Source organism: Nonomuraea sp. NPDC049750, assembly GCF_040659625.1.
Lineage (GTDB): Bacteria > Actinomycetota > Actinomycetes > Streptosporangiales > Streptosporangiaceae > Nonomuraea.
This window is the reverse complement of sequence record NZ_JBFANB010000022.1, coordinates 5,483-117,938: the sequence shown is the minus strand read 5'-3', so window position 1 is coordinate 117,938 and position 112,456 is coordinate 5,483. Positions and strand designations below refer to the sequence as shown.

Annotated in this window: 113 protein-coding genes and 1 tRNA gene (1 of these 114 only partly in view); 53 read left to right on the top strand and 61 right to left on the bottom strand. The window is 68.1% G+C overall.

Annotated elements, in window-relative coordinates:
• The 4 genes from AB0J16_RS41060 to AB0J16_RS41045 form a co-directional block, all read left to right on the top strand.
• Nucleotides 1-46 carry the end of a phosphoribosylaminoimidazolesuccinocarboxamide synthase gene (locus tag AB0J16_RS41060; RefSeq protein ID WP_358550270.1) on the top strand. 791 nt of this gene lie to the left of the window's left edge, so 46 of the gene's 837 nt are visible here — the last part of the coding sequence; the start codon falls outside the window, past its left edge; its stop codon occupies nt 44-46.
• 78 nt (nt 47-124) lie between these two features.
• Entirely contained in the window at nt 125-1,390 is a 1,266-nt protein-coding gene (gene murA / locus AB0J16_RS41055; RefSeq protein ID WP_358550268.1) for a UDP-N-acetylglucosamine 1-carboxyvinyltransferase, read from the top strand.
• Between the two features lie 201 nt (nt 1,391-1,591).
• Nucleotides 1,592-2,881 (top strand): GTP cyclohydrolase IIa, encoded by a 1,290-nt coding sequence (locus AB0J16_RS41050; RefSeq protein ID WP_225300073.1) that lies wholly within the window; start codon nt 1,592-1,594, stop codon nt 2,879-2,881.
• A gap of 259 nt (nt 2,882-3,140) precedes the next feature.
• On the top strand, nt 3,141-4,076 hold the full coding sequence (locus AB0J16_RS41045; RefSeq protein WP_358550266.1) for an EamA family transporter: 936 nt from the start codon (nt 3,141-3,143) through the stop codon (nt 4,074-4,076).
• Between the two features lie 35 nt (nt 4,077-4,111).
• On the opposite strand, the gene AB0J16_RS41040 is transcribed toward AB0J16_RS41045, so the two are convergent.
• Nucleotides 4,112-4,948 carry a nitroreductase/quinone reductase family protein gene (locus AB0J16_RS41040; protein ID WP_358550264.1) on the bottom strand — a complete coding sequence of 279 codons (837 nt, stop codon included), beginning with the start codon at nt 4,946-4,948 and terminating at the stop codon, nt 4,112-4,114.
• Between the two features lie 375 nt (nt 4,949-5,323).
• Nucleotides 5,324-6,385 (bottom strand): histidinol-phosphate transaminase, encoded by a 1,062-nt coding sequence (gene hisC / locus AB0J16_RS41035; protein WP_358550262.1) that lies wholly within the window; start codon nt 6,383-6,385, stop codon nt 5,324-5,326.
• A gap of 113 nt (nt 6,386-6,498) precedes the next feature.
• On the opposite strand from hisC, the gene AB0J16_RS41030 reads away from it, so the two are divergent.
• Both AB0J16_RS41030 and AB0J16_RS41025 read left to right on the top strand, forming a co-directional pair.
• Nucleotides 6,499-7,869: an ATP-binding protein gene (locus AB0J16_RS41030; RefSeq protein ID WP_358550260.1), complete on the top strand. Its 1,371-nt coding sequence runs from the start codon at nt 6,499-6,501 to the stop codon at nt 7,867-7,869.
• A gap of 147 nt (nt 7,870-8,016) precedes the next feature.
• On the top strand, nt 8,017-8,931 hold the full coding sequence (locus AB0J16_RS41025; protein WP_358550258.1) for a MerR family transcriptional regulator: 915 nt from the start codon (nt 8,017-8,019) through the stop codon (nt 8,929-8,931).
• Here AB0J16_RS41025 and AB0J16_RS41020 read toward each other — a convergent pair whose 3' ends face one another.
• Both AB0J16_RS41020 and AB0J16_RS41015 read right to left on the bottom strand, forming a co-directional pair.
• Entirely contained in the window at nt 8,932-10,383 is a 1,452-nt protein-coding gene (locus AB0J16_RS41020; protein ID WP_358550257.1) for an SDR family oxidoreductase, read from the bottom strand.
• The gene (locus tag AB0J16_RS41015) at nt 10,380-10,853 is read right to left on the bottom strand and encodes a sigma-70 family RNA polymerase sigma factor (protein WP_358550255.1); all 474 of its coding nucleotides are present in this window, start codon (nt 10,851-10,853) and stop codon (nt 10,380-10,382) included. The genes AB0J16_RS41020 and AB0J16_RS41015 overlap by 4 nt, the downstream gene beginning before the upstream one ends.
• Before the next feature lie 117 nt (nt 10,854-10,970).
• Here AB0J16_RS41015 and AB0J16_RS41010 point away from each other — a divergent pair, with 117 nt between their 5' ends.
• Nucleotides 10,971-12,221: a deoxyribodipyrimidine photo-lyase gene (locus AB0J16_RS41010; protein WP_358550253.1), complete on the top strand. Its 1,251-nt coding sequence runs from the start codon at nt 10,971-10,973 to the stop codon at nt 12,219-12,221.
• 39 nt (nt 12,222-12,260) lie between these two features.
• On the opposite strand, the gene AB0J16_RS41005 is transcribed toward AB0J16_RS41010, so the two are convergent.
• The 5 genes from AB0J16_RS41005 to AB0J16_RS40985 form a co-directional block, all read right to left on the bottom strand.
• Nucleotides 12,261-12,923, bottom strand: coding sequence for an NUDIX domain-containing protein (locus tag AB0J16_RS41005; RefSeq protein ID WP_358550251.1), 663 nt, complete (start codon nt 12,921-12,923; stop codon nt 12,261-12,263).
• Between the two features lie 53 nt (nt 12,924-12,976).
• On the bottom strand, nt 12,977-14,761 hold the full coding sequence (locus AB0J16_RS41000; RefSeq protein ID WP_358550249.1) for a DUF4434 domain-containing protein: 1,785 nt from the start codon (nt 14,759-14,761) through the stop codon (nt 12,977-12,979).
• A 58-nt stretch (nt 14,762-14,819) separates the two neighbouring features.
• Complete coding sequence (locus AB0J16_RS40995; protein ID WP_358550247.1) at nt 14,820-15,908, bottom strand: glycosyltransferase; 1,089 nt, start codon at nt 15,906-15,908, stop codon at nt 14,820-14,822.
• A 19-nt stretch (nt 15,909-15,927) separates the two neighbouring features.
• Nucleotides 15,928-17,190, bottom strand: coding sequence for a nucleotide sugar dehydrogenase (locus tag AB0J16_RS40990; protein ID WP_358550245.1), 1,263 nt, complete (start codon nt 17,188-17,190; stop codon nt 15,928-15,930).
• Nucleotides 17,191-17,305: 115 nt separating this feature from the next.
• On the bottom strand, nt 17,306-18,892 hold the full coding sequence (locus tag AB0J16_RS40985) for a glycosyltransferase (protein WP_358550243.1): 1,587 nt from the start codon (nt 18,890-18,892) through the stop codon (nt 17,306-17,308).
• A 155-nt stretch (nt 18,893-19,047) separates the two neighbouring features.
• Here AB0J16_RS40985 and wecB point away from each other — a divergent pair, with 155 nt between their 5' ends.
• Both wecB and AB0J16_RS40975 read left to right on the top strand, forming a co-directional pair.
• Nucleotides 19,048-20,178: a UDP-N-acetylglucosamine 2-epimerase (non-hydrolyzing) gene (gene wecB, locus AB0J16_RS40980; protein WP_358550241.1), complete on the top strand. Its 1,131-nt coding sequence runs from the start codon at nt 19,048-19,050 to the stop codon at nt 20,176-20,178.
• Between the two features lie 69 nt (nt 20,179-20,247).
• Nucleotides 20,248-22,284 carry a glycosyltransferase gene (locus AB0J16_RS40975; RefSeq protein ID WP_358550239.1) on the top strand — a complete coding sequence of 679 codons (2,037 nt, stop codon included), beginning with the start codon at nt 20,248-20,250 and terminating at the stop codon, nt 22,282-22,284.
• A gap of 2 nt (nt 22,285-22,286) precedes the next feature.
• Here the strand turns inward: AB0J16_RS40975 and AB0J16_RS40970 are convergent, their stop codons facing one another.
• From AB0J16_RS40970 to AB0J16_RS40955, 4 genes are all read right to left on the bottom strand, one after another.
• On the bottom strand, nt 22,287-22,982 hold the full coding sequence (locus AB0J16_RS40970) for a hypothetical protein (RefSeq protein ID WP_358550237.1): 696 nt from the start codon (nt 22,980-22,982) through the stop codon (nt 22,287-22,289).
• A 108-nt stretch (nt 22,983-23,090) separates the two neighbouring features.
• On the bottom strand, nt 23,091-24,470 hold the full coding sequence (locus AB0J16_RS40965; RefSeq protein ID WP_358550235.1) for an SPFH domain-containing protein: 1,380 nt from the start codon (nt 24,468-24,470) through the stop codon (nt 23,091-23,093).
• A gap of 64 nt (nt 24,471-24,534) precedes the next feature.
• Nucleotides 24,535-26,007 (bottom strand): SPFH domain-containing protein, encoded by a 1,473-nt coding sequence (locus AB0J16_RS40960; RefSeq protein WP_358550233.1) that lies wholly within the window; start codon nt 26,005-26,007, stop codon nt 24,535-24,537.
• 11 nt (nt 26,008-26,018) lie between these two features.
• Nucleotides 26,019-26,219 (bottom strand): hypothetical protein, encoded by a 201-nt coding sequence (locus AB0J16_RS40955; RefSeq protein WP_225300038.1) that lies wholly within the window; start codon nt 26,217-26,219, stop codon nt 26,019-26,021.
• A 132-nt stretch (nt 26,220-26,351) separates the two neighbouring features.
• On the opposite strand from AB0J16_RS40955, the gene AB0J16_RS40950 reads away from it, so the two are divergent.
• A complete protein-coding gene (locus AB0J16_RS40950; protein ID WP_358550231.1) occupies nt 26,352-28,307 on the top strand; it encodes an NAD(P)-binding protein in 1,956 nt (651 codons plus the stop codon).
• A gap of 70 nt (nt 28,308-28,377) precedes the next feature.
• Here AB0J16_RS40950 and AB0J16_RS40945 read toward each other — a convergent pair whose 3' ends face one another.
• Nucleotides 28,378-29,154, bottom strand: coding sequence for an SDR family NAD(P)-dependent oxidoreductase (locus AB0J16_RS40945; RefSeq protein ID WP_358550229.1), 777 nt, complete (start codon nt 29,152-29,154; stop codon nt 28,378-28,380).
• Between the two features lie 222 nt (nt 29,155-29,376).
• Between AB0J16_RS40945 and AB0J16_RS40940 the strand changes: the two genes are divergently transcribed.
• From AB0J16_RS40940 to AB0J16_RS40925, 4 genes are read left to right on the top strand one after another with little or no spacing between them, the layout of a single operon-like run.
• Nucleotides 29,377-31,419 carry an ATP-binding protein gene (locus AB0J16_RS40940; RefSeq protein ID WP_358550227.1) on the top strand — a complete coding sequence of 681 codons (2,043 nt, stop codon included), beginning with the start codon at nt 29,377-29,379 and terminating at the stop codon, nt 31,417-31,419.
• Nucleotides 31,416-31,823, top strand: a complete 408-nt coding sequence (locus AB0J16_RS40935) for a roadblock/LC7 domain-containing protein (protein WP_358550225.1) — start codon at nt 31,416-31,418, stop codon at nt 31,821-31,823. The genes AB0J16_RS40940 and AB0J16_RS40935 overlap by 4 nt, the downstream gene beginning before the upstream one ends.
• The gene (locus AB0J16_RS40930; RefSeq protein WP_358550223.1) at nt 31,820-32,185 is read left to right on the top strand and encodes a DUF742 domain-containing protein; all 366 of its coding nucleotides are present in this window, start codon (nt 31,820-31,822) and stop codon (nt 32,183-32,185) included. The genes AB0J16_RS40935 and AB0J16_RS40930 overlap by 4 nt, the downstream gene beginning before the upstream one ends.
• Nucleotides 32,166-32,738, top strand: coding sequence for an ATP/GTP-binding protein (locus AB0J16_RS40925; RefSeq protein ID WP_225300026.1), 573 nt, complete (start codon nt 32,166-32,168; stop codon nt 32,736-32,738). The genes AB0J16_RS40930 and AB0J16_RS40925 overlap by 20 nt, the downstream gene beginning before the upstream one ends.
• Here the strand turns inward: AB0J16_RS40925 and AB0J16_RS40920 are convergent.
• The 5 genes from AB0J16_RS40920 to AB0J16_RS40900 all read right to left on the bottom strand — a co-directional run bounded on the left by AB0J16_RS40920 (nt 32,735) and on the right by AB0J16_RS40900 (nt 37,192).
• Nucleotides 32,735-33,112 (bottom strand): DUF742 domain-containing protein, encoded by a 378-nt coding sequence (locus AB0J16_RS40920; protein ID WP_358550221.1) that lies wholly within the window; start codon nt 33,110-33,112, stop codon nt 32,735-32,737. The two genes, AB0J16_RS40925 and AB0J16_RS40920, sit on opposite strands and share 4 nt — an antisense overlap.
• Nucleotides 33,112-35,343, bottom strand: coding sequence for a nitrate- and nitrite sensing domain-containing protein (locus AB0J16_RS40915; RefSeq protein ID WP_358550219.1), 2,232 nt, complete (start codon nt 35,341-35,343; stop codon nt 33,112-33,114). Before AB0J16_RS40915 ends, AB0J16_RS40920 begins: the two co-directional genes overlap by 1 nt.
• Nucleotides 35,344-35,400: 57 nt before the next feature.
• Nucleotides 35,401-36,072 (bottom strand): DUF998 domain-containing protein, encoded by a 672-nt coding sequence (locus AB0J16_RS40910; protein ID WP_358550217.1) that lies wholly within the window; start codon nt 36,070-36,072, stop codon nt 35,401-35,403.
• A gap of 390 nt (nt 36,073-36,462) precedes the next feature.
• The gene (locus AB0J16_RS40905; RefSeq protein ID WP_357957558.1) at nt 36,463-36,651 is read right to left on the bottom strand and encodes a hypothetical protein; all 189 of its coding nucleotides are present in this window, start codon (nt 36,649-36,651) and stop codon (nt 36,463-36,465) included.
• A 91-nt stretch (nt 36,652-36,742) separates the two neighbouring features.
• The gene (locus tag AB0J16_RS40900) at nt 36,743-37,192 is read right to left on the bottom strand and encodes a MarR family transcriptional regulator (RefSeq protein ID WP_358550215.1); all 450 of its coding nucleotides are present in this window, start codon (nt 37,190-37,192) and stop codon (nt 36,743-36,745) included.
• Nucleotides 37,193-37,253: 61 nt separating this feature from the next.
• On the opposite strand from AB0J16_RS40900, the gene AB0J16_RS40895 reads away from it, so the two are divergent.
• A complete protein-coding gene (locus tag AB0J16_RS40895) occupies nt 37,254-37,763 on the top strand; it encodes a VOC family protein (protein WP_358550213.1) in 510 nt (169 codons plus the stop codon).
• Nucleotides 37,764-37,882: 119 nt separating this feature from the next.
• Nucleotides 37,883-38,122, top strand: coding sequence for a hypothetical protein (locus AB0J16_RS40890; protein WP_357957564.1), 240 nt, complete (start codon nt 37,883-37,885; stop codon nt 38,120-38,122).
• A gap of 125 nt (nt 38,123-38,247) precedes the next feature.
• On the opposite strand, the gene AB0J16_RS40885 is transcribed toward AB0J16_RS40890, so the two are convergent.
• Complete coding sequence (locus tag AB0J16_RS40885; RefSeq protein ID WP_358550211.1) at nt 38,248-38,823, bottom strand: NAD(P)H-dependent oxidoreductase; 576 nt, start codon at nt 38,821-38,823, stop codon at nt 38,248-38,250.
• Nucleotides 38,824-38,920: 97 nt separating this feature from the next.
• Here AB0J16_RS40885 and AB0J16_RS40880 point away from each other — a divergent pair, with 97 nt between their 5' ends.
• Nucleotides 38,921-39,253 carry a helix-turn-helix domain-containing protein gene (locus AB0J16_RS40880; RefSeq protein WP_358550209.1) on the top strand — a complete coding sequence of 111 codons (333 nt, stop codon included), beginning with the start codon at nt 38,921-38,923 and terminating at the stop codon, nt 39,251-39,253.
• A 13-nt stretch (nt 39,254-39,266) separates the two neighbouring features.
• On the opposite strand, the gene AB0J16_RS40875 is transcribed toward AB0J16_RS40880, so the two are convergent.
• Nucleotides 39,267-40,373, bottom strand: coding sequence for a hypothetical protein (locus AB0J16_RS40875; protein ID WP_358550207.1), 1,107 nt, complete (start codon nt 40,371-40,373; stop codon nt 39,267-39,269).
• Nucleotides 40,374-40,551: 178 nt separating this feature from the next.
• On the opposite strand from AB0J16_RS40875, the gene AB0J16_RS40870 reads away from it, so the two are divergent.
• Nucleotides 40,552-41,397, top strand: coding sequence for a hypothetical protein (locus AB0J16_RS40870; RefSeq protein ID WP_358550205.1), 846 nt, complete (start codon nt 40,552-40,554; stop codon nt 41,395-41,397).
• Between the two features lie 8 nt (nt 41,398-41,405).
• Here the strand turns inward: AB0J16_RS40870 and AB0J16_RS40865 are convergent, their stop codons facing one another.
• The 5 genes from AB0J16_RS40865 to AB0J16_RS40845 form a co-directional block, all read right to left on the bottom strand.
• Complete coding sequence (locus AB0J16_RS40865; protein ID WP_358550203.1) at nt 41,406-42,197, bottom strand: SDR family oxidoreductase; 792 nt, start codon at nt 42,195-42,197, stop codon at nt 41,406-41,408.
• Between the two features lie 95 nt (nt 42,198-42,292).
• On the bottom strand, nt 42,293-42,730 hold the full coding sequence (locus tag AB0J16_RS40860) for a hypothetical protein (RefSeq protein ID WP_358550202.1): 438 nt from the start codon (nt 42,728-42,730) through the stop codon (nt 42,293-42,295).
• 10 nt (nt 42,731-42,740) lie between these two features.
• Nucleotides 42,741-43,811, bottom strand: coding sequence for a DUF6745 domain-containing protein (locus AB0J16_RS40855; protein WP_358550200.1), 1,071 nt, complete (start codon nt 43,809-43,811; stop codon nt 42,741-42,743).
• 155 nt (nt 43,812-43,966) lie between these two features.
• Nucleotides 43,967-44,413, bottom strand: coding sequence for a hypothetical protein (locus tag AB0J16_RS40850; RefSeq protein ID WP_358550198.1), 447 nt, complete (start codon nt 44,411-44,413; stop codon nt 43,967-43,969).
• A 259-nt stretch (nt 44,414-44,672) separates the two neighbouring features.
• Nucleotides 44,673-45,896, bottom strand: a complete 1,224-nt coding sequence (locus tag AB0J16_RS40845; protein ID WP_358550196.1) for a cytochrome P450 — start codon at nt 45,894-45,896, stop codon at nt 44,673-44,675.
• 145 nt (nt 45,897-46,041) lie between these two features.
• Between AB0J16_RS40845 and AB0J16_RS40840 the strand changes: the two genes are divergently transcribed.
• Nucleotides 46,042-46,431, top strand: coding sequence for a hypothetical protein (locus tag AB0J16_RS40840; RefSeq protein WP_358550194.1), 390 nt, complete (start codon nt 46,042-46,044; stop codon nt 46,429-46,431).
• A 6-nt stretch (nt 46,432-46,437) separates the two neighbouring features.
• Here AB0J16_RS40840 and AB0J16_RS40835 read toward each other — a convergent pair whose 3' ends face one another.
• Nucleotides 46,438-46,572, bottom strand: a complete 135-nt coding sequence (locus AB0J16_RS40835; protein ID WP_358550192.1) for a hypothetical protein — start codon at nt 46,570-46,572, stop codon at nt 46,438-46,440.
• Nucleotides 46,573-46,733: 161 nt separating this feature from the next.
• Between AB0J16_RS40835 and AB0J16_RS40830 the strand changes: the two genes are divergently transcribed.
• From AB0J16_RS40830 to AB0J16_RS40810, 5 genes are all read left to right on the top strand, one after another.
• Nucleotides 46,734-47,123, top strand: a complete 390-nt coding sequence (locus tag AB0J16_RS40830) for a DUF4180 domain-containing protein (RefSeq protein ID WP_358550190.1) — start codon at nt 46,734-46,736, stop codon at nt 47,121-47,123.
• 14 nt (nt 47,124-47,137) lie between these two features.
• A tRNA-Cys gene (locus tag AB0J16_RS40825) sits at nt 47,138-47,209 on the top strand.
• Between the two features lie 133 nt (nt 47,210-47,342).
• Nucleotides 47,343-49,454, top strand: coding sequence for a transglycosylase domain-containing protein (locus tag AB0J16_RS40820; RefSeq protein ID WP_358550188.1), 2,112 nt, complete (start codon nt 47,343-47,345; stop codon nt 49,452-49,454).
• A 162-nt stretch (nt 49,455-49,616) separates the two neighbouring features.
• On the top strand, nt 49,617-50,033 hold the full coding sequence (locus AB0J16_RS40815; protein WP_358550186.1) for a hypothetical protein: 417 nt from the start codon (nt 49,617-49,619) through the stop codon (nt 50,031-50,033).
• Between the two features lie 132 nt (nt 50,034-50,165).
• Nucleotides 50,166-50,819: an HNH endonuclease family protein gene (locus tag AB0J16_RS40810; protein WP_358550185.1), complete on the top strand. Its 654-nt coding sequence runs from the start codon at nt 50,166-50,168 to the stop codon at nt 50,817-50,819.
• Between the two features lie 11 nt (nt 50,820-50,830).
• Here AB0J16_RS40810 and AB0J16_RS40805 read toward each other — a convergent pair whose 3' ends face one another.
• The 5 genes from AB0J16_RS40805 to AB0J16_RS40785 all read right to left on the bottom strand — a co-directional run bounded on the left by AB0J16_RS40805 (nt 50,831) and on the right by AB0J16_RS40785 (nt 53,293).
• Nucleotides 50,831-51,244: a DUF2871 domain-containing protein gene (locus AB0J16_RS40805; protein ID WP_358550183.1), complete on the bottom strand. Its 414-nt coding sequence runs from the start codon at nt 51,242-51,244 to the stop codon at nt 50,831-50,833.
• Between the two features lie 32 nt (nt 51,245-51,276).
• Entirely contained in the window at nt 51,277-51,783 is a 507-nt protein-coding gene (locus AB0J16_RS40800) for a cupin domain-containing protein (protein ID WP_358550181.1), read from the bottom strand.
• A gap of 25 nt (nt 51,784-51,808) precedes the next feature.
• Nucleotides 51,809-52,180 (bottom strand): DUF4267 domain-containing protein, encoded by a 372-nt coding sequence (locus AB0J16_RS40795; protein WP_358550179.1) that lies wholly within the window; start codon nt 52,178-52,180, stop codon nt 51,809-51,811.
• Nucleotides 52,181-52,332: 152 nt separating this feature from the next.
• Entirely contained in the window at nt 52,333-52,785 is a 453-nt protein-coding gene (locus tag AB0J16_RS40790; RefSeq protein ID WP_358550177.1) for a phosphotransferase, read from the bottom strand.
• A gap of 13 nt (nt 52,786-52,798) precedes the next feature.
• Nucleotides 52,799-53,293 carry a copper resistance protein CopC gene (locus tag AB0J16_RS40785; RefSeq protein WP_358550176.1) on the bottom strand — a complete coding sequence of 165 codons (495 nt, stop codon included), beginning with the start codon at nt 53,291-53,293 and terminating at the stop codon, nt 52,799-52,801.
• Between the two features lie 175 nt (nt 53,294-53,468).
• Here AB0J16_RS40785 and AB0J16_RS40780 point away from each other — a divergent pair, with 175 nt between their 5' ends.
• The gene (locus AB0J16_RS40780; RefSeq protein WP_358550174.1) at nt 53,469-54,008 is read left to right on the top strand and encodes a GNAT family N-acetyltransferase; all 540 of its coding nucleotides are present in this window, start codon (nt 53,469-53,471) and stop codon (nt 54,006-54,008) included.
• A 36-nt stretch (nt 54,009-54,044) separates the two neighbouring features.
• On the opposite strand, the gene AB0J16_RS40775 is transcribed toward AB0J16_RS40780, so the two are convergent.
• Nucleotides 54,045-55,667, bottom strand: coding sequence for a histidine kinase (locus AB0J16_RS40775; protein WP_358550172.1), 1,623 nt, complete (start codon nt 55,665-55,667; stop codon nt 54,045-54,047).
• A 130-nt stretch (nt 55,668-55,797) separates the two neighbouring features.
• Between AB0J16_RS40775 and AB0J16_RS40770 the strand changes: the two genes are divergently transcribed.
• Nucleotides 55,798-56,682, top strand: a complete 885-nt coding sequence (locus AB0J16_RS40770) for an ATP-binding cassette domain-containing protein (protein WP_358550170.1) — start codon at nt 55,798-55,800, stop codon at nt 56,680-56,682.
• A complete protein-coding gene (locus AB0J16_RS40765) occupies nt 56,679-57,422 on the top strand; it encodes a hypothetical protein (RefSeq protein WP_358550168.1) in 744 nt (247 codons plus the stop codon). The genes AB0J16_RS40770 and AB0J16_RS40765 overlap by 4 nt, the downstream gene beginning before the upstream one ends.
• Nucleotides 57,423-57,477: 55 nt before the next feature.
• Here AB0J16_RS40765 and AB0J16_RS40760 read toward each other — a convergent pair whose 3' ends face one another.
• Nucleotides 57,478-58,134, bottom strand: a complete 657-nt coding sequence (locus AB0J16_RS40760) for a response regulator transcription factor (protein ID WP_358550166.1) — start codon at nt 58,132-58,134, stop codon at nt 57,478-57,480.
• Nucleotides 58,135-58,231: 97 nt separating this feature from the next.
• Complete coding sequence (locus AB0J16_RS40755) at nt 58,232-58,786, bottom strand: TetR/AcrR family transcriptional regulator (protein ID WP_358550164.1); 555 nt, start codon at nt 58,784-58,786, stop codon at nt 58,232-58,234.
• Between the two features lie 104 nt (nt 58,787-58,890).
• Here AB0J16_RS40755 and AB0J16_RS40750 point away from each other — a divergent pair, with 104 nt between their 5' ends.
• From AB0J16_RS40750 to AB0J16_RS40735, 4 genes are all read left to right on the top strand, one after another.
• The gene (locus AB0J16_RS40750) at nt 58,891-59,538 is read left to right on the top strand and encodes a VC0807 family protein (protein WP_358550162.1); all 648 of its coding nucleotides are present in this window, start codon (nt 58,891-58,893) and stop codon (nt 59,536-59,538) included.
• A 37-nt stretch (nt 59,539-59,575) separates the two neighbouring features.
• Nucleotides 59,576-59,977, top strand: coding sequence for an NmrA family NAD(P)-binding protein (locus AB0J16_RS40745; protein ID WP_358550160.1), 402 nt, complete (start codon nt 59,576-59,578; stop codon nt 59,975-59,977).
• Between the two features lie 102 nt (nt 59,978-60,079).
• Nucleotides 60,080-60,688 (top strand): RNA polymerase sigma factor, encoded by a 609-nt coding sequence (locus tag AB0J16_RS40740; protein WP_358550158.1) that lies wholly within the window; start codon nt 60,080-60,082, stop codon nt 60,686-60,688.
• Nucleotides 60,688-61,647 (top strand): CU044_5270 family protein, encoded by a 960-nt coding sequence (locus AB0J16_RS40735; protein ID WP_358550156.1) that lies wholly within the window; start codon nt 60,688-60,690, stop codon nt 61,645-61,647. Before AB0J16_RS40740 ends, AB0J16_RS40735 begins: the two co-directional genes overlap by 1 nt.
• A 140-nt stretch (nt 61,648-61,787) precedes the next feature.
• Here the strand turns inward: AB0J16_RS40735 and AB0J16_RS40730 are convergent, their stop codons facing one another.
• Complete coding sequence (locus AB0J16_RS40730; protein ID WP_358550154.1) at nt 61,788-62,717, bottom strand: type II CAAX endopeptidase family protein; 930 nt, start codon at nt 62,715-62,717, stop codon at nt 61,788-61,790.
• A gap of 935 nt (nt 62,718-63,652) precedes the next feature.
• Between AB0J16_RS40730 and AB0J16_RS40725 the strand changes: the two genes are divergently transcribed.
• Together AB0J16_RS40725 and AB0J16_RS40720 are read left to right on the top strand one after the other, a co-directional pair.
• Complete coding sequence (locus AB0J16_RS40725; RefSeq protein WP_358550152.1) at nt 63,653-64,399, top strand: hypothetical protein; 747 nt, start codon at nt 63,653-63,655, stop codon at nt 64,397-64,399.
• Nucleotides 64,400-64,439: 40 nt separating this feature from the next.
• Nucleotides 64,440-64,607, top strand: a complete 168-nt coding sequence (locus tag AB0J16_RS40720) for a hypothetical protein (RefSeq protein ID WP_358550150.1) — start codon at nt 64,440-64,442, stop codon at nt 64,605-64,607.
• Between the two features lie 505 nt (nt 64,608-65,112).
• Here AB0J16_RS40720 and AB0J16_RS40715 read toward each other — a convergent pair.
• Together AB0J16_RS40715 and AB0J16_RS40710 are read right to left on the bottom strand one after the other, a co-directional pair.
• Nucleotides 65,113-65,445 carry a YnfA family protein gene (locus tag AB0J16_RS40715; RefSeq protein WP_358550149.1) on the bottom strand — a complete coding sequence of 111 codons (333 nt, stop codon included), beginning with the start codon at nt 65,443-65,445 and terminating at the stop codon, nt 65,113-65,115.
• The gene (locus AB0J16_RS40710) at nt 65,442-65,582 is read right to left on the bottom strand and encodes a hypothetical protein (protein ID WP_358550147.1); all 141 of its coding nucleotides are present in this window, start codon (nt 65,580-65,582) and stop codon (nt 65,442-65,444) included. The genes AB0J16_RS40715 and AB0J16_RS40710 overlap by 4 nt, the downstream gene beginning before the upstream one ends.
• Before the next feature lie 196 nt (nt 65,583-65,778).
• Between AB0J16_RS40710 and AB0J16_RS40705 the strand changes: the two genes are divergently transcribed.
• The 6 genes from AB0J16_RS40705 (at nt 65,779) to AB0J16_RS40680 (ending at nt 69,906) form a co-directional block, all read left to right on the top strand.
• Complete coding sequence (locus tag AB0J16_RS40705; protein ID WP_358550145.1) at nt 65,779-66,192, top strand: TOBE domain-containing protein; 414 nt, start codon at nt 65,779-65,781, stop codon at nt 66,190-66,192.
• Nucleotides 66,193-66,202: 10 nt separating this feature from the next.
• Entirely contained in the window at nt 66,203-67,009 is an 807-nt protein-coding gene (gene modA, locus AB0J16_RS40700) for a molybdate ABC transporter substrate-binding protein (RefSeq protein WP_358550143.1), read from the top strand.
• A gap of 108 nt (nt 67,010-67,117) precedes the next feature.
• Nucleotides 67,118-67,879, top strand: a complete 762-nt coding sequence (locus tag AB0J16_RS40695; RefSeq protein WP_358550384.1) for an ABC transporter permease — start codon at nt 67,118-67,120, stop codon at nt 67,877-67,879.
• 28 nt (nt 67,880-67,907) lie between these two features.
• Nucleotides 67,908-68,939 (top strand): ABC transporter ATP-binding protein, encoded by a 1,032-nt coding sequence (locus AB0J16_RS40690; RefSeq protein ID WP_358550141.1) that lies wholly within the window; start codon nt 67,908-67,910, stop codon nt 68,937-68,939.
• Complete coding sequence (locus AB0J16_RS40685) at nt 68,936-69,382, top strand: hypothetical protein (RefSeq protein WP_358550139.1); 447 nt, start codon at nt 68,936-68,938, stop codon at nt 69,380-69,382. The genes AB0J16_RS40690 and AB0J16_RS40685 overlap by 4 nt, the downstream gene beginning before the upstream one ends.
• 257 nt (nt 69,383-69,639) lie before the next feature.
• The gene (locus AB0J16_RS40680; RefSeq protein WP_358550137.1) at nt 69,640-69,906 is read left to right on the top strand and encodes an aldehyde dehydrogenase family protein; all 267 of its coding nucleotides are present in this window, start codon (nt 69,640-69,642) and stop codon (nt 69,904-69,906) included.
• Here AB0J16_RS40680 and AB0J16_RS40675 read toward each other — a convergent pair.
• The 8 genes from AB0J16_RS40675 to AB0J16_RS40640 form a co-directional block, all read right to left on the bottom strand.
• Nucleotides 69,897-70,028, bottom strand: a complete 132-nt coding sequence (locus AB0J16_RS40675) for a hypothetical protein (RefSeq protein ID WP_358550135.1) — start codon at nt 70,026-70,028, stop codon at nt 69,897-69,899. The genes AB0J16_RS40680 and AB0J16_RS40675 overlap by 10 nt on opposite strands.
• 121 nt (nt 70,029-70,149) lie before the next feature.
• Nucleotides 70,150-74,259, bottom strand: a complete 4,110-nt coding sequence (locus tag AB0J16_RS40670; protein WP_358550133.1) for a bifunctional nitrate reductase/sulfite reductase flavoprotein subunit alpha — start codon at nt 74,257-74,259, stop codon at nt 70,150-70,152.
• Nucleotides 74,260-74,570: 311 nt separating this feature from the next.
• Nucleotides 74,571-75,851 carry a Gfo/Idh/MocA family oxidoreductase gene (locus tag AB0J16_RS40665; RefSeq protein WP_358550131.1) on the bottom strand — a complete coding sequence of 427 codons (1,281 nt, stop codon included), beginning with the start codon at nt 75,849-75,851 and terminating at the stop codon, nt 74,571-74,573.
• 89 nt (nt 75,852-75,940) lie between these two features.
• Nucleotides 75,941-77,218 (bottom strand): extracellular solute-binding protein, encoded by a 1,278-nt coding sequence (locus AB0J16_RS40660; RefSeq protein ID WP_358550129.1) that lies wholly within the window; start codon nt 77,216-77,218, stop codon nt 75,941-75,943.
• 34 nt (nt 77,219-77,252) lie between these two features.
• Nucleotides 77,253-78,122 (bottom strand): carbohydrate ABC transporter permease, encoded by an 870-nt coding sequence (locus AB0J16_RS40655; protein WP_358550127.1) that lies wholly within the window; start codon nt 78,120-78,122, stop codon nt 77,253-77,255.
• Nucleotides 78,106-79,092, bottom strand: coding sequence for a sugar ABC transporter permease (locus AB0J16_RS40650; protein WP_358550125.1), 987 nt, complete (start codon nt 79,090-79,092; stop codon nt 78,106-78,108). The genes AB0J16_RS40655 and AB0J16_RS40650 overlap by 17 nt, the downstream gene beginning before the upstream one ends.
• Nucleotides 79,093-79,468: 376 nt before the next feature.
• The gene (locus AB0J16_RS40645) at nt 79,469-80,032 is read right to left on the bottom strand and encodes a YdeI/OmpD-associated family protein (protein WP_358550123.1); all 564 of its coding nucleotides are present in this window, start codon (nt 80,030-80,032) and stop codon (nt 79,469-79,471) included.
• Nucleotides 80,032-80,658: a TetR/AcrR family transcriptional regulator gene (locus tag AB0J16_RS40640; protein WP_358550121.1), complete on the bottom strand. Its 627-nt coding sequence runs from the start codon at nt 80,656-80,658 to the stop codon at nt 80,032-80,034. The genes AB0J16_RS40645 and AB0J16_RS40640 overlap by 1 nt, the downstream gene beginning before the upstream one ends.
• A gap of 130 nt (nt 80,659-80,788) precedes the next feature.
• Here AB0J16_RS40640 and AB0J16_RS40635 point away from each other — a divergent pair, with 130 nt between their 5' ends.
• Nucleotides 80,789-81,787: an NADPH:quinone oxidoreductase family protein gene (locus tag AB0J16_RS40635; protein WP_358550119.1), complete on the top strand. Its 999-nt coding sequence runs from the start codon at nt 80,789-80,791 to the stop codon at nt 81,785-81,787.
• A gap of 210 nt (nt 81,788-81,997) precedes the next feature.
• Here AB0J16_RS40635 and AB0J16_RS40630 read toward each other — a convergent pair whose 3' ends face one another.
• From AB0J16_RS40630 to AB0J16_RS40615, 4 genes are all read right to left on the bottom strand, one after another.
• Nucleotides 81,998-82,375: an MmcQ/YjbR family DNA-binding protein gene (locus tag AB0J16_RS40630; RefSeq protein WP_358550117.1), complete on the bottom strand. Its 378-nt coding sequence runs from the start codon at nt 82,373-82,375 to the stop codon at nt 81,998-82,000.
• A gap of 242 nt (nt 82,376-82,617) precedes the next feature.
• Nucleotides 82,618-83,511 (bottom strand): hypothetical protein, encoded by an 894-nt coding sequence (locus AB0J16_RS40625; protein WP_358550115.1) that lies wholly within the window; start codon nt 83,509-83,511, stop codon nt 82,618-82,620.
• Between the two features lie 10 nt (nt 83,512-83,521).
• Nucleotides 83,522-83,659, bottom strand: coding sequence for a hypothetical protein (locus AB0J16_RS40620; RefSeq protein WP_358550113.1), 138 nt, complete (start codon nt 83,657-83,659; stop codon nt 83,522-83,524).
• A gap of 11 nt (nt 83,660-83,670) precedes the next feature.
• Entirely contained in the window at nt 83,671-84,354 is a 684-nt protein-coding gene (locus AB0J16_RS40615; protein WP_358550111.1) for a carboxymuconolactone decarboxylase family protein, read from the bottom strand.
• A 75-nt stretch (nt 84,355-84,429) separates the two neighbouring features.
• On the opposite strand from AB0J16_RS40615, the gene AB0J16_RS40610 reads away from it, so the two are divergent.
• Nucleotides 84,430-85,056: a TetR/AcrR family transcriptional regulator gene (locus AB0J16_RS40610; protein WP_358550109.1), complete on the top strand. Its 627-nt coding sequence runs from the start codon at nt 84,430-84,432 to the stop codon at nt 85,054-85,056.
• A 43-nt stretch (nt 85,057-85,099) separates the two neighbouring features.
• On the top strand, nt 85,100-85,648 hold the full coding sequence (locus tag AB0J16_RS40605; RefSeq protein WP_358550107.1) for an N-acetyltransferase: 549 nt from the start codon (nt 85,100-85,102) through the stop codon (nt 85,646-85,648).
• A gap of 94 nt (nt 85,649-85,742) precedes the next feature.
• On the opposite strand, the gene AB0J16_RS40600 is transcribed toward AB0J16_RS40605, so the two are convergent.
• Complete coding sequence (locus AB0J16_RS40600; protein WP_358550105.1) at nt 85,743-85,997, bottom strand: hypothetical protein; 255 nt, start codon at nt 85,995-85,997, stop codon at nt 85,743-85,745.
• Between the two features lie 141 nt (nt 85,998-86,138).
• Between AB0J16_RS40600 and AB0J16_RS40595 the strand changes: the two genes are divergently transcribed.
• The 3 genes from AB0J16_RS40595 to AB0J16_RS40585 all read left to right on the top strand — a co-directional run bounded on the left by AB0J16_RS40595 (nt 86,139) and on the right by AB0J16_RS40585 (nt 88,554).
• Nucleotides 86,139-86,591 carry a hypothetical protein gene (locus AB0J16_RS40595; RefSeq protein ID WP_358550103.1) on the top strand — a complete coding sequence of 151 codons (453 nt, stop codon included), beginning with the start codon at nt 86,139-86,141 and terminating at the stop codon, nt 86,589-86,591.
• A gap of 488 nt (nt 86,592-87,079) precedes the next feature.
• Nucleotides 87,080-87,532, top strand: coding sequence for a hypothetical protein (locus AB0J16_RS40590; protein ID WP_358550101.1), 453 nt, complete (start codon nt 87,080-87,082; stop codon nt 87,530-87,532).
• 374 nt (nt 87,533-87,906) lie between these two features.
• Nucleotides 87,907-88,554, top strand: coding sequence for a hypothetical protein (locus AB0J16_RS40585; RefSeq protein WP_358550099.1), 648 nt, complete (start codon nt 87,907-87,909; stop codon nt 88,552-88,554).
• A 408-nt stretch (nt 88,555-88,962) separates the two neighbouring features.
• Here the strand turns inward: AB0J16_RS40585 and AB0J16_RS40580 are convergent, their stop codons facing one another.
• On the bottom strand, nt 88,963-90,030 hold the full coding sequence (locus tag AB0J16_RS40580) for an NAD(P)H-binding protein (RefSeq protein WP_358550097.1): 1,068 nt from the start codon (nt 90,028-90,030) through the stop codon (nt 88,963-88,965).
• Nucleotides 90,031-90,188: 158 nt separating this feature from the next.
• Between AB0J16_RS40580 and AB0J16_RS40575 the strand changes: the two genes are divergently transcribed.
• Complete coding sequence (locus AB0J16_RS40575) at nt 90,189-91,094, top strand: S41 family peptidase (RefSeq protein ID WP_358550095.1); 906 nt, start codon at nt 90,189-90,191, stop codon at nt 91,092-91,094.
• A gap of 306 nt (nt 91,095-91,400) precedes the next feature.
• Here AB0J16_RS40575 and AB0J16_RS40570 read toward each other — a convergent pair whose 3' ends face one another.
• On the bottom strand, nt 91,401-91,739 hold the full coding sequence (locus tag AB0J16_RS40570) for a hypothetical protein (RefSeq protein WP_358550093.1): 339 nt from the start codon (nt 91,737-91,739) through the stop codon (nt 91,401-91,403).
• Between the two features lie 9 nt (nt 91,740-91,748).
• Here AB0J16_RS40570 and AB0J16_RS40565 point away from each other — a divergent pair, with 9 nt between their 5' ends.
• The 3 genes from AB0J16_RS40565 to AB0J16_RS40555 all read left to right on the top strand — a co-directional run bounded on the left by AB0J16_RS40565 (nt 91,749) and on the right by AB0J16_RS40555 (nt 95,863).
• Nucleotides 91,749-92,684 (top strand): pyridoxal-phosphate dependent enzyme, encoded by a 936-nt coding sequence (locus tag AB0J16_RS40565; protein WP_358550091.1) that lies wholly within the window; start codon nt 91,749-91,751, stop codon nt 92,682-92,684.
• Between the two features lie 75 nt (nt 92,685-92,759).
• Complete coding sequence (locus AB0J16_RS40560) at nt 92,760-93,053, top strand: CU044_2847 family protein (RefSeq protein ID WP_358550089.1); 294 nt, start codon at nt 92,760-92,762, stop codon at nt 93,051-93,053.
• A 65-nt stretch (nt 93,054-93,118) separates the two neighbouring features.
• Entirely contained in the window at nt 93,119-95,863 is a 2,745-nt protein-coding gene (locus AB0J16_RS40555) for a trypsin-like peptidase domain-containing protein (protein WP_358550087.1), read from the top strand.
• Here AB0J16_RS40555 and AB0J16_RS40550 read toward each other — a convergent pair.
• From AB0J16_RS40550 to AB0J16_RS40535, 4 genes are all read right to left on the bottom strand, one after another.
• Complete coding sequence (locus AB0J16_RS40550; RefSeq protein WP_358550085.1) at nt 95,817-97,022, bottom strand: hypothetical protein; 1,206 nt, start codon at nt 97,020-97,022, stop codon at nt 95,817-95,819. The two genes, AB0J16_RS40555 and AB0J16_RS40550, sit on opposite strands and share 47 nt — an antisense overlap.
• Nucleotides 97,015-97,656: a phytanoyl-CoA dioxygenase family protein gene (locus tag AB0J16_RS40545; protein WP_358550084.1), complete on the bottom strand. Its 642-nt coding sequence runs from the start codon at nt 97,654-97,656 to the stop codon at nt 97,015-97,017. The genes AB0J16_RS40550 and AB0J16_RS40545 overlap by 8 nt, the downstream gene beginning before the upstream one ends.
• A gap of 173 nt (nt 97,657-97,829) precedes the next feature.
• Complete coding sequence (locus AB0J16_RS40540; RefSeq protein ID WP_358550082.1) at nt 97,830-98,216, bottom strand: hypothetical protein; 387 nt, start codon at nt 98,214-98,216, stop codon at nt 97,830-97,832.
• Nucleotides 98,217-99,781: 1,565 nt separating this feature from the next.
• Nucleotides 99,782-99,952, bottom strand: coding sequence for a hypothetical protein (locus tag AB0J16_RS40535; protein ID WP_358550080.1), 171 nt, complete (start codon nt 99,950-99,952; stop codon nt 99,782-99,784).
• A gap of 148 nt (nt 99,953-100,100) precedes the next feature.
• On the opposite strand from AB0J16_RS40535, the gene fxsT reads away from it, so the two are divergent.
• Both fxsT and AB0J16_RS40525 read left to right on the top strand, forming a co-directional pair.
• Nucleotides 100,101-102,755 carry an FxSxx-COOH system tetratricopeptide repeat protein gene (fxsT, locus tag AB0J16_RS40530; protein ID WP_358550078.1) on the top strand — a complete coding sequence of 885 codons (2,655 nt, stop codon included), beginning with the start codon at nt 100,101-100,103 and terminating at the stop codon, nt 102,753-102,755.
• Nucleotides 102,756-102,811: 56 nt separating this feature from the next.
• Nucleotides 102,812-103,564 carry a site-specific integrase gene (locus AB0J16_RS40525; protein WP_358550076.1) on the top strand — a complete coding sequence of 251 codons (753 nt, stop codon included), beginning with the start codon at nt 102,812-102,814 and terminating at the stop codon, nt 103,562-103,564.
• Between the two features lie 391 nt (nt 103,565-103,955).
• Here AB0J16_RS40525 and AB0J16_RS40520 read toward each other — a convergent pair whose 3' ends face one another.
• The 4 genes from AB0J16_RS40520 to AB0J16_RS40505 form a co-directional block, all read right to left on the bottom strand.
• Nucleotides 103,956-104,957 (bottom strand): hypothetical protein, encoded by a 1,002-nt coding sequence (locus AB0J16_RS40520; protein ID WP_358550074.1) that lies wholly within the window; start codon nt 104,955-104,957, stop codon nt 103,956-103,958.
• Between the two features lie 901 nt (nt 104,958-105,858).
• Nucleotides 105,859-106,260 (bottom strand): hypothetical protein, encoded by a 402-nt coding sequence (locus AB0J16_RS40515; RefSeq protein ID WP_358550072.1) that lies wholly within the window; start codon nt 106,258-106,260, stop codon nt 105,859-105,861.
• Nucleotides 106,261-106,329: 69 nt separating this feature from the next.
• Complete coding sequence (locus AB0J16_RS40510; protein WP_358550070.1) at nt 106,330-108,264, bottom strand: AAA family ATPase; 1,935 nt, start codon at nt 108,262-108,264, stop codon at nt 106,330-106,332.
• A gap of 768 nt (nt 108,265-109,032) precedes the next feature.
• Entirely contained in the window at nt 109,033-109,353 is a 321-nt protein-coding gene (locus tag AB0J16_RS40505) for a hypothetical protein (protein ID WP_358550068.1), read from the bottom strand.
• Between the two features lie 497 nt (nt 109,354-109,850).
• Between AB0J16_RS40505 and AB0J16_RS40500 the strand changes: the two genes are divergently transcribed.
• Entirely contained in the window at nt 109,851-110,087 is a 237-nt protein-coding gene (locus AB0J16_RS40500) for a GIY-YIG nuclease family protein (protein WP_358550382.1), read from the top strand.
• 896 nt (nt 110,088-110,983) lie between these two features.
• Nucleotides 110,984-112,456: hypothetical protein (locus AB0J16_RS40495; RefSeq protein ID WP_358550066.1), on the top strand; the 1,473-nt coding region annotated here is incomplete at its 3' end.

The following is a 112,456-nucleotide window of genomic DNA, read 5'->3' as shown; positions in this document are numbered from 1 at the left end:
TCTGGAAGCCTACGAGCGCATCACCGGAGCTCCCTTTAGGGGATGATTCGGCTGGGGCAGCAGTGGTTAGCGGCTACTCTTGGCCCGGTCCAGCTCAGACCGAGACCTCCGAGGAGCCGCACGAATGGTCCGTTACCGCGTGCGCGGTGGCAACCCACTGCGTGGAACCGCCTTCATCCAGGGCGCGAAGAACGCCGTGCTGCCTATGATCGGTGCGGCCCTGCTTGCCCCCAAAGGCCGCACTGTCCTGCGCAACGTACCGATCATCGAGGACGTGCGGCGGGCGGTGGAGCTGGCCGAGGCCATCGGCGCGTACGTCGAGCTGCACGAGGCCGAGCGCACGCTGGTGATCGACGCCTCCCGGCTGACCAGTCCGGTGCTGCCCGCCGACATCGCCAGGCGCTTCCGCGGCTCGGTCCTGTTCACCCCCGCCCTGCTGCACCGGCTGGGCGAGGCGATCGTGGAGGGGGTCGGCGGCTGCAATCTCGGCAGTCGCAACCTCGACTTCCACTACCTGGGCTACAAGCGGCTGGGCGCGGTCGTCGACGAGGGCGAGACGGTCATCCACGTCAAGGCGTCCGGCCTGACGGGCGCGACCCTCTACCTCGACACCCCCTCGCACACCGGCACCGAGAACCTCATCATGGCCGCCGCCCTGGCCAAGGGCACCACCGTGATCGAGAACGCGGCGCTGGAGCCCGAGGTGCTCGACGTCATCGACATGCTCACCAAGATGGGCGCGCGGATCAGCGGCGGCGGCACCGGCTTCATCACCGTCGAGGGCGTCGACGAGCTGCAGGCCGTGGAGCACACCGTGATGCCGGACCGGCTCGACGCCGGTGTGTTCGCGATGGGCGCGGCGATCACCGGCGGCGACCTCAGTCTCGTGGGCACCGGTCTCGACCTGGGCGTCGTCCGCTACAAGCTGGAGCAGATGGGCGTCGACTTCGCCCGGCCCGGCGCGGTTCTCCACGTACGGTGCGAGCGGCCGCTGCGGCCGATCAACATCATCACCGACACCTACCCCGGCTTCGCCACCGACCTCCAGTCGCCGATGATGACGGTCGCCGCCCTGGCCGACGGCACCAGCTACATCCACGAGCGCATCTTCGACGGCCGCTTCGCGCTGGCCGGCGAGCTGAACAAGATGGGCGCCGACGTGGAGGTCGAGGGCAGCAGGGCCATCGTCAGGGGCGCCACCCCGCTGAAGGGCACCCGGGTGACGGCGCACGACCTGCGTTCCGGAATCGCGCTGGTGCTGGCCGGACTGGCCGCCGAAGGCGAGACCGTCATCGAGTCCGGATACCTCATCGACCGCGGGCACGCGCATCTCGCCGAGCGAATGCGGGCGCTGGGGGCGGACATTACACAAGAGATTTCCGACCGCTAAAAAGCGTTAGGAATACCTGCTTGAGCTGCTGATATACCTTCACAGCGAGTCAAGCAGAACGACTTTCCGGAAAAGTCGGGCGTGACATTATGGTCCCCGCGAGCGATCGTTCCAAAAGAGAGCACTGCAACAGACAGCAGGATGGGACGAACATTGGTCGAGAGGGCCGAAGAAACTCCCCGAGTGTCACGCCCGGGTGCCATGACACCGGACCTAACCATTGGTGTGGTCGGACCCCACGATCTGGTCGAGCGGGTCATGCTGATGGGGCACGCTGCCGCGCCACTTCCGTGCCGTTTGGTGGCGGCCGCCTACCGCGATGAGCAGGAGGCGCCCGACAAAGTGACGCGGCTCGGTCCCGGCGTGGACGCATGCCTGTTCGCCAGCCCGGTCCCCTACGACCTGGCCAGGCGCTCGGGTGTGCTGACGATGCCCGCGACCTACGTGCAGCTCGGCGGCGCGGCGCTGGTCGCCGCGCTGGCCAAGGCGGCGTTGGACTCGCGCATCGATCCGCAGCGGGTGAGCATCGACGTGGTGGCCAGGGCGGACGTCGAGGAGGCGTACACAGACCTCGGGATTGCCGCAACGGATGTCCACAGCCGCGACGAGCCGGGCGCCACCGGCACGATCGCGGCTTACCACGAGCGCCTGGCCCGCCAGGGATCCACCACGGGCGCGCTCACGTGCCTGCCGGCGGTCGCCGAACGCCTCCAGGCGTCCGGTGTCCCGGTCATCAGGATCAGGCCGACCTCCGCGGCCGTGCGCACCGCGCTGCACACCGCAGCGCTGCTCGGTGCGCACCACCGCCTGGAGGAGTCGCAGCTCACCGTGGTGCTGGTCGAGGTGCCGACGTTACGCGAGCCGGTACGCCGCGCCGCGCCGCGTTACTGGCGCGACGAGCTCCGGCTGTCGCTGCACCGGCTGCTGGTCCAGGAGGCGAACCGCATCAACGCCACCGTCTGGCCGATCGACGATCACAGCTATCTGGTCACCGCGACCAGGGGCTCGATCGCCGCCGCGACCGACGGGTTCAGGGTGCTGCCGTTCGCCGCCAGGATCCGCGACGAGCTGGGGCTGGCGGTCGAGGTCGGCGTGGGCATGGGACGCACCACCCACGACGCGGAGTCGCACGCACGGGCGGCTCTGGCGCGTACCCAGGCCGGTAAACAGGCCCAGGGCTTCGCCGTGGACCGTGAGGGCCGAGCGCTCATCCCGGCCCCGCGGATGCCCCCTCAGGGCTCCACCGCGCTCAAGCCCAAGGGCGTGGAGGTGCTGGCCCGGCTCGCCGCCAAGCTGGAGGGCGGCGACACCGTGGTGGACGCGGAGGGCGCGGGGAAGATGCTCGGGGTGACGCCGCGTACGGCTCGGCGGTTGCTGCGCACGTTGGTCGACGAGGGACTCGCGTGGCCGCTGCCGCCCAACCGTACGCCTCAACCGGGCCGGCCGCGCCAGCTCTACCGCCTCATCGTGGAGAAGCTCGGCCCTCGCTGATCGCCCCCAGGTACGGGTCCGCCGTCCCCCCTTCCCCTTTCCTGGGGCGGCGGGCCCCCTGACTCTTCGGCCGGGTGTGTTTTTGGTCATGTGAACTAGTGATTGGCCGCGTCCGAAGAGGGTATGTATTGCGTCGCCCCCGATCGACGGGATTCGGACGGGGGCACCAAAGCCTCTTTCTCGTCAGCTCCCTCCCGCCGACTTCCTAGTCCGGGACCCGCCAGCGTTCTGTCCGGAACGCCCGCTATTGTCATGGGCTATGGCATCGGACACCCCTGACCGCCCTCCCTTGCTCGTCTGGAGCGCGCTGGTCATCGTCTATGTGGTCTGGGGTTCGACGTACCTCGGCATCAAGATCGCCGTCGAGACCATCCCGCCGATGCTCAGCGGGGCGCTGCGGTTCGTGACGGCGGCGGTGATCCTCGGCGGATTCCTGGTCGCGCGCAAGGGCTGGGCGCCGTTCCGGATGACCCGGGCCCAGTTCGGCGGGGCCGCGCTGGTGGGGTTGCTCCTGCTGACCACGGGAAACGGCCTGCTGGCCGTGGCGGAGCGGAGTGTGTCCAGCGGGCTGGCCGCGCTGCTCGTCGCCTCGGTGCCGCTGTGGCTGGTGGTGTTCAGGATCGTGGCCAGGGACCGGCCGAAGGTGCTGACGCTGGCCGGCGTGCTGGTCGGGTTCGGCGGTGTGGCGGCGCTGTCGCTGAGCGGCGGTGGCGGATCGGCGAGCACCAGCGGGATCGTGGTGGTCCTGGTGGCGTCGCTGTCGTGGTCGGTCGGGTCGTTCCTGTCGGCCCGGATCCCGATGCCGGCCAACTCGTTCGCGGCCAGCACGATCGAGATGCTGGTGGGCGGGGCCGGGCTGGCCGTCACGGGCCTGTCGGTGGGCGAACGTCTGGACGTCACGGCCGTCTCCGGCCGCTCGTGGGCCGGGCTGGTCTACCTGATCCTGGTCGGGTCGCTGGTCGGCTTCACCGCCTACAGCTGGCTGCTCAGCAACGCACCGATCTCGCTGGTGTCGACCTACGCGTACGTCAACCCGGCGGTGGCGGTGCTCCTCGGCGCGCTCGTGTTGAGCGAGCACGTGACCTGGCAGATCATGCTGGGCGGGTTGGTGATCCTGCTGGGCGTCGCCCTCGTGGTGTCCACGGAGCGACGGCCCAGAGCGAAACGGCTCACCCCTGAAGAGGTCAGGGCGTAGCGGGTCATGGCCTTCAGGATCGGGACGAGCTCCCGCTAGGGGTTCATGGCGTTCAGGATCGGGACGAGCTCCCGCTCCTCGTAATCGAGGTGCGCTTCGAGCTCGGTCACGAGCCGATCCACCTCCGCGAGCACCTTCGGGGCGGGCGCGGCCGGCTCGCCGTCCGCGAGCAGTCGCTGGAGCTCGTCGAGGAGCCGGGAGACCGTCCCGTGCTCCTCGCGCAACCGGTCCACCACCAGGGTGAGCTCGGGATGCCGCCCTTCGACCCAAGGGAACATCCCGGCGTCCTCGAACCTGTGATGCTGATGGAGCCCCTGGCACAGGGTCAGGCAGTTGACCCGCAACTGCACGCCCAGGCCTCCAGTCCCGGACGCGGCGACCTCCTTGCGGATCAGCCGCAGCTCCCGGCGGAACGCGTCGTGCACCCGCACCAGGAAGTCACCCCCTCGCGTGCCGTCCGGACCGCCGCCGCGCGGGGTCAGCGCGACCACGGGGATGACCCGGCTCGTCTTCGCCTGGTAGGCCGCCCAGCCGGGGTCCATCTCGACCGCCCGCGCGAAGGCGCTGTCGCGTTCCTCGCCTTCGAGGACGACCGCGTCAGCCGGGTAGGTGAAGATGCCGTCCTCCACCGTCACCCGCGGCGTGGCCCGGAGGTTGTGGTACCAGGCCGGGTGCTTGGGCGCCCCTCCGGCGGAGGCGATGATCAGCATGCGCTCGCCGTCGGGCAGGTAGCCGACCGGAGTGGTGTGCTGGGCGCCGGTCCTGGCGCCGGTGGTCGTCAGAAGGAGCAACCGGGCGCCGTCGAACATGGCGACCTGTCCCTGGTTGGCGCGGAACTCATCGATGATCTGCTGATTGAAGTCTTGGGGCATGCTCTGCTTGCTCTCCAGATGTGAGAAAGGGTTACGACGGGCGGGATGCGCACGGCACGCCGTACCGGCCTCGGGCGGAGAGCCTCGATGAGCACGCGAGGGGAAAGGGCGGTCAGGCGATCACCGGACCGTCGGGCAGCACAACGGTCAGGCGATGGCCGGACCGCGGGGCAGCGCAAAGGATCGCGTGCGACGGTGGTGCGGGGCACCACCGGGCATGGGGACGACGCGCGGGCGCGCGATCAGATCAGGCGCTGCCTGTGAAGTGAGAAGTCACGACATCATCCCCTACAACCGGTGCCTCCATGCCGCCGACGTCCTCCGGCCGGCGACACGCGACAAGAGGCCCATTACAGGGCCTAATCACACAAACTGTCAACCCGCCTTGAAGGCCGCCGCCGCCGCGAGGAACGTGTCGTTCGCCTCCGGGTCGCCGATCGAGACGCGGGCGCCCTCCCCCGCGAACGGCCGCACCGCCACGCCCACGGCCGCGCACGCCGCCGCGAAGTCGAGCGTGCGCTCGCCGAGCCGCAGCCAGACGAAGTTGGCCTCGGTCAGGGGGATGGTCCAGCCCTGGGCGATGAGCGACTCGCGCACCCGGGTCCGCTCCTTGACCACGGTGTCGACCCGCTCCATCAGCTCGTCCTCCGCGCGCAGGGAGGCGATGGCCGCGATCTGCGCGAGGTGGTTGACGGCGAACGGGATGATCGTCTTCCGGATGGCCGACGCCACCGCCTCGTGTCCCACCAGGTAACCGACACGCAGCCCCGCCAATCCGTAGGCCTTCGAGAACGTACGCAGGACGCAGACGTTCGGCCGGTCGCGGTAGAGGGTGAGACCGTCGGGCACGTCCTCGTCGCGCACGTATTCGCGGTAGGCCTCGTCCAGGACCACCAGCACGTCGTCCGGCACCCGGTCGAGGAAGGCCACCAGCTCGGCCCGGCGGATCGCGGTGCCGGTGGGGTTGTTGGGGTTGCAGACGAAGATCATGCGCGTCCGGTCGGTGATCGCCTCGGCCATCGCGTCCAGATCGTGGTCCTCGCCCGCCAGCGGCACCCTGACCGACTCCGCCCCGGCCAGGTCGGCCAGCAGCGGATATGCCTCGAACGACCGCCACGCGTAGATCACCTCGGCGCCGGGCTCACTGACGGCCTCGAACAGCTGCTGCGCCACGGTGACGGACCCCGCCCCGAGCGCGATGTGCTCGACCGGCACCCCGAACCGCTCCGCGATGGCCTCCGTCAGCTTGATCGCCCCCGGGTCGGGGTAACGGTGGACCTGCCGCGCCCCCTCGGCGATCGCCTCGACCACGGACGGCAGCGGGTCGTAGGGCGACTCGTTGGAGGAGAGCTTGTACGAGCGGCCGTCAGGAGACGTGACGGCCTTGCCCGGCTTGTACGCCGGCATGGTGTCCAGAATCAAGCGGAAACGAGGCATGGCTTCACCTTAAAAGAAGCCGACCAGCAGGGCAGCATCAGGCGGAATCGGTTGCTGACATAGATATCGGTGATGTTTTCGTCACTGACATCGGCGTCGGTTACATTTATGCCATGAACTTCGTAGGAAGGCAGGAGCAGCTCCAGACGCTGGCGGAATGGTGGGAGGAGCCGCAGCCCCGTCCGGCATTGCTCTGGGGCCGCAGGCGAGTCGGCAAGACGGCGCTGCTCCAGCGCTTCGCCCAGGGAAAGCGGGCGATCTTCCACACCGGTGGCGGCCGCACGGCGCACCGCGAGCTGGCGGAGCTGTCCAGCCGCGTGGCCGCCACGATCGCCTCCCCCACGCGGGATCTGGCCACACGTCCTTATCAGACCTGGGACGAGGCGCTCGATCACCTCGCCCGGGAGGCCGCCGACGAGCCGCTCCTGCTCATCCTCGACGAGTTCCCCGAGCTCATCACGGCCGCTCCCGAGCTCGAAGGCACCCTTCGCGCATTCCTCGACCACGCGCACGGGCACACGCGGCTGCGCATCATCGTGTGCGGCTCGGCCGTACGCACGATGCGGTCGATCCAGGAATACCGGTCGCCGCTCTATGGGCGCTTCGACCTGACCATGCAGCTGCACCCCTTCCGCCCGCACGAGGCCGCCGCGATGCTGCCCGATCTCTCGCCGGCGGACCGCGCGCTGGTGTACGGCATCGTGGGCGGAATGCCGCTCTACCTCTCCTGGTGGCGCTCCGAGCTGTCTGTTGAGCGTAACCTGGCCCGGCTGGCCTGCCACCCCGACGCCAAGATGATTCGGGAAGGGGATCTCGTTCTGGCGACGGAGGCGGGTAAGGGCGTCCACCTGGCCGCTACGTTGCAGGCCATTGCCGAGGGCTGCACCAAGCACAATGAGATCAGCGACGCGATCCGTGCCGACCCGAGCAGGACGCTCAGCGATCTGCTGGCTCTGCGACTGATCGAACGCGTCCAGCCGATCACCGAGAACGGGCGAGGCCGCCGCAAGATCTACCGCATCACCGACAACTTCCTCGCCTTCTACCTCAGCACGCTGTCCCGCGTTCTACCGGAGATCGATCGTGGGCTGGGCGACACGGTGCTGCCGGTCCTCCTCGACTCCTTGAACGACCATCTCGGGGCGGCTTGGGAGGAGGCGTTCCGCGACCACCTCCGGCTACGTGCGGCGGAGATCCGGCCGGATGTCGTGGCGATCGGCCCCTGGTGGCAGGCTGACGGACAGCACCAGATCGACGCGGCGGTGCTGGCGGGCCGATCGCGCCGGCCGGTCATGGTCGGCGAGGCCAAGTGGGCCAAGAAGGTCGACGCCGCGCGCATAGTCACCGGGCTGGCGGCGAAGGCGGCGCACCTGACGGATGACGCTTCGGCACTGCGATACGCGGTGTGTGCTCGCGAGGAGGTCATGCACGCGCCACATGGCACGCTGTGCGTCACCGCGGCCGACGTCTTCGCGCTGCCATGAGCGCTGCGTCGTGTGGTGTCCGGCTCGGCCGAACGCGACCGGTTGACCACCAGGCCATCGCGGCGACCAGGCTGCGGGCGTTGTCTCCGGCGTGAGGCGGTTCGCTGCAACCAAGGAGTCCGATCGTTCGAAAGAATGGGCGGAGCCATGGCTGAGCATCAGGATTCGGTGGAAACGGGATATGGCATCGGTGCCGTGTCCCGGCGGCTCGGCGTGCCCGCCCCCACGTTGCGCACCTGGAACCTGCGGTACGGCATCGGCCCGAGCGGCCGCAGCCGGGGTGGGCACCGCCGCTACGACGCCACGGATCTTCTCCGCCTGGAGGAGATGAACAGGTTGATCCGGGAGGGTGTCGCACCGGCGGAGGCGGCGCGGGCGTCGCTGCGTCTGCGACCGGGGGCGGAGGAGCGCGAACCGGCCGAGCCCGCCGCTCCCGGAGCCGGGGCGACCGGGCCGGTGCCCACGACGGCGATGCTGGCCAGGGCCGCGACAAGGCTGGACGGCGGGGCCGTCGGCGCGGGGGTCACGGCCGCGATCGCGCGGCACGGCCCTGCCTGGACGTGGGAGCGGCTCGTCCTGCCCGTCTTCGCCACGATCAGCCGCCTGCAGCGCAGGACGGGGGCGGGCATCGAGGTCGAGCACCTGTTCTCCGACGGCGTCCTGGCGGCGCTGCATCCGCTGCTCGAACCGCCCGCGACGCCGGTCAACCACCGGCCCGTGTTGCTGGCGTGCGCGGAGGAGGAGCAGCACAGTCTGCCCCTGTACGCGGTCGGCGCCGTGCTGGCCGGGACCATGGGGGTGGCGGTGCGGCTGCTCGGCGCGCGGACGCCGTACGAGGCGCTGGCCGGCGCGATCCGCACACTGGGGCCGTGCGCGGTCTTCCTCTGGTCACAGCGGGCACTGACGGGAGATCCGGCTCCGCTGGCGGCGCTGCCGCCGGTGCGGCCGCCGTGCCGGGTGGTGGTAGGCGGTCCTGGCTGGTGGGACGGGCTGCCACGCGGAGTGACAAGGGTGGGTTCGCTCGAAGAGGCGGTGACCCGGCTGGTGGCGGCGGCGAGCTGATCAGGAGGCCGCGGTGACCAGGTTCTTCGGCAGTCGTCCGAAGATCAGCCGGTGGAAGGGGACCAGGGTCCACCAATAGAGGTGGCCGAGGAGCCCGTGCGGGTAGAAGATGGCGCGCTGCTCGTAGACGGTTCTGCCGTCCTCCTGCCGTACGGCGAGCTCGAGCCAGGCCAGGCCAGGCAGCCGCATCTCGGCGCGCAGCCGCAGCAGGCGGCCGGACTCGATCTCCTCCACCCGCCAGAAGTCGATGGAGTCACCCACCCTGAGCCTGCGCGGGTCCCGTCGCCCGCGGCGCAGCCCGACGCCGCCGGCGATCCGGTCGAGCACGCCGCGGGCCCGCCAGGCCACGGGAAGGGAGTACCACCCGTTAGCGCCGCCGATGCCCTCGATGACGTTCCACAACGCACCCGGCGGGACGTCGCAGGCCAGGGTGCGGCGGTCGATGTAGAGGCTGCCACCCGCCCAGTCGGGGTCGGTGGGCAGGGGGTCGCTCGGGGCGCCCGGGGTGGAGGCGGAGGACCAGCGGGTCGCGACGTCGGCCTCCTTGATCTTCCGCAGGGCGAGGGCGACCGCGCGGCGGAATCCGATCAGGCCTTCCGGCGGATCGGGAACGTGGACGGCGATGTCGTGCTCGCGGCAGACCGCCTCGTTTCGCAGCGACTCCACCAGGGGTCGCGCGATGGTGGCGGGGACCGGCGTGACCAGGCCGACCCAGTGGCTGGACAGCCACGGGCTCAGCAGGGGCACCGGGATGATGAATCGCGGCGGCAACCCGGCGGCGGCCGCGTAGCCGCGCATCATGTCGGCGTAGGTCAACACGTCCGGGCCGCCGATGTCGAAGGCGCGGTTGACCTCCTCGGGGATGGACGCGCACGCCCGCAGGTAGCGCAGCACGTCACCTACCGCGATGGGTTGCGTACGGCTGCGCACCCAGCGTGGCGTGGTCATCACAGGGAGCCGTTCGGTGAGGTGGCGCAGCATCTCGAACGAGGCGGAACCCGAGCCGATGATCACGGCGGCGCGCAGCACGACGGCGGGCACCCGGCAGCCCAGGAAGATCTCGGCGACCTCGGCGCGTGAACGCAGGTGCGGTGACAGGTTCTCGTCGCCGGTGAGCCCGCCGAGGTAGACGATCCTGCGTACGCCCGCTGCCTCGGCGGCGGCGGCGAAGGTCCGCGCGGCCCGGCGGTCGGCGTCGGCGAAACCCTTCCCGCCACCCATGGTGTGGATCAGGTAGTAGGCCACGTCGACGTCGTCCAGCGCGGCGCGCGTGGCGGCGGCGTCCAGGGTGTCGGCCGCCACGATCTCGGTGCTGCCCGCCCAGGGCAGGTCACGCAGGCGGGCAGGGGAGCGGACCATGCAGCGCACGCGATGCCCGGCGTCGAGGAGCTCGGGCACGAGTCGCCCGCCGATGTACCCGGTCGCGCCCGTCACCAGCGTGGGTCTGGTCATGCCGCCTCCAGCAGAGCGTGCAGGCGGTGCAGGCCGCGGGCCGTCCTGGCCTTGACAGTGCCGAGCGGGACGTCCAGCCGTTCGGCGATCTCGCGCTGGCTCAGTTCCTCCCAGTAGGCGAGCCGGATCGCCTCGCGTTGGGCCTGCGGCAGTTCGGCCAGTGCCCGGCCGATCAGGTCGCGGTTGGCCAAATCCTCGCCGTCGTCGCGGCCATCTCGCCCCGGTGGCTCGGCGACGGACTCCAGCGGCACTGTCGCCAACCGCCGTGCCCGCAGGTAGTCGACGGCGCGGCGGTGCGTGATGGTCAGCAGCCAGCTCTCCATGCCTCTGGACGGATCGTAGGCGAGCCGGCAGCGCCAGACGTCGGCGAAGACGGCCTGCGTGACGTCGTCGACGTCCTGCGTGGGGATCAGGCGTCGCAGGTAGGCGCGCACCATCGGCCGATGGATCGCGAAGCATTCCTCGATCATCACTCCTCCAGACGATAACCGATTCAAAATCTATTCAACCTCGCCATGCGGAGGACCGACAACCAAGAACACGGAGATCGTGCAACCACTCCGGCCCCTGCCCGCGAAAACCTAGGAGTGGAGACGGTAATTGTGCTGTTCAACCGGGACCTGCGGGTCCACGACCATCCGGCGCTGAGCGCCGCGTGCGAGCGCGCCCGCCACGTGATCCCGCTGTTCGTACGGGATCCCGCCGTGCCCGCGGGCCGACGCGGGGAGTTCCTGACCGGGTGCCTGGCCGACCTGCGCGCCTCGCTGCGGGCGCGCGGCGGCGACCTACTCGTTCGGCAGGGCGACACGGTCGCGGAAACCTTGCGCCTGGCGGAGCGGACCGGCTCCGAGGCGGTGTTCGCCAGCACGGACGTCAGCGAGCTGGCCAGGGCCAGAGAACGTCGCCTGGCCGCCGCGGGCGCGCTCAGGCTCTTCCCCGGGGTCACTGTGGTTCCACCCGACCTGCTGCGCCCGGCCGGAGGCGACCACTACCGCGTCTTCACCCCCTACTGGCGCGCATGGCAGCGGGCGCCCCGCCGTACCGTCCTGGCCGCGCCCCGACGGGTGCCTACGCCGCAGGAGCTGGAACCGGGCCCGCTGCCCGAGGGCGGCCAGGGCGGGGAGACGGCCGCGCGGCGTCGGATGAGCGAATGGGCCGCCCGCCACCTGGACCGCTACGGCGAGGGCCACGACGACCTGGCCGGTGACACCACCTCCAGACTCAGCCCCTACCTGCGCTTCGGCTGCCTGTCGCCGCTGGAGCTGTCGAAGCTGGACAACGAGGACTTCGTCCGGCAGCTGTGCTGGCGTGACTTCCACCACCAGGTCACCTTCGCCTTCCCGCGCATCAACGGGGACGACTACCGCCCGCGCGGCCATCGGTGGCGCGACGACGAGGACGCGCTCCAGGCGTGGAAGGCGGGGCAGACCGGCATGCCGATCGTGGACGCGGGCATGCGCCAGCTGCTCGCCGAGGGCTGGATGCACAACCGAGCCCGCCTCATCACCGCCTCATACCTGGTCAAACACCTCAGGATCGACTGGCGGGCAGGCGCGGCGCACTTCTTCGAGCTGCTGCTGGACGGCGACGTGGCCAACAACTTCGGCAACTGGCAGTGGGTGGCGGGCACGGGCAACGACACTCGCCCCAACCGCACGTTCAACCCGATCCGCCAGGCCAGGCGCTTCGACCCGGAAGGGAGGTATGTCCGCGCCCACGTGCCAGAGCTGGCCGGAGTCCCCGACGCGTACGTGCACGAGCCCTGGCACTCCCCCTCTCCGAGGAGGGGCTACCCGCCGCCACTGCGCCTCGCCGGGCGCGAATCGACCCTCTTCTAAGGACAGCCGCGAGCCACGCGCGCGCGAATCGACCCTCTTCTAAGGGCGGCCGCGCAGCATCGGGGGGTGGAGGAGCTCGGCGGGGCCACGGCGGTGGAGTTTGGCCGGGCGGCCGCCGTCGCGGGTGGTGGTGTCGCCCGTCTCGACCAGGAAGCCTTCCGCCTTGGTGACCTTGCGGTGGAAGTTGCGCGGGTCCAGGGGGCGGCCCCAGACGATCTCGTACACGCGCCGCAGGTCCGCCACCGTGAACTCCGGCGGGCAGAAGGCGGCGCCCAGCGAGGTGTATTCGAGCTTCGCCCGCGCCCGCTCGATGCCGTCCAGCATGATGCGCCGGTGGTCGAAGGCCATCACCGACAGGTTGTCGACGGGCTGCCAGCTCATGTGGGCCTTCTCCGAGGCCGGCAGGTCCGGGGCCAGGCCGAGGTAGGCGACGCTGACCACGCGCTGGCGGGGGTCGCGGTCCGGGTAGCCGTAGGTCTGGAGCTGCTCCAGGTGCACCGGAGCGCCGGGGAGGCCGGCGCGTTCGGCCAGGATGCGCTGGGCCGCCGCGGGAAGGTCCTCGTCGAGCTGGATGAAGCCGCCGGGCAGCGACCAGCGCCGCAGGAACGGCGGGTTGTCCCGGCGCCACACGAGGGCGCACAGGGCCTGGCAGCGCACGGTGAGCACGACCAGGTCGACGCTCACCGGGATGCTCGGGACCATGGCAGGCACGTTACACGCCGACCGGCCCAGGGCGCCCTCAGCGGCGGGCGCGCTCACGCCGCGATGCGGACGTGGAGCGGCTCAGTGGTGGCCTTCCCCGTGGGGAGTTTCACGCCGACCTTGACCCATTCGTCCGGCGGCACCTGGGCCCAGTCGAACGGTACCCACGCCGTCTGCATGCCCTCCGGCAGATCCTCCAGCGGGTCCTCGTCGAGCCAGCCCACGGCGGAGACCACCAGTTCCTTCAGCTCGTCCCCGTACTGGAGGGTGACCGTGCCGTCCTTGAGGTGGTATCCGCGCACCTCCACCCCGTCCTGGATGTCGCGGGAGCGCCGGATGGCGTCCACCGCGATCGGGCGCTGCCAGTCCTGGCTGATCTGCGTCTCCAGCGAAGGGGAGCCGCAGGTCAGGAAGTCGCTCCACATGTAGGAGACTATTTTCTGAACGTACCTGCCGGCCATGGTGACGGCCTGGTCGAGGCGTTTCTTGTCGGTCTGGCCGCGGGTGCCCTGCGGGGCGCACGGGCGATCACCGGAGGGCTCGAACGCCTCGACGTTCGCCCAGAGCTCCACGTTGAAGCCCGCCTGGAGCATCTGGTCGCGGGCCGCGGACATCTCGCGGTAGTAGTCGCGCGTCGAGCCGTGGTAGGCGGTGCCGTACGTGGTCTCGCCCACGACGGAGCGCAGCCGCTCATCGACCTCGGTGTCGCGCTGGTCGGGCCAGAACAGGCCGACCTTGCCGGTGCCGCGGCTGTCCTGCGGCGCGATGATGCCCACCCCGGTCTTGGCCAGCGCCACGAACGCCGCGGCCACCTGCTTGGGCGTCTGCCCGAAGGGGACGCGCTTGCGGGCGTCGAGGTAGGGGCTGATGAGGATGGGCTTGCCCAGCTCCTGCTCCACGATCTGATGCTGCTCGGCGTACACCTCGAGGGTGGGGTTGCCGGCGAGCGTGTCGGCCATCTGCACCTCGAACGGCTGGTAGACGCCACCGAGCGAGGCGCGCCCGGCGAAGCGCGCACCGTAGTCCTGCAGGATGCGGCGGGTCAGCGTCCGAAGTGTGTCGATGTGCTTTTTGTTGGCCCTGGTCGGGGTCACGGGGTCGCGCGGCGCGAGCGGCAGCGCCGGGAAGACCTGCACACCGAACTGCTCGCCGAGGTCGAGAAGCTGCGTCAGGCTGTCGGTGTCCGAGCCCGCGATGAGGATCATGTCGTACGGCTTGGGCTTGGTGAAGTCGCAGGTGGCGTCGTCGGAGCCGTCCATCGGGGTGAGCACCCGGAAGTACACCCGTTTGCCCACGGTGATCTTGCGTTCCATCTGGGGGCAGCGGAACAGGCCGGGCCCGAACGACTCGTCGGTGCGGTAGGCGTACGTTCGGGCGATCCGGTTCTCCGGATTCGCCTTCTTCAGGTCGCGTTCGGCCGCGTCTCGACAGCTCCGGCCGTCTTCCTCGCAGTCCTTGTACAGCGGGTCGAGCTGTCCATCCTTGGTCAGCACGCGGCCCTCGTCGTCGGTCGTGCGGAACTGCAGACCGTAGCCGATCCTGATGACCGTGTCGCCGCCGAGGTTGTGGATGTCCTCCAGCTGGTGGCGCCAGGTGCAGCGGTTGGACTTGGGGGTGATCCAGTAGCCCGTGACGGCGTAAGGGGCCTTCTCCTTGGTCTCGAACGTTCCACACTGGTCGGTGATCTCGCTCACCTTCGGCGTGGGCTCCACGCGGGTCGGCGTCGCCTTGACCTGCTGGGCCGCCTTCTTGGGAGGATCGCTCTTGGGCAGCACGACGATCACGGCCGCGACCGCGGCCAGGATCGCGGCGCCAAGGAGCACGAGAAGCCAGCGCACGTTGAGGAACCTACCGCCCTAGTGGTCTGCCGAGGATAAGCCGCTAGTTCTTGACGCCTTAGTTCTTAACGCCTGCCCACGATTCGAGCTGGGCCACGAACCTCTTGGCCGAGTTGGGCCAGTGGTGGTTCGCACGGGCCGCCGCGTAGCCGCGCGCGCCCTGCGCCCGCCGCTCCCGTACGTCGTCCCTCAACGTCAGTACGGCCTGGGCCACGGCCTTCGGGTCCTCCCACGGGACGACCACCCCGCTGTCATACCGCTCGACCAGCTCGACCGCGCGGGGAGACGGCGTCGTGATGACCGGGATGCCGTGGGCCATGTACTCGACGATCTTCGTGGGCATCGAGTGACGGTAGTTCGGCTCGTCGTGCAGCAGCGAGAGCCCGGCCAGCGCGCCGTCGAGCCGCTTCAGCGCCTCGTCGTTCGGCATGAAGTCGCGCCACTCCAGCAGGCCCTCCGTGACGGCCTGGTTGAGCATCGGCCGACTGTACGGGTCGGCGTAGCCGATCAGCTCCACCGCCACCCGGTACGGCTGGAGCAACTTGGCCACCTCGACGGCCTCCATCACGCCCCGGGCCCTGGACAGCCAGCCCAGATAAACCACCCGGTCGTCGCCGGGCGGCGTGACCGAGTCGGGGACCCAGGTCTCGTTCGGCACGATCAGGTGGGCGTGCTTGAACCGGCCCGCGTAGGCCGTCTCGGCCAGCAGCAGGTGCAGGTGGCGCTCGGCGGTGCCCTCCAGCATGCGGGCGAGGAAGCGTACCGGGGGCCGCAGCAGCGACGGCAGCCACGGCTTGAGGGAGAGCGTCGCCGGGGTGTCCTCGTGGACGTCCCAGACCACGGGCGGGCGGTTGCGCACGCCCCAGATCGCGAACAGCAACTCCGGATCGTGGATCAGCACGATGTCGACCTTGCGCCGCATGCGCTTGAACAGCCTGCGGGCGGCCCAGACTCCGGCCATGCGCTTACGCTGCGCGGCCCTGGGCAGATCGACGCCGTTGACCCAAGGACGAGGCACGACCCCGTGGGCGGTGAACGAGGCGGCATACGTGACCTCATGACCTGCATCCACGAGGGCACGGATCTGCCTATGCAGGATCCTCGCGTCCTCGGGGTTATGCACCACCGTCATGACGAGCACGTGCACTGCGCGCAGCCCTCCGTCGCTACAGCCGCTCGACGCGTTCACCCTCGGTGAGAACACCGCGGGTGTCGAGCACGAGCCTGGCCTTAGCCTCGACCATGTCGAGGTCGAACGCGGCGTGCTGCTGCATCAGCAGCGTCACGTCGGCGCCGACCACGGCCTCGGCCAGGTCTTCTTCACGGGGCACCGGGGTGCCGTCGACCGACCACTCCTTGACATGCGGGTCCGCGAACGTGAGCTCGGCCCCCAGTTCCAGCAGCGCACGCGCCACCGGCAGGGCCGGGGTCTCCCGTTCATCGGCGATGTCCGGCTTGTAGGTCACGCCGAGCATAACCACCTTGGCGCCATTTACGGCCTTTTTATGCCTGTTGAGCAGACGCTGTACCCGTGCCACCACATAGGACGGCATCCGCTCGTTGATCTCCTGGGCCAGCTCGACGAACCTGAACGGGTAGCCGAGCTTGCGCACCGTGTACGACAGGTACGACGGGTCGACGGGGATGCAGTGCCCCCCGACGCCGGGACCGGGCAGGAACTTCTGGAAGCCGAACGGCTTGGTGGCCGCGGCCTCGATCGACTCCCACAGGTCGATCCCCAGCTCGTCGCAGAAGATCGCCATCTCGTTGACGAGGGCGATGTTGACGTGCCGGTAGGTGTTCTCCAGCAGCTTGGCCATCTCGGCCTCGCGCGTGCCGCTGACCGGCACGACCTGCTCGATGAACTGGCCGTAGAACGCCGTCGCGCGGTCACGGCAGGTGCTCGTGTAGCCCCCGACCACCTTGGGCGTGTTGCGCAGCCCGAACTTGGGGTTACCCGGGTCGATCCGCTCCGGCGAGAAGGCCAGGAAGAAGTCTTCCCCCGCGACCAGGCCCGAGGTCTCGAGAATCGGGCGGGCCACCTCGTCGGTGGTGCCCGGCCACGTCGTGGACTCGAGCACGACCAGCGCGCCCTTGCTCAGGTTGCGCGCGACCGTCCCCGTGGCGCCCTCGACGGCGGACAGGTCCGGTCGGTGGTCCTCGTCCAGCGGAGTGGGCACGCAGATGACGATCGTGTTGCTCTTGGCCAGCACGGACTCGTCGAGCGTGGCGCTGAACCCGTTGGTCAGCATGTGCTCGAGATCGGCATCGGTCAGGTCATCGATGTAGGACTGACCGGCGTTGAGCGCGTCGACCTTGCGGGGGTCGACGTCCACGCCGACGACCCGCAGACCGGCCGCGACCGCCTCCTTGGCGAGCGGCATGCCGACGTAGCCCAGGCCGATGACCGCCAAGTCGATTTCTGTCACAGCAGTGCCTTAGAGAGCCGGAAACAACACTTCATGGTCGCAAAGGTTATCTCAAGTCCACCTAGCTCACGCCTAATGCGACCGAACCCGTCACAACAGACAGCCAATCTGAAGGTCATCGTTCGGTAATGGAGCGGTAGAGAGAGCGGTAAGTTTCGGCAACTCGGCCCCAAGTGCGCTTGGCTGCCACCTCTGCACGGCCCGCCTCACCCATCGCCGCGCGCCTGGCAGGATCCTCCCTGAGCGCGGCGAGCGCCTTGGCCAATGCCTCCGGATCGCCCGGCGGCACCAGCAGCCCGGCGCCGTCGGATCCGACCAGCTCCGACAGCGCGGGCAGGTCGCTGAGCACGACCGGCTTGCCGAGCGCCATCGCCTCGACGGGCTTCAGCGGCGTGACGAGCCGGGTCACCCGCAGGTCCTCGCGGGGACAGGAGAAGATGTCGATGGCCGCCTGGGCCTGCAGCGCCTCGTCCGGGCCCACCCGGCCCGGCAGGAGCGCGCTCATCAGCCCCAGCTCGCCGACCAGCTCCAGCAGGTTCTCGCGCTCGGTGCCGTCGCCCACGATGAGCACCCGCACCGGCGTGCCCTCGTCGCGCAGCAGCGCCGCGGCCCGCAGCAGCGTCGCGAACCCCTCGTAGCCCACGATGCTGGACACCGACCCGACGACGATCTCGTCCTTGCCGATGCCCATGCCCGCTCTGAACGCCTCGCCGTCGTAGGAGGCCGTGAGCAGCGAGTCGTCGACCGCGTTGGGCGCAAGGAAGATCCGCTCCCTGGGCACACCCCGCTCGACGATCTCCGTGGCCATCGTCTCGGCCAGCGTGACGACCGCGTCGGCCTCGCGCATCAGGAACGCCTCGCGCTCGCGCTGGAGCACATGGCGCTCGCTGCCGATCCGGCCGGGGTCGCGGGAGGCCCAGGTCTCCTCCAGGAAGCCGCGGACCTCGTAGACGAACGGCGTGCCGGTCCGCTCGCGTACGGCGTGCGCGATGGAGCCGTTGCGGTGGTCGGTGGCGGCGTGCAAGACCTGGGGCCGCAGCTCCGCGACGAGCTTGGTGACGCCCTCGGCGCCCTTGATGATCCGCCCGCGGGTCTCGAACGGCATCTCGCCGTGCCCGTCGGGCAGCAGCCGGTAGTAGGGGATCCCGTCGAGCTCCTCGAACGGCGGCGCGTCGGCGTGCCCCTGCAGCATCGGCCAGCCCCAGCTGGTCACCACGTGCGGGTCCAGGCCCTTGGCCTGCTGCGCCATGACGATGCGGTGCGTACGGACCGTGTAGCCCGCCTGTGTGTACGGCAGGGCGTTGGTCACGCAGTGCAGGACCCGCCCGGCCACCCGATCCACGACGGCCACCTTGGGCTGCGGCGGGATCGGGTCGGGGCTGATCGCGGCCAGCTCACCCCGGTAGTAGGCGGCCCTGCGCTTGACGAAGGGGTATTTGGTGTGTTCTTCGAGCACGGCCGCGGCCTGGCTGACCCGGCCCTGGTCCCAGTGCTCCTTGGCCTCGTTCCACGGCCCCTTGAGCACCCGCATGCTGAACTTGCGGACCGCGCGCCTGGCCCGGCGGGCGGCCGGCCAGGCGACCTTGCCCACGACGGGGCGGAGGGCGGGCGGGAGCGACTCGGCCGCCGCCTGGGCCACGCGCACCGGGTCGGCCTTCACCTTCGTCATGACGACGCGGGAGACGATGATCGGGTGCTGCACGAAGCCCCTGATAAGGCCGCCGACACCGGCTCTAGCGGACTTGGCGGAAACCTTGCCGTTTGGTCTTGGGGAGTCTTCACGACTGGCGTCGGATGCCACGCGGTGACCGTACCATAGGCAGCGTTTTTTCCCTTCCGCTATGAAAGGCGAGGTCAATGAGGGAGAACCCCCTGGTCCTGCACGTTCTGGGCGCTCGTCCCAACTTCGTGAAAGCGGCCCCGGTGGTGCGGGCACTCGGTGAACTCGGCGTGCGGCAGGGCATCATCCACACCGGTCAGCACTATGACGCGCTGATGTCCGACGTGTTCTTCGCCGACCTCGGGCTGCCGGAGCCGGTGGCCAATCTGGGCGTCGGTTCGGGCAGTCACGCGAAGCAGACCGCGGCGCTGCTCGTCGGCCTGGAGGAGGTCGTCCTGGAGCACGACCCCGACCTGGTCGTGGTCTACGGCGACGTGAACTCGACGCTGGCCGCGATCCTGGTCTGCGCGAAGCTGGGCGTACGCACCGCGCACGTCGAGGCGGGCCTGCGCTCGTTCGACCGGGGCATGCCGGAGGAGGTCAACAGGATCGTCACCGACTCCCTGTCCGACCTGCTCTTCGCCACCTCGCCCGACGCGCTCTCGCATCTGGCCGCCGAGGGCGTGCCCGCCGCCAAGGTGCACCTGGTGGGCAACCCCATGATCGACAGCCTCTTCTCCGCGCTGCCCTCGCTGGACCCGGCGCCCGTGGTGGCCCGGCTGGACATACCGGCTCGTTATGCCGTGGCGACCCTGCACCGCCCGGCGAACGTCGACACCCCCGAGGCGGCCAAAGAACTGGTCTCGGCCGTGCTGGACGTCGCCCGCCAGATCCCGATCGTGGTGCCGATCCACCCCAGGGGGCGTACCCGGCTGGCCGAGGCGGGCCTGGTCGACGGCCCCTCGGTCAAGGTGATCGAACCGCTGGGCTATGTGGACTTCCTCTCACTCGTCCGGGGCGCCGCGCTGGTGGTCACCGACTCGGGCGGCGTGCAGGAGGAGACGACGATGCTGGGCGTTCCGTGCCTGACGGTCCGGCCCAACACCGAGCGGCCGATCACGATCACGCATGGGACCAACCGCCTGGTCACCCCGGCCCTGCTGCCGGCCGCGGCCGAGAAGGCGCTGGCCGACGGGGCCTCGACGCCGTCGGGTGAGCTGCCGCCGCTGTGGGACGGCGCCGCCGGGCCGCGGATCGCGCGGGTCATCTCGGCCTGGCTCAAGGGGGACAACCTCTCGCCCGCCGCACAGGGTGCGCGTTCCGAATAACCCCCTCATTCCGTACGGTCCCCGCCGTACCATGACATACCTCCGCTAAGCGATAAGGCGTGCATCCCCATGGCCGAAACCCCTGAAGAGCCCACGTACCAGCGACTCGGCCCCGTGAACTGGCTGCCCGAGGAGCGCAAGCTCGTCGAGCGCTACGAAGCGGATATCAGGGAGCTGCGCCGGCGGCTGGAGATAGCCGAGGCCAAGGCCGCCTACGCGAACTGGAAGCTGGAGGCCACCCAGGCCAAGCGGACGTTCAAGCTGGGTGAGGCGCTGGGGTCGAAGAGCCCGGGCAAGGTGCTGGAGGCGGTCAGGTCCAAGGACCGGGCGCCCAAGGCCCCGATCCCGGTCACCTTGGCCGTCGCGGCGGCCAACCACCGGCCGCCGCCGGTCGAGGTGCCGACCGTGAAGTGGCCGGCCGGGCCGGTGAACCGGCCGGACCTCAAGGTCGCCGTCATCCTGGACGACTTCTCGCGGCTGGCGTTCAGGTACGAGTGGGACCAGATCGAGTTCGGGCTCAAGGACTGGCCGGAGATCTTCGCCGAGAAGCGGCCTGACCTGCTGTTCTGCGAGTCGGCCTGGCACGGGAACCAGGGCCGCTGGCGCTACCAGATGACCGGGACGAACGCCCCCAAGGACCCGCTGCGCGACCTCGTGGCGTGGTGCCGCGCCGAGGGGATCCCGACGGTCTTCTGGAACAAGGAGGACCCGCCGAACTTCGAGTTCTTCATCGACACGGCCAAGCTGTTCGACTACGTGTTCACCTGCGACGGTGACATGGTCCCGAAATATCGTGAAACTTTGGGCCACGATCGGGTGGACGTGCTCCAGTTCGCCGCCCAGCCCCGCGTGCACAACCCGATCCAGCAGAAGCAGGGCCGCCTGCACGACGTCGTCTTCGCCGGCATGTACTTCCGCGACAAGCATCCCGAGCGCCGCGAGCAGATGGAGACGGTCATCGACCCGATCCGCGAGCTGGGCCTGCACATCTTCGCCCGCAACGGCGAGGTCGACGAGAAGTACGCCTGGCCGGAGAAGTATCGCCCGCACATCGTGGGCGAGCTCCCCTACGACCAGATGCTCGCGGCCTACCGGATGTACAAGGTCTTCCTCAACGTCAACTCGGTGCTCGACTCGCCCACGATGTGCGCGCGCCGCGTGTTCGAGCTGTCGGCCTGCTCCACGCCGGTCGTCTCCGGGTGGTCCAGGGCGATCGAGGAGACGTTCGGCGAGCTGCTGCCGATCGCCCGCGAGCCGGTCGAGTCGTACAACCAGGTGCTGCACCTGATCAACAGCCCGGAGCTGCGGGCCCGCATGGGACACCTGGCGATGCGCGAGGTGTTCGACAAGCACCTGTTCACGCACCGGGTGGACCAGATACTCCGGTTCCTGGGGCGGCCCGTCACCACCGGGGCCCGGTCGATCTCCGTGGTGCTGCCGACCAACCGGGCCGCGCAGATCGAGCACGCGATCTCCTCGGTGGCCAAGCAGATCCACCGGCCGCTGCAGCTCGTCATGGTCCTGCACGGCCTGGACATCGACCCCGTCGTGGTGGCCGACAAGGCTCGCATGGCGGGCATCTCCGATGTGGTCGTCCTGCCCGCCTCGGCCGAGCTGTCGCTGGGCGCCTGCATGAACCTGGGCATCTCAGCCGCCGAAGGCGACCTGATCGCCAAGATGGACGACGACAACCTGTACGGCGAGCACTACCTGTCGGACCTGGTCAGGGCCTTCGACTACACCGACGCGGAGCTGGTCGGCAAGGGCGCCCACTACTCCTACTTCGAGGGCCTCAACACCACCATGCTGCGGCTGCCGGGGCTGGAGCATCGGTACTCGTTCCTCGTGCAGGGCGGGACGTTCCTCGGCAAGGCGGACATGTTCCGGTCGTACGGCTTCGCGGACATCACCCGGGGCGAGGACACGCACCTGGTCCGCAGGCTGAAGGAGGACAGCGTCAAGATCTACTCCGCGGACCGGTTCAACTTCGTCTACTGGCGCAGCGCCGACGCCTCCATGCACACCTGGCAGGCCGACCACATCAAGCTGACGCGGAACGCACAATTTTCCTTTGTCGGCCGACCGGACGATCACGTGCTTGTTTAGTTTTATCTGGTGATGCGGGCCAGGTTCTGGTCGGCCAGGCCGGCGAGTTCGAACAGGTCGGCGGGTGCCACCTTCCGGCCGACGACGAGCATGCTCATGATGACCTTGCCGCGCCGGATGACCACCGAGCCGACCTGCGCGTCGCGGTGGCCGCCCGACGCGGTGGTCAAATAGGCCCGGGACTCCTCGCCCCGCGTGGGCATGCCCAGGTCGCGCGTTCGGTAGGTCACCCGCGTGCCGTGCACGTCGGCCCCATAGGAGGCGCACTGCGCGGGCAGCGGCGCGGGGAAGGCGGAGGCGGGCATTGACACCAGCGCCTGGGTGATCGAGTCGCTGCCGGAGGAGAAGGCGACCACGGCAGCGGGCGCCTCCGCGACCTCGGGCTTGCTCAGGTCCAGCTGACCGGCCCCGCCGCACTCTGGCCGGTCGAGCTTGGCCTGGCGCACGGCCGCGAGCCCTTGCCTGGTGGACTTGAGCGAGCCGAACGCCCCGGCCTCCGGCCCGTAGGCCAGGCTCATGCCCTTGGGGGTGGGCAGCAGGCCGGCCCGGAGCCTGGCCGCTCCGGGCGCGGACCGGGACGGGGACGGGACGGCGGAGGGGTCGGCGGGCGTGGTGCCGGACGGGTCGGCGGCCGGGGGCACGTCCGGCAAGGGCGCGCCCACGACCTTGTCGGCAGCACATCCCGATATGGCCATCATGCTCAGACAGATGAGAGAAAGAGCCTTAAGCATGAATTCTCCACTCCCCTAAAGCGACTTACCATAAAACGCTAGAGGAAGCGCGGAGTAACGAGCCGAGCAACGGCGCTATTCGCGTAATTCAGGTGATTCGCGAACGACCTCGGAGTTTGCTCCATTGGATGCGGGAGCGGGAGTAGGGGCGGGGGCGGCGGCTATGGGCGCCTCCGACGCGGGCCGGTTGAGCAGCGTCCTGGCCAGGCCCAGACCGGCGCCGCCGAGCGTGAGCGCCTTGGCCAGCATCTCCTCCACACCCTGGGCGCCGTTGAGCACCACCATGTGCTCGACGTTGCCGAACGCCTTGGCGCCCGCCTCCACCACCTCGGGCCAGCGCTCGGCCAGCTGCTGGGCGACGACCGCCTCCTGGTTGGACGCCAGCGCGTCGGCGCGGGCCTTGATGGCGTCGGCCTGGGCCAGGCCCTTGGCCCGTGCCGCGTCCGCCTCGGCCATGCCGCGCAGCCTGGTCGCCTCGGCCTCGGCCTCCCCGAGCAGCCGGATGCCCTCCGCCTCGGCCTGAGCCCGCGCCACGGCGGCCCGCCGATCCGCCTCGGCGATGGTGACCTGCTCATAGGCCCGCGCGTCGGCCGGTCTGCGTACCTCTCCTTCCAGCCGCTTCTCGGCCAGCACCGCCTCCAGCTCGGCGGCCGTCGTCTGCTGGACCACGACCTCCTGGCGCGCGGTGGCCTCGGCCAGCGGCCCGGCCTGCTTCGCCTTGGCCGCGGCCCGGTCCATCTCCGCCTGGTAGCCGGCCTGCTGGATGCGGGCCTCGCGGATCGCGGCGGCCTTCTTGATCTGGGCCTCCTGCTCGGCGGTGTTGGCCTCCTGGTCGCGCTGCGCCTCGGCGGTCCTGGCCAGCGCCGACACGGCGGCGGCGTGCGGGCGGCCGAGGTTGACGATGTAGCCGGTAGCGTCCTCGATCTCCTGGATCTGCAGCGAGTCGACGATCAGGCCGAGCTTGCTCATCTCGTCGGAGGAGGAGGTGCGGATCTCGTTGGTGAGCGCGTCACGGTTGATGATCAGGTCCTCGACCGTGAGGTTGCCGATGATCGAGCGCAGGTGCCCGGAGAAGAGCTGGTGCGTCTTGTCGTCCACGGTCTTCTGCTGGTCGAGGAAGCGCCGCGCCGCGTTCGCGACGGAGGCGAAGTCGTCGCCCACCTTGTAGATGACCACCCCGCGTACGTGTACGGGGATGCCCTGCTTGGTCACGCAGTTGACTTCGAGCGGCGAGACCCGGCTGTCGAGCGAGATGCGGCGCGCGGTCTGGAACCCCGGTACGACCAGCGCGCCCTTCCCCGTGACGATCTTGAAGCCGAGCGTCTCCCTGCCCCGCGCGCCCAGGCCGGAGATGATGATCGCCTCGTTGGGCTCGGCGACGCGCCAGATCAGCTTGAAGGCGACGATCGCGACAAGTGCCAGAGCCACGATGACGCCGGTGAGAACTAAGTCCATGACTGGCTACCCCCTGGATGTCGTAGCGACTTCCCGGCTCAGCTGTTCGTGACGGCGGGCCGGTTCATTGCGCTTTGCCGGAGGACTCCGGTTCGGAGCCGTTCGGGGTCGCGCCGTTGAGCAGCGCCCTGGCCAGGCCGAGGCCGGTGCCGCCGAGGGTGAGCGCCTTGGCCAGCATCTCCTCCACGCCCTGGGCGCCGTTGAGCACCACCATGTGGTCGACGTTGCCGAACGCCTTGGCGCCCGCCTCGACGACCTCGGGCCAGCGCTCGGCCAGCTGCTGGGCGATGACCGCCTCCTGGTTCTCCTTCAGCGCCTCCGCCCGCGCGCTGATCGCCTGCGCCTCGGCCAGGCCCTTGGCCTGCGCGGCCGCCGCCTCGGCGAGCCCGAGCGCCTTGGCCGCCTCGGCGTGGGCCAGCCCGCGTGCCTTGGCGGCCTGGGCCTCGGCCTCTCCCGCCACCTTGGTGGCCGCGCCCGCCGCCTCGCCGCGCAGCCGTACGGACTCGGCTTCGGCCGCGGCGGCCTGCTTGACCTGGGAGGCCTGCGCGACGGCGCGCAGCTCGGTCTCCCGCGCCTCCGCCTCGGCCTGGGCGATGCGGGCGTCCCGCTCGGCCTGGGAGAGCGTGACGGTCTCGTACGCCTTGGCGTCGGCGGGCTTGCGGACCTGCGACTGCAGCCGCTGCTCCGACAGCTGCGCCTCCAGCTCGGCGGCCCTGGTCTCCTGGACGACAACCTCCTGCCTGGCCGTCGCCTCCGACAGCGGCCCCGCCTGCCTGGCCCTGGCCGCCGCCTGGTCCATCTCCGCCTGGTAACCGGCCTGCTTGATCTTGGATTCGCGTACGGCGGCCGCCTTGCGCGCGGCGGCGGCCTGCTCGGCCTCGGTGGCCTCCTGATCACGCTGGGCCTCGGCGATGCGGGCCACGGAGGCGACCTTGGCGGCGTGCGGCTTGCCGAGGTTGACGATGTAGCCAGTCTCGTCGTCGATCTCCTGGATCTGCAGCGAGTCGACGATCAGCCCCAGCTTGCTCATCTCGTCGGCGGCCGACGCCCTGGTCTCGCTGGTCAGCCGCTCGCGGTTGAGGATCAGGTCCTCGACCGTGAGGTTGCCGATGATCGAGCGCAGGTGACCGGTGAACAGCTCGTGGATCGCGCCGGTCATGAAGTCCTGCTGGTCGAGGAAGCGCCGGGCGGCGTTGGCGATCGAGGACAGGTCGTCGCCCACCTTATAGATCACCACGCCGCGGATGTGCACGGGGATGCCCTGCTGGGTGACGCAGGAGACCTGGAGGTTGGCGGCCCTGGTGTCCAGGCGCAGCCTCCTGGAGGTCTGGAAGCCGGGCAGCACCGCCGTACCCTTGCCGGTGATTATCTTGAAGCCGAGGCTGTCCGGGCCCTCGCTGCGCCGGCGCGCGCCGAGACCCGAGATGATCAGGGCCTCGTTGGGCTCGGCGACCCGCCACACGGCCTTGAAGAGCAGGATCAGCACGATGACGGCGACGAGGATGCCGCCGCCGAGAAGAAGGAGCTCGGGGGACATCGGGGGCCTCCCTAGACGAGTGCTCGGGCCACATAGACCGTTCGCGGTGGGAAGTAGTCCACCACGATCACGATCGTTCCGACGGAGAACTCCTCGTCAGGCACGGTCGGATGAGCGTAGAAAGCCTCCACGCCTCCTCTGACCGGGACCATGACCTCGCCGACGAGGCCAGGGCCGATCTTGCCAGTGACCCTGCCCTGCTTGCCGACCACCCGGACTCCCCCCGTCGTGATATTTCGGACGCTACTCCAAACAGGCATTCGCGGTAATAGGTCACGCAAAATGTTTCTCGAAGCACTGCGCGGCAGGACGCGGCTTTTACCCGGAGTCCTGAGGATCGGCGCATGAGCGACATGAACGCGCGCTCGGCGCGCGACCTCGGGATGGACCGGCCCATTTCGCGCCGCGACTTCTTGGACGGCGTCGCCATGGCGGTGGGCACGCTGGCTCTGGGAGCGTCGGCGGGCTGTACGTCGCGGCCGAGCCCGCCGGAGTCGGGCGAGACCTATCCGCCGGGCATTCCCCGGGCCGAGGTCTCTCCGCCGAGCCTGACCGGACTGCGGGGCGGCACCCCGGAGTCGCTCAGCGTCGCCCACGCGCTCCGCGACGGCCGCTTCTGGCAGCACGCGGGCACGCCGGTGCCCACCGGCGAGCACTACGACCTGGTGGTGGTCGGCGGGGGCATCAGCGGGGTGAGCGCGGCCTTCGAGTGGCACCGGCAGAACCCTGGGGCCCGCATCCTCATCCTGGACAACCACGACGAGATCGGCGGGCACGCGCGGCGCAACGAGTTCCACCCGGCCGGCCGTAACGGGGTGCTGGTCGGCTGCGGCGGCTCGCGATCGCTCCGGACGCCCTCGGTGTGGACGCCCGAGGGCAAGGAGCTGCTCCACCGGCTCGGCATCGAGCTGAAGAGGTTCGACCGGTACTTCGACCAACGCCTCTACGGCGACCTCGGGATGCATCGCGGCGTGATGTGCGACCGGGAGACGTTCCGGACGGACGCCCTCGTCCGCATCGCCCCGAAAATGCGGACCGAGGAGTGGGTCAAGGGGCTGCCGATCGCCGAGCAGGCCAAGAAGGACCTCGTCATGCTGTACGACAAGCCGCGCGACTGGTTCCCCGGCCTGTCGCGGGAACGGAAGGAGGAGCGGCTGGCGGCGCTGACCTACTCGGACTTCCTGCTGAAGGTCTGCCGGGTGCACCCCGACGTCGAGCTGTTCTGCCGGACCATGCCGAGCGTCATGTGGGGGTACGGCACGCAGACGTTCGGCGCGATCGACGCCTGGGGCAGCGACTACCCCGGCTTCGGCGGCCTGGGGCTGGACGGCGGCAAGCCCTCGCGGTTCAACTCGCCGAGCATGAAGAAGGAGTGGAAGGCGGCCGACCCGAACATCTACCACTTCCCCGAGGGCAACCAGGCGCTGGTCCGCATGATGGTCGGCCGGATGATCCCCGGCTTCACCGATTCCACCTCCATGGACGGCATCACCACCGCCTCCTTCGACTACGGCCGGCTCGACCTGCCCGCCAACCGGGTCCGCTTCCGGCTGTCGAGCACGGCCGTCAGCGCGCGCAACGACGGCCCGCCCGACACGGCGGGCACCGCGACCGTCGGCTACTTCGACGGCCACCGGGTGCGTACGGTCCGCGCCGGCGCGGTCGTCCTGGCCTGCTGGAACATGGTCATCCCTTACCTCGTCCCCGACCTGCCCGAGGACCAGAAGCAGGCGCTGCGCGACGCGGTCAAGATGCCGGTGGTGGACGCCATGGTGCAACTGCGCGACTGGGAGGCGTGGCAGCGGCTCGGCATCGACCGCACCCGCTGGACCGGCGCCTACTGGTGCCTGTCGGAGCTCGACCATCCGGTCACCATGCCCGGCTACGACTGCCCGACGAAGCCCGGCAACCCGATCAACGTACGCATGCTGGCCGCCACGTGCCGCTCGGAGCTGGGCCCGGCCGCGGGCGCCGCCACGGGCCGGAACGAGCTGCTCAACACGCCCTACAGCCGCCTGGAGTACACCATCCGCGACCAGCTCGCCCGGCTGCTCGGCCCCGGCGGCTTCGACCCGGCGGCGGACATAGAGGCGATCACGGTCAACCGCTGGGGTCACGGGTACGCCCCGGAGTACTGCCGCCCGTGGAACTCCTTCTACCCGGACGGCCCGTTCCCCGCCGACCTCGCCCGCCGGCGGTTCGGCAGGATCGCGATCGCCAACTGCGACTCGGTGCCGGCCTCCCGGGCCGACGCGGCCATCACCGCCGCCCATCGGGCCATCAGCGAACTGCCGACGTGAGACTCGGGGGCCGCTGAGACCGGCCTGCCCGGCGTCAGCCGCTCAGGGCGCTGGGACCGGCCTGCCGGTGTCAGTTCTTCAGGGCGGTCAGGCTGGCCTGCCAGAGGCGTTCGGCCAGGGCTGGGTCGGACATCGCGGACGGGACCGGCTCCGGGGCGCGCTTCGCGAAGTAGGCTCCGGCGCGCCGCTCGCCGTCGGCGTGCGTGGCCAGGTGCACCAGCGTGCGCGCGCCGTACTCGGGCGGCTTGGCGTAGCCGGGCACGGCCAGGAACATCCGCATGATCCACGTCTGCGCCGCGAACCCGGTGCGGATCACGCCGGGATGGAAACAGGTGGCCGCCACCCCCCGGGCCGCCAACCCGACCGTGAACAGGGCGTTCGCCTGTTTCGTGTCGCCGTACTGGAGCCAGCCGTTCCATCGTCGCCGCTCACGCGACAGATCGTCCGGGTCGAGCCGGCCGCTTCTGCCCGCCCGTGAAGAAGTGGTGACTACCCTGTCGACCCGATCTGTTAGAGAATCGGTCAACAGAAAGGGGGCAAGATGGTTGACCTGAACCATCAGCTCGTGACCGTCCACAGTAATCTGGCGCCCCGGACTCATGACGCCCGCGTTGTTGGCCAGTACGGCAATTCGGTCATAACGCTCACGCAACACCGCCGCGAGCCTACGAACGTCGTCAAGCGATGTGTAGTCGCAGGTCAAAACATCGGCTTCCGGCCCGCTCAATGCGTCGGCCACGGCTTTGAGCCGAGCCTCGTCCCGACCGACGAGCACTACCCGGTGCCCCCGTCGTGACAGCTCGGCCGCCGCCGCGGCGCCGATGCCGGCACTCGCCCCAGTAATCACGCTAATCAACGCGTTCCTCCCACTGCGCCGGAAGCATAATCGGTGCTAGTCTCCTGTGCGATCTTCCGGAGGTGTGTTTACACAGAGTGTGCAAATACCCCTCGACTCCGAGGTTGGGACATGGGCTCGCATAACCGGTCAATTCGGTTCAAGATCTTCTTATTGCTGCTGCTACCCCTCCTGTCTCTGAGTGCGCTCTGGGGCTTTGCCCTCAATCTCACCGTGGGTGACGGCCAGGCCCTACTAAGAGCCAACACGCTTTATCAGACGATCGGCATTACCTCCACCGACCTGGGCTTACAGCTCCAAGCCGAGCGGGCCCAATCGGCCGTGGCGGTCACCACCCGTCAACTCACCCAGGAGCTCGGGACACAGCGCGCCCGCACCGACAAGTCCGTGGCCGACTTCCAGAAGTCCGCCGTGACAGCGGGTGACGCGATCAAGGACAACCTGCGCACCTCCCTCGACACCCTCACCGGGGAGCTGAACCGGCTCGGCTCCATCCGCGCCGACATCGACGGCGGCATCAGCTCCCGGCTGACCAGCCTCAACGAGTACAACCGGGTCCTCGACGCCATTTTCCGGCTCTACGACCACCTCGTCTCGGTGCCCGACCTGCCGCTCTTCCAGCAGGCGTCGTCGCTGCAGGCCATGGGCAACGCCCGGGAGATCATCGCCCGCGAGCACGCGCTGGTCAGCGGCGCGCTCATCGACCACCGGCTCACCGAGCCGGAGCTCACGGCTTTCACCGAGTACGTCGCGACCCGCAGGTTCCTCAGCGCCCGTGGCCAGGCCGGGCTCGACACGGCGCTCCGCCGGCCCTACGAGCAGATCTTCGCCGGTGAGCCGTTCAGGGACTTCACCGCCATGGAGGCGCGCATCATCGCGAGCGGCGCCCCGCCCGCCGACGGCGCGACGTGGAACGCGACCGTGGACCGGCTCACGGCGCAGCTCGACAAGCTCGGCGCGTCGTCCGGTGAGGTGCTGAGCGCGCGCGCGCTCGACGCCGCCACCAGCACCATGGTGAAGATCGGCACCGCGGGCGGTCTCGGGCTGATCGCCGTGCTCGCCTCGATCATCATCTCCGTACGCTTCGGCCGCCGCCTCGCCGGCGAGCTGGCCGCGCTCAGGTCCGCGGCCGTGGAGCTGTCCGACAACCGGCTGCCCAGCCTGGTCGACCGGCTGAGCCGGGGCGAGGAGGTCAACGTCAAGAAGGAGGCCAAGCCGCTCAAGGTCAGCGGCGCGGCCGAGATCGTCGACGTGGCCAAGGCGTTCGGCTCCGTGCAGCGCACCGCCGTACAGGCCGCCGTGAGCCAGGCCGCGATGCGCCGCGGCATCGGCCAGGTGTTCCTCAACCTGGCCCGGCGCAAGCAGGGCCTGCTGCACCGCCAGCTCGCGCTGCTCGACGGCATGCAGCGCCGTACGCACGACCCTGACCGGCTGGAGGAGCTCTTCCGCCTCGACCACCTGACGACCCGCATGCGGCGTCACGCGGAGAGCCTGATCATCCTGTCCGGCTCCGCCCCCGGGCGGGCCTGGCGCAAGCCGGTGCCCGCGGTGGACATCGTCCGGGCGGCCATCGCCGAGGTCGAGGACTACACCAGGGTCACCGTCGAGGCCATGCCCGGCAGCGCGCTCGACGGAGCCGCCGCCGCCGACCTCACCCACCTGGTCGCCGAGCTGGTCGAGAACGCCACCATCTACTCTCCACCGACCACCACCGTGGTCGTCCGCGGCGACCTGGTGAGCAACGGCTACGCGATCGAGGTGGAGGACAGAGGGCTGGGGCTGTCTCCGGGCGAGTACGCGGCGTTCAACGGGCTGCTGACCAACCCGCCGGAGTTCGACCTGGCCGACAGTGACCGGCTCGGCCTGTTCGTGGTGGCCAGGCTGGCCGAACGGCACGGCATCCAGGTGCTGATGCGCCGTTCTCCCTTCGGCGGCACCACCGCGATCGTGCTGGTGCCGCGCGGGCTGGTCCACGACCAGACCGCACTCGAGGCGGGCGGCGACGGGGAGTCACCCGCGCTGCCCAGCCGTACCAAGAAGAAGACGCTCGCGGTGGTGAACGGCACGCATGCCGGGCTGCCAAGGCGAGTGAAACAGGCAAATCTGGCACCCCAGCTCAAGACGGACGAGCCGCCTGAGCCGGAACCGGAAGCGAAGACAGAGCGCTCTCCCGATGAGGTACGGGACCTGTTCTCCGCCTACCAGCGGGGAACCCAGCGCGCCCGAGAAGAAGCGAATGAGGAGGGGGAGGCATGAGTGTGCCGACGACCAACACCGGTGAGCTGAACTGGCTCCTCGACGACCTGACGACCAGGGTCGGAGCAGTACGCCAGGCCGTCATCCTGTCGACCGACGGCCTCGCGGTCGGCTACTCCAAGGGGCTGAGCCGCGAGGACGCCGAGCACCTGTCGGCCGTGGCCGCCGGGTTCCAGAGCCTGGCCCGCGGCACGGGACGGCACTTCGGCGGCGGCGACGTGCGCCAGACCATCGTCGAGATGGAGTCGGCGTTCCTCTTCGTGACGGCGGCGGGGAAGGGCACCTGCCTGGCCGTGCTGGCCGACGCCAACGTGGACGTCGGCCACATCGCCTATGAGATGGCGATGCTCGTCAAGCGGGTGGGGCAGCACATATCCACCAACCCCAGGGCGACATCGTCATGAACGAACCCCCGCGGTGGCTTGACGAGGACGCGGGGCCGGTAGTCCGGCCCTACGCCCTCATTCGCGGGCGCACCAGAACCTCCGGGGAGGCGTTCGACCTCATGGCGATCGTCTCCGTCGTCGGCGACACGGAGGCGTACGATCTCGAACCCGAGCAATTGCTCATCCTGCGGGCAGCGCGTAACCCGATCACGGTGGCCGACGTGGCCGTCGAGCTCGATCTGCCCGTAGGCGTCGTCCGAGTGCTGCTCGGCGACCTGCGTGACCACGGCCTCATCTCGGTGTCGTCCCCCTCGGAAAAGGGACCGCGCCCGAATGAGCGCATTCTCAAGGAAGTGATCAATGGACTCCGTGCTCTCTGAGGACCCCGTCGCGCTGAAGATCCTGATCGCCGGGGGGTTCGGCGTGGGCAAGACCACGCTGGTCGGCGCGATCAGCGAGATCAGGCCGTTACGCACGGAGGAGGTGCTCTCCGATCGCGGCGTCGGCGTCGACGATCTCGACGGCGTGGAGGCCAAGACCACCACCACCGTCGCGATGGACTTCGGCCGTATCACGATCCGCGAAGGGCTGGTCGTCTACCTGTTCGGTACCCCGGGGCAGGAACGGTTCTGGTTCATGTGGGACGAGCTGTCCTACGGCGCGCTCGGGGCCGTCGTGATCGCCGACACCCGGCGGCTGACCGACTGCTTCCCGTCCGTCGACTACTTCGAGCAGCGCGGCACGCCGTTCGTGGTGGCCGTCAACTGCTTCGACGGCGCCGACCGGCACAGCGTGGACGACGTGCGGATCGCGCTCGACCTGGACGACGACGTGCCCGTGCTGCTCTGTGACGTGCGGCGGCGCACCTCGGCCAAGGAGGTCATGGTCACGCTGGTCGAGCACTCTTTGAGGACGATGACGTCAGCGAACTAGAGCGCCCGTAGACCGTTGATGACCTCTCTGAGCAAACTCTCCGTAGGGGTCGTCGCTTTGGCGAGCGGCGGCCGGGCCGACACCAGGCCGTAGTCGAGCAGATCTCCGAGCAGTACCCTGGCCACCCCCACGGGCAGGTTCAGCTCGGCGGCGATCTCGACTACCGGCCTGGTCTGAGCCATGACGCAGTCCATCATGCGGCGGTGCTGGCCGCTCAGCTCCGCCTTGGCGGGCACCGGCAGGCCGGTCGCCGACACGGTCGCCAGCAGGTCGAGCTCGGGTGACGAGGATTTGGTGCGCCCCCTGGCCACCGCGTACGGCCGCACAACCGGGCCGGCCTCCTCGTCAACCCACTCGTCTGGCCCATGGGTCACTATTGGGATCCCCCATCCTGATCGCTGTCCTGCCGCCCGCGCTGCCAGCCCGACTGGAGCGAGGAGAGCAGGGCCCTGGCCTCCTCCGGTGAGCGGCTCTCGGGCGAGCGTGTCTCAGTCTGCTCGGGGGGTGGCGACTGCTTGAGCTGCTCCGGCAGGTTGGCCTGCCGCACCCGGCGGGGCAGCGCCGGCTCCTGGGACCGCTCAGGGCCGTGCTTGACCGTGCGCTGGCGGCGTGGCAGCTGGCCGGGGGCCGTCGTGTCGTGCGGCGTCCTGGTGTCGTGAGGTGCCCTGGTGTCCTGAGGCGTCCTGACCACCGAGACGGACACCGACTCCAGCTCGGGCATCCGCACCGGCGTCGGGAGGGCCTGGATCAGCGCTGTGGGCACCAGCACGATCGCGGTGGTGCCGCCGTACGGGGAGGGCTTGAGCGTGACCGTGATGCCGTGTCTGGCGGCCAGCATGCCGACCACCGAGAAGCCGAGCCGCTCGGTCTGCGACGCCTCGAACTCGGGCGGGCTCTCCAGCTTCTCGTTGACGGCCTGCCGGGCCTCCGGGGTCATGCCCAGCCCGCGGTCCTCGACCTCGACGGCGAAGCCCCTGCCGACCAGCTCGCCGCGGACCGACACCTCGTTGCCCGGTGAGGAGAAGGCGGCCGCGTTCTCGATCAGCTCCGCGAACAGGTGCATGAGGTCGGCCACGGCCGCGCCGGAGACCCCGCACTCCGGCATCGGGTAGACGCGGACCCGGGTGTACTCCTCGACCTGCGCGGCGGCGCCGCTCAGCACGTCCTCGACCGGGATGACGCCGCGCCACCTGCGGCCGGCGGAGCCGCCGGACAGCAGCACCAGGCCCTCGGCGTGGCGGCGCATGCGGGTCGTCAGGTGGTCGATCTTGAACAGCCGCGACAGCGCTTCCGGGTCCTCGGTCTCGCGCTGCATCTCGTCCAGCAGCTTGAGCTGGCGCTGCAGCAGCGACTGGCTGCGCCGGGCCAGGTTGCGCAGCGCCTCGGAGACACCCTGGCGCAGCTTGGCCTGCTCGACGGCCGCGTCCACGGCGGTGTACTGGACGCTGTCGAACGCCTTCGCCAGGTCGTCGATCTCGCTGGTCGCGCCGTCGCACATCTTGATGGGCGGCACCTCGGCCTGGATGTCGACGTTCTTGCCCTGCCGCAGCTTCGTCACGACGCCGGGCAGCCGGATCTCGGCCAGGTCGAGCGCGTTGCGGCGGAGCGCCGCCAGCTCACGGCTGACGCGGCGGCCCACCCGGATGGAGATGAAGATGGACAGGGCGACCGCGATGAGGCCGAGGACGCCCGCCACGCCGGCCCGTACGAGGATGGCGATGCCGGCCGGCGTCATCCGGGCCAGCAACCGGTCACCGTTGTCCCAGATGACCTGGGTGTAGTCCTTCAGCTCGGGGTCGGCCATGCCGCGCCAGACCGCCGGGTCGAGCATCCGGCCCGAGACGTAGCCGTCCAGCGCGCGCTCCATCGCGGCCCAGCGCGCGGACTCGGTGACCTGCTCGAACGGGGTCCGCAGCTCGGCGTCGAGGTTGGCCATGGCCTTGGGGAACATGTACGTCCGCGTGCCGTCGAGCCTCGCGAGCATGTGCATGTCGCCCATGGACGGCTTGCCGTTGGAGGCGATGATCAGCGCGTGCTCGCGGCTCAGCAGCTCGCGAACCTCGCTGGCGGCGATCAGACCCTGCGCCTGCTGGGCCAGCTCGACGTCCGTGCCGAGCGTCAGCGACGGGTACAAGTGATGGACCGCGTCGCTGACCGCCGAGTATTCGGTGACCAGCGCGCCGGGGGTCAGCTTGCGGCTGTCGACCTTCTTCCTGATCTCAGGCAGGCGGTCGATGGCCGAGAAGACCTCTTTCAGCCGCCCCTGCATCTCAGGAGTGAGGGCGGCCTGCGTCGTCTCCGACAGGCCCCCGTCGGAGAGCCGCTTCTTGACCTCGTCGACCTTGCCGCGCGTGGCGGCCAGCTGGGCGGGGTCGGCGACGCCGCCGGAGATCACCTCGGCGGAGGCGAGGCGCTCCTGCTCGAGTGTGTAGACCAGGAAGTCGGCGTGGCTGATGACTCCGGACCAGATCGTGTCGACCTTCAGCAGGCCCATGGCCTCACCGGAGGTCGTGCTCGCGGCGAAGCCCCAGAGTCCGACCAGAGAAACCAGTGGGAGAACCAGCAGCGTCGAGATCTTGAATCTGATGGATCTGCCAGATGCCATGACGCCCGCTCCCGGATAGAAGATCGCGGGAGAGAATAGCACCAAATGCGATGGTTCTTAAGATCGACTCGCGACAAATCTATGATATGTCGGGAAATCCGCAGGTCGCTCGACTGCCCGTCCCCATGCCAGCCGTACCAGCCACGCGGCGAGCACCGCCAGCAACGCCACCTCCGCGCCCAGCAGCAACCGCTCCACCAACCCGATCATCACCCGCTCGCCGGGCAGCGCCACGTAGGTGACCGCCAGCACCCCGAGCCCGCCCGCCAGGGCCAGCCACTCGACGGTCCGCGCGACCGGCTTCCACACCTCGTCGACCGTGAGCCGGGGCACCAGCAGAGCCGCCGCCGCGGGCAGGCTGACGAACGCCGCCACCGACACGTAACGGTGAATCTCCGCCGTCAGGGTCAGGTCGGCGCCGATCGGCGAGGTCGGGATGACCGCGGCGACGATGAGCGCCCCCGACCACACCCACAGCAGCCGCTCCGGTAGCCCCCGCACCGGTGCGTTCGCCGCTTTCAGCGCCCTCAGCAGGACGAGCGAACCGAGGCCCAGCACCATCATCGCCGCTTCCGTGACGCCCCCGCGGTCGGACACGGCGTATTCGCTGACGGTCGCGTTGAGTGGGTTCAGGCCGGGGTCGAGCACCAGCTGCCCGACCACGATCCCGACCACCGCGAACACGATCGACCCGCAGGCGATGATGGGATAGAGCCTCTTTGCGGTCATGGCCCTACTCTTTCGTCTGCGGCCCACGCTCACATCCGGCGCCGCCCCTGACCCGACCCGGAGGTGATGTCGGGGTTTTTTAAGGGTCTTTTTATTACGGCAGGCGTTCGGGCGTTTTTTTGTTACGGCAGGCACGGGAGGGCCCATCCACCGACCGGGGTCGGCGGCCTTCCAGGGGCACGGTCCTCCGCCTCACCGGCTGGGCGCCGTGACGTGCGTCTTCTTGGCCGGGCACGGTCCATCGCTGCTCGCCGCTCGGGAGTGGAGGGCCCTGCGCTCTTGTCGGGCTCCGTCGGGTCCTTTCGGGCTCCGTCGCGTCGGCTCTGTCGGGGTCCGCAGGAAACCCAGCCCACTCCCAGGCTGTGTCGGGCTCCGTCGGGGACCGTCGGGTTACAAGCCCGAGGGGTCTCTGCCGACGCTGATCTCCTCGGCGATTCGGCGGAGTTCGGCCATGTCCAGGCCGGGGGCCTTGGGCAGCTGGCGTAGCAAGGCGTCCATCACCACGGGCACCGGCTGCCCGGCCAAGCGGCCGGCGATCCCGTGAACTGCCCTGAACAGCGCCTCATCCGTGTCGTGCATCGGCTCTCCTCGTTCGACTTCCGGGAGAACCGTACGGCGTCGCGGGGACAGTTTCGCGCTACGGCCTCAGCGTGTTCCACACCGTTTCGCGCTACGGCTCCAGCGTGTTCCGCACCGCCGCGCAGATCTCGGCGAGCTGCCCCAGTTGCTCGGGGGTGAGGACGTCGAACAGGCTCCGCCGTACCTCCTCCACGTGGCCGGGCGCGGCGGCGGCCAGCGCGGCGAAGCCCTCATCGGTGAGCGCGGCGAAGCTGCCCCGGCGGTCGGAGTCGCAGGGGCGGCGCCGCACCCAACCGCGTTCCTCCAGCCGCGCGACCGCGTGGGAGAGCCGGCTCTGCGAGCTCTGCGCTCTGTTGGCCAGCTCGCTCATCCGCATCGAACGTTCCGGTGCCTCCGAGAGGGCCACCAAGATCATGTAGTACGTGTGCGGCATGCCCGCCTCGCGCTGGAGCTGGCGGTCGAGCGCTTCGTTCACCAGCTGGGTCGCGGCCAGGAAGTCGCGCCAGGTGCGCTGCTCGTCATCGTCCAGCCATCGGGTCATGTGCCCATTTTAGTTGAACTCTCATATACTTAGAGGTAGCTTCCGCCGAGAGGGGTTCACCATGCCGGTCCAGCGGCTCAATCACGCGGTCCTGTACGTACGCGACGTCGAGCGCAGCGTCGCCTTCTACCGGGAGGCCCTCGGCTTCGAGGTGGTCATGGGCATGCCCGGTGCCGCCTTCCTGCAGGCGGCCGGCTCGACCAACGACCACGACCTCGGTCTGTTCCAGATCGGCGAGCAGGCGGGTCAGTCCACCGCCGGCCGGTCCACCGTGGGCCTCTACCACCTGGCCTGGGAGGTGGACACGCTCGACGAGCTGGAGCGCATCGCGGCCAAGCTGAGCGAGCTGGGCGCGCTGGCCGGGGCCTCCGACCACTCCACCACGAAGGCCCTGTACGCGCACGACCCCGACGGCCTGGAGTTCGAGGTCTCGTGGCTGGTGCCCGCCTCGCTCCTCACCGAGGAGGTGCTGACCGCGCGCAGCGGCATCCGGCCGCTCAACCTCGCGGCCGACAAGGAGAGGTACGGCGGCCAGACGCGCGGCGGCGTGGGCGTCTCCATCCCCGCCTGACGTCCCGTCTATCCCAGTCCGACGTCCAGGCGTCTCCATCCCAGTCGGACGTCCTGGCGTCACATTTCGCACTGGATGTACCGTGGCCTTATCCCACTCCCGCGCTTTGGAGGAGGGCCATGCCGAGCGATCCCGACCATGTTCTCGACGCCATCGACGGTGTCGTCGACGAATGGGAGACGTTGAGCGCCGACGCGATGCGCTGGGCGCCTCCCGAGAGCAAGTCCGAAGACCTGATCCACGAGGTGACGGAGATCTTCGGCCCGCTCGCGAACGCGCTCAGCCAGGCGTTCCGCCCACTGGGTGACGCCGTGACCCGCGTGCTCGACAACCTGATCGACAACGACGACGAGTCCTGAAATAACCCGAATAACCTGACAGAACCCGCCATAAGTCCGCCTGCCACACCGCCCGGCAGGCCGTACCGGATGCTTGGCCAGACGGGTCAGGCGGACGATCCGCCGCGCCACGCGGAGTGGGCAGGTCAGGCGGCCGAGAGGCGCATGGGGCGTAGGGCGCCCGTGAGCTTGGCGAGTTCGGCCAGCATGGCGTCGGCGGCGGCGGTCATCACGTCGTTGGGCTTGACCGTGCCGTCCTCGACGAACTGCGGCACGAACGGCAGGTTGACCGCCTCGACCACCGGGATCATCTTCAGGGTGCTGACCACCTGGCGCAGGCTGTTGACCGCGCGGGTGCCGCCGGAGAGGCCGCCGTAGCTCACGAAGCCGGCCGCCTTGTGCTGCCATTCCTGGTGCAGGAAGTCGAGGGCGTTCTTGAGGACGGCGTTGAAGCTGTGGTTGTACTCGGGCGTCACGAAGACGTAGGCGTCGCCGCGCTCGACGATGGCGCTCCACTCCTTGGTGTGCGCGTGCTCGTACTGCTTGAGCCTGGGGTGGTTCGGCTCGTCCAGGAAGGGCAGGCCGACCTCGGCCAGGTCGATCAGCTCGACGTCGAAGTCGCCGCCGGCCACGGCCCGCTCGTAGAACCACTCCCCGATCACCCTGCCCACGCGGCCGGGGCGGGTGCTGGCGATGACCACCTGCAGTACGGGCTTGGACATGGGGCGCTCCTCAGTCTTAGACGGCTAGTTGCTCAACATTATTGAGTAACTACATATTTCTTAGCAAATGGAGCGGCGGTTGGGTAAGATCTACGGCGTGAGCATTGATTCGGTGTGCGTCAGGTTCCACACCGCCCTCGAACTGATCGGCGCCCGGTGGTCGGGCGCCGTGCTGCAAATGATCTTCAAAGGCGCGCACCGCTACGCCGCGCTCAAAGCGGCCATCCCCGGGGTCAACGACACGATGCTCGCCCGGCGCCTGCGGGAGCTGGAGGCAGCCGGGCTCATCGAGCGGCGAGTGCTCGCCACCTCACCGGTCAGGGTCGAATACCACCTGACGGAGATGGGCGAGGAGCTGCGGCCGGTCATAGACGAGCTGGTCATCTGGGCGCACAAGTGGATCCCGCTCCCGGAGGAGAAGGCCTCCTGACCTTCGGGTGCCGTCAGGCGGCTCCCACGTGTTCGGCGATGGCCCCGGTGACCGGTATGACCGTGGGCAGCGGCCGGGCGGTGAAATGTGCTGGCTTGTGGGTACGCAGCAGCAGCTCGCCGCTGCGTTCCCAGTCGAAGCCGCGCTTGTTGAGTAGTTTGGCGAAGACCGCGCCGGCCTTCTCGGGATCGCGTTCGGCCAGCCGCCGGATCGGCACCGGTGAGACGGCGTCGCCCCTGAGGTAGGAGCTGACCAGCTCGCGGTAGGACCGCCTGGCGATCAGATCGGGGTCCTGGAAGACCTCCTCCAACTTGGCGAAGTCGGCGTAGTAACCGAGCCCCGCCACCTCGTCGAAGATCAGGGCCACAGTCTCGGCCCCGTCCATCCGTACGGGCAGCTCCTCCGTGGCCGGCGCGGCGCCGCCCAGGCGCCCCGACTGGTAGGCCAGGTAGCCGCGGATGCGGCCGGCCAACTCGGCGGGCCGCAGCACGACCAGGTCGGCCCCGAAGTGACTGATGAAGCACCGGCGCTGCTCGCTCTGCAGCTCCCTGGCCCGCGCCAGCAGCACCGGGTTGCGGAACACCCAGTCGGGACGCTCCAGCGCGATGTGCGCGGCCACCGGCAGGAGCGTGTCACGCGCGGCGGCGGCGTGCACCGCGGGCGTGCCGCTGATCAGCCAGTCGAGGCCGAGCGGCAGCAGCCTGCCCACCACGTACATCCCTGGGCGCAGCTCCTCGAACGCCGCCGCACCCAGGTTGGAGAACGCCCGGTAGACCAGCTCGTCCACGAGGTTGAACAGCAGCACGGCCGCCCCGTCGACCACCCGCACCTCGTACACCCCCTCGACCACCTCCTTCCAGCTCGACAGCAGCTCGACCTCGGCCCTGGCCAGGTCGGGCCGCTCGCGCAGGAACCGGTCGATGACCGTGTCGCCACCGGTCAGCGGGTGCTGGTGGGCGAAGTAGTCGATGGGCAGGAAGGCCGCGGCCTCGTCGGTGGGCGGGTCGTCGGCGTAGAACCGGTCGAGCACCCCGCTCAGCTCGCGCTCGAACCTGCCTGAGGTGGCAAAGTGGATCAGCTCGGCCTTGAGCTCAACAGCCCGCGCCAGCATGGTCATCATCACTCCTCGTGTCCGGAGTGACACTAACCGTCCCTGGGGCGGTCGGGACGGCTCTTCCGCCAGTTGGGGTCACCACCTGCCGTTCGCCGCCGGCCTCGCCGATAGCCTCGTACCGATGAGGGGCCGGGCGAACCGCTGCCGTGGTGGCCCGGTCGCGCGCTCAAGAGGTGGTAGGCGAATGACGCTCTTGGATTACCTACGCGACTGGCATCCCAAGCCCGTGACCAGCGAAGACGTCATCTCGCCCCAGCCCGCGGCGGCCCTGGCGGCGGTTCTCGACGCGCCACCCACCGCCGGTGAGGCGCTGCCGTTGCCGTGGCAGTGGCTGTACTTCCTGGAGTGGCCGCCACAGACCGCCCTCGGCCTCGACGGCCATCCGGCCGAGGGTCACTTTCTGCCGCCCATCCCGCATCGGCGGCGGATGATCGCGGGTGGGCGGATGCGGGCGCGGCGGGGGCTGGAGATGGGGCGGCCCGCCGTACGGACGGCCGAGCTGACGGCCGTCACGCCGAAGGAGGGGCGGACGGGAGAGCTGTTGTTCGTGACGGTGCGGTGCGAGTACCGGCAGGGTGGGGAGTTGCGGCTGGTCGACGAGCAGGACCTGGTCTACCGCTCGGACCCGCCGACCGAGGGAGCGGCTCCTAGCGAGACCCTTCCGCCGCCCGGAGCTGGTCCCACGGATGCTGATGCCGCGTGGCGGCTTGCGGTTACCGCTACTCCGCCGCTGCTGTTCCGTTTCAGCGCGCTCACCGCCAACGCCCACCGCATCCACTACGACCAGCGCTACTGCACCGACGTCGAGCGCTACCCCGGCCTCGTCGTGCACGGCCCGCTGCTCGCCGTTCTCATGGCCGAGCTGCCCCGACGGCACGCCCTGGGGCGGCGGATCACCGGACTGACCTACCGCCTGCGCCGTCCCGTCTTCGAGGGCGAGCCGTTCGTCGTCACCGGCTCGCCGGAGTCGGGGCAGCTGAGCGTCCAGGACGCCTCCGGCAGGCTGCGAGCCGAGGCGCACTTCACCTGACCCCCGGCTCACACCGTCTTGAGCATCCCGCCGTCGACGAAGTACGTGGAGCCCACCGAATAGCCGGCCCGCTCCGAACACAGGAAGACCATGAAGTCCGCCACCTCCTCCGGGGTGGCGAACCGCTTGATCGGCGCGTGCTCCCGCGCGACCTCGTCGAGGTGCGCCTGCCAGTCCCCGCCGCTGTCCGCGGTCAGCTGCTTGGCGGTCTTCACCCAGTCGGGGGTGAGGACCAGGCCGGGGTTGACGCAGTTCACCCGGATGTTGTGGTCGATGACCTCCGTCGACAGCGTCTTGGAGAACATCATCAACGCGGCCTTGGTCACGTTGTAGATGGGTTCGTACCAGAGCGGCTGGACGGCGCAGATCGACGCGTTGTGCAGGATCACCCCGCCACCGCGCCGCCGCATGCCGGGCACGAGCCCGCGGGCCAGGCGTACCGCCGCCATGACGTGCAGGTCCCAGTACGCCTGCCACTTCTCGTCCGGGGCCTCGAGTATGGTCTCGTTGGACCCGGCTCCGGCGTTATTGACCAGGATGTCCGCGCCCCCGAAGCCCTCTTCGGCCGCCTCGATCAGCGTCCCCGTGCCGTCCGCGGTCGCCACGTCACACGGGACGGGCACCACGCGCACGCCGTGGGCTTCGCGGATGCCGCGCGCCGCCTCCTCCAGGCGGTCGCCGACACGGGCGGCGAGTACGAGATGCGCGCCCTCTGCCGCGAGCCCCTGTGCCACGGCCAGGCCGATCCCGGAGCTGCCACCGGTGATGACGGCGACCTTGTCCCTCAACCCGAGTTCCACCGAACCTCCCGCAGACTGTCCACACGTGCCCCTCCATCATCGGGCACCGCCTGCGGCGCACCGGGATCGCGCGCCGCGGGGGTGTCGGCGTGGATTCAGTCCGCCACGAGGCGGCTCCTCTGGCCCTCGTGCTCGCGCTGCCGCCGGATGACGTACGTGCCCGGCGTGCAGCCCGTGGCCCCGTGTTCGGGATGCAGCAGGTAGGCGACGGCGGAGGTCTCGAAGATGCCGATCGCCAGCCGGTCGGAGTCCATCACGTCAACCGTCCAGCGGCAGGTGCCCGGGTCGGCGACGAGCGTGTGCGGGTTGCCGCCGGCCGCGCCACGCAGGAGTTCGACCCCTTCGGGCGGTACGTCCGTCCAGGTAGTCGGGTTCCATGGCCGTACGGACGACGCGACGACGGAGAGCGGGATGACGATGAGGTCGCCCTGGGCTTGGAGCCCGTCGACGACAGGGATGCGCACCGTCTGCTCGAGGTGGTCGAGCACGGCGAGTCCGGTCTGCTGGGAGAGGGAAGCGAGAGTCACAGTCATGGGGATCACCTCAGGTTCGGCGTACGAGAAGGGAGTACTGCTCGGCGGACAGCCCGTAGGTCCAGCCGGCGGCTTCGAGCGGGTCGTTGAGGAACCCCGGCACGGTCAGCCCGTACCGGCGGCGGTGCCCGTCGCGTTCGACGGACCCGTTGACCGCGAGGAGCACCTTGGTCTCCTTGCGCAGGTCGTACAGCCGCAGTTCCGACCCGGGGTTGCCGGGGTCCGGCGCGGCGGCGACCAGCCGCAGGCCGGCCTGTTCGATGTACGAGCTCCAGCCGATGCGCTCGATCGCGCACCGCCTGACCTCGACGTTGGCCTCCTGGGCGATCCGCTGGGCGTCCGGACCCGTGATCACCCAGGGGGGCACCTGGGTGCCGTGCCAGGCGTACACGTCCCACCCGTCCGCGTAGCGCACCGCCGGGCCGTCGGCACAGTGCAGCCGGACTTCGCCCTCGTCGCTCCACACCTCCGTGTGCAGGGCGACGGGCCGTTCGGAGATGACGCACACGCCTTCACGAGGCCACCACCAGCCGCCTGAGCGGGCTGATGCCGCCCACAGATCGAGCTGCCTGGCCCGCTCGGTCCCGATGACCACACCGGCCGCTCGACGGAGGGCGTCGTAATGGGCGATCCAGGAGACGCACTGCACGCCGTACCAGCCGTTCATCCGGCGTTCCCGCGAGCCATGCACCGCCCGGACAGGCACGAGGAGCGAAGCTTGGGTGGATCGCGCGAGCGAGCCGACCACCTCCCGGCGAATCAGCCGGTCCATCGGCTGCCATCTGACCCGGGTGTCGAGTTCGAGGCACAGCTGCCTCATCAGAGCGGAGAGCCGAGGTGGCAGCGGCCATTCCGACATGTGCCGGGCGGCTTCCGAAGGCCGAAGACCCGGCGGGGCGGTCTCCAGCGCCGCGAGCGGTGACGAGACCCAGTGGAAACGCGGTGGGGCGAGCCCGATCAGGTGGTAGAGCTCGGAGATGGCGGCCTCTTTGGCCGGACGGTCGGCGGGCATGGTCGACAGCGTCGAGCCCAGCCATTCTTCGCGGATTTCGGCAGCTTCCCGCTGCTCGGGAGCGCTCACCAGATGAAGGTGGCGTCGTCCTTTCCTACGATCATGGTGGAAATGGTGACAGATCTGGGTGGCGGCTGTCTACTGCGGAGGTATCGCTGCTGACCGCCCCCGTCCCTCCGCTTGCCCAGCCGACTGGACAAGCGGAGGTGTGCCTGTGGCAGTGCTTACGGGTTGTCGACGCCGATCCAGTTGACGTACCACCCGTAAGTCTCCGCGTCGGCGACGGTGAGCGGGGGGAGGTCCCTCTCGCTCCAACGGATATAGACGCGGAATCCGGTCGCGGTGGGGTGGTAAACGGTGCTGGTGCCCGTCAGCTCGAACTGGTGATCCGTGCCGCCGACCGAGACCGTGTAGACGGGAGTACCCCTGAAGCCCGCGGCCGTGGTGTCCACGTCGATGTAGAGGCCGGGCGAGTTGTTTATGTAGAGCTGCCAGCCCATTCCCGGCGCCGTGCTCCCGGAAGCGATCCGCTGAGTCGTCGTCCCCGAAAGTGCCTTGGCTACCGTCTGCTTGACGACAGGGCGGGCGTCGGCATGCGCACCGACCCCTGTCGTGAGGGCGGCTCCGAATGCCAGGGCAGTGGCAAGGGTGGTGAATCTTACGATGGACATGCGTGCTCCTTAGGTCAAAGTCCTCAGCGGTCATGACCTCGGAGAGACACTGTCCGCAGGGGGCAGCCATGGCGTGCGAGGATAAAGCGATCATCACACATGGTAATCGCCGCGAAGCGCTACTCCATGGCACGACACTCTCCCGAAAAAGGGAGTATGAGCTGGGGATTCTCCCGTTCGAGCAACCCCACGACGCCTTCTCATCCGATGCGCAAACCGTAACTCAGCGTGACTTCGATGCCGGAGTTCGGGCGCCTTCTCACCAGGCGAGGAAGAGCGTCTCGGGAGAGCGGTGGATGAGGGTGGGGGCCATCGTGATGTCGGTGTGGGCCAGGCGCAGGCCGGGGAGTTCGCGGATCAGGATTTCCAGGGATATCCGGACCTGCTCCTTGGCGAGTTGCGAGCCCGGGCACCCGTGCGGACCATGTCCGAAGGACAGGTGGCGGAAGGCTTCCCGGCCGATGTCGAACTCATCCGCCCGCAGGTCACCGTCCGCGGCATCGGCATCGGCATCGGCGTCGGCGTCGCGGCCGGCTGAGGCGAAGGACACGAAGACCACGTCGCCCTCGTGCAGCTCAGTGCCGCTCAGCGTCACGGTGGTGGTGACCGTACGCCGGAAGCCCTGGACCGGTGCCTCGAACCGGAGTGCCTCCTCGATGGCTGCGGCGATGAGCCGCGGCTGCTCGCGGAGCAGTTCCCACTGGCGGCGATCACGCAGCAGGTTGAGCACCACGGTGCCGAGCAGCGCGGTCGTCGTCAGGTGGCCGGCCAGCAGCAGGTTCTGGACATTGGACACGATCTCCTTGCGCTGGTCCAGCGTGAGGTCCTCAGAGCCGGGGGCCAGGTCGCGGACCATCTCCGTGAACAGGTCGTCACGCGGAGCCCTCCTCCGCGCGTGAGCGTAGCCGTCGAGCAGTTGCTGCATGTCCACGATCTCCTGCGCGACCTCGACCTGCTCGCCCTCCGTCAGCTCGGTGAACACCAGCCGCTCCGCTCCCTGCGCCCCGCGAATCGCGCCAGGCGCGTCGGCGGGGTCCAGGCCGACCAGATGGCCGATCACGGCGGCGGGCAGCGGCCTGGCGTACGCGGCCATCCACTCGACCTGACCGTCGCCGGCGAAGGAGCCGATGAGCGCCTCGGCCCGCTCGGTGATGAACGGGAGCGCGGCGGTCACCTTGGCGGACGACAGCCCTCTGCTGAGGGGGCGGCGCAGGCGCCGGTGCGCGTCGCCATCGGCGCCGAGCACAGTCCGCACGCCACCGAACCCCTGGCTCAGCACCGAGAGCGCGGCCTTGCTCGGCAGGTGGTCGGGCCGCAGCGCGCCCGCCGACGAGAACTGCTCAGGGTTGCCCAGCACCTCGCGTACGTCTTCGCGCCTGCTCACCAGCCAGGCGTCCAGTTCGGGTACGAAGGTAAGCCCTTGCGTCCGGCGAGCCTCGGTGTAGACGGGGTACGGGTCGCGGTAGAACGCCTGTGGGTTCACGTGCCTATGGTCGCGGGTGGGATATGCGCCGGACAAGCTTTGCCCAAAGGCTCAATACGTTGCCGTTTAGTGGGAAATTTCCTCATTAATGTCGCCTCACCTGCGCTTTGTCGCATTTGAGGTCTAGCGAGAGGATCGGCGGACGATGCCAACAGATATTGTTGTGATCCTCAATGATCAGCCGGGTGAGCTGGCCCGACTCGGCAGGGTCACCGGCGACGCGGGCGTGAACATCCAGGGTCTCGCGGCGTTCACCGGAGAGGGCAAGGGCGTCGTACACGTGCTCGTGGATGACGAGGCCGCCACCAGATGCCGGCAGGCGTTCGAAGGCGCCGGGATGGGGATCGCCGACGAGCGCTCCGTACTCGTGGCGGACATGGACGACCATCCGGGCGCCCTTGGCGACCTGACCCGGCAACTCGCCGACGCCAACGTCAACATCGACCTCGCCTACACGACCTTCGGCGGTGTACGGATCGTCATCGCCACCGACGACATGGCGAACGCGAAGTCGGTCCTCGAAAGCAGGCGCTGATCCTTCTCACGAGTCGCGGCGATTGACGTCGCCGATATCCGTCGCTATTGTCGTTTTGGAAATGACGAACAGGCGTGAATTCACCGACCGCCTGAAGACGAAGGTCAGGAGCCGGACGATGGACAGGAAGGTAGCAGCCATGATGGCCTGCTCCGCCTGCGATCCGGCCGCTTCGTCCTGTTGTCGTTGTTGTCGCGCCTGACGCGCACCCTTCCCCCGCACATCGCCCCACCGGCGTTTTCTCGCCGCGCCGTCAAATGACGCCGCGCGCGCATCTTTAGCTTTCTTCCCTTTTCGAGAGAGTGGATATCGTCATGCCTGAAACGCTTTCCCTTATTCAGGGATTCCGTGTTCTCTCGTGCGCCCCTGATGGCGAACCGATTAAGGACGAGCGCGCCGCCACCGATCTGGTGGGCGAGGCGTGGGGGCAGCGCGCCGAGGTGATCGTCATTCCGGCGGAACGGCTCGACGACGCCTTCTTCCAACTCCGGACCCGGGTCGCGGGTGACATCACGCAGAAGTTCACGACGTACCGGCTGCTTCTGGTGATCGCGGGGGACATCTCCCGGCACACGGCGGCGAGCTCGGCCTTGCGCGACTTCGTTCATGAGACGAACCAGGGTGACCACGTCTGGTTCGTGTCCAGCCTGGAGCACCTCGACGAGCGTCTGGCCCGCCGCGCCGGCGCCTGACCGTTCGTCTGCTTGGCCGTGTGCCCGAGTGGTCCAGGGAACCGCCTGCAAAGCGGTGGACGCCGGTTCGAATCCGGTCACGGCCTCTCAACTTGCCCGCCCACCCTTTGACCAGGGCTCATACCGAATCGGATATCGATTCCGGGCGAATAGCGCTATTAGACATCATCTGTCCGGTTCTGATTTGCTCCTGCCCTCTGCTGACCAAGAGGGGCTTTGATGGCGCGTCGGGGGACGAAGATCGTACGGCTCACCGCGGCCGGGGTGGCCGCGGGTGTGCTCATGGCGGGGATCGCGGTGCCGGCCGTAGGGGGTGCGGCGCTCGGGTTCGTGTCGGCGGTGGGCGAGGCGGAGCTCAAGCCGGTCGCCCTCGTCGAGCCGCCGCCGGCCGAGGTCACGATCGTGCAGGACGCCAAGGGGGGCGAGATCGCGCGCTTCTACGAGGAGTATCGGGAGATCGTCGGCTTCGACCAGATCGCCGAGGTCATGAAGACGGCGATCATCTCGATCGAGGACTACCGCTTCTACGAGCACGGCGCGATCGACATCGAGGGCACCGTACGAGCGCTGGCCAAGAACCTGCGGGCGGGCAAGGTGAGCCAGGGCGGGTCCAGCATCACCCAGCAGTACGTCAAGCAGGTGCTGCTCAACTCCGCCGACACCGACGCGGAGCGGAACGCGGCGCTTGCGGCCAGCTACGCGCGCAAGCTGAACGAGTTGCGGTACGCCATGGGGGTCGAGGAGAAGTACACCAAAGACCAGATCCTCGAGAAATATCTGAACATCGCGTACTTCGGGGCCGGTGCTTACGGTGTCGAGGCGGCGGCCAAGCGGTTCTTCGGCGTCAAGGCCAGCCGGCTCACCCTGCCACAGGCGGCGACGCTGGCGGGGGCCGTACAGGACCCGAACGCCACCGACCCGAACATCGACAGGAAGCACCGCGACAGGCTGCTGAACCGCCGTAACGTCGTGCTGAACCGGATGGCCGAGCTGGGCAAGATCACTCCCGTCGAGGCGGCCGCGGCGAAGGCCACCAAACTCGGCTACAAGGGAACCAAGCTCCCCGGCGGCTGCGACTCCAGCAAATATCCGTACTTCTGCCTGTATATCCGGCAGGAGATCCTCAACAACCCCGACTTCGGCAAGACCGCCGCGGCGCGCCTGGCGATGCTCAACCGCGGCGGCCTGACGATCAGGACCACGATCGACCCCGCCATGCAGCGGGCCGCGGATCGGGCGATCAGGAAGTACGTCTACGCCTCCGACGACGCCGTCGCCGCCGAGGCGCTGGTCCAGCCGGGCACCGGCGCGATCAAGGCCATGGCCGCGAGCAGACCGTACGGCGTCGACCGCGCCAGGAACGAGATCTCCTACAACCTCGTCGCGGACGCCGTGCACGGCGGCGGCGCCGGGTTCCAGGCCGGCTCCACGTTCAAGACCTTCACCCTGATCAGCGCGCTGAAGAACGGCATGAAGCTCGACGACGGCCTGAGCGCGGGCGCCGGATACCGGGCCCCGGCCTATTCGACGTTCAAGAACTGCAAGGGCGAGAACATCGGCGACCCGACGCACACGGTCACCAACGACGAAGGCTCCCCGGGGTGGAAGACGCTGCGGACCGGCACCTGGGCCTCGGTGAACACCTTCTTCATGGAGCTCGAGCGGCGGGCCGGGCTCTGCGAGACGGTCACCACGGCCAAGTCGCTGGGCATCCGCCGCTCGGACGGGCGGAAGCTGCAGGAGTACGAGACGTTCACGCTCGGCATCAACGAGATGGACCCGGTGACCGTGGCCACCGCGTACGCGGCGATAGCGGCACGCGGCAAGTACTGCGCGCCGACGGCGATCACCCGGGTCACCGACCGCGACGGCAAGGCCACCCGGTACCGGCCGAAGTGCCGTCAGGCGCTCGACCCCGCCATCGCCGACGCGACGGCCGACGTGCTGTCCGGCGTGCTCACCAAGGGCACGATGCGCGACGTCGGGGGCATCGGGCGCGACGCGGCGGGCAAGACCGGCACCACTGACGACTACGCGTCAGCGTGGTTCGCCGGGTTCACCCCGGACCTGGCGGCGGCGGTGAGCATCGGGGACCCGCGCGGCTCCCAGAAGCACAAGCTGACCGGGGTGACGATCGGCGGGCGCTACTACGGGGCGGTGGCGGGTGCCACCCTTCCCGGGCCGATCTGGAAGGACACGATGATCGGCGCGTTGGCGGGCGTGCCCCCGACGTCGTTCTCCCCCATCGACACCGCTCGATTCGAGGGGTGCTCCGAGGGTTGCCGAACCGCGCCGACGACAGCTGAAGATGACAGCACGCCTGACCCCTGATTCGGGCGGGCGTTCGCGCGAAACCGCTGGTTGGATGTCCCGTACGCGTGTGGTGCTGATCACCTTGGATGTGCGGATTTCTGCACAGTTGATCGCTGGCCGTCTCCCTAATGTCTGTCCTGCCGGACGAACCCGGCAGCACCGACAAGGGGGAGGAACCCAATGCGTAAGACCTTTGCGATCGCGGCTCTGGCCGGCTCGATGGCCTTCACCGGTATCGCTCTCAGCCCGGCCGCCCAGGCGACCACCCAGTCCACGACCACCACCGCGAGCGCGACCAACTTCACGGTGAACTGGGGCAAGTTCTTCTCCAGTGACCGCAAGGCGTACACGTTCGGCAGGACGTGGAAGAGCGGTGGCAAGGTCTTCACGACGTGGCACGGGGTGGACAACGTCGGCGGCAAGAAGGGCTGGGTGTGGTTCGAGTACTACAAGAACGGCAGCTGGCACAAGTTCAACCAGTCGTGGGACGGCGAGGTCGTCGGCCGCTGGAGCGGGCGTGGGATCAAGAAGGTGTACACGTTCACCTGCTGGGCGGGCAAGTTCGACAACTGCGGCCGCAAGTACCGCATCTACTAGACCGGGCGACGTAACGAGCGGTGCCCCTGCCGTACTGGCGACTCCTCCCACACGGTCCGTCAGCACCGCGGATCCGCAGCGTCCCTGTCGTGAAAATCGCGGTCAGCGGAAGTAGCTGGTAAGGGTAGAAGCATGATCTTTTTGAGGCGGACAGTGGGAGTCGCCGTACTCACCCTTCTGGCCATCCCGATCACCGCCGCCACGGCCACGCCACCGGCGGCCGCCGACGTGCGCGAACGGTCGCAGGCCGAGGGCGGGACGGCGGGCCGCCGCATGCTGGCCCGGTTGAAGGTCGCCAAGCCGTTATCCAGCCGTGGTTACAGCCACCGGCGGTTCCTGCCCCGGTGGGCGCACCACAAGGGCAGGTGCGACGCACGAGAGGTGGTCCTGGCCCGCGACGGGCGACACGTACGCAGAAACGCCGCCTGCCACCCGGTCAAGGGCGTCTGGTACAGCCCGTACGACGGTAAACGGCTGAAAAGCGAAAGGCTGGTCGACGTCGACCATGTCGTGCCATTGGCGTACGCCTGGCGCTCCGGTGCCAGCAAATGGAGCCAAGCGCGGCGCCGCGCCTTCGCCAACGACCTCACCCGCCCCGAGCTGGTGGTGGTCAGCCACTCCGCCAACATCGCCAAGGGCGGCCAAGGGCCGCAGAGCTGGCGTCCGCCGCGGCGCGCCTATTGGTGCCGGTACGCGACCTCGTGGATCACCGTGAAGCATCACTACCGGCTCCTCGTGACCCGAAAGGAGAAGGTGGCCCTGCTCAACATGCTCCGCACCTGCTGAGGGCCCCATGATCAGGATTCGTCTTCGGCAGCGATCCGCTTGCCGAGGTTGATGAAGAAAAGGACCAAGCCCACGGTCAGCACGATGTGTCCCAATCCGGCGAGTCCGGAGATCATCGCACTGGTCTGAGCGCCCAAGACGGTCTGGGTGCCGTGGATGATCATCATCAGGACCGTTAACGCGAGACCGGCGTTGTAGACCCAGAAGGACCAGTTGAAGAGCCTGCTGGCCGACAAGGTGAACAGCTTCTCCAACGCCAGCACGATGAGGAAGAAGAGCATGCCGAGCGCGAGCAGGTGCGTGTGCACGACGCCGAGCTGGGTGTCGCCCGTGAAGTCGGTCAACTTGGTGAGCTCGCGATAGTACAGTCCGCTGATCACGCCAATGATCATGTAGATGTGTGCCGCATGGAGGAGCTTTTTCATGGTTAGGGCCTTTCTGGGGGGCTGGCGGCGCTTCAGGACCTGGCGTCGTTCCAGGTCGTGCTGGTGAGGAAGTAGGTGTCGTAGAGCTCCTGCACGTCAAGGAGGCTCTCCGGCGGCACCTTGCCGTACGCGATGCGCTCCAGGTGGCGGAAATACTCGAACCGCTCGACGCCCGGAGTGATGACGATGAGGATGTCGGCGTCCTCTCCCGGCGCCGCGGCGAAGGCATGGGGAAGACCGGCCGGCACGATCACGAGGTCCCCGCGCTCGGCGGTGACGACCTGCTCGCCGGACAACAGCTGCGCGGTGCCGTCGAGCATGTAGAACAGCTCGGCGGAGGCGCCGTGGCGATGCGGTTTGGCGCCGTCCGCGCCGTTCGCGAGCGTGACTCGCTGGGTCGACAGCGCGCCACCGGTTGAGCTGCTGTCGGCCAGCAGCCGGATGGTGGTGGGGGCCTGGCCGATCACTTCGGCGTCCCCGGATCTGACGATGACGGACCCGTTCGCGTTGCTGTCGAAGTTGGGCACGATGAGCGACATTTCGATGACTCCTTCAGATTCAGGCTCAGGCGAGGAACAGCAGGAGGGAGCTGATGAGGACGACCACGGCGGTGGCGAAGTGGATGCCGAACGCCACCGCCTTCGTGCCGCCGTTGCGCAGGACGATGATGGTGTCGGTGAGCGGGAGGAGGGCGACGACCAGCATGAACCAGGCCTCGGCGCGGACCCCGACGAAGAAGAGCAGGGCCAGGCCGACGATGCCGTAGACGGCGTCGCGTTGGCCCTTGACGGTCAGGTAGACGGCGTCCCCGTCTTTCTTGGCAGGCACGCCGTAGCCGGCGGCGGCGGTCTGTGGCACCCGCAGGAACTGCAGGCCGATGAAGAGGATGAACAGGTCGAGCACGACAGCGAGTCCGTAAGCGATGGGGGTAAGCACGATCCACTCCAATTTCTAGCGCTGCTAGTTGCAAGAGTGACGCTAACATAGCCGCGACAGTTGCGCTAGCGGCGCTAGAATCGCGGTCATGCGGCACCCGTTGCGGTCAGCTGGAACCGGAGGGTCTGGAAAGGCGTGACCCGTACGGAAACCTAGATCGACGCCAGAACACGGTCGATCGCCGAGCGACCAGCGGGCCCCCAGGTCTCCCCACCGGGGAGGCCCCGGTCTCCGGCCCGGCCGATACTGATGAGCATCAGGCCGCGCAGGATCGCCCACCCTCGTGCGCGCCGGATCATCGCCTCGTCCGTGACGCGTACGCGGTGAGGAATCGGGTGTCCGCTCCTGAGGACAGGAGCAGCCACGCGGCCGCGAGGTCCGGCGCCTCCGTGATCCCGATCGGCCGGCGCATGCTGATGGAGCGCCCGGAGGAAGCCCCCCAAGCTGTCGGCCGCGTGCCCGCCATGGGTGATGGAGGCCCGGTCGGTCGGCTCGCCGGGAACCCAGGCCGTAATGGTCCACGGCCACGGAAAGCGTTCGGACGGTTCACCAATCCGTACAACGGTCGGCACCGGGAGCGGAAGGCGAGGGGCCAGGACGGGCATCCACTGGTGCTCCTTAGCGGGTGACTTTCCGCGAGAGGTCCGCGAGGCGCTCGGTCTCCTCGCTGCTCAGCGCCACCTTCATCGCCCCGGCGATCGCCCGCATCTCGTCGATCAACGGAGCGGTACGATCCAGGTGCGCGTTGGTCAGGCCGGTCACCTTGAAGGGGATCTTGCCCTCGTTCGGATGGCCATCGGAGGAGACCACCCGCCAGGCGATGACGTACTTGCCCGCAGCCAGCGGCTTGGAGACAGCGGCAGTGACCGTGGCACCGGACACCTTGGCCTTGCCGACAGCGGCCTTCTTGCCGTCCGCCGTCGACAGCACGACCGTGGGGAAGCGGACTCGGGTATGGAACTCCAGCTTGATCCGCTTGACCACTGCCACCTTGGCGTTCTTCGCGGGCGAACTGCTCTTCAGGCCGTCGTGGGCGAGCGCGGCCGGCGCGCCCAGCATGACGAAGGCGGCGGTGCACAGGGCCGCCAGGACGAATCGCGGTAGGGATGCCATCGTGAGCTCCAGAAAGGGGATCCGGCCACGCCCTGGGCGCGGACCGACGGGACGCTCGCGCGGACGAGCAGGCAAGCGTTCGGTCACGGGGCACGCGGGCCGCCGAACCCTCCAGAGTCCCTCAGCCGGCGTGCGGCAGCGCGGGCGGACCACACACCAGCAGCAAGGACGTCCAGTGACCTACGAATACCGCCAACTCGACATCACACCCACCATGCATGCGCAGCTCATCGACCTGTACCAGCGTTGCTACGCGGCCCCGCCATGGTCGGAAACCCCTGAACAGCTCAACGGTTACCCCGCCAATCTCGCCGCATCCATGGAACGGCCCGGCTTCATCGCTCATACCGCCAGTGACGACGCCGGCCGGCTCGTTGGTGTCTGCTACGGCTGGCCCACCCCCGCCGACCTGACCGGAAACCACGTCTACGACACCCTCATCAAAACCTTCGGCCTGGACGCCACCACCGCGCTCACCCGCGACGCCTTCGAGGTCGTCGAGCTCTTCATCCACCCCGACCACCAGGGTCAAGGAATCGGCCGAAACCTGCTCACCCAGGCGACCGGCTCCTGGCCCACCGCCTGGCTCATCACCAGCCCCCAGGCTCCTGCCGCCGTCCTCTACCGCAAACTCGGCTGGCAAGAAGCCGGGGACCTGCCGACCGACTTCCACCCCCAGCTCAAGCTATCGGTCTTCGCCCTGCCCAGAGGCTGATTCAGACGCACTTCCCCCCGCCACAGGCCACGGCCGTCAGCGCCGTACGGTCGGCACCTCGTCCTTGTGCGACAGCCGACCGCCGGTGAAACACAGCCGGTACGCCGGCGACGGCGAGTTCGCCCTGATCCGATAGAAGCGGCACTCGTCAGCGCCCCGCGGATCCGCAGGCGCGCCTCTCGGCCGCCCACCGGCGTCCACCTGGTACGCGGGCAGCCGTGACCCGAGTGACGCCAGGCTCTGGCCGACCCGCAGCTCCGTGTACACCCCGGCGTCCAGCACCGAGCGGCGCGCGGTGTAGAGGTCGTAACCGGAGGTCACCAGCGTCAGAGCGGCGGCCGCCGCGATCGGCAGCCAGATCGCGTCGATCACTCTGCGCCGTACCTTGCGGCGGGCCAGGGCGAGCTCCCGCTGCGAGTCGGGTGGCGTGGCCGCGGCCCCCGCGGTGAGCGGCAGCCGGGCGGTGACGGCGAAGCCGCCGTCGGCGGGCCGCGCCCGCAGCCTGCCCCCGGCCAGCCGGACCCGCTCGTCCAGACTGACCAGCCCGTAGCCACCGGACCCCGACGCTACCGCCGGCCGGGCCACTGCCCCCGCCCAGGCCGCTGTCCCCAGCCGAGGCGCCGGCAGTGGCCCGGCCGGGGGCGCCGCGTTGACCACGGTGACCTCCGCCTCGCCGGACGCGTGGTCCGTGCCCAGCCGTACGGTGACCGCGGCGCCCGGCGCGTGCTTGGTGGCGTTGGTCAGGGCCTCCTGAACCACCCGGTAGGCCGCCCGGTCGGCCATCGGCGGCAACGGCTCCAGCTCGCCGTGGAGCGTCACCGCCATCCCCGACGCGGCGGCCCGCTCGACCAGCGCGGCCACGGTGTCGCCGGACGGCAGCACGGGCGCGCTCTCGCCTTCCTCCCGCAGCACCCCGATGATCTCGCGCAGCCGCTCGGTGGACCTCGCAGCGGAAACGCGCAGCTCGGCGGCCGCCTGGCGGGCGGACTCGTCCCGCCCCGGATGTACCTGAAGCGCGGCGGCGCTCAGCGCGATCAGGCTCAGCTCGTGCCCCAGCGAGTCGTGCATGTCACCGGCGATCCGGGACCGCTCCACCAGTCGCATCCGCTCACCGATCAGGCTCTGTTCTCGCTCCAGCCGCTCGGCGAGCTCCCATCCGCTGCGGATGAGGCCGTCGTGCTGGCGGACGTACCGGCCGGCCAGCCAGGGCAGCAGGATGTTCGTCACCGCGGTGGTGACCAGCGACAACCAGTTCGACAGCGTGCTGCCAGGGGTGAGATTCACCGCCACAAGTCCCGCCAGGCACACCCCGGTGAAGAACAGCAGCCCGGCACGCATGCCGGCGGTCCGTCGCCCCAGCAGGAACGCCAGCAGCAGCTGGGGAATCATGAAGGTGTCGGTGTACAGCTCCGGTGTCACCGCCAGAGCCAGCCCCACCGGCACGGCCGCGGCCACGACCGGCCACCGTCGGCCCACGGCCACGGCCAGCGCCAGAAGCGGTACGGCGGCGATCCGCACCCAGGGCAGCGGCAGGCCGGGAGGCTGCCTCACCTCGGGCGACTCGTTCGCCAGGAACACCGGCACGGTGACCGCCAGCCAGAGCAGCAGATCGGCCGGGAACGCCTTCATCGCCACGATGTCGCGGAACGACCGATTCATGGCGGTCACGCTACGCGGCGCCGCACGCCGCGACACCTGACGAAAGTAAGGGTCACCCGCTGCCGATCGTGCATGATCCCGGCCATCTCCGGATCCCTATGGTCGAGACCCCTGTCGGCGAAGGAGCCTGATGATCACCCTGCACGGACTGACCAAACGTTACGGCGACAAGACCGCCGTCGACGATCTCACCCTGGAGCTCACCCCCGGCACGGTCACCGGCTTCCTCGGCCCGAACGGCGCCGGAAAGTCGACCACCATGCGCATGATCATGGGCCTGGACTCCCCCACCTCCGGCACCGCCCTGATCGGCGGCCGCCCCTACGCGGACCTCGACCGTCCGCTGTGTACCATCGGCGCCCTGCTGGACGCCAAGGCCGTCCACCCCGCCCGCAGCGGCCGGGACCACCTGCGCGCCATGACCGTGAGCCAGGGCCTGCCTTCATCCAGGGTCGAGGAGGTCCTCGCCCTCACCGGGATGACGCAGGCGGCCAGCCGCCGCGCCGGAACGTACTCCCTGGGCATGAGCCAGCGGCTCGGCATCGCGGGCGCGCTGCTCGGCGATCCCGAGGTGCTGATGCTGGACGAGCCGGTCAACGGCCTCGACCCCGACGGGGTCCGCTGGATCCGCACATTGCTCAGATCGCTGGCCGCCGAGGGCCGTACCGTCTTCGTCTCCTCCCATCTGATGAGCGAGATGGAGCGCACCGCCGACCGGCTGATCGTCCTCGGCAAGGGTCGGCTGATCGCCGACGAGCCCATGGAGCGTCTGATCGCCGGCTCGGAGGTGCGGGTACGCGGACCGCGACTGCGACCGCTGGCCGACGTCCTGCCCGCCGCGCGCTGGACCGGCCCGGACGAGCTGACCGTCAGCGGCCACACCACCGAGCAGATCGGCCGGCAGGCGTACGAGCTGGGGTTGCCGCTGTACGAGTTGCGCGCCGTCGAGTCCTCGCTGGAGGAGTCCTACATGCGGCTGACCGCCGACAGCACCGAGTTCGGAGCCCACGCATGAACGCCCTGACCCGCGCGGCCGCCGCCGAGTGGCTGAAGCTCCGCTCCGTCCGCTCCACCTGGTGGTTCGCCGGCGGCGCGCTCTTGACGATGCTGCTGGTGGCGGTGCTGGAGGCGAAGGACACGGCCGTCTTTCTGCGCAAACAGGGCCTACCGGTAGAGCCGGTGTCGTCGGTCCTCGAAGGACTGGACTGGGTGCAGCTCATCTTCGGATCGCTCGGCATGCTGGCGGTGACCAGCGAGTACGCCACCCGTAGCATCGTGGTGACGCTGGCCTGCACGCCCTCCCGCGCCCGGCTGCTGCTGGCCAAGACGGCCGTCGTGGGCGCCACGATATTCGTCGCCGGCGGGCTCGTCGCCGTCCTCGGCGTGGCGGCCAGCGCGCCGCAGCTGGAGAAGTACTGGGAATTCGACGCCGGACAGGTGACCGGGCGAATCCTGGCCATCGCGGCGTACCTGGCGCTCATCGCCGTGCTGGCTCTCGGACTCGGCACGCTGATCCGCAGATCGGCCGGGGCCATCACAACACTGTTCGCCCTGCTGTACGTGCTCCCGATCGGGCTGCAGGGGCTCGCCACCTCGCTGGGCGCCGAGTTCCTCAACACGCTCGCCGACTACACGCCCGCCCCCGTCGGGGAGCGCTTCATCGCGGGGGAGGCGGCATCCGGCCTCGTACTCACCGCGTGGGCCGCGGTGGTGGTCGCCGCTGGGGTGTGGGTGATGCGCAAACGCGACGCTTAAGCGGATCGCGGGGGTACGCCGTGCGAACTCACGATGTTCTGACTGGCTTATCCCGTCAGTCGTGCGGGACCAACCCGGCCTCGTACGCCAGCACGGCCGCCTGGACCCGGTTCTTCAGCCCCAGGCGGCTCAGCACGGCACTCACATACGCCTTGACCGTCCCCTCCACCAAGAACAGCCGCCCGCCGATCTCCGCGTTGGACAACCCGGCGCCGACCAGCGCCAGCACCTCCCGCTCGCGCGGCGTGAGCACCGCGATCCGCTCCTTGGCCGCCGACTGCCGGCTCATCCGGCCGCCACTGACCTGCTGGATCACCCGATGGGTGATCTGCGGCGAGAGGAACGCCGCACCCCCGTGCACGGCCCGTATCGCCGCCATCAGCTCGTACGGATCTCCCGACTTGAGCAGGAAGCCGCTCGCCCCGCCGTCCAGTGCCCTGGAGATGTACTCGTCCTCGGAGAACGTCGTCAGCATCACCACCGCGACATCCGGGGCCGCCCGGCGCAGCTCCGCCGCCGCGCTCAGCCCGTCCAGCAGCGGCATCCGGATATCGAGCAGGGCCACGTCCGGCCGGTGCGTGCGGGCGAGCTCGAGCGCCTCCCGTCCGTTGCCCGCCTCCGCGACCACCTCGATGTCGGGGGCGGCGGCCAGGATGGCTCGCACACCCGCCCGGACGAGGACCTCGTCGTCGGCGAGCAGCACCTTGATCACGCCCCAGACGCTACCGCCGTGTCCCGCCCCACGAATCCGAGTTGCGGCATAGCCGGGATACCGGCAGGCGCGCACTGGTCATCCGCCGAGCGGCAGGTCACTTTCTGAGGCGGAGCAGGCGGTCCACGAGGGTGCGGGCGTGGTCGGGGCCGATGGGGCGGTTGAAGAACATCGCGTGGTAGTAGACCGGCGCGATGATCACTTCCATGAACTCCAGCAGGTCGGTAGAGCCCTCCCCGCGCTTGGCCGCCCGCTCCAGCATGTCCTGCAGTTGGACGGCCCGGTCGGTCAAGTAGGTCTGGTGTTCGTGGGTTCGGGTGCTGATCTGCGCGGCGCGTATGTACAGGGCGCCGAGCGGCCCGGCCACGTCCGCCGCCAGCTGGACCGCGTAGGCCTCCAGGTCGCCGCGCAGCGAGCCCGTGTCGGGCACCGGCGACTCTTGCGACAGCCGTTCCATCACCACGTCGTCGACCAGCGCCTCCAGCGTCCCCCAGCGGCGGTAGACGGTGGCCTGGTGGACGCCCGAACGCTCGGCGATCTGGGGGATCGACAGGCTGTGCCAGTCCTGTTCTGACAGGAGGTCGAGGACCGCTTCGTGGACCTGCTGGCGGACGCGTGCGCTGCGGCCTCCTGGCCTTCGTGCCTGTTGCATGCCTCCACTTTAACGCGAAGTTCCTTGCGTTAGCTCTTCCCAAGGGCTTATCTTGAAGCGAAATCCTTCGCAATAAGGAGCCCAGCTATGGAAAGGACCTGGTCATGAAAGGCGGCTTCGTCAAGACGATCCTGGCCGATGTGGCACCGCCCATCGCCGCGTACTACCTGCTGCGCGCTTTCCACGTGAGCGAGTACACCGCGCTGCTGACCGCCACCGTGGTCGGCCTCGCCCGCACCGCCTACATCGCCCTCCGCGAGCGCAGGCTGGACGGCTTCGCCGCCTTCACCGGCCTGGTCTTCGGCATCGGCCTGGTGCTGGCCTTCTTCACCGGCGACGAGCGCTTCATGCTGGCCATCAAGTCCGTCAGCACGTTCGCGATCGCCGCCGTCCTGACGGCCACCTGCCTGGTCGGCCGGCCCGCCGCGTTCGCGCTGGCCATCCGCTTCGGCGCCGAGGACGAGAAGACGGCGGCCCGCTGGCGGGTGCTGTACCGGGCGGAGCCGACCTTCCGGCGCATCTATCTAGTGATGACCCTGACCTGGGTGATGGCCCTGGTCGCCGAGTCGCTGATCCGCATCCCGCTCATCTACCTGCTCCCCGTGGACGTGATGACCGGGCTGTCGACCGCCCTGCTGGTCGGCACGCTCTGCCTGATCGCCGCCTGGAGCGCCTGGTACGGCAAGCGCGGCGAACTCGCCGCACTCGCCGGGGCCAGTACGGATTCACCGGACAGCTCCGCCCATTCCTGACTGACGCCGCCATCATCGACTACCAAGGAGAGAGTGCATGAGCGATCAAAATGGGCCGATATTAGTCATAGGGGCCACCGGCCAGCAGGGCAGCGGAGCCGTACGAGAACTGCTCGAACGGGGTCGCGCCGTCCACGCGTTCGTCCGCGACACCGACGCGTCAGCCGCCAAGGCGCTGCGCGAGGCGGGGGCCGAGCTCGTTGTCGGCGACCTGGACGACCCGGCGTCGTTACGGGCCGCGATGCGCGGGGTCCATGGGGTCTCCCTCGTGCTGACCATGTTGGAAGGCCGGAAGGTGACCGCCAGGGGCATCGCGGCCGAAGCGCGGCGCGGCAGGTCCGTGGTGGACATCGCCCGGGAGAGCAGCGTCGGCCACATCATGGCCCTGCGGGTCCGCCATGACATTCACCAGCTCACCCCGCTCACCCTCCACAGCTGACGTCCGGGATGTGGATGGGAACCTTTCTCCAGCATCCGGATAAGTACGGCTGTGACCCCCATTCCAGATAAGGAGCCGACCCCGGCGGGCCTGACGCTCCGCATGGCGACACCCGCGGTTTCGGCGGCCTTCGACGCGCCGGACCCGATGGAGGACTCGGCGATCATCGAAGCGTCGCTGCGCGAGCCGGAGCGTTTCGCCGAGTTGTTCAACCGGCATGCCGCCGTACTGCACCGCTACGTCGTCCGGCGGCTCGGTCCAGATCACGCGGAGGACGTGGTGGTCGAGACGTTCACCAGGGCGTTCGAGAAGCGGCGCACGTACGCCTTCGACCGCTCGGACGCCTTGCCGTGGCTGTACGGCATCACCACGAACATCATCGGCACCCACCGCAGGGCAGAGGTACGCGGTTACCGGGCCCTCGCCCGAACCGGCGAGGACCCCGTGGCGGTGGCCTTCGACGAGCGGGTGGCCGCCCGGGTCTCCGCCTCGGCGACCCGGGAACGGCTCGCGGCCGCCCTGGCCAAGCTGGGTCGAGGCGAGCGCGACGTGCTGCTGCTGATCGCCTGGGGTGATCTCAGCTACGAGGAAACGGCGCACGCGCTGGGTGTGCCCATCGGCACCGTACGGTCCCGGCTGTCCCGCGCCCGCCGCAAGATCGCCTACGCGCTGGGCGGCAGCAACCCGACTGACGTGACCGAGGAGGTCTGATGAACGATCTGGACATGGTCCGCGACCTGCGGTCGCAGGTGCGGCAGAGCGAAGAACGCGATCTCCAGGGCGCCCGGCGGCGGATGCTGGCCTCGATGGCTCAGGAGCGACCGACTCGCCGGCTCCCCCGTATGGCGCTGCGCGTCGCCGCCGTCGGCGTCCTCGGCGTCACGATCGCGGCCGGCGTCACAGTGGTGCAGTCCGTCCGTACGGATGACCAGGGGAAGGGAGGAACCGCCACCGCCCCGGCATGGCTGGCCGCGGCCAACGCGGAGACCCTGGCCAAGCACGCGACAGCGGCGGCGGCCCGCCAGACGGACGTCTACCCGCGAGCCGATCAGTGGGTCTACACCAAGAGGGACTTCTACCGCACACCCAAGATCGCCTCGGCGAACTCGCGGTCCACCGTGGAACTGTGGACCCGGGGGGACGGCAAGGAAAGGGCCATGCGGGAGCAAGGCAGCAAGACGATCACAAGGCGCAAAGGCGGGGAGGATCCCCGCGTACGTTTCGACCCCGCCTACCTACGCTCACTCCCCTTGGATCCGGACGCTCTACTGGAACGCCTGAAAAAGGACACAGCGGAGGTGATCCCTCTGCCCGAGGCGCGGGCGATCTCCCATCAGGTCCTGATGATCCTGCAAGAAGGCGCTCCAGGGGCTCGCCTGCGCGCCGCCTTCTACACCGTCCTGTCGAAATTGGACGGGGTCGGTGTGGAGAAGGTACGCGATCTGCTGGGCAGAGAAGGCTTGGCCATCTACACGGATGACACCGACGAGGGGATTCGCCAGGAAATCATCATCGACCCGAACACCTTCGCCCTGCTCGGGGGGCGCCGCGTCTACATCGGCGGAGCGGATGCGCGGTCCCCGTACGGCAAGCTGCCCAAGGGCGAGGTGGTCCTCTCGGTGGCGCAGGTGGCCGTCGGCATCGTGGACCAGGCGGGGGACGTTCCGTAACCGGGGCGGTGGCCGTCGGCATCGTGGGACCACGCGGAGGACATTCCGTAACCGGGGCGGTGGCGATTCCGAGGCGAAGACGCACAGAGGGCGTGGGACCAGTTCCCGGTCCCACGCCCTCGCCCCCGCGGTGTGGTCGTTCAGCTCTGATGGGTGACCTCCGGCGCGGGTTCCTCGGTCTTGCGGTAGCCGAGACGGCCGCGGGTCGCGACGAGAATGATGATCGCTGCCGTACCGCTCGCCAGCAGGGTGACGTGGGATGTCTGCTGCGCGTTGGCGATCGACGGGAACATGTCCGCGTAGGCGAGCGACATGAAGTTGTTGACGCTGACGTGCAGCACCATGACCAGCGGCAGGCTCTGGCCGGTCCGGTTGAACACCCAGGTGACGATCACGCTGAACAGGCAGGCGAAGGCGATGAACTCGGCGACCGTGAGCCAGGTGACGTTCGGCCACCCGCCCCACTCGCTCAGGAACAGCGGCACGTGCCAGAAGCCCCACAGCGGGCCGAGGATGAGGGTGCCGACCAGCGGACCGAACTTGCGCTGCAGGCGGGGCAGGGCGAAGTCACGCCAGCCGGGCTCTTCCGCCAGACCGGTGGTGACCATCTGGAGCAGCAGACTGGGCAGATAGGCCACCAGCACGGCGACGGGCGGCATGTGGATGTCTTCGTTGGACAGCGCGTAACCGGCGACGATGATGGCGGCGGGAACACCAGCGGCGGCCCCGAGGTACCAGACCCAGCTGACCCGCCACTTCATCATCCGCCCGACCCACCGACGAAGGCCCGCCTTGCCGTCCGCCACCGCGGTCACGATGAACGCGGCGAAGATGGGTCCGAGATAGGCGCCGGGGAGAACACCGGCGAACTGCGTGGTCCCGAGCACCGAGGGGAAGGTGAAATCTAAAACCCCCAGGCCGGTCGCCGAGAGAATGTAGGGCGTCCAGGCGAGCCAGCTCATCAGATTCGCCAGTACGAAGAAACTGAGCAGCGGACGACGACGGATGAAACCCCGTAGCCCTGTCTGACTCGCGTAATGCTCGCTGCCCGGCCGACTGTCGACTGTCATTTCATTTTCTCCTGAGAGAGATGCGCTTGACTGACAGTGATCAGCACACCAGTCAGGGGCCCTCCCGGTCGCTCCCATGTACGCCCCAATGGGGGTATAGCTAGGGGTACCTATGCCGCTTCACCTGGGCATACAGACGTCCCGGTACACGTCGTCGCAAGCCCGTCCCGGCGATTCGGATCCATGACTCACCCTCCGGGTCCACGCCCACGTGATCTGTCGCGAGCCACGGCCTACGTTGCGGAGTTCACCGTGGCCCACTACTGCTTGCGCCACGATCCTGTCTCGTCTCCACCTCGGCATCGCCCCCTTTGTAATGTCGACAGGTAAGCCGCCCGCGCGTAGCGGTCCGCTCCTCAACGGGACCTACAGCCTTCCTTGATCCGCTCACCGTGAGGACACCCTCATGACCGACGAAGCGGTACCCCCCAATGTCGACCCCGTCGCGCCCGCCACAGCGGCCGACCCTCCGCAAGATGAGCGCCCCTACCTGACGGAGATGTTCGGCCTGGCCAAGCAGCTGGACGGCACCTGGCCGCTCTTCGCCCGGAGCCTGAACCCCGCCACCGACCCGGCACGCCTGCGCGGCCGTTTCCGGGCGGCGGCCGCGTCCACCGCCCGCCGGTCGGTCCAGCGCAGGTTCTTTGAGGGGAACCTGACTCTGTTCGCCGTGCTGTTGGTGCTCGCCGCGGCCTTCACCGTCCTGGTGGCGGTCTTCTCCATCAACTCCTGGCAGGAGTTCATCCAGGCCGTCCTGGGCCCCGCGGTCTTCCTGACGATCTGCGACTGGGCCGAGAAGCGCCGGCATCGCCCGCTCTTCCGCTTCATCGATTATGCTGCTCAGCGTGGGGGGACTCGGCTGTTTTCCGGCCGCCCTTTACATCCGCTACGCCAGTGGCCCCGCATGGGCCGTCGACCTGGCGGACCGATGGTGGATGCCGATCCTCCAGGGCATCGGCACCACCTGCGTTGCCCTGGTCCTTATATGGATCCTGGTCAACGCGGCGATGTGGCTGTGGGACCGCGAGTCTCGCATCTCTTTGACCGAACCTCTGTTTGACAAGCTGACGGCCATCCTCGCCCGCACCGAACTCGACCATCGCGGCCGTCTGGCGCCCAATGCCCGTCAGGAGATCCTCACCCTGCTGGCCAAGGCCGCCTTCCTTCTGCGGGCAGGCATCCCGGCCGTCACCCGCAACGGAACCCCTCTGACCAGGGCCGTCGTCCGTGCCCGTGCGATCGAGGCCTCCCAAGCCGTCATCGACCTCCAGCTGTGGATCGCACTGCCCTCCATGACCACCCACGACGACTTCCGCAGGCGCATCGCCGACCTGACCTGCACCATCCTCACGGGCGAATACGACCGACTCCCCACCCGCAAGACCACCCCCGAAGCTACGCGCCGCACCTGGCACGTCCGCACGATGGATGCCGCCCGGACCCTGATCATCGCTCTGGTCCCCCTTGCCTGTCTTCTCATCACCGACCGGCTGGGTTTCACGCTCCCGTCTCCTCTCGACGGTGGAGCCTTGATCGCCGCACTGGCTTGGGCCATCGTCCTCTTCTTGAGTCTCCTCGACCCGCTTTTCCCCGCCCACCTGGCCGCCGTCCGCGACCTCATCACACTCGTCCCGTTCACCCGAGCCACAGGGAACAACCCAGGCAACCGACCCAGTCTGTGACCGGGTCGTGGGGAGCGCAGACCCTTCGCCCGCTCGCAGGTTGTTCGTCGTCGCCGCCGGCCGCCACCTCGAGACCCGCGTCGAACAAACCGGCACCGACATCCTGTACGGCCTCGTCATCGAGACCTTCGAAGGCGAAGAACGCGCCGAGTTCTATCCGAACGGCATCGGCTTTTACGAACCCTGGGACGGCTTGTACGACACCTGACCACGCGGTTCGCAGGCAAGGGCGGACACCTGGTCAGCGAGACCTCGTCTTGCTCAGATGGTGGTGCGAGTCGGTGGAGGGTGATCCATGGCGGCAACATACTTACGCTCAATTGCAGCAGCAACCTCACGCGCAGGCCGCCCTGCTCGATCCTGATCCTTCAGCCGCCGTCAGCCATCTGGCAGTACGGCGGCTCGACGACTTCCCTGGTCCTCGCCTGGGACGAGGCCCGGGAGACCCTTAAGGCCACGCCTTGCTGCCTTGCGCATCACTGGCAGCGATATCTCTTGCCCGTGAGGCCAACGGAGAACGCGTAGGCGAAGCCTGCGCCTGGGAGGGCGTCCGAGCGCAAGCGAGGTCCTGCAGGGGTCGGGCCGTTGGCCCGACTGGGAGCTACGCCTGAGCTCCCGAAGCGCGAAGCGCCGACTGCGAAGCCCGTTGTGCGCCGCAGGCGCCCCCTGGAAGAACGCCCGGAGCGAAGCGCAGGCCCTTTGCGCCGTGCCGGTCAGCCGCGGGGCGCGTACATGATCACCAGGACGCCCGCCAAACAGATCAGCGAGCCGATGACGTCCCAGAGGTCGGGGCGGAAGCCGTCTGCCACCATGCCCCAGATCAGCGAGCCGGCCACGAACACGCCACCATAGGCGGCCAGGACGCGTCCGAAGTGGGCGTCGGGTTGGAAGGTGGCGACGAAACCGTACAGTCCGAGCGCGATCACGCCCGCGCCGACCCAGATCAGGCCGCGTTGCTCGCGTACGCCTTGCCAGACCAACCAGGCGCCGCCGATCTCGAACAGCGCGGCCAAACCGAACAACAGCAGAGAACGGGCGATCGTCATAGCAGCCATTGCACCAGGCCGGGCCGGAGCAGGTCCGCGCCGGGGCTGGTGAGCATCCGCATCCCGGTCGCCATGAGGACGACCGTGCCGACGGTGTTCTGTTTGGCGGAGGATGGACCGGCAGCGACCGCGGCCATGTCTGTGGTGGCGGGCGTGAGCGTGGCCGGCAGGGCGGCGGCGAGCGCGGACGCGACTGCCCAGCGACGGGAGAACCGAGGTTCGCGAGGCTGCGCTCCGATCTCGTGGATGCCAGGGCAAGGCCGTAAGTCATGCCGCTGCTGCGGTAGAAGACGGGTATTCAGGCTTGAATGTGCGGAAGGTATGGTGAGGCTTGTGACGACGTTTCGGATCAGCGAGGCCGCGGCACTGCTCGGGGTCAGCGCCGACACCGTTCGCCGGTGGGTGGACGCGGGTCGGCTGGGCGCCGAGCGGGATGAGCACGGTCACCGGCGGGTCAACGGCGCCGACCTGGCCGCCTTCGCTCGCTCGCAGATCGAGGAGAGCGACGGCGGTAGTCGCTCCTCGGCGCGTAACCGCTTTCGCGGGATCGTGACCGAGGTGCTCCGCGATGCGGTGATGGCGCAGGTGGAGATCGCCGCCGGGCCGTTTCGGGTGGTTTCGCTGATGAGCCGCCAGGCCGCGGATGAGCTGGGCCTGGAGGTGGGGGTGGTGGCGGTCGCCGTGATCAAGTCCACCAACGTCGTCGTGGAGATTCCCGGTCACGAGCGCGTGGCCAGTTATTTGTGAGGAGCCCTCCTTGGTGTTCAGGCGTCTTTCCCGATGCGCGATCGCCCTGCCCGTCGCGCTCGCGCTGGCGGGCCTGTCCGGTTGCGGCTCCGGTCAACCAGCCACCTCCTCCACAGCATCGGCGTCGGCTTCCGCCGCGGGCGGGGCCAAGGAGGTGACGGTGTTCGCGGCGGCGTCGCTGACCGGGACGTTCACCGAGCTCGGCAAGACCTTCGAGGCCGCGCATCCGGGGACGACGGTGAAGTTCAACTTCGGCTCCAGCGCGACGCTGGCCCAGCAGATCGTTCAGGGAGCGCCGGCGGATGTGTTCGCCGCGGCGAGCCCGGCCACGATGAAGACGGTGACCGACGGGTCGCTGGCGAGTGCGCCGACCACGTTCGTACGTAACAAGCTGGAGATCGCCGTGCCGAAGGACAATCCGGCCAAGGTGGATGAGTTGAAGGACCTGGCCGACAGCAAGGTGAAGGTGGCGTTGTGCGCCGAGCAGGTGCCGTGCGGGGCGGCGGCGGTCAAGGCGCTGGACGCGGCCGGGCTGAAGGTCAAGCCCGTGACGCTGGAGCAGGACGTCAAGGCCACGCTGACCAAGGTCGAGTTGGGTGAGGTGGACGCGGCGCTGGTGTACAAGACCGATGTGATCGCCTCGGCGGGCAAGGCGCAGGGGCTGGAGTTCCCTGAGGCGGACAAGGCGATCAACGACTATCCGATCGCCACGCTGGCCAAGGCTCCGGCCGGTGACCTGGCCAAGCAGTTCGTGGATCTGGTGCTGTCGCCGCAGGGCAAGGACGTGCTGACCAAGGCCGGCTTCGAGGCGCCCTGATCACTCATGAACCCTTCCGTGCCGGAGCAGGTCGACCTGTCGAGCTCGCCACGCGGGCCCGGCGGTCGGCCGACCGTGGGGCGCGAGGTCTCCGGGCGCCTGCCGTGGATGCTGGTCGTGCCCGCCGTCGTGGGTCTGGTCTTCCTCGTACTGCCGCTGGCCGGGCTGCTGATCCGCGCCCCCTGGTCCACGCTGCTGGAGCGGCTGGCCGAGCCGCAGGTGCTGGAGGCGTTGCGGCTGTCGCTGGTGTGCGCCACCATCGCCACCGCCGTGTGCCTGCTGCTCGGGGTGCCGCTGGCCTGGCTGCTGGCCCGGGTGTCGTTTCCCGGGCGGCGGCTGGTCCGGGCCCTGGTCACCGTCCCGCTGGTGCTGCCGCCGGTGGTCGGCGGTGTGGCGCTGCTGCTCGTACTGGGGCGGCGCGGGTTGGTCGGGCAGTGGCTGGAGGCCACGTTCGGCATCACGCTGCCGTTCACCACCGCCGGGGTGATCATCGCCGAGGCGTTCGTGGCGATGCCCTTCCTGGTGATCAGCGTGGAGGGGGCGTTGCGGGGTGCCGACCGACGTTTCGAGGAGGCCGCGGCCACGCTCGGCGCCTCGCGGTGGATCGTGTTCCGGCGAGTGACGCTGCCGATGGTCATGCCGGGTGTCGTGGCCGGGGCCGTGTTGTGCTGGGCGCGGGCGTTGGGCGAGTTCGGCGCGACGATCACGTTCGCGGGCAACTTCCCCGGCACCACCCGCACCATGCCGCTGGCGGTCTATCTGGCGCTGGAGACCGAGCCGGAGGCGGCCATCGTGCTCAGCCTCGTCCTGCTGGCCGTCTCGGTGATCATCCTGACCAGCCTGCGCGATCGGTGGGTGAGCGCGCCATGACCCTGCGTCGCCGGCGGGCGAGCGCGCCATGACCCTGTACGCCCGGCTGGTGGTCACCCGGCCCGCCTTCACCCTCGATCTCACCCTGGAGGTCGCTCCGGGCGAGGTCGTGGCGCTGCTCGGCCCCAACGGCGCGGGCAAGACCACCGCCCTGCGTGCCCTGGCCGGGCTCACCCGCCTGTCCGACGGGGAGATCGTCCTGCGCGGCAGGCCGCTGCACACCCTGCCCGCCGAGGAACGCCCGATCGGCATGGTCTTCCAGGACTACCTGCTCTTCCCGCACCTGACGGCGCTGGACAACGTCGCGTTCGGGCCGCGCTGCCACGGCGTGCCCAAGGCCGAGGCCCGCCGTACCGCCGCCGCACTGCTGGAACGCGTCGGCCTGGCCGAGCGCGCCACCGCCAAGCCACGGCAGCTGTCCGGCGGCCAGGCTCAGCGGGTGGCGCTGGCGCGGGCGCTGGCCGTACAGCCCGATCTGCTGCTGCTGGATGAGCCGCTGGCCGCGCTCGACGCCCACACCCGGCTGGAGGTCCGTTCCCAGCTGCGCCGCCACCTGGCCGACTTCGACGGCGCGACCGTACTGGTCACCCACGATCCTCTCGACGCGATGGTGCTGGCCGACCGGCTGATCGTGATCGAGAACGGCGCCATCGTCCAGCAGGGCAGTCCGGCGGAGGTCGCCCGCCGCCCCCGTACCGATTATGTGGCCCGCCTGGTCGGGCTCAACCTGTACCGCGGCGTGGCCGACGGATCGCGGGTCAAGGTCGGCGAGCTGCTGCTGTACACCTACGAACACCTCGACGGGCCCGCGTTCGTCGCCTTCCCGCCCTCCGCCGTCGCCCTCTACCGGACCCGCCCGGACGGCAGTCCGCGCAACCTGTGGCAAGCCCGCATCGAGGGCATCGAACGCCACGGCGACAACGTACGCGTACACCTCGACGGCCCCATCATCGCCTTCGCCGACATCACCCCCGCCGCCGTCGCCGACCTCGACCTGACCCCGGGCCAGCAGATCTGGGCCTCGGCCAAGGCCACCGAGACCCACGCCTACCCCGCATGAACCCGCCCGCGCCGGACGACCTGCATGACTGCAACGCCATCTGCCTCGGCGGACCCTGCCACGGCCTGCTCACCCACGTCGACCAGGACATCGGCATCCTGACCATCCCCGTCCCACGCCGCTCACCGGACGGGCCCGAGCAGCGCGCCGGCTACCGCGTCACCCGCGAACGGGTGCGCTACTGGGGCCAGGCCGAGCCGTACATCGCCCTGCACCGGGCCGGCCCGCCCTGCTCCTGGGATGCTCAGCCCCATAACCGGTCGTCGGCGTACACCCTGATGTCGGTGATCTGGCTGATGTGCCGGCCGCCGCACCGATCGCCCGGCATCACCAGGTGCGGCCCCTCGTCGTCGAGCCCCCGGCAGTCCATGCTGACGGCCAGCAGCGCCGAGGTGTGGCCGAAGTCCGGGTCGATCTCGCCCCACGAAAGCACCGCACGATGACCGTCCCGGGCCCAGTACCGAGATCAGGAAACGCAGCCGGTCCTTGCGCTCGCCCGGATCGAACATCGGCTCGGCCGCCCGCAGCACGTCGAGGAGCAGCGGCCCGGAGAAGTAGTGCCGCCGCAGCCCGGAGGTGCGGCATTCGAATCTCACCGTGGTCTCCCGCTGCGGCATCGAGCGGAGCGTCGCGACGCTCAACCAGGCTGGTAGGCGTACATCGCCCAACAGAGCCACCTGGCCGTCCGTTGGAAGATCGGTTGACGTGGGCGGCCGGCACGGTCTGGATCAACTGCTACAACGTCTTCGACGCGGCCCTGCCGTTCGGCGGCTACAAGCAGTCGGGCCGGGGTCGCGAGATGGGCCATGAGGCGCTGGAGGCGTACACCGAGGTCAAGGCGGTCTGCACCCAGCTGCGACCGAGGAACTCCCGGGCTGTTTGGGAAAAGCGGACCCGGGGATCGAGGGGCGGACGCGACGAGTCACACCGGCCGCGCCCGCCCTTCGTGTGCCGGGACTACGGATGAGTCGTGTCGACCCAGGTGAGCACGGTGAACGGGACGGCGCTCGAAGGATGGTGAAGGCTGCCGAAAGTGATCCGGTAGGCGATGTCCTCGGTGTCGCCGGGCGGTCCGAAGGGCACCTGCACGATGCCGACGTCCTGGTGGATACTGCCGCCGGTGGCGCATCTGCATCAGGCGCAGGGCGGCTTCAGCAGCTTGACCAGGAACTCGGTGCGGATGTCGCGGATGGGTGAACGTGAGCCGCCGTCAGTACACATCCCGTACGTAACGCTTGCTCGCGGCCAGCTGCTTGACGTACGCGGTCGCGTCATCAGGAGAGAGGCCGCCATAGCGGGCCGTGATGTCATGCAGCGTCTGGTCGACGTCCTTGGCCATCCGGCCGGCGTCGCCGCACACATATACGTGCGCCCCGTCCTGCAGCCAGGCCCAGAGCTGGGCACCGTGCTCGCGCATGCGGTCCTGAACGTAGACCTTGGCGCGCTGGTCACGGGAGAAGGCCAGGTCGAGACGGGTCAGTAGCCCGTCGTCGTGCATCTGGGTGAGTTCGTCGCGGTAGTAGAAGTCGGTGGCCCGGCGCTGCTCTCCGAAGAAGAGCCAGTTACGGCCGTGGTGGCCGAGGGCGCGGCGTTCGTCGAGGAAGCCGAGGAAGGGGGCGACGCCGGTGCCGGGGCCGATCATCACCATCGGGGCGCCCGGGTCCGAGGGCGGGCGGAAGTGGGTGGTGTGCTGGACGTACACCGGCACCTGGGTCCGCTCCGGGTTGCCGGCCAGGTAGGCCGAGCACGCGCCGCTGCGTGGTCGGCCACGCAGGTTGTCGAAGCGGACTACCGAGATGGTCAGGCGTATCTCGTCAGGGCTGATCAGCGGGCTGGAGGAGATGGAGTACAGGCGCGGCTGGAGCCGTTTGAGCACGCCGATCCATTCCTGGGCGTCGGCGCGTACCGGGAGTTCGGCGATGACGTCGATGGCCTGGCGGCTCCAGGTCCACTTGGCCAGCTCGCCCTTGTTGCCTGGACGCAGCAACCGGGACAGATCGCGGTCACGAGTACGTTCGGCGACGAACTTGAGCAGGCCCGAGGTGATCTTGGTGATGTCCAGATGGCGGTGCAGCGCCTCGCCGAGGGGAAGCGAGCCGAGGCCGGTGAGCTCCACGTTGTCGACCGGGCTGAGACCGGTCACCGCCAGCCATTCCATGACCAGATCGGCGCTGTTGACGGGCATGACGCCGAGCGCGTCCCCGGCCTGGTAGGCCAGCTCGCCGCCGGTGTCGAAGGTGAACTGGCGGACCTCTTTGGCCGAGCCGGGCAGGCTGAGCAGCCGGTTGCCCGACAGCGTCGCGGTAAAGGGGGCCGTCTTGCTGTGGCTCGACGCAGGCGCGGGAGACTCGACAGGTACGGACGGTGCGGCGGGCTTGGTCTCGGTGAGCGAGGCGGGCGTCGTCTCGGCGAGCGTGGTGAGCACCTGGTCGAGCCAGCCCAGCGCGCGCTCCTGGTCGTCGGGCTCGCAATCGGCGCGCGGCGCCAGGCGTACCGCGCCGAGCTCCTCAAAACGCCGGTCGAGCTGGCGTCCGTGACCGCAGAAGTCGTCGTAGCTGGAGTCGCCGAAGGCCAGCACCGCATAGCGCACGCCGTCGAGCCGCGGCGCTCCGGGCTCGGCGAGCGCCTCCCAGAAGGCGGCACCGTTGTCGGGCGCTTCACCGTCGCCGAACGTACTGGAGATGACCAGCAGGTCCGCCGCCGCGGGAAGAGCGGCCGGGGTGCAGTCGGCCATGTCGACGAGCCTGGCCTTGCGGCCCGTGTCGGCCAGGCGGCGAGCGCTGGCGGCGGCGAACTCCTCGGCGTTTCCGGTCTGTGAGGCCCACAGGACGATGAGCTCGCGCACCGGCGCCACAGGCGCCTCCGGTACAAGGGCGGGGGCCGCGACACGAGAGAAGGCGCCGGCCAGCGCACCGTTGATCCACAGAGCATGGCTCGGGTCGATGGGGGCATGACTCGGCAAGATCGGTACAGCCGTGCCGGCGGGCGGCGCATCGCTCAAACCGGCCAGGAACCCGGCCAGATATTGGCGCTCGTGACCTGCGAGCACCGGCGGGGTCAGCTCGGCCAGCCCGAACAGCCCGGCCAGCGCCGCGACCGGACCCGGCACTGCGGCCGGCTCGGGCACTCGCGAGGGGGCGTCGTCTGTGGCCACCCTGGCCAGAGAGACCGCGCACACCTTCAGCTCGGGCTGGAATGAGATCGGATCCACGGCGTCGCTGGTGACGGCGTTGACGCTGAGGTACTCGCCGAACAGGTCGTTCCAGTGGAACGGCGCGAAGCTGTTGCCCGGCATCACCCGGTCCGTCACGACCGCGGGCAGCACGGCCCGGCCGCGCCGTGAGGAGATGGCCACCAGGTCGCCCTCGCCGATGCCGAGCTCGGCCGCGTCCCGCGGATTGATCTCGACGAACGGGTCCGGGTTGAGCTTGTTCAGCTTGGCGACCTTGCCGGTCTTGGTCAGGGTGTGCCATTGGTGCGCCAACCGACCGGTGTTGAGTACGTACGGGAAGTCGTCGTCGGGCAGCTCGGCGGCGGGCAGGTGCGGGCGCGGGAAGAAGACGGCACGACCGTCGGCGGTGGCGAAGGCCAGGCGCGGGCGGCTGCCGTCCTCCCGTACGAGCGGCGCCTGGCTGAGACCGTCGTTGAGATAGCGGATCGGGTTGCGCGCGCCGGAACCGGGCGGGCTCGGCCACTGCACCGGCGTCTCCCGCAACCGCTCGTAGGTGACACCGCGCAGGTCGTAGCCGGTCGCGGGATTGCCCGCCCGCTTGATCTCCTCGAACACCTCCTCCGCGCTCTCATAGGAGAAGCCGTCCTCGAACCCCATCTCGCAGGCGACCCTGGCGATGATCCGCCAATCCGGCAGCGCCTCCCCGACCGGCTCCACGGCCTGCTGGAGCAGGGTGAGGTTGCGTTCGGAGTTGATCATCACGCCTTCGGACTCGGCCCACAGGGCGGCCGGGAGGACGACGTCGGCGTAGGCGTTGGTCTCGGTGGCCGCGAACACGTCCTGGGTGACGACGAACTCGGCGGCCTCCAGACCGGCGATCACCGTCTTGCGGTTGGCGACGCTGGCGATCGGATTGGTGCAGATGATCCAGCACGCCTTGATCTCGCCCTCGGCCATCCGCGAGAACATCTCGATCGTGCCCTGCCCGACTTCGGTCCGAAGCGTGCCGGGCGCGATCCCCCACAGCTCCTCGACGAACCGGCGATCCTCCTCCACCAGCGCCGACCGTTGTCCGGGGAGGCCGGGCCCCATGTAGCCCATCTCACGCCCACCCATCGCGTTGGGCTGGCCGGTCAGCGAGAACGGACCGCTGCCGGGGCGGCAGATCGCGCCCGTGGCCAGGTGCAGGTTGCACAGCGCGTTGGTGTTCCAGGTGCCGTGAGTGCTCTGGTTGAGCCCCATCGTCCAGCAGCTCATCCACTCGCCGGCTTCGCCGATCCACTGAGCGGCCCGACGCAGGTCGGCCTCGGGTATCCCGGTGATCTCCGCGACCGTGGCGGGCGGATAGTCGAGCAGGAAGCCCGGCATGGCCGCCCAGCCGTTGGTGTGCTCCGCGATGAACTCCTGGTCGATGTGACCGCCCTCGACCAGGAGGTACAGCAGCCCGTTGAGCAGGGCCAGGTCCGTGCCCGGCCGTACCTGTAGGAACAGGTCGGCCTTGTCGGCCGTGGCCGTGCGGCGCGGGTCCACCACGATCAGCTTGGCCCCGGCCTTGACCCGGTCCATCATCCGCAGGAACAGGATGGGGTGGCAGTCGGCCATGTTCGCGCCGATGACGAAGAACACCTCGGCGCGCTCGAAGTCCTCGTACGAGCCGGGCGGGCCGTCCGACCCCAGCGACAGCTTGTAGCCGCTGCCCGCGCTGGCCATGCACAGCCGTGAGTTGGACTCGATCTGGTTGGTGCCGACGAACCCCTTGGCCAGCTTGTTCGCCAGGTATTGGGCTTCCAGCGTCAGCTGCCCGGACACGTAGAACGACAGCGCGTCGGGCCCGTGCTCGTCCAGGATCGCGCGCAACCGCCGGGCCATGGCCGTGATCGCCGCGTCGACACCGGCCTCCTCCGGCTCCGCACCCCGATCCGGCCGGACGAGCGCTCGCTCCAGCCGTCCCGGAGCCGCGAGCATCGCCGCGCTGGTGGCTCCCTTCGTACACAGACGCCCGGCGTTGGCCGGGTGGCTCTTGTCCCCCGAGGCCTTGACCACCGCGCCACGCGTTACCTCAAGCACGATGCCGCAGCCGACGCCGCAATAGGAACAGACGGTCTTCACACGCGTGGCCGTGCCGTCGTCCGGGTCTGTCGCCGTCATCGGCCCTCTTCTTCTACAGGGCCTGAACGCTGTCCCGGGCAGTGGGCGCGTCGCAGCCGCAGCGGGCAGATCCAACGCGCAAAAGGTAAGAAGCTGGCGTTACAGGGACGTCACATCGGCCGACCGCGGCCGGTTAACTTCAAATCACCACCGATCCCTGCCCGCCACACACCTGTCGCTCCCGGCTCGACCCCACCTGCCGGTGATAGCAAGAAGCCCCCTGTGATGATCACAGAGGGCTTCTGACCTGGGAGCCTCGCCGAGCAGATGGTGTGCCGGTCTTCCGGGCCGAGCAGGTGACCGACCGTCGGTCAGGCGTCGGCCAGGCGGGTGCCGTCGTCGATCAGGCGGACGGCGCGGCCGGTGGTGGCCGAGCGGGTGGCCGCGGCTCCCACCAGCACGCTGCGGATGCCGTCGCGGTACCCGGCGGGGCGGCCCAGCGGGTCCTCGCTCGGACCGCGGAAGACGTCGTCGAGCAGCAGCCGGTCGCCGCCGCCGTGGCCGCCCTCCCCCTGCTCGATGACGATCTCCTCGCGCTCCTGCCAGTGCCGGTGCAGGGTGAGCTTCTCCCATGCGCCGGCCGCGTGCTGCTTGGTGGCGGCGCTCGGGTCGATCGCGGCGTGCGGCGGCGTCCAAGATCGCTCGCACACCTCCAGCTCGATCCGGCCCTCCGTACCGTTGAACACCACGCGGTAGCCCTCGTACGGGGCGTGCGCGGTGAGCGAGTACGTGAGCATCGCCCGATTCGCGTAACGGACCAGGACCGACATGTTGTCGTCGATCGTCACGCCCGGCCCGAAGACGTCCTGGTCGCGGATGTAGCCGTCCTCGTGCTCGGCGTCCAGGTAAAGGCGCTTGAGGTGCTGATCGGCGGAGATGTCCAGGATGAACGGATCGGTCCCGAGACCGGGCGCGCCCTGACCGCGGGCCGGGCGCGGGCCCCTGGGCAGGGCCTGGCCGTAGAAGCGCAGGTCGGTCTGGGCGAAGACGAGCTCGGGCGCGGCCGCGAGCCACCAGTTGACCAGGTCGAAGTGGTGGGTGGACTTGTGCACCAGCAGGCCGCCGGAGTTGGCCCGCTCGCGGTGCCAGCGGCGGAAGTAGTCGGCGCCGTGGATGGTGTCCAGCGCCCAGTCGAAGTGGACCGAGGTGATCTCGCCGATCGCGCCTTCGCTGATCAGCTTCTTCACCGCCGAGTTGCGGGGCGAGTAGCGGTAGTTGAAGGTGACCACCAGTTTGCCCGGGTTGCGCTCGGCGGCGGCGGCGATGGCCTCACAGCCTTCGGCGTCGACGGTGAGCGGCTTCTCCACGATGACGTCGAGCCCCGCGTCGAGGGCGGCGACGACATAGTGGGCATGCGTCACGTCCACCGTGGTGACCACGACGGCGTCGGCCAGTTCCAGCAGCTTGCCGAACTCGTCCGGATGGAAGCGGGGCACCTCGTCGCCGATGCGCTCGGCGTAGTAGTCCATGCGGGTCCGGTTGGTGTCGCAGAGGCCGACGATCGTACCGGTGTCCCGCCAGTCACCCAGCAGGGCGTCGATGTACATCCGGACGCGGTGACCAAGGCCGACGAAGGCGTACCTGGTGCTCAACTTTCTCTCCCCGAGTAGCGAAAATAATGGGCCGGCGCCACTGACGGCCCCGGCCCTGCCTTGCTGACCTCAACCCTGCTGTACCGACCTCAGCCGGCGAGGGCGGCGTTGGCTTCGGTCAGGAACTTCTGCGCGGCGGCGTCCGGAGTCGTCTTGGCGAAGACGACCTCCTCGGTGACGCGCTTGAGGATGTCATCCACCTGAAGGGCGCCCTTCGGCGGAGCGGCGATCGGGCTCAGCTCGCTCCTGACCTCGTCGATGAAGCCCAGCGTCTTCTGGTCGACGGCCGGCAGCTTGTCCTTGACGGCCGCGAGCACCTTGGCGTTGGTCGGCAGGCCACGGTCGCTCAGCAGGATCGAGGCCGCGTCCGGGTCATTGACCATGAAGTCGATGAACTTGGCGGCTTCCGCCGGATGCTCGGACTTGGCGGCGACCGTGTAGAACATCGACGGCTGCAGGAACATACCGCTGGTGGTCGCCTCCTTCACCTTGGGCATGCGCAGCAAGGTCAGCTCCTGACCGGACGCCTTGGTCAGGCCGCCGAGCTGGTTGCTCCACCACATGCCCGTCGCACCGGTGTTGGTGCCCAGCGGCGACTGTTCGACCCCGCCCGCGATCAGCTCGGAGCTCTTCGCCGCGTCAGGCGAGCCCTTGGTCTGGATGAGCTGCTGGTGGATGGCCCACCAGGCCTTCAGCGTGTCAGGCGAGACACCCAGCTTCTTGCCGTCGTACAGCTTCTCGCCCCGCTGGGCCGCGAAGATCTGCAACCAGGCGGGGTTGTAGTTGTACTCGGCTCCCGTGATGCCGCCACCGCTCGCGCTGATCTGCTTGGCCAGGTTGATCCAGTCGTCCCAGGTCCAGGACTTGTCGTCGGGTACCTTCTGCTTGGCCTTCTCGATCGTCGCCTTGTTGACGAGCATGGAGAAGGCGTTGACGCCGGAGGGAATGGCGTACTGCTTGCTGTCGATGTTCCCGGCGGCGAGCGCCTGCTGGTCGAGGTCGGTCGTGACCACCTTGCCCGCCAGGTCGGCCAGGGCGCCGCGCCCGGCGTACTCGCCCAGGCCGCGGATCTCGATGCTCATGACGTCGGGGGCGTCGTTCGCCGCCACCTTGGTGGCGAGTTTCTCGTAGTAGTTGTTGAAGTCGGAGAAGTCACCCTCGACGTTGATGGTCGGGTTCTTCTCCTCGAACTTCTTGATCACCTGCTCGGTGAGCTTCTGCCGGGAGTCGCTGCCCCAGTAGGAGAAGCGGAGTTCGACCTTGCCGCTGTCCGCCTTGTCGCCGCCGCCGCAGGCGCCGACCGACGTCATGACGGTGGCCGCGAGCAGGGCGACCGTCCAAATCTTCTTGCGCGAGCTGAAATTCACAGCTCTACCTCCTGGTGAAGAGTTGCGGGGGGTGTTACTTGAGTCCGGTGGTCGCCATGCCACGGATCAGGTATTTCTGGCCGGCCAGGAAGAATCCGAAGATCGGCCCCAGCGACACGATCGACATCGCGAACATCGGCCCCCACGAGGACTCACCGCTGGAGTCCAGGAACTGGCGCAGCGCGACGGCGACCGTGAGGTTGTCGGAGTTCGTCAGGTACAGGTTCTGGCTGAAGAAGTCGTTCCACGTCCAGATGAAGGTGAAGATGCCGGTCGTGGCGAGCGCCGGGGTGCAGAGCGGAAGGATCACCTGGAGGAAGACCCGCCAGTAACCCGCGCCGTCGATGGAGGCGGCCTCGTCCAGTTCTCTCGGCAGGGTCCGGATGAACTGGACCATGAGGAAGATGAAGAACGCGTCCGTGGCCAGGAACTTGGGCACGATCAGCGGCCAGATCGTGTTGATCCAGTCGAGCTTGGAGAACACGATGTACTGCGGCACGACCGTCACATGATGCGGCAGCATGATCGAGCCGAGCATGACCGCGAACCAGAGCTTCTTCAGCGGGAAGTTCAGCCGGGCGAAGGCGTACGCGGCCAGGGAGCAGGCGATCAGGTTGGCCGCCACCGACAGGCCGGTGATGACCGCGGAGTTCCACAGGTAGAAACCGAAGGTGTGCTTGAGCGAGGTCCAGCCGTCGCTGTAGTTCTCCAGTGTGAAGGTGCTCGGCCACAGGCCGGGCTCGCGGAAGATGAGCTCCTCGGGCTTGAGCGAGCTGGACACCATCCAGAGCAGCGGATAGAGCATGACCAGGCCGAACCCGATCAGCAGGAGGTGCTTGAGCAGGCGGCTGCCCCGCGGAAGCGGGCGGAACAGCAGCGGGACGGCCTTACTTGGTGTCGCCATAGAAGACCCAATACTTCGACGCGAGGAAGTTGACACCGGTCAGTCCGGCGATGATGAGCAGCAGCACCCAGGCCATGGCTGCCGCGTAGCCCATGTCGTAGCTCTTGAAGCCCTTCAGATACAGGTAGAGCGTGTAGAAGAGCGTGGAGTCGACCGGTCCGCCCGTGCCGCTGCTGACGATGAACGACTGGGTGAAGGACTGGAACGACTTGATCACTTCGAGTACGAGGTTGAAGAAGATGATCGGCGTGAGCAGGGGCAGCGTGATCGAGCGGAACTGGCGGAGCTTGCCGGCCCCGTCCACCTGAGCCGCCTCGTAGTAGCTCTGCGGGATCTGCCGCAGCCCCGCCAGGAAGATCACCATGGGCGCGCCGAACGTCCAGACGTGCAGCAGGATCAGCGTCCCGAGCGCGGTGTCGGGGTCGGAGACCCAACCGGCGCCCTGGATGCCGAAGACGTCCAGCACGGCGTTGACCAGGCCGTCGCTACCGAAGATCTTGCGCCAGAGGATCGCGATCGCCACGCTGCCACCGAGCAGGGAGGGCAGGTAGTAGATCGACCGGTAGAACGACAGCCCGCGCAGTCCCCGGTCGAGCGCCAGCGCCAGCCCGAGCGCGAAGGCCAGCTGCAGCGGCACCGACACGACCACGTAGATCGTGGTCACCTTCAGCGAGGTGAGGAACCGCGTGTCCTCGGTGAACATCTTCGCGTAGTTGTCGAGGCCGATCCACTTGGCTGTTTCCAGCATGTTGAAGTCGGTGAACGACAGGTACAGCGACGCCAGGATCGGACCGACCGTGATCACGAACAGGCCGAGGAACCATGGCGCCAGGAAGAGGTAGGCCGTACGGGCCTCTCGCCGTTTGTGGGCGTTCACCCGCTTGGCGCGTCTCCCCGCACCCGGCGGCTTGGCGTGGGCTCGCCTGGGAGCGAGCGCCCGTTCCGGGGTTACCGCGATCGAATCGGACATAGACGCATGTGTCCCTCATTCCTGGCCGTCCGGGCACGGCGGGATCGGATAGCGCTTTCCTATAGGTGCACCAAAAGTTTCGTCAACCCTTTGCAGGCGTTACGTAGATGTTACCGATATATCGTGATCTATGTTTTCCCAGCTCGCGCCACTATCCAAGCAATTAGCTTCCCAGCTAAAATTTTCCAGGAACTACAACCGGTTGCACTGCTCCGCTCACCAGGAGCCGCTCAGCTCCTTGATCGTGGAGGCGCGGCTCACCCGGTCGTGCAGCGGCCCGCTCAGGCCCGGCTCGCCCTCAGAGCGGTCTCAGGGCCGCGCTTCCCTCGCTTGGGCAGCGACTCGCCGTGGTACCGGCAACCGTTGCTGGGCAGCGTCAGGGGTAGATCTTCTTCTGCTCGGCCAGCATTGCGACGTACTGCTCGATACGACGTGCCCGAGTCTCGGGTTTCTTGGCGTCCTGCACGCGATACAGCACCGCGTAACGATTGCGGCTGTCCAGCGTCGCGAAGAATTCCTGCGCGGCGGGATTCTGAGCCAGGGCGCGCGCCAGATCTTCGGGCACGGTGGCGGTCCGCGGTCCGTCGTATGCGGCGTCCCAGCGGCCGTCCTCTTTCGCGCGTTGGATCTCCAGCAGGCCCGCCGGCCTCATCCGGCCCTGGTCGATCAGCGCGGTGACCTTGTCGCGGTTGACCTTCGACCATTTGCTCCTCGGCCTGCGCGGAGTGAAGCGCTGTAGCCAGTGGTCATCGTCGAACTTGGCCTTCTGCCCGTCGATCCAACCGAAGCACAGTGCCACGTCAAGCGCCTCGGCATAGGTCAGCGACTGGCCGCCCGCCACCTTCTTGTCGAGCTTGAGCCAGATTCCGGACGAGGAGGCATGGCTGACGGCGAGCCATTCTTCGAATGCCGCGGCCGACGGGAACGAGCGAGTTTCCACTAGATCACCTGCTGTGATGGCGCGGACGTGAGGGTGTCCCAGGCGGCCATCGCGCAGGTGATGACCGTTTCCAGTTCGGCGCGGGTGGCGCCGTCGCGGGCTTGTATGGACAGGCCGTGAACCACGGTGGTGTAGTAGCGGGCGATGGCGTCCAGGCTGGTGGGCGGTGCGGTGAGGTCACCGTCGGTGACGCCGCGAATGAGCCGGTCTTTGACGGTGGTGAGCTGGTCGTGCCGGCGGTCGGCGAGGAATTCTCGGACCGCGTGGTTTTCCACGGCGCCGGTCGGCGCGGCGAGGATGAGCATGCAGTAGTGCGGGGCGTCGGGGCGGGTGATCTCATCGGCGGTGGCACGCAACATGGCGTGGATCGCGGCGCGTGTGGTCGGTTGTTCACGCAGCGCGCGCCTGGGCGGCTCGCCTGAGGTCGCGCCGTAGAGCGCCATGACCTTGCGGAACAGGTCTTCCTTGCTGCCGAAGCAGGCGTAGATGCTGGCCGAGGCGATCCCCATGACCTGGGCCAGGTCGTTGAGCGAGGTGCCCTCGTAGCCCCGTTCCCAGAACAGGTCCAGCGCCTGACGCAGGGCGGTGTCCGGGTCGAACGTGCGCGGCCTGCCGCGAGCGGCCATCGGGATGTGCCTCCGTACTTGTTTGCCGTTCGATCAAGTTTACCTTGACCTGCGACGCACGGGCGTGCCACGATTTGTTGGCCGTTCGATAAATAAATCCGTTCGATAAATGGAGAGGGAGCCCATCGTCATGAGCATTCCCGCGACCATGCGCGCCCTGGAGCAGACGTCACTGAACGGCCCGCAGGACCTGCGCCTGATCACCGACGCGCCGGTACCGAGCCCGGGCCCGGGCGAGGTCCTGATCCGGGTCACCGCCGCCGGCGTCAATTTCGTCGACATCTCGCAAGCCCATGGCACGTTCGCGGGCGGCCCGCAGCCGCCGTATCTGGCGGGCATCGAGGGCGCCGGTGAAGTCACCGCCGTCGGTGAGGAGGTGACCGGCCTGGAGCCCGGCGCCCACGTCATCGGCGTCGACGTCACAGGCGGCGCCTTCGCCGAGTACATGGTGCTACCCGCAGCCGGCGCGGTGCCCGTGCCGGCGGGCTGGGCCGACGAGCAGGCGCTCGGCCTGGTCGTGAACTGGCCGACCGCGCTGGCGGCGCTCAAGCCGCTGGGCCACATCGCCGCCGGACAGACCGTGCTCATCCACGCCGCGGCCGGCGGAACCGGCCAGGCCGCGGTGAAGATGGCCAAACACTACGGCGCGACGGTGATCGCCACGGCCTCGCCAGGCAAGCACGAGGTGGTACGGGCACAGGGCGCCGACCACATCATCGACTCCCGCGGCACCGACATCGCCGCCGAGGTCCTGCGACTGACCGGCGGCGCGGGCGTCGACCTGGTGCTGGAGTCGGTCGGCGGCGCCACCCTCGACGCCAGCCTGGCCGCTGCCAAGCGGGTCACCGGCCGGGTCGTCGTCTATGGCCTGGCCGGCGGCGAAGCCGCGATCACCAACTGGGAACTGGTCTACAAGCACCAGATCCACCTCATCGGCCTGAACATCGGCTCCCTGATCCAGGCCGCACCACAGATCTTCGGCGAAGTCATGAGCGAGATGTCCGGCCTCCTCGCCGCCGGGGTGCTCGGCCCCGGCCGGCCGACCGTCTACGAGCTGGCTGAAGGGCCGAAAGCGCTGGCGGAACTGGAAGCGCGGGCCACCGTGGGCAAGCTGGCGCTGCTGCCCTGAGCCGACCGTGACGCCAGGCGGCTTCTGCCGATGGCAGGCACGAGCGCAGGCTTGCGCCCGATCACCCCGAAATGACAGGAGCAACAGGCATGGCCATAGAGGAAAAGACAGTCCTGGCGACCGGGGCCAACCGCGGCATCGGGCCTCGGCGCCGGCCAGGCAATCACGAACGCCGAGGTGGGACCAAGGAGCTCGCCGACGAGTAGCCCGTCAGTGCTCCGGCGGACTACCCAGCTTGTCCCGTTCAGCCCTGGTCAGGCGGGCCACGACCAGGTCGTAGGAGTGATCGATCAGGTCGAGAAGTTCGTCGTCGGGCACGGAGCCGTCGAGCGTGATCGTGTTCCAGTGGCGCTTATTGAGGTGGTAGCCCGCGGTGATCGCGGCATACCGGCCGCGCAGGCCGACCGCGAGGTCCGGGTCGCATTTGAGGCTGATGCTGCCGGGGAGCGGGCCCAGCGCGACCAGCGCGAATATCTTGCCGGCGATTTTGAACACCGCCACCTCGTCGCCGAACGGGTAATCCTCCACCGATCCTGGCTGGGCGCCGCACGCCGCGATCATCCGGTCACGCCGGGAGTTGTGCGCCATCGCGTACTCACCTGCCATTCTCTAGACCGCGGCTGGTGCCAAATCCTAACTTTCTCAGCATCCGCGCAGGAGTTCGTCGTCGCCGCTGAGACTCACGGAGCAGCCCGCAATGGGCCGAGATTCATCATCGCTGGTGACGTCGCCGCCCGTGATCGTGTAGTCGGCATCGGTCGTCAGGTAGGGGTTCAGCCGAGAGGACAGCCACGCGTGCGAGGGACGGAACGGGCACGCTGCGCAGCAGTTCACCCCCACACGAGGTCTAATATCGACCCCGCGATGAAGAGGATCAGCGCCGTCCATTTCACTGGATCGCCGGTGGCCTGCCGCCCGAGGAGAAACAGGCCCCATGAACTCAGGACCCGTACAGCGGCCACGGTCAGGCGCAAATGGGCGTCGATTCGGACCTGCCGATATTGCAGGGCGAACGCAAAAGAGCTGCCAGCAACGAAAATTCCGAACCCCACGACTGTCGTGATGACCAGTTGCAGATAAAAGAAGAGGACGGCAACCACTGCCGCACCGACCGCAACCATCCCAGGAATGATGCAGCCGGACAGACCCCCATCGGGGCTGTACCTTCTGTGTTGCGCGGCCAGGAAAGAATTCGCCTGGTCCGACAAGTCGAGTCGGCGAGCTACCTCCTGCAGGGCTTCCGCTTCAATGAACGTCGCCTGATCAGGGCATATGCGGTCGCCGTGCTGCTCGCTACACGGGAATTCCGCTCTCATTCGGATGCTCACTCGTGCGATGAATTCCTCGACATCGGCAACCGATAGCAGCGGCGGCACCGCTGCCACCGGAGACTCGGAGAACCAATACCCCTTTATATGAGGAATGACAAATCCGTTGATCGGAACGGTACCCGGGACAATGGGGGCCTCGATCGCTGCTCCGAGGATCGTTTTGGCGAGCTGTTTCGGCAGTTGGTCATACTTCGCAAACTTCCGGATCTCACTAAGTAATTCGCGTTGTCGCGTGGCCCGCTCATGGGCTCTCAGTAACCGCTCGCGACCTACGAGATCGAGTGCGACCGCCAGCCCGGCGAGAAACTGGAGCAGCTTTCCCGACTTGGCCAACCACCACGCTGCCGGATACTCACCCGATGCTTGCGACAGTCCATGCAGAAGGGCGGACACGACATCGACCTTACCCAGACGCGGCGCGGGCCTTGTCGGCCAGCGGTCGCACCATGCCTCCGTCGTCGGCGAGGAACAGGCCGCTGTAGACCAGCACACCGATCTCCTGCGACGCCGCCGTACGGCGCTGCTGTACAGCCCTCCCCACGACCTCTCACTTCAGACTCGGGCGGCGCCGAGTTCGGCGAGCAGGGCGTCGAGCACGTGCATGGCGCGCCACGCCTTGGTCATGCCGAACTGCGCGGAGAACCGTACGACGGCACGGGCCTCCTCTGATGTGGCGCCGGCGGCGAGGGCGCGCGTCAGGTGGGCGCGGAAGCTCTCCTGCAGGGTCTGGAAGAGCACGTCGACGGTCATCGTGATGAACGCGCGCTCACGAACCGACAGCAGCCGCATGCCGGCGCGCATCCGCGACTGCAGGTCCATGTAGCTGCCGAACGGTGCATCAAGGGCGGCCACGGCCTGCCGCATCGGCTCGGGGATCGGGCTGCCCGTGCCGTTGGCGTTCACCTCGTGGCCCTGGCCGGTAGGGGCGGGCAGGGCGTGCTCCCGTTCCAGGTCGATCAGGCGAGCGAGCGCCGTCAGGGCGGCGGGATAACCGCTGTCGTAGGCGACGAAGCGGAGCATTTCGCGCAGGTCGTCGGCCGACAAGCCACAGTCTGCCGCCATGGTCACGTGCTGCTGGAAGGGCAGGCCGAGGGTCTGCTGGCAGACGTCGGCGGTGAGGCACAGCAGGACCTTCTCGCGCGTGGTCAGCTCCGGGCTCTCGTCCCAGAGCAGGCGGTCGGTGGCGGCGCTCATCTCGGCGAATACCGGGTCCAACGCCTTTGCTTGGTCAGCCATTGGAAATCCTCCATATGTGAACGGCTGTAGTGCTACGACCGTAGCGCTAAAGTCGTTCGCCTACAATGGGCCACCATGGACACGACCCCCTCCGCTCCGGCCGGCCCTTCTGGCGGCAGGCGGGGCCGCAATCCGCGCGGCCAGGGCGAGCGGCTGCGCGAAGACATCGTCGGCGCCGCCCTGCGACTGCTGGACGAACACGGCGACGACCAGGCCTTGTCCATGCGCGCGGTGGCCCGGGAGGTCGGCGTCGCGGCGACCTCTGTGTACATTCACTTCGCCGACCGGGACGCGCTCGTCCTTGCCGCCCTGGAGAAGTTCCATCGCGAACTCTTGGAGGCCGTCGATCAGGCCGAGACCGGTGCCGCCGATCCGGCGGGGAAGCTGCGTGCCCGTGTCCTGCTGCTGGGCAGGTGGGTCCAACGACACCCCGGCCTGTACAAGGTGCTGCACGAGAGCACGCTCAACCAGCGGGCGGCCATGTCCTTCAAACAGGAGCTGGCCGAGCGCACCACCGCCGCGGTGCGGCGGTGTATCGACGCCGGGCTCGCCCCGGCCGACGACGCCGCAGTGGTCTCACTGGACTTGAGGGCGGCGGTCCACGGGGCTGTGTCGATGCGGGTCAATCAGCCCGACCTGCCATGGCCGCCGCTGGAGGAGCAGGTCGATCGCTTCCTGACCAAGCTTGTCGGCCTCGGGTGAAAACCAGATGCCGTCGGCGCGACAGATCGTTTACCCTCCGGGCGTGGAGCTTCGAGAAGAGCGGCCGGCCGACGCGGACGCTGTGCGTCACGTCCATCTACGAGCGTTCGGCGACCACGGCGGAGTTGTTGCCGGCCTGGTCGACACCCTCCGCCACGGCATCCGCTCCGACGGGGGGTTCGCGCTCGTGGCCGAGGCCGACGGACAGGTCGTCGGGCACGTCATGTTCACCCGCAGCCTGCTCGACGCGCCGCGGCGGCTGGTCGACGTGCGGGTACTCAGCCCGCTGGGCGTGCTACCCGAGCACCAGCGGCAGGGCATCGGCTCGGCCCTGGTCCGCGCCGGGCTCACGACTCTCGCCGAAGGAGAAAGCCCCCTCGTCTTCCTGGAAGGCGACCCCCGCTACTACTCCCGCCTCGGATTCACCCCGGGGGCCGAGCAAGGCTTCCGCAAGCCGTCCCTGCGCATCCCCGACGACGCCTTCCAGGTGGTCAGGCTTCCGGCGTACGAGCCGTGGATGACGGGGACGCTGGTCTACTCCGAGCCGTTCTGGCGTCACGATGCCGTCGGGCTTCGAGACCCCGACGCCTGATCAGTCCAACCTCGAGTCCCTACCTGCACGGAATCGCGCCATCCCGACGCCTAGTAGACCAGCGATCACGCGTCGAGATGACGTCGGCTGTAGGTCAGCGATCTATGAGTCCTTGGCGGAACAGGCTTTCCGCGGTGTCGACGACGGTGGTGACCACGTCGCGGGGCGCCCAGCCGAGCACCTTGCGGGCCTTGTCGGTGTGCAGGACGGGGACTTTGCCCAGCTGGCTGAGGGCGTCCCGCAGCGCGGGGTCGGTGCGTGCGCCTTCACGTACTTGCTCCGCGGTCAGTTCCTGAGTGGGGACCCGGGCAGCGCGCTCGCCCAACTGCTCGGCGAGGATGTTCGCCATCCACAGGAAGCTGATCGCGTGTTTCAGCAGGATGCGTAGATGACGACCTTCGGCCAGCAGACGTGAGACATGGGACCCAGCGGGCAAGGCGGTTCCGAAATCCAGGTGTCCACTCCTGGGACACGAAGGCAAGATCTCAGCATGTCTACCGACATCAGTGGGATGATCGAGTGCCGACCGGGTGCCCGCCTTTGGGGCCCGGACGATGAAGACTCTGTGTGGCAGGCCGCCATCGACCTCTTCCTGCTCAACCGCGGCAACGCTTACGACGGACTCGCCTGCCTTTTCGGGATCCGCAACACCTTCGGCTTTCGCCCTATAGCCGAAGGCCGTGGCTTTCCCCGCGACGCCTCGGAGGGGCTGACGAGCGAGCTTGCCGCCTATGGTGGACCTGCCGACGTATTCGGCACCACGTGGCTCACTTGGGCTGAGGTCGCCTCTATCGACTGGACCGAGACAGACAGCTCCGGCACGCGAAGCCGCGGCATGGTCGCCGGCGACCAGAGTGACTGGGGCCGAGTGTGGAGCGTGATGCGCACGCTCAGTGAAGTGCACGGCGCGCACAGCGTGCGGCTTGTCGTCTGGTTCCACTAATCACCCGGGCTGGCCAGCCACGGCGCTGAGTCATTCGCAGCCCACCTGGCCGCCTGTGGTCAGCGCCCAGTACCAGCCTGGGAAACTGTGGCCGCTCTTGCTGCAACGGAATCTGCGCGCCAGCCAGCGGCGTGGCCGAGCGTGAGGATTCTGCACCTGGGGTTCCGGAGTGATGTCTCCGCCCGAATGCGGCCGGCTTCGTTCGGGTGTCGCGTTTGAAGAACAACCCGTCATGGCTGTCGCGGATCTTCAGCGTGGTCACGTGGGAGTCAGGCGCCACCTGAAGCCCGCGTCGCCCAGTTCAGTGACGAGTTCCCGAGTGGCAGGGTGTGATCGTGTAAGACCTCGTTGCTGTACTTCTCTGCTGTAGTGCGCTGAGCACACGGCAGGACGCCGACAACTGATCCGCAAGGCCTGCGTCCCCACATGAATCGTGATCAATGCGAGTGCATCGCGAGACGGTCGGATCAGATGCTTGCGGTGTGGACATGTGCAACGCGAGTGTCTCACCCGCCGCCGAAGGGCGGCTTGCCGAGCGGGTGGTCGCCGCCGCGCTCGCCGGCATCATCCTGCCCTTCATCCAGTTCGGCTGGCTGCTGCTCGTAGCCGCCCTGTCCGACGACTCGCACTGCGGCCACTTCGGCTGCCTCAGCCAGCTGACCGACGCCTGGACGGTGGGGAACTGGGCGGCGGTCGTGCTCGCCTGGCCGCTGCTGCACCTCCTACGGGTGCGCCCGGCGTGGCCCGTCGCCGTGCTGGCGCCCTTCTTCCTGGTGCCAATCTGGGAACTCGCCGACGCACCGGTCGGCGTGGTCGCCGGATTGTTCGCCTACCCACTGGCCGCCCTGGCGAGCGCGCCGCGCCTGTCGTGGCGGCGGCGCAGTCTGGTCCTGGCCCTCCTCCTTCTGCTCTGCGCCTTCCTCGCGCTTTCTTCCGGATAGTCCCGGCCCGGACAGCCCTCAGGTCGGCCTCACCGCAGGTCAAGATCAGGGGAGTACAGCATCTGATCCGCAGCCAGTTCGAAATCGTCCACCGGTGCCAGAAATGCCTGCTCACGGGCACCTCCGACTGATCATTTTCTATGAACGTCCATCGACGTCCAGGGACGTTGTCAGCAGCAACATCGGCGCGGCGTGAACCAATGGTCGTGTAGTGGGATCTAACGAGATCACAGCATAGAAGGGACCCATGTGATCATCTGGTTGAGCTGCACCTTCGGGGGCAGGCAACCATGTCACCGTGGATGGGCCTTTCGCACGCGACCAGGGCCGCGCATGACACAGGGCGCCCCCGCAGCCGTGAGCGTGTCCCAGGCATGGTGATCCGCAAAAGCGCCCCGCGCTCCACTCAGCGAATCGACGTGACCCGCCTTCCCGAAGACGTCGTGGCGCTCATCGACGCCCTCGGTCCTGGTGAGAACCTGGTCCTCACACGTGACGGCGCATCGATCGCGACGATCTCCAGCACCATTGACGTGGTCCAAGGCGCCATCGTGGATCGCGACGCGCCAGATGGGGCCAACGACCAAGCACCGATCGACCACGAGAGCGTGACAGTCGTGGCCACCGCGATGGAGCTGTCGACCGCGGCTCGGGTCGCACTCTCCACCCAGCTCGGGGCGGACTACGTAGTGCTCGATATGCATGCGGCTCCCGCGACAACCGATGTGCTGCTGGTACCCCCAGGCAGCCCGCAACTGATCACAGCGCTCCGATCGATGTTCCCGAAAGCTCGCGTCGTCGTCACCGAAATCGAGGACCACGAACTCGGAGTTCAGTACCACGGCCCGGTCCGACGACTACTCGACGCCGGCGCTGATGCGTATCTACCTCCGGCGGCTCTCCCACAGCTGGCCAGGCAGCTTGACTACACACTGAATCAAGGGCGCGAGATCGCTGGCGGCGCCGCGACACCACCGCAGATCGCACCGACCGTGGAGCCGGCGGATCCAGACGACGAATGACCCCGTGCCTCTTCGCTGGATCCCAGGTAGGGCGTACCGTGCCTGATGATCTCCACTGTGCTCCCCTGTCGGTCACGTCCACGGACGTGACCCAGGGAAGGGCAGAGGGGCTTGTCGATCACTTTCACGTCGCCCTGAACAGCGGACATAGATGGCTACAGTGCACGGGGCTCGGGCTGGGCGTGCTGCTGGATGCGACCGTGATCAGGGCGCTGCCGCTGCCGGCGTTCGTCGCGGTGATGGGTCGATGGAACTGGTAGCTTCCCGGCCCTGCTCCTACAGGTGCCCGCCGGTCCAGAGGTTCCGGTCCCGGTTCGTACGCCTGGATCGCGGGCTGAGCCCGATCCCGCGGGCCAAGGTTGACTGGATCTCCGGGTAGGCGGGGGCGCGGCGGGCTGCGCGAGGCGATCAGCGGCAACAGCCCATCCGTGACCGACACGTCATGTGCCGTCCACGGGTCATCTCACCGGAAGTCGCGTGCGTGGTCGAGTGCCCATTCATCGAATGTGATCGCCGAGCGGCCCAGGACTCCTCGACGGTGGGCACCGCCGGCGAGTTCCCGGCAGCCGCATCGTCGAGGAACTGCAGCACCGCCTCGACTTCCCCCGCCGGCATGAATTGCGAGAACTGTCGCATCGCGGCATCGCGGGACAACTCCCGCACCGGGATCTCCCTGCCCACAGCGCGGCCGATCGCGGCGACCTGGTCACGCTGGGAAATCCGAGCCGGGCCGGTGAGCAGCCCGCTCACAGCCCGTGCGGTGTCGCCGGACAGCGCCGCACAGACGACGGCGGCGACATCCCACTCGTGGATCGGAGCGGTCAGCGCATCCGGCTGGTACAGCGCCACGCCTCCGTTGGCCCGGATCTGGTACGCCCAGCCCAGAGCGTTGGTGGCGAGCACGAGCGGACGGACCGGCACCATCAGCACATCTGAGGCGACAGCGAACGCAGCCTCGACCGCACGATGCTTCTCAGCGATGGCGTTGCCTGCCGAGGAGGGGTGGATCACGCTCCCTGAGGACATCAGCACGATGCGCTCCAACGCGGCGGCACGGGCGGTCTCGATGACACCGTGGACGCCCTGGTGGTTGGCGTAGAGGAACACCTGCCTGGCACCCCCGAACGCTGGGAGAAGACTGGCCGGGTCGGTCAGGTCCGCGGCGAACACCTCGACGCCGTCCGGGAACTGACCGGGGGCCGGACGGCGGGCGGACGCGCGGACGGGGACGCCTTCAGCCAGAAGCCGCTTCATGACGAACTTGCCGACGCTCCCGCGAGCTCCCATGACCAGGGTGGGCTTGCGATGAAGACTTGCCATGACAGGCTCCAATGCACGCAGTGACCACGCGCCACGGAGACCCTGATCGGCCGACGGGGCGTTCCGACGCAGCACCCCGATACTGAAGAGCATAACTCCGTGATCAGGAGTGGCAGAGGTCTCCGCCACGGCCCCGTCCCGGTCCAGCGAGGGCATCGCTGCAGGTGGAACCGCTGACGCAACGGGTGGGCGAGCGCCGCGAACTGCTCAGCCGCGCCGATCTCCAGAACATCCTCAGGAGGTGGCAAGTGCGCATACCGAAGGTTTCTCAACGTCTTTGACGCTTTCGTCAGGGCAGTGATCTACTCCCTGCCATGACGACTCTGACGGACCTTCAGCCCGCCCCTGTCATCGACGAGACAGCCCGGCTGCTGACCGAGCACTACGTTTTCCCTGAGATAGCCGAGCAGCTCGCCGACCTGCTACAACGACGCCTCGCCCAGGGCGCCTATGACGTCGACGGTGCCGAGGAACTCGCCCGTCTGGTCACCGCGGACCTGCAGTCCGTCAACAACGACAAACACCTGAGACTGAAGCACCACGCCGACCCGGTGTCCCCCGAGCAGGGCGCGGCAACCCTGGAGTCCATCCGCCGGGACTTCGACACCTCGCTGGGCGGTGCGCCCCGGGTGGAGTTGCTCGAGGGAGGGGTCGCCGTCGTGGAGCTGGCGCCGATGCTGTTTCCGCTGGAGTGGGCCGCCGAACCGCTGAGCGCCGCGCTCACCCTGGCCTCCCGCGCCCAGGCGCTGATCGTGGACCTTCGCAACAACCGGGGCGGCGACCCGGACACCGTCGCCTTCGTCTGCAGTTACCTCCTGGACGAGCGCACCCACCTCAACACCATGTACTGGCGCAGCGGCGAGCGCAGCGAGCAGTCCTGGAGCCTGCCGCACGTTCCCGGCGCGCGTTTCGGCGGCAGCAAACCGGTGTACGTGTTGTCCAGTGACAGCACCTTCTCCGCCGCTGAGGAACTGGCCTACGACCTGCAACAGCTCGGCCGCGCCGTTGTCGTCGGTGAGCCCACCCGCGGCGGCGCGCACCCGTGCGAGGGCTGGACCGTCCACCCCCACCTGGAAACCACCGTCCCCACCGGTCGCGCCATCAACCCCGTCTCCGGCGCGAACTGGGAGGGCACCGGCGTGCGGCCGGACGTCCCTTGCGCTGCCGCGGAATCCCTCGACCAGGCACACGCGCTGGCCCTCGCCCGACTGGCAGGCTGACGCAGCCCAGCTCATCGACGGTGCGGTACCAAACGTCGTTCGTGATCAAGGCGCGGGCGGCCTGCACTTTATCCGGTGGCTCTACCGCTCGGACCGCGTGGTCGAGCACCAATCCGACTGGCTGCGCGCTCCCGTGTCAGCTCCCTGTTCCCGATCCTGATCAAGCGCAACAACGCTCAGAACCCGAACACCCCACTGCCCAAAGCCCGCCTCCGCGATCTCCGCCGCATTCACGCGACGACCCTGTCCTGGCGGGCGTTCCCGTCCACGTCGTCGCGGCCCGGCTCGGCCCCGCCGACCCCTCGATCACTCTCCGGGCCTACGCCCACGTGATCCGCGCAGCGGAAGCTTGTCCTCGGTGCGGCCCATCGCGGTCAGGAAGATGATCGGGAACCGATGTCCCAGCCGCCGACAGGTCTCCAACCCGGAGCCGTCGGGCAGTCTGATGTCCAGCGGCGGGTCTCCGACGGCAACCTGACCGCCAGGCCGGGCATGCCTACCCTCGACGACCTGGGCGCGGTGGTCGGCGGCGCGCACGCCGACGCCGCCGCCGACGACGACCATGACCAGCACGTCGCTCATCGCCGCCACGGCCGAACGGGCCGCCCTGCTGCGGGGCCTGGTCGAACGCCTCGGCTGGCGCATGATGGGCGCATGCCTTCTCGCTCAGTCACCGCGCCGACCACCGCCGATCACGAACGGGCATGGGAGCACGTCTCCGCCGTGCTCCCACCCACCCCCCTGCTGCCGACCGCGCTGGCCCCCGGCGCGTTCCTGAAGGCCGAGACCCAGCAGCCCACCGGCTCGTTCAAGGTACGCGGAGCGCTGGCCGCCCTGACCGCGCTACCCGGCGACGCGGCGGCCGTCACGGCGAGCGCCGGCAACCACGGCCTGGCGATGGCCTACGCCGCCACGCTGACCGGCACCCCGGTCACCGTCGTCGTCTCCACCAAGGCGTCCCCGGCCAAGGTAGCCAAGATGGCGGCCTACCCCATCACCCTGGTCCGGTACGGCGACGACTTCGACGCCGCCGAGGCCCACTCCTTCACCCTGCCGGGGTGGTACGTGTCGGCGTACAACGACCCCCATGTGATTGCCGGGCAGGCCACGATCGGCCGCGAGCTGGATGCCCAGGCGCCCGGACCGCTCACGGTCGTCGCGCCGGTCGGCGGCGGGGGGCTGGTGGCCGGGCTGGCCCTGTGGGCGGAGGGCCGGGGCGACGTCGCCGTGGTGGGCGTCGAGTCGGCGGTGTCTCGGGCGGTCTCGGCCGCCGTAACCTCCGGGCGCATCGAGCCCCAGGTCATCGGTGACACCATCGCCGACGGCATCGCCGGCAACATCGAGGCGGGCTGCGTCACGCCGGACCTGATCCGGGGCCGCGCCGAGCTGACCGCGGTCACTGACGCCGAGATCCACGTCGCGATGCGCTGGTTGTTCACCGAGCACGGACTGGTCGTGGAGGGGGCGGGGGCGTGCGGGGTCGCGGCGGTGCTGGCCGGGAAGGTCACGGTAAATGGACGGCTCATTGTCGTACTTTCAGGAAGGAATATCACTATTCCGACAGCCATTAATATACTGGCCGAAAATTAACCTTCCCATCGCCACCAAAGGTTAATAAGATACGTTGAGACTTTCGCCGGGACCTTGTTCAGCAGGGAGATCTCGATGTCGGAAATCCTCGTCCAGGTGGTGACCGAGGACGGTCGCGAGATCGGCTGGGGCAGCAATTTCGCCGAGCCTTTCAAAGAGCGATCGAAGGACGTCGCGCGCGCGGTCGAGCAGGGCGCGCAGGCCATCGGCGAGGCCGTTGGGTCCATCCCGAAGGTCACCGGCTGGCTCCTCGACGAGCTGGAAGCGACCTTCGGCGTGACGCTGACCGCCGAGGCCGGCGCGATCCTCACCAGAGGCTCGGCGGGGGCGACGTTCGAGGTCACGCTCACGTACCGCAGGGACCGGTGAAGGCCGACCGCAAAGACGCCGTCGGCCGCATCCTGGTGGACGGCAGACCTCGGGGGTGTGGGTTCATGCTGGGGCCCCGGGTGGCGGTGACCGCCAATCACGTCGTGCGCGGACGGGACGGCCAGCCGGTCGACGCCTCGCTGGTCCGGCTGGTGCTGCCGCGCGAAAGCCTCGAAGTGGCGCGCGTCGAGGTGGACCCCGAGCTGGACGTCGCTGTGCTGCGCCTGCGCGACGAGGCCGGGCTCTGGTTGCGGCCGGGACCGGCCGAGCTGAACTCCCGCTGGCAGGTCTCCACCCAGCCGCACCCCAACGACCCGTTGCTCGACGGCCGCATCGCGGCGGTGCGGCGGCTGTTCGTCAACGCCAAGGGCTTCCGGCTGGAAGCCCACCAGCTCCTGGTCGACACCGAGGCCGACGACTACGAGGGCTATTCGGGCAGCCCGGTCGAGTCCCCGGCCGGGGTGGTCATCGGCGTGCTGATCGAGCAGGTGCGCTCCCGGTTGCGCTCCTCGGCCGGCGACGCGCGGCGGGCGCTGCCGCTGCTCTACGCCGCTCCCATCCAGGACGTCATCGAGCGCTTCGGCCTGGAGACCGGCCGGGAGCCCGAGGAACTGCCGACGGTGTCGTGCCGGATGATCGGCATCCCGGTCGCCTTCGGACTGGACCTGTTCCGAGACCGGGTCCGGGAGCGGGCCCTGATCAGCCAGTACCTCAGCGACCCCGGAACCCGGCTGATCACCATTGTCGGGCGGCGCGGCATTGGCAAGAGCGCGCTGGCCGCCAAGGTACTCGACCTGCTGGCCAACGGCGTCTGGCCGCACGGCGGCGACGACCCGCTGCCGCGTGGCATCGTCTGCCTCAGCACGCGCACCAGCGAGATCACCATCGAACGCATCTTCATGGACTGCGCCTCGGTGCTCGGCGAGGGTGAAGAGGGCCGCCTCCACGCCGTCTGGCGTAACCAGCGGTCGCTGGCCGACCGCATCCACGAGTTGTTCTCCGCGATGTCCGACGGACGTTACGTCATCCTGCTCGACAACATGGAGGACAAGCTCGGCGACGGCGGCGAGCTGGACGACGAGCTGGGTGTCTTCTTCGACATCCTGTTCCGGGCCCGCCGGGCGCCGTGCGTGCTGGTCACCACGCAGATCCCGCTGGCGCTGCCACCGGAGCTGCTGCGCTTCGACGTGCGGGTCAACCTCGTCGAGGGGCTGCCGACCGACGACGCGGTCGAGCTGCTGCGCGACCTCGACCGAAGCGGCGACATCGGGATCAGGGACATTCGGCCGGACCGGCTCGCGCGGGCCGCCGAGCGGGTGCACGGCATTCCGCGCGCCCTGGAGCTGGTGGTGGGCGCGCTGGCGGACGACTACCTGACCCTGCCGACGCTCGACGACCTGCTGGCCACCTTCGCCCAGCGCGGCGACGTGCTCGGCAACCTGGTCCGCGACCAGTACAACCGGCTCGACGACGACGGCCGGGTGGTCATGAACGTACTCTCGGTCTTCGGCCGCCCGGTGCCCGCTCGGGCCATAACCTGGATACTGCCGGGCCTGGACGTGCCCGCCGCGCTGCGCCAGCTCGTCCGCGCCCAGCTGGTCGGCGTCGACCGCACGACCCGCACTTTCGCCCTGCACCCCATGGACGCCGACCTCATCTACGCCCGCCTCCCGGCGGAGCGGCAGCGCGAGCTCGACGCCAAGGTCGCCTCCTGGTACGCGGCCGAGGCCGTGCCCGAGGCCGAGTGGCGCTCCCTCAACGACGTCACCTTCCAGCGCTACGAGTTCGAGCACCGTGTGAAGGCCGGCGACTTCGACGCGGCGGCCCGGGTGCTGGGCACCTTCGACGAGTTCCTCATCTTCCAGGGCTCGGTCGCGGCGGCGGTCTGGATGCACACGCAGCTCGAAGGCCGTCTGACCGACCCCGAGGCGAAGGCCATGCACTACCTCGGCCTGGGCATCGCCCGCATCCGGGGCGGCCCGTTCAGCCAGGCGGTGACCCTGCTGGAGCAGGCCTTTGAGGTGGCTACCGAGATCGGCGACCTGCGGCGCCAGCAACGTTCACTGCTCCAGCTCGGCAAGGCTCACCGGCAGCAGCGCCAGGCCCCCAAGGCGGTCACCACGCTGACCCTGGCCATCGCGATCGCCCGCGAGAACGAGGACTGGGTGCACGAGGCGCACGCCCTGCTCGGCCTGTGCCTGACCCACTGCTACGCCGGGGACGCCGCGCTGGCTCGCGCGGTCGCCGACGAGCTGGACGAGCTGGTCGACCGTCACCCCGACGACCTGCTGCGTGGCCGGGCCGCCGACGCCCGCAGCATCGTCTGCCTGGTCTCGGAGGACTGGCAGGGTGCGATCGACGCCTGCGAGCGGGCGCTGCTCACCTACGAACGCTCGGGCGTCCCGGAGGCGATCGGCTACGTCCGCAGCATCGAGGGGATCGCTCACCTCGGGCTCGGCCTGGTGGACGAGGCCATCCAGATCTTCCTGCTGGGCCGCCACGAGGGCGCGAAGGTCGAGACGATCGAGGTCGAGGGCCTATGCCTGTTCAACTTGACCTGGGCGTACTGGCGTGCCGGGCGGGTGCCGGAGGTGGTGGCGACCGCCGCCGAAGCGGCCGACCTGCTGGAGGAGTGGGGCGGCACGGACGCGCTGGCCGCCCGCGCCCTGGCCGAGGCCGCGAAAGCACTGGTCGAAGGCGACACCGCGGCGACCGCCCACCACCTGCGGCGCACCGCCGAGGCGGCCCGGGGCAACGCCGAGCTCATTCCGCCCGCGTGGTTCGCGGCCGAGGCCGACCGCCTGTCATGACCGCCCGCACCGCCTCCTCGGGGCTGTCCCCGGTGGCGGCGATCATGCCCCATTTCCCCGGCACGGCGGCGATCGGCTCGCCGTACCGCGCCAGGTCCGCCAGGCCGCCCTCGGGGACGAGCACGCGGGTGGCCGCGTAACGCGCGTTGTGACGGAGGGCGTGGGCGCGGGTCAGGGCGGCGGCGGTCGGGGTGGGGTTGAGATCCTGCACGGCCAGCACGACCCGGCCGCCGGCCCGGCCGTCGAGCCGGCCGACGCCGAAGTCCACGCCCATCGTGACCAGCTCGCCGGGCAGCCGGGCCATGACCTCGCCGATCGCGGCGTACTGGGCTCGGGTGAGGCCGGGATGGCGGTCGGCGTCGACCAGCACGTTGCCGGCGCACGCGGTGCCGCGCATGAGCTGCAACGTCGCGCCCTCGGCGCCCAGGTGGGCGGACGGGGCGGCCAGGTAGTCAAGGTGGGCCTCCAGGACGTGCGGGCCGTTCACCGGGACCGACAGGTCGCCAGTCAGGTCGAGGCCGGGCCGGATGCCGTAGCCGCCCGAGCCCTGGGCCGGTTTGAGGCAGCCGCGCGTCACGCCGTGCCGCTCGCGGAGCAGCCGGGCGGCCCGCCGCAGGCCGGCCCGGTCGTGCACGGCGTATCCGGGCAGCACGGGCACCTCCACGCCGTGGTCGCGCAGGACGGGCGCGTGGTCCCGTTCGGTGGCCGCGTCCGCGGTGTCATCCACGTGGGGGTGCAGCAGCGTCTTGTCCGACCAGATGGCCAGCAGGTCCTGCGGGTTGGCGTCCACCTCCAGGTACGGCAGGCCCGACCGGTCGAGAATCCAGCGCAGAAGCGTGATGGTGGGGTCGTCCAGGGCGTACACGGAAAACCGCGACCACCCGAGCAGCGTCGGCGGACGGGCCGTGAGCAGGTCGTGGGACAGGTGGTAGTGGCGGCGCGGCACCTCCAGACCGCGCGCGCCGTGGAAGGCCAGCGCCTCGCGGAACGCGGCCCCCCGGCCCACCACCAGGTCTCCAGGCCGGGCGAGGTAGACCGAACGGGCCTCGACGTACGCGCCCGGATCGCCCGGCGACTGCGCGTCGCCCTTCAGGTCGGTCGTCGAGTGGATGATCACCTTCGGTCCGTCGCCCGAGGGCGGCCGGATCCAGTCAGGCATCGGGATGGACCCAGTAGCTCGTGAGGATCAACCGCCGCCCCGCCTCCAGGGGGGTCGCGTGGTGCAGGCCACGGCCGTCGAACAGCAGCAACGTGCCCGCCCTGCCGGTGCAGACGACCTCCTCGAAGCCGTAGGCGGCGCGCAGGCGGGCCACCTCGTGCGGCCACAACGCGCCGACGTAGAGTACGTCCTCGTCGGCGAAGCCCTCCTCATCCACCCGGAACCAGTCGTGGTGGCGGGCCTCGTGGAGCAGCCGCCAGGCGCCCCGGTGGCTGCCCTTCAGGTAGACGGTCGGGGCGTTCTCCGGGCCGACGTCCTCCAGGTAGAGCCAGGCCTTCACACGTAGCTTCCACGTGTCGATGTGGTAGCTCGTCTCGAAGGTCGGGATGCTCCCGGTGCGTACCTTCAGCCCGACCGTGCGCCGCACCGGCTCGGCCGTCCGGGACAGGTAGCCGCGCACGATGGACGGCACAGTCTCCTCATCGAAGAACGGGGCGAAGGCCTCGATCTCGGCCGCCCTCGGGTAGCGCAGCGCGCCGTCGCCCTCGGGCGACTCGTCGAACTCCGCCGAATCCGGCACCGCCGCGCGCATCCGGGCGATCGTCTCCGCGTCCAGGAAATCAGGAATAATCACCACCCCGTCGCGGCGCAGGGCGGTGACGTACCCGGAAACTGAAGAATTGGCGAGAGTGGGGCGGAGTTTCCGAAAATAGCCCACCCGCACCGGGAGGAAACGAAGAACACGCAGCATTCCAAAGAGTTCGCCGAACGCGTACGCCGTGCGCCACATATCCTGAGTGTCGCAGATTACGGCGTTTCGTCGAGGAGAAGCGGCAACCCGACGTCGTCCGCGTCGTGCGGCCACCCCGGCGTCTTACCGAGCCACAACACCTCGACCACCAGCGCGGGCCGAGCAGCACCCGGGTTGCCCGGCCGGATCAGCCCGGCCTCCACATAGCGGCGCAGCGCCGGGCGGCCGACCTCCAGGTCCGGTTCGATCATTAGCTCGCGGAAGGCGGCACGCAGATCGCCGTCCACAGGTACGGCCTGGGCCAGCCCGGTGAACGGCCTCGGCGCCGCCACGCCGGGCAACGAGCCGGTGTCCATCTCCCCGGGCGGCGCGGGCTTGCTCGCCTTCACGACCGTGATCACCATCTTGGCCGCGCCGCCCCACCGTCGGTAGGACGTTGCCATGCTGGCACCGGAGCACGGAAGCCGGTCACGGCGCCGACTCCTGTGCCGACCGGATCGATCGGGCGCGTCCCCGGCCCGATCGCGTCGAGGACGGAATCCTCCTCGCTGATGGATGGTGCCCATTTCTGGCGTTGGTCGTGAATACGGCAGGCGCAGTGCGCTGAGCGGCGGGTTATGAGCACTGGGTGACCGTCTGTCTCTCTGTCCGACTCTCGCGAGACGTGAGGACGAAGCAGTCTTCTGTGCCTCAAGCAGGGCTGTTGGCAAGATCCCGGGATTGCCCTGACAAACACAAAGGCCCGCTCCAGGTTTTCCCTGGTAACGGGCCTTGATGCTGTGTGCGGCCGGAGGTACTCGAAACCCCAACCTTCTGATCCGTAGGGAAGGGCGAGCTCCTCGTCAGCGGGCTTCCATCCTGGCGAAGCGGTGGATAGAGGTCGGTGGAATGTGATCGCGTTAGGCGGTGTTGCTGTACGGAACTGCTGTACAGCAAACAAGTACGGCTACCCGCCCTCGTGCCCAGTGGCAAGTAGACCCGCAGCGCAGAGCCGCCAAATCTCAAGGAGCGGAAGCTACGCGGCAACCATCTGCCACCCGCTTCAGGAGTAAGGAAAGCGTCCGCGGAATTTCCCCACGTCAAGTAGGTACTACAGTCGGTAGTGGGAACAGGTTGCGCACGTATTTGGCATGATCAAGCTCTACAGGTGGTTGCTTGGTTCCAGAGCTTCAGTTTAGGTGAGATGGTTGACCTCCCTGTTGACGAATGCCGACGTGAGTTCAGCCAGTCCACGCATCTGCGGGGAGCACTCGACTCCTTATCATTTCATCGTTGCCGGGGACCATCCCCGCGTGCGCGGGGAGCACTCTCCACGACCTGCGTAGTTAGCGACTGGAGGAGCCATTTTCGAGCACTTTATGGACCGGACACCATGGACCTCGCCGCGACGGGGTCGTATTCGAAAGGTAGGGCATAGCGAGCGGCGGGACGTGGGGGCGCTGACTGTTTGCCGGCCATCGCGAGGCGGTGGGTGAAGGACGCACGATAAGCGAGCGTGTGGTGGAAGCCCGCGATCACAGCCGGACTGTGCGCACGTATTTGGCACGATCCGCCCGCTAACGATCAGCTACAGCCGTACAGCCCCGGACACATCAAGAAGCTCTTGACTGGTGTTTCTCCTGGTCAAAGGCGCTCTACTGTTGATCAATGATGGTGCCCCCGGCAGGATTCGAACCTGCGGTACCCGCTTTAGGAGTCAGGAGCGCGGCGTCGTATTTCCCCCAGGTCAACCACATACGGCCGCTATCACTTGGCGGTGTTCTGCATGTATGCGGCCTGATCATATTCCTGGGACAAAGCTGGGACGAGTCGGCTGGGTTACTGTCCCCGCCTGCGAGCCCCTCAAGGCGAGCCGTCGGATGCGGCGTGGTCAGTCGCCTTGAGAGGGCTGTAGGGCTGGCCTCCCTCCGTCTTCGCCGCTGGCGGATGCGGACCCGCCAACTCCTACGCATGCGAAGTGGCCTGCACAGCTCAAGGCATGCAGGCCACTTGGTGGTCAGGCGCGGGGTTAGTGGGTGATCCACCAGAACAGCAGGCCGATCAGGCCGCTGCCGGTGGCGTGGGCACCGCCGCGTGCGAAGGCGATAGCGATGGAGCGGCGGAGATAGCGGATGTTGGCAGAGCGGCGTCGCGGGGAGGACGGACTTGTGTGGGGCGCCGAAATGTTGGTGTTCGTCATGCCTGCATGACATCTGGGATGCCGACGGTGTTGAAGGTATGCCAGATAGGTCCGGATCTGCGGGGTTACGCTGCCGGTAGGTGGGGATCCGGACCGGTCCGTTCCAGATCCGGATGACCGTCCTTTCGCGGTGAGGAGGCGGGGCGTCATGCCGGTGTTCCGGCTGGGGGAATCGGCATCTCAGGTCCTGGCGGAGCTGGCGCGGCTGTGGGACCAGGCCCGCGTCCACCGGCCCGGTGTCACGCAGAAGGAGCTCGCGGCCGCTTCGCGTGTGCCGTATTCGACGGTAAACGGGTGGGCAACGGGGGCTGCAGAGCCCCGTGATCTGGATCAGCTGGTCAAGGTCGGCGCGACGCTGGCGGAGTGGGCGAAAGAGCGTGCCCTGTCGGCGCGTGAATGGGATCGGCTGATGGCCGCCGACCGTGCCCGCCGGGCTTCCGTGGATCCGGATGATGCTGGCCGGTCCGGGCAGGCCTCGGTTAGGGAGCGGGTTCGAATAGGGATGATCCCGCAGCCAGCCGACTGCTTCCAGGACCGCCAGGTCGCCGAACGCGTGCAGGCTGCGGGCGGGACGGTGGTGCTGAGCCAGGTGCTAGCGGGGATGGGCGGGGTCGGCAAGACCCAACTAGCCGCCGCTTACGCCCGCCACAGCTGGCAGCTGGGGGTTGATGTGCTGGTGTGGGTGGATGCCGCCGCTCGCGATGGCATCGTCACTACCTACGCCGACGCCGCTGTACGTCTGGGCCTGCCCCTGGCCGACCGGGATGATCCCGAGCAGGCGGCGCGAGAGTTTTTGACCTGGGCGGAGACCACCGACCAGCACTGGCTAGTCGTATTGGACGACGTGCAGCACCCCAAGGATCTGAGTGAACTGTGGCCGCCGGCGGCGACTTCGGCGGCAGGCGGCCGGGTGTTGGTCACCACTCGGTTGCGGGAAGCGGCCCTGGCCGGGGCGGATCGCCACACAGTGGATATCGGCACCTTCACCGAAACAGAGGCTCGTTCCTACCTGACGGCCAAGCTCGGCGGTCAGGACTCGGTCGCCGAATTGGACGGCCTCGCCGCTGACCTAGGGTTCCTACCGCTGGCGCTGGCACAGGCGGCGGCCTACATCATCAACGCCGACATCCCGTGCGCCGCCTACCGGCAGCGGCTGGCAACCCGACTACTGGCCCACGCTATGCCCGGCGAGGACTACCTGCCCGACGGCCATCGACGGATCGTCACCGCCACCTGGGAACTGTCCATCGACCACGCCGACCAGGTGACACCTGCCGGGTTTGCCCGCCCAGTGCTGTGCCTGGTCAGCGTCCTGGACCCAGCTGGCATCCCCCAATCGGTGCTGACCAGCCCACCCGCTCTGGAGTACCTGACCAGCTATCTGCTCGAACCTGCAGCCCATACCTCAGTCAAGGATGCAGGTGGGGTGGACGAGGCCATGGTGGACGAGGCGTTGCGGGTGCTTCACCGGCACAGCCTCCTGGACCACGACCGCACCGCCTCCCACCGAGAAATCCGCATCCATCAGCTCATCCAGCGCGCCACCCGAGAAAACCTTACCGCCCTACCCGACCTCGGCCCGCACCTGTTCACCGAACTCGCCCACACAGCCGCTGACGCCCTCCTCCACACCTGGCCGCCGATCGAACACGACCACCTCGGCCGGATCCTGCGGGCCAACACCACTGCTTTGCATAACACCACTGGCGCCGCCCTTTACAGCCCCGACGCCGGCGGCCATCCCGTGCTGTTGCAAGCAACCAAAAGCCTCGGCCAGACCGGGCAGGTCAACGCCGCGATCGCCGCCTGCGCCGACCTGTACACCACCTGCCTGCGCCGTCTCGGTCCCGACCACCCTCACACCCTGACCAGCCGCGGCTATCTGGCGCGTTGGCGGGGTCAGGCGGGGGACGTGGCGGGTGCGGCCGCTGCGTGCGAGGAGCTGCTGGTCGACCGCTTGCGGGTGCTCGGCTCCGACCACCCCGACACCCTGGCCAGCCGCAGCAATCTGGCCTACTGGCGAGGCGAGGCGGGGGATGCGGCGGGTGCGGCCGCCGCATACAAGAAGCTGCTGGCCGATCAGGTGCGGGTGCTGGGCTCCGACCACCCCGACACCTTGATCACCCGTGGCAATCTGGCCTACTTACGGAGCCAGGCGGGGGATGCGGCGGGTGCGGCCGCCGCAGACAAGGAGTTGCTGGCCGATCAGGTGCGGGTGCTGGGCTCCGACCACCCCGACACCTTGATCACCCGCGGCAATCTGGCGCGGTGGCAAGGCGAGGCAGGGGATGCGGCGGGTGCGGCCGCTGCGTTCGAGGAACTGCTAGTCGACCGCTTGCGGGTGCTCGGCTCCGACCACCCCGACACCCTGACCACCCGCAGCAATCTGGCCTACTGGCGAGGCGAGGCGGGGGATGCGGCGGGTGCGGCCGCCGCATACAAGAAGCTGCTGGCCGATCAGGTGCGGGTGCTGGGCTCCGACCACCCCGACACCTTGATCACCCGTGGCAATCTGGCCTACTTACGGGGTCAGGCGGGGGATGCGGCGGGAGCGGCCGCCGCATACAAGAAGCTGCTGGCCGATCAGGTGCGGGTGCTGGGCTCCGACCACCCCCACGCCCTGACCACCCGCGGCAATCTGGCGGCCTGGCGGGGGCAGGCAGGGGATGCGGCGGGTGCGGCCGCTGCGTTCGAGGAACTGCTCGTCGACCAGGTGCGGGTGCTGGGCTCCGACCACCCCGACACCCTGACCACCCGCAGCAATCTGGCGGCCTGGCGAGAACAGGCGATCGGTCGGGAGTAGTCGTAGCGCTTGTCGGATTGGCGATGACGCTCAGGAACAGTCCGCCTCGTGACAGGGTGACCCTTTTCAAAGTCTTTGCTCAAGTCCTTCGAGCTCCAAATGCGCTGGAATCGGGATTTGCGTCTCTGTTTCGAGGTTGCCGGCCGGAGAGCGCTGATCTCGAAGAACGTCGCATCGCTGACCACACTGCCGAGCGTCAGCACACGGTGTGGACCGTCGACGAGGCCCGCAGGTTCCTCGAACACCTACGGGCGATCGATGACCCGCTGTACGCGGCCTACGTGTTCATCCTCGTCCTGGGCCTGCGCCGCGGAGAGGTACTCGGCCTTGCCTGGGACTGCGTCGAACTCGGCGGCGAACAGCTCTGGATCTCCCGCCAGCTCACCCGAGTTGGCGGCTGGCTTCTGCACCGCGAGACGACCAAGACGGAAGACTCGACAGCCTCCCTCCCGCTGTTCGGCCTGTGCGTCTCAGCGCTCCGGCACCGTCAACGCGTCCAGGAGGAAGCACGCAAGGCGGCCGGGGACAAGTGGAAGCCCTCGGACCTGACGTTCACCACTCGGACCGGCACACCGATCGAACCGCGGAACTTCAACCGGGCCTTCGAGAACCACTGCCGCCATGCGGGTGTCCCGCGCATCCGCGTGCACGACACCCGGCACACCTGGGCCTCGCTCCTGGCCGCCCTCGACATCCACCCGCGCGTGGCCATGCGCATCCCGCCGGCATTCGCAGATCTCGATGACCATGGACGTCTACACCCAGATCCCAAGCCCAGAGACCCGCAAGGCACTCGACCAGCTGAATAAGCGTCTGACTACGGATCAGAACGCTTAGTCGCAGACGTTGCTGTACAAGGCTGCTGTACGGCCACGAAAAAGGCCCTCCGGGATCATCCCGAAGGGCCTTTCACATGCTGTGCGGCCGGAGGTACTCGAAACCCCAACCTTCTGATCCGTAGCAAGGTCAGAGACGTCCACCGCCGTCCACCACAGACAGAATCGCCTGCTCGTCAGGGGTTCTTCGCCTCGAAGATTCCAACGCCGTCCAGGACCGTTCAGAGGTGTGGTTAGCACCGGCGTTAGCAAGATCACTCATCTGTCACCACACCCCGGCATGGAACGTTCGGAGTGAGCCGAGCAGGACCAGGGTCATCACAGGAAAGGCAATCCCAGTGCTGTCCATCACGGTTTCATCAGGTCACAGATCTGAGGTCTTCAGTTCTCCAGGCTCGTGCCCTGCGGCGTTCCAGCCCAGTTCCTCCGCGATCTCGTCCGCTACTAGGTTGGCCACGGTGCGTGCCGCGTTGAGATACCGTCGGCCGGCGTGGTTCTCCGGCGGTGGCGGACGGTGCTCTCTGGCGACTTCGATCGCCTCGATGGAGACTGCTCCCTCTTCGCCGTCTAGTTCAGCCTCTACGACGAGGTCCGCTTTGGTCTCTCGGTTGCCGAAGAACACATGCCGGTAACGGCACGCGTTGACGATGACCTTTTGAGCCAAATACGCGACCCGCAAAGTCTCAGCAGGGCCCGTCGCGGAGCCAGTGAGCTGATGCCACATTGTCTCGGCGGCGGCAGCGCACCAAAAGAGGCCCTCGATCCCCAATAGCCTCGGTTTTGGCCAGGCCAACTCGGGCTTCGATCCGATGATCGCTCTACCCTCGCAGATCACCCGGCAGACAGCCAAAGGAGAGAGGACGGTCGGACGCTCAGCGTCCGTAACCGTCACACGCAGGACGGGCAGGTCCTGGCGGAGCAGTCGCACCACGTCTACCCACAACTCCGGCTCTAAGTCGGTGAAGAGCGTGAGGTCGACATCGCTGAACCGGCTACGGACTGACGGCCGCAGGACACTTCCGGTGAGCACGGCCGTATCCGGCCTTACACCCCACTCGGCGAATCGGGACACCAACCAAGAGGACACGTCGTTGGCCGTGAGGTCCAGCGACACGGCCGAGTGTCCCGGATATGCCAGGTATTCGTTCGAAACACGCCAGGTCGGGTTCGACTGCCGCACGAAGCGCACATCAGTCTCCAGACCGAGCGCCATGCGCAGCGGACGGGCAGCCCGCCTTCGGAACTGTTTACTCAGCGGCTCGGCCGCACGATAGTCGATCCGCACCTGGCCGGAGCTCTTCTGGGAGAGCGAAATTCGCTCCACTGGCAGGGCACTGAGCGCCTGCATGAACTTGCTAATTTCCACAAGTTCACCTGACGGCTTGACTAGGTGCCGGTGTGAGCGAGCACTAGTCAGGATCAGTCTCGGTGCCGTGCGCCCGCAGCCGCATTTGCCTGGCTCCCAACGGGCGCGGTCTCCCGTACGGTAACGGAGCAACGGCATCGCGAAGTTCGAGAGGGGGGTTACCACGACCTCGTCATCCTGGAGGAGTAAGCGCTAGCGCCCTCGACGTGGTATCCAGAGGCCGTGGCGATGCACTCGCTGCCGACGACGCCAACCTCTGCCATTGTGTACAGACTGGACACCGGGCAAGGAAATGCCTCCTCCACGCTACGCCGGATGTCCCTCGATACGGTCTCGCCGGACATGAAGATCCCCGCTGGCCGGATCGAACCGGCTGGCGACCTCTCGGCAAGCAGAGCCAGTACCGAAGGCTTGGCTGTCAGGATTCGGCCATTGAGCCAGGTCATGCTTCGCGCGAAGGCCTCGTCATCGCGTTGCCACACATGGGCGAGGTTCCACTTCGTCATGACGCGTCCGTCACCCCAGGACGCTCGAAGCGCTTGGGATGGGTTAGGGGCATGCATCGTCAGATGCATTACTTCCGCACCTTGTGACATCCCGAGCCGTTCGGCTTGACGTGCCAGCAGTGCGAACTCCAGTGCCTGAGGTGCCAGATCGAAATACGACGGTCACTGGCTCACCGGTCGTGCCCGAGGTGTGGGTGGCCCGCCACTCGGCGGAGTCGCCGGGTAGCGCATGCAGTCGGTGTCCCGCCCTCTGGATCATTTCGCGGTCGAGCAGCGGCAGACGTCCGAGCAGCGTCCAGGGGTCGTCGCGCTCGGCGGGTATCCAGTCGAGATAGAAGGGCACGTTGTCTCGGGCATGAACCAGTACGGCGCGCAGCCGAGACTCCATCTCCTGCTCAGTGGTCCAGAATGGTGATGAGGTCAAGATGAATCGTCCTCAATACCTCGTCGAGTGCCTGGCGCTCAAGGCCGTTCGCTGCCCAGAAGTCGACCAGACCGGTCTCTGCGCTCTCAAACGACTCTTTCGAATAAAGAGCAACTGCCCGCAGGTCCAGGACTGCGAGAACCGATTCTAGATACTTGATGTCCAGACTGTCCGATGGCCACACGTGCCTCAGCTGTGTGGCCAGCCGTTCACGCTTATCGCTCCGGCGGAACGCGTGCCGATGAAAGGAGTCGCGCTCGTAACTCTTCAACAGGCGCTGGACCTCTTTCGGCAGACGTGGGTCCTTCCGGAAATGCAGGGGATTATACTCCAGCGACTTTTCTGGTCTACGGCGCCTTCTGAGACGAAGCATCCAAACCGCCTTAGGAGCTGTGTTCGAAACGCCGAAGCATAGAGGCGGCGAGTTGAACGACTTTATCGTTCACCACTTCAGAATCGCGCACCTGCCGGGCCAGGCCGATCGCAAGCTCGCAGTTACCCCGCGCGAAGGCGATCTCAGCATACGCCAGATTAGCCCGCGGGAGTCCAGCGTCGTAGCCGCCGGCCGCCATGCCTCGGACGGCCTGCTCGATCCGCGACACGCCCTCTCCAACTCATGAGTCTTGGCATCGAGCAGTGCCAGGTTGACCAGAGCATCCCATAGGTACTTGGAATCGGTGGACGCGTGGCTCATAGACTCCTCATAAGCATCCCGGGCGTCCTGCGGACGATCGAGTGCCTCATACACATGGCCAAGCTGCTTATAGACGACAGTGAGCAGCGGCCTATCCTCGTGGGCTATCGCGAGATCCCGGCTCGCCTCGAAGGACCGGCGGGCGGCCTCGGCATCGCCTTTTACTAGGAAGAGCAGCCCGTGCTGTGCAGCCAGCTGTGCGTGTGTCGCACTGCCGCCCTCGCCCAGCCGAGCTGACACTGTGTCCAGCGTGTGCGTCGCCTCTTCGAAGGAACCGACCTGGATCAACTTGCGCGCGAGCCTCAGCTCAAGCTCAACGATAAGATCGTCCTCACGTACGCTGCCCGCCGCGCGAACACCTATCCGAACGAGGGCGAGATAGGCGTTCCAATGCCCTCGCCGGTTTAGTTCTTCCAGGATCCGATCGTCGCAAAGCTTCAGTGCCTGCGGCCAGGCTTGGACGAGCGTCAGATTGTGGGCAACTGCAGCTAGAGTTTCACCGGCCTGCGACAGGTCGCGGCCGGCGATCAACAGATTGTTCACTGTGCGCATAAGCTCGTCGGTCACTATAGTGCGAAGTTTGGAAGCCCGGACCCCGCCGAGCCCGTTCAATGCGGCGATAACGAGGGTAGGCACCTCGATTGTCGGCTGGATCCGGTCGATCAGGGCCCGACGGATGAGTACGTCCATCTCCTCCTCAAGGCCCCTGAACGGCACGCGGCCCGAGTGAGCGATCATTGTCGCGACATCGCATCCTCGGAATAGGGACAGCAACATCAGGACCTGAAGTGCATCTTGGTGCAGGCTGGCTACCGCGTGCTGGACAAGCCTGGCATCGGAGGTTGCGTCGGCAGGTAGCAGTTCCAGCGGCCGGTCGCGCAAGTAGCCCAAGGTGATCACTAACGTGCGCGGGTGCGTGCGAATCTCGTCTGGCAGCCGTTCCAGCAGCTCGTCCACATCCGTCGTCAGCTGGAGGTCCTTGCTGACCACCCGGGCGAGTTCCCGGTACTCGGGACGGGTGAGATCCGGAACGCGCAGAGAGGCAACACCTAGCTTGGGCGAGGGCGCCTCATCCGAGGACGCCAGAACCCTGACCCCATCAATGCTGTCCAAGGCCTCGAGCAGGGCGAGTTGCGTTGCAAAGGCCGCACGGTGCAAGCCATCAATTATGACAAGCACTCCAATGCCGTCAAGCGCCATCGCCATGCGGCGCAGCAGTACGGCACGTGGAGACTGCTGGAGCGTCTGCTCATCCAGTGCTTGGCCGAAGCCCGCGAGAAATCGGTTGAACTGATGGAGGAGGAACCCGGTATCGTCCTCTGCCTGATATCCGTCGAAGGTCAGATAGACGCCGTAATCTATCTCGCTCACGCATTCCTTCGCCACCTGGGCCATGAGGGTGGTCTTACCCGTACCGGGCAGCCCATACAGAACCGTTGGATGGGGTTGGGTGCGAAGCAGAGATAGAGCAGCCGTCACCAGCGCTTCACGCCGCCACTGCTCGGACCGGCGGTCGATCATGAAAACCGCCTCCCGGAGAGTCCGCCCTCTAATATCGATCTTGCGCCCGCTCTCGCGCGACGGAGTCTTGTCGGTTCCCTGGAAGAAGGTGACTCCAATGATGGTCAAGATCATCGCGGCGGCGCCAGCCACACCGAAGACTAGCCAGGGCTGGTCGCTCATCCAAGCTAACGGCTTTGGCAGTGGAGCACTGGTAGCGATGTTCGTCACGGTGGGCAGAACGAGCACCGTCACAACTAACCCGGCACCCGCTACCATTCCAGCGGCAGTCCTCTTATCAACCATGAGCCTCCTTGACCCTAGGCAACTACACTCTCCGTCACACGACGAGAATAGATGCACCGGGCCCTCATAGGTTCTTCCGGATCAGCTTCCGGGCTCCAGCACAAATGAGCAGCCGCGAGATCACTCCGTAATATATCGCGCCCTAGATTCGCACGAAACGGCAGTTTATGACCGTCCGCTTTTCAGGCGGACCAATCACCCTGCTCGGCTGATCAGGACCGTGGTCAAGCACGTGTGTACGGTGGCGCGGATGCGTCGGCGTATGGGGACGTTGCTGTCAGCGCTGCTGTCACCTCTGCCATGGTCATCCGGTGCCGGGGCCCGACAAAGGAGGGCCTCGGCGTCGATCGCCCCAGCCACGGTCGGTGAGAACCGAAGTCGGCGATCCTCACGGCCGTAACTCGGTCACTTCATTACGAAGGAAGGGCAGGCGCCTCGTTGATGGCTCGCTGCCCTGCTTGACTGGCAGATGCCGGGCGCTAGGGTGTGATCCTGTAAGGCGGCGTTGCTGTACGTGCTGCTGTACAGCAACTCTCTCGGCCTGCGTCTCGGGTCGTCCACACCCATCCATAACTGTGTTCGCAGGCTGGTCAATACGGCTTCTGGATGCGGCCTGGACTGCTCCGCCGCTATCGTCCTCGGCGCTCAGTCGTATCGCCGATTCTCAGGCCAGCCATAGCTCTCCAGCCGCTGGCTCGCTCTCCGGCGGTCCTCATCAAAGAAGAGACTTTCGTACTCAACGAGCAGCACATGTGCTTCGACGGTGAGATCAAGACGGCCATGGGTCCACAGTGTTGTGAAGCCGTCAGACGGTGCGTCGGCCCACAGAAGGTACTTTGCAGTCTCGACCCCACCACGCTCGCTGAGCATTTGCAGGAAGCGCGTGGCATTGTAACCGAGCTCCCGTTTGGCTGTCTCGTAAATGCCTACCATGGCTCGATGGAACTGCCGTTCGAGCTCGTCCACGCTGCCTCCTTGGCCTCCGCACGCCGGCGCGCTTCAAGTATTACTCGGAACACTGATCGCTTGATCGGTTCTGTGGAAAGCACTATCCAGTCCGTAGGGAAGGGCAGACACCTCGTCAACGGCTTCTCGCCCTCATCGAGTGGTGAATGCGGACCGCTGCCATGTGATCGTGTAAGGCGGTGTTGCTGACGGCGCCGTTGAGTAGAAACGCATGTCCCATCGGTGCGAACACATCGTCGGCGTTGTCTCCGCCATGCTCTAACGTCTTCTTATCCACGCATTTGCTGGGAGATGCGATGAAAACGACTGACCTCCAACAGCCCGACCGGCTATGGTCTGCTCGGAGGTGATGACACGGCCGACTCCCATCCCCGCCGGCTCCGGCGTCTACGGCTGGCACTTTCAGCAATCTCCTGATCCCCGCCTGGCCGCGGGGCAACTACTGTACGTCGGCATCGCCCCCCGCCGGATGGCGACTCCTCACCAGCAAGTAGAACCTGCGTACTCGCATGCGCTACCACTTCCGAGGCAACGCCGAAGGCTCCACCCTGCGCCTCACCCTGGGCTGCCTCCTCGGCCTCGAACTAGCGCGAAGTATGATCCGCCAGGGGTCGGAGGGCATGATTCCCGGCCGGACAAGGGATCTCATAGCCGCGCTCGCCAGCGTCTGGCTGATCGTCTCGTCCACTACGCCGATGCGGTCGGAGCATAACGACACAGATGCCCAGCCCTGAGCGGTGTCCACTTCAGAGCAGTCGGAAGATATGAGGCGGTGAAGGGAAGTCGCAAGGCGATCCTCCCGTACCGGTTTTGGTGCCAGCGATCTACCCTGTCATGTAGACGTCGGCTCCAAGCAGCATGTTACTAATTGATCTCCCACAGTGCTGGCGAAGCCTCGGCGCGGAAATGTTTATGGCTTTGCCCGTAACGCTGATCAATGGAAGGGACAATGGTTGTCATGACGGTGCATCGGTGGTTGCTGGTCGTGACGACAGCAGTGGTGGTAGTACTGGCAGTGGTGTTCGCGTTCCTGGGGTGGGATCAGGCAGACAAAGCCGCCTCGGTGGTCTCGGCGCTAGTCGGTGTTGCCGCGTTAGGAGTGGCGGTTTGGGCGGCTTGGCCAGCGCTCTCCGGCAGCGCTATCCGGGTGTCGCATACTGGCCGGGCGATTTCGCGCGGTGGAGGGTCAGCCAACACTGGCCTGGCCGGACCAGCTGGCATGTTGCCCAACCAGGTGTGGGTGGAGCGAACCGGCGATGCGGCAACCGGGGGTGGAGGCGATGTCAACACCGGTGTCCAGCTTCATCATGAGCCCCGTCGGGCTACGCGGCACAACCCGGAATGATCGATGAGGGGCGGTCCGCAGATAAAGAGCACTGTTCGTGATACAGGCGCAGCCGTTGGGGGATCAGGCAGCTACGTCAACACGGGTAGCCACTACGGGGACGTGCATCTGATACGGGCGCCGGTCGCACGATCCGCCTATCGGGACACGGTTGAACAAATCTTTCCCTGGCGGCTGGTGGGGCGAGAAGGGGAACTAGCCGAGCTTTCCAACTTTTGCACCGGAGACCATAACAGAAGTTATGTGTGGTGGCAGGGACCGGCGTGGGCGGGAAAGTCAGCGTTGATGGCCACCTTTGTATTGAATCCTCCGCCTGAGGTGCGGGTGGTGTCGTTCTTTATTACCTCGCGTTACGCAGGGCACAGCGACCGTCGCGCGTTTTTGGAAGTGGTGATCGAGCAGTTAGCCGAGCTGGTCGGCGAGCCGATGCCAGCGTTGCTGACAGAAGCGACCCAGAGTGGATGGTTCAATCGGCTCCTGAAAGCCGCGGCTCAGTCTTGCCGTCGGTCTGGTACGCGCCTGGTGCTGGTCATCGATGGTCTAGACGAGGACCGGGGAGTGAAGAGCGGTCCAAACGCGCATAGTATCGCGGCACTACTGCCAGCGGTGCCAGCGGATGGGATGCGGGTGGTGGTAGCAGGTCGGCATGACCCACCAGTGCCTTCAGATGTGCCAGCATGGCACCCGTTACGAGATCCGGGGATCGTGCGCATGGTGGTTCCTTCACCTGCAGCACAGATCATTCGAGATGACGCCGAGCGTGAGCTTATCCACCTTTTGCATGGCAGCCGCGAAGAGCGTAACCTTTTAGGATTTGTTGTTGCCGCCGGTGGCGGCCTTAGCAGCAGTGATTTGGCAGAGTTGACCTCAATGTCAAATTCGGAAGTTGAGTGGTTGCTGCGAGCGGTATCGGGGCGCACGTTCAGTAGCAGCAATAGCCATTGGCGCCCTGACGACGGCGCCCAGATCTTCGTACTCGCGCACGAGGAACTTATGTCGGCTGCGGTCGCTGCATTGAGCCATACAGAGATTACTTCTTATCGCGACAGAATTCACGGCTGGGCCGATAAATATCGTGATCAAGCCTGGCCAGCCGGTACTCCAGAATATTTGTTGCGTGGTTACTTTCGGCTGCTTCAAGACACCGGAAACCTATCACGGATGATAGCTCTTGCCACTGACCGGAACCGTCTTGATCGCATGCTAGATGCGAGCGGAGGCGACGCCACAACGCTGGCAGAGATTGCCGCTTGTCAGGGAATCATCGGCCAGCAGGACGTGCCGGACTTGTATGCGATGTTGCTGCTCGCACGAACTCGCGAATTCTTGGAATACCGTAATACAAATATACCGATGAGCTTACCCGGTTCCTGGATCCTAGTAGGAAACTATATCCGCGGCGAAGCACTGGCCCGCTCTATTACCGAACCATATCGCCAAGCCTGCGCATTGATCGAACTGGTGGGTCCGCTAGTCAAGGCCGGGCAACTCGACCGTGCTGAAGCAATCGCCCGCTCCATCTCTAATCCCAAACACCAAGTAGAAGCACTAAGCAACCTGGTCAGCGTCCTGGCCGAGATCGGGCACCTTGACCATGCTCACCATACGGCCCAAAAAGCCGAAGAACTCGCCCGCTCCATCACTGACCCACATAAGCAAGTGGAAGCACTAAGCAACCTGGTCAGCGTCCTGGCCGAGATCGGGCACCTTGACCATGCTCACCATACGGCCCAAAAAGCCGAAGAACTCGCCCGCTCC

Coding starts and splice junctions, on each gene's coding strand:
- murA (WP_358550268.1), top strand. CDS start 125: ATGGTCCGTTACCGCGTGCGCGGTGGCAACCCACTGCGTGGAACCGCC.
- AB0J16_RS41050 (WP_225300073.1), top strand. CDS start 1,592: ATGACACCGGACCTAACCATTGGTGTGGTCGGACCCCACGATCTGGTC.
- AB0J16_RS41045 (WP_358550266.1), top strand. CDS start 3,141: ATGGCATCGGACACCCCTGACCGCCCTCCCTTGCTCGTCTGGAGCGCG.
- AB0J16_RS41040 (WP_358550264.1), bottom strand. CDS start 4,948: ATGCCCCAAGACTTCAATCAGCAGATCATCGATGAGTTCCGCGCCAAC.
- hisC (WP_358550262.1), bottom strand. CDS start 6,385: ATGCCTCGTTTCCGCTTGATTCTGGACACCATGCCGGCGTACAAGCCG.
- AB0J16_RS41030 (WP_358550260.1), top strand. CDS start 6,499: ATGAACTTCGTAGGAAGGCAGGAGCAGCTCCAGACGCTGGCGGAATGG.
- AB0J16_RS41025 (WP_358550258.1), top strand. CDS start 8,017: ATGGCTGAGCATCAGGATTCGGTGGAAACGGGATATGGCATCGGTGCC.
- AB0J16_RS41020 (WP_358550257.1), bottom strand. CDS start 10,383: ATGACCAGACCCACGCTGGTGACGGGCGCGACCGGGTACATCGGCGGG.
- AB0J16_RS41015 (WP_358550255.1), bottom strand. CDS start 10,853: ATGATCGAGGAATGCTTCGCGATCCATCGGCCGATGGTGCGCGCCTAC.
- AB0J16_RS41005 (WP_358550251.1), bottom strand. CDS start 12,923: ATGGTCCCGAGCATCCCGGTGAGCGTCGACCTGGTCGTGCTCACCGTG.
- wecB (WP_358550241.1), top strand. CDS start 19,048: ATGAGGGAGAACCCCCTGGTCCTGCACGTTCTGGGCGCTCGTCCCAAC.
- AB0J16_RS40975 (WP_358550239.1), top strand. CDS start 20,248: ATGGCCGAAACCCCTGAAGAGCCCACGTACCAGCGACTCGGCCCCGTG.
- AB0J16_RS40970 (WP_358550237.1), bottom strand. CDS start 22,982: ATGATGGCCATATCGGGATGTGCTGCCGACAAGGTCGTGGGCGCGCCC.
- AB0J16_RS40965 (WP_358550235.1), bottom strand. CDS start 24,470: ATGGACTTAGTTCTCACCGGCGTCATCGTGGCTCTGGCACTTGTCGCG.
- AB0J16_RS40960 (WP_358550233.1), bottom strand. CDS start 26,007: ATGTCCCCCGAGCTCCTTCTTCTCGGCGGCGGCATCCTCGTCGCCGTC.
- AB0J16_RS40950 (WP_358550231.1), top strand. CDS start 26,352: ATGAGCGACATGAACGCGCGCTCGGCGCGCGACCTCGGGATGGACCGG.
- AB0J16_RS40935 (WP_358550225.1), top strand. CDS start 31,416: ATGAGTGTGCCGACGACCAACACCGGTGAGCTGAACTGGCTCCTCGAC.
- AB0J16_RS40930 (WP_358550223.1), top strand. CDS start 31,820: ATGAACGAACCCCCGCGGTGGCTTGACGAGGACGCGGGGCCGGTAGTC.
- AB0J16_RS40925 (WP_225300026.1), top strand. CDS start 32,166: ATGGACTCCGTGCTCTCTGAGGACCCCGTCGCGCTGAAGATCCTGATC.
- AB0J16_RS40915 (WP_358550219.1), bottom strand. CDS start 35,343: ATGGCATCTGGCAGATCCATCAGATTCAAGATCTCGACGCTGCTGGTT.
- AB0J16_RS40910 (WP_358550217.1), bottom strand. CDS start 36,072: ATGACCGCAAAGAGGCTCTATCCCATCATCGCCTGCGGGTCGATCGTG.
- AB0J16_RS40905 (WP_357957558.1), bottom strand. CDS start 36,651: ATGCACGACACGGATGAGGCGCTGTTCAGGGCAGTTCACGGGATCGCC.
- AB0J16_RS40900 (WP_358550215.1), bottom strand. CDS start 37,192: ATGACCCGATGGCTGGACGATGACGAGCAGCGCACCTGGCGCGACTTC.
- AB0J16_RS40895 (WP_358550213.1), top strand. CDS start 37,254: ATGCCGGTCCAGCGGCTCAATCACGCGGTCCTGTACGTACGCGACGTC.
- AB0J16_RS40890 (WP_357957564.1), top strand. CDS start 37,883: ATGCCGAGCGATCCCGACCATGTTCTCGACGCCATCGACGGTGTCGTC.
- AB0J16_RS40885 (WP_358550211.1), bottom strand. CDS start 38,823: ATGTCCAAGCCCGTACTGCAGGTGGTCATCGCCAGCACCCGCCCCGGC.
- AB0J16_RS40875 (WP_358550207.1), bottom strand. CDS start 40,373: ATGATGACCATGCTGGCGCGGGCTGTTGAGCTCAAGGCCGAGCTGATC.
- AB0J16_RS40870 (WP_358550205.1), top strand. CDS start 40,552: ATGACGCTCTTGGATTACCTACGCGACTGGCATCCCAAGCCCGTGACC.
- AB0J16_RS40860 (WP_358550202.1), bottom strand. CDS start 42,730: ATGACTGTGACTCTCGCTTCCCTCTCCCAGCAGACCGGACTCGCCGTG.
- AB0J16_RS40850 (WP_358550198.1), bottom strand. CDS start 44,413: ATGTCCATCGTAAGATTCACCACCCTTGCCACTGCCCTGGCATTCGGA.
- AB0J16_RS40840 (WP_358550194.1), top strand. CDS start 46,042: ATGCCAACAGATATTGTTGTGATCCTCAATGATCAGCCGGGTGAGCTG.
- AB0J16_RS40835 (WP_358550192.1), bottom strand. CDS start 46,572: ATGGCTGCTACCTTCCTGTCCATCGTCCGGCTCCTGACCTTCGTCTTC.
- AB0J16_RS40820 (WP_358550188.1), top strand. CDS start 47,343: ATGGCGCGTCGGGGGACGAAGATCGTACGGCTCACCGCGGCCGGGGTG.
- AB0J16_RS40815 (WP_358550186.1), top strand. CDS start 49,617: ATGCGTAAGACCTTTGCGATCGCGGCTCTGGCCGGCTCGATGGCCTTC.
- AB0J16_RS40810 (WP_358550185.1), top strand. CDS start 50,166: ATGATCTTTTTGAGGCGGACAGTGGGAGTCGCCGTACTCACCCTTCTG.
- AB0J16_RS40805 (WP_358550183.1), bottom strand. CDS start 51,244: ATGAAAAAGCTCCTCCATGCGGCACACATCTACATGATCATTGGCGTG.
- AB0J16_RS40800 (WP_358550181.1), bottom strand. CDS start 51,783: ATGTCGCTCATCGTGCCCAACTTCGACAGCAACGCGAACGGGTCCGTC.
- AB0J16_RS40790 (WP_358550177.1), bottom strand. CDS start 52,785: ATGCCCGTCCTGGCCCCTCGCCTTCCGCTCCCGGTGCCGACCGTTGTA.
- AB0J16_RS40785 (WP_358550176.1), bottom strand. CDS start 53,293: ATGGCATCCCTACCGCGATTCGTCCTGGCGGCCCTGTGCACCGCCGCC.
- AB0J16_RS40775 (WP_358550172.1), bottom strand. CDS start 55,667: ATGAATCGGTCGTTCCGCGACATCGTGGCGATGAAGGCGTTCCCGGCC.
- AB0J16_RS40770 (WP_358550170.1), top strand. CDS start 55,798: ATGATCACCCTGCACGGACTGACCAAACGTTACGGCGACAAGACCGCC.
- AB0J16_RS40765 (WP_358550168.1), top strand. CDS start 56,679: ATGAACGCCCTGACCCGCGCGGCCGCCGCCGAGTGGCTGAAGCTCCGC.
- AB0J16_RS40755 (WP_358550164.1), bottom strand. CDS start 58,786: ATGCAACAGGCACGAAGGCCAGGAGGCCGCAGCGCACGCGTCCGCCAG.
- AB0J16_RS40750 (WP_358550162.1), top strand. CDS start 58,891: ATGAAAGGCGGCTTCGTCAAGACGATCCTGGCCGATGTGGCACCGCCC.
- AB0J16_RS40745 (WP_358550160.1), top strand. CDS start 59,576: ATGAGCGATCAAAATGGGCCGATATTAGTCATAGGGGCCACCGGCCAG.
- AB0J16_RS40740 (WP_358550158.1), top strand. CDS start 60,080: ATGGCGACACCCGCGGTTTCGGCGGCCTTCGACGCGCCGGACCCGATG.
- AB0J16_RS40735 (WP_358550156.1), top strand. CDS start 60,688: ATGAACGATCTGGACATGGTCCGCGACCTGCGGTCGCAGGTGCGGCAG.
- AB0J16_RS40730 (WP_358550154.1), bottom strand. CDS start 62,717: ATGACAGTCGACAGTCGGCCGGGCAGCGAGCATTACGCGAGTCAGACA.
- AB0J16_RS40725 (WP_358550152.1), top strand. CDS start 63,653: ATGCCGATCCTCCAGGGCATCGGCACCACCTGCGTTGCCCTGGTCCTT.
- AB0J16_RS40715 (WP_358550149.1), bottom strand. CDS start 65,445: ATGACGATCGCCCGTTCTCTGCTGTTGTTCGGTTTGGCCGCGCTGTTC.
- AB0J16_RS40710 (WP_358550147.1), bottom strand. CDS start 65,582: ATGGCCGCGGTCGCTGCCGGTCCATCCTCCGCCAAACAGAACACCGTC.
- AB0J16_RS40695 (WP_358550384.1), top strand. CDS start 67,118: ATGCTGGTCGTGCCCGCCGTCGTGGGTCTGGTCTTCCTCGTACTGCCG.
- AB0J16_RS40690 (WP_358550141.1), top strand. CDS start 67,908: ATGACCCTGTACGCCCGGCTGGTGGTCACCCGGCCCGCCTTCACCCTC.
- AB0J16_RS40685 (WP_358550139.1), top strand. CDS start 68,936: ATGAACCCGCCCGCGCCGGACGACCTGCATGACTGCAACGCCATCTGC.
- AB0J16_RS40670 (WP_358550133.1), bottom strand. CDS start 74,259: ATGACGGCGACAGACCCGGACGACGGCACGGCCACGCGTGTGAAGACC.
- AB0J16_RS40655 (WP_358550127.1), bottom strand. CDS start 78,122: ATGGCGACACCAAGTAAGGCCGTCCCGCTGCTGTTCCGCCCGCTTCCG.
- AB0J16_RS40650 (WP_358550125.1), bottom strand. CDS start 79,092: ATGTCCGATTCGATCGCGGTAACCCCGGAACGGGCGCTCGCTCCCAGG.
- AB0J16_RS40640 (WP_358550121.1), bottom strand. CDS start 80,658: ATGGCCGCTCGCGGCAGGCCGCGCACGTTCGACCCGGACACCGCCCTG.
- AB0J16_RS40635 (WP_358550119.1), top strand. CDS start 80,789: ATGAGCATTCCCGCGACCATGCGCGCCCTGGAGCAGACGTCACTGAAC.
- AB0J16_RS40630 (WP_358550117.1), bottom strand. CDS start 82,375: ATGGCGCACAACTCCCGGCGTGACCGGATGATCGCGGCGTGCGGCGCC.
- AB0J16_RS40615 (WP_358550111.1), bottom strand. CDS start 84,354: ATGGCTGACCAAGCAAAGGCGTTGGACCCGGTATTCGCCGAGATGAGC.
- AB0J16_RS40610 (WP_358550109.1), top strand. CDS start 84,430: ATGGACACGACCCCCTCCGCTCCGGCCGGCCCTTCTGGCGGCAGGCGG.
- AB0J16_RS40600 (WP_358550105.1), bottom strand. CDS start 85,997: ATGGCGAACATCCTCGCCGAGCAGTTGGGCGAGCGCGCTGCCCGGGTC.
- AB0J16_RS40595 (WP_358550103.1), top strand. CDS start 86,139: ATGTCTACCGACATCAGTGGGATGATCGAGTGCCGACCGGGTGCCCGC.
- AB0J16_RS40590 (WP_358550101.1), top strand. CDS start 87,080: ATGTGCAACGCGAGTGTCTCACCCGCCGCCGAAGGGCGGCTTGCCGAG.
- AB0J16_RS40585 (WP_358550099.1), top strand. CDS start 87,907: ATGGTGATCCGCAAAAGCGCCCCGCGCTCCACTCAGCGAATCGACGTG.
- AB0J16_RS40580 (WP_358550097.1), bottom strand. CDS start 90,030: ATGCCCTCGCTGGACCGGGACGGGGCCGTGGCGGAGACCTCTGCCACT.
- AB0J16_RS40575 (WP_358550095.1), top strand. CDS start 90,189: ATGACGACTCTGACGGACCTTCAGCCCGCCCCTGTCATCGACGAGACA.
- AB0J16_RS40570 (WP_358550093.1), bottom strand. CDS start 91,739: ATGCGCCAGCCGAGGCGTTCGACCAGGCCCCGCAGCAGGGCGGCCCGT.
- AB0J16_RS40565 (WP_358550091.1), top strand. CDS start 91,749: ATGCCTTCTCGCTCAGTCACCGCGCCGACCACCGCCGATCACGAACGG.
- AB0J16_RS40560 (WP_358550089.1), top strand. CDS start 92,760: ATGTCGGAAATCCTCGTCCAGGTGGTGACCGAGGACGGTCGCGAGATC.
- AB0J16_RS40555 (WP_358550087.1), top strand. CDS start 93,119: ATGCTGGGGCCCCGGGTGGCGGTGACCGCCAATCACGTCGTGCGCGGA.
- AB0J16_RS40550 (WP_358550085.1), bottom strand. CDS start 97,022: ATGCCTGACTGGATCCGGCCGCCCTCGGGCGACGGACCGAAGGTGATC.
- AB0J16_RS40540 (WP_358550082.1), bottom strand. CDS start 98,216: ATGGCAACGTCCTACCGACGGTGGGGCGGCGCGGCCAAGATGGTGATC.
- AB0J16_RS40535 (WP_358550080.1), bottom strand. CDS start 99,952: ATGACGAACACCAACATTTCGGCGCCCCACACAAGTCCGTCCTCCCCG.
- fxsT (WP_358550078.1), top strand. CDS start 100,101: ATGCCGGTGTTCCGGCTGGGGGAATCGGCATCTCAGGTCCTGGCGGAG.
- AB0J16_RS40515 (WP_358550072.1), bottom strand. CDS start 106,260: ATGCTTCGTCTCAGAAGGCGCCGTAGACCAGAAAAGTCGCTGGAGTAT.
- AB0J16_RS40510 (WP_358550070.1), bottom strand. CDS start 108,264: ATGAGCGACCAGCCCTGGCTAGTCTTCGGTGTGGCTGGCGCCGCCGCG.